90 protein-coding genes (1 of these 90 running past the window's edge) are annotated in these 115,343 nt (G+C 58.7%); 25 read left to right on the top strand and 65 right to left on the bottom strand.

From position 1 onward, the window contains the following. Nucleotides 1–1,058 carry the 3' portion of a M23 family metallopeptidase gene (locus tag PLO63_06000; protein HOI73686.1) on the top strand. The gene continues 271 nt to the left of window position 1, outside the view, so 1,058 of the gene's 1,329 nt are visible here — the last part of the coding sequence; its start codon lies beyond the left edge, outside the window; it ends in the stop codon at nt 1,056–1,058. A gap of 7 nt (nt 1,059–1,065) precedes the next feature. Here the strand turns inward: PLO63_06000 and rapZ are convergent, their stop codons facing one another. The 12 genes from rapZ to xerD form a co-directional block, all read right to left on the bottom strand. Beyond that, the gene (gene rapZ, locus PLO63_05995; GenBank protein ID HOI73685.1) at nt 1,066–1,935 is read right to left on the bottom strand and encodes an RNase adapter RapZ; all 870 of its coding nucleotides are present in this window, start codon (nt 1,933–1,935) and stop codon (nt 1,066–1,068) included. Beyond that, nucleotides 1,932–2,489: a hypothetical protein gene (locus tag PLO63_05990; protein HOI73684.1), complete on the bottom strand. Its 558-nt coding sequence runs from the start codon at nt 2,487–2,489 to the stop codon at nt 1,932–1,934. Before PLO63_05990 ends, rapZ begins: the two co-directional genes overlap by 4 nt. 352 nt (nt 2,490–2,841) lie before the next feature. After that, nucleotides 2,842–3,300: a PTS sugar transporter subunit IIA gene (locus PLO63_05985; protein HOI73683.1), complete on the bottom strand. Its 459-nt coding sequence runs from the start codon at nt 3,298–3,300 to the stop codon at nt 2,842–2,844. A gap of 17 nt (nt 3,301–3,317) precedes the next feature. After that, nucleotides 3,318–3,854 (bottom strand): ribosome-associated translation inhibitor RaiA, encoded by a 537-nt coding sequence (raiA, locus tag PLO63_05980; protein ID HOI73682.1) that lies wholly within the window; start codon nt 3,852–3,854, stop codon nt 3,318–3,320. A gap of 100 nt (nt 3,855–3,954) precedes the next feature. Next, the gene (gene rpoN / locus PLO63_05975; GenBank protein HOI73681.1) at nt 3,955–5,433 is read right to left on the bottom strand and encodes an RNA polymerase factor sigma-54; all 1,479 of its coding nucleotides are present in this window, start codon (nt 5,431–5,433) and stop codon (nt 3,955–3,957) included. Between the two features lie 60 nt (nt 5,434–5,493). Beyond that, complete coding sequence (gene lptB / locus PLO63_05970; GenBank protein HOI73680.1) at nt 5,494–6,216, bottom strand: LPS export ABC transporter ATP-binding protein; 723 nt, start codon at nt 6,214–6,216, stop codon at nt 5,494–5,496. A gap of 1 nt (nt 6,217) precedes the next feature. Then, entirely contained in the window at nt 6,218–6,793 is a 576-nt protein-coding gene (locus tag PLO63_05965) for an LptA/OstA family protein (GenBank protein HOI73679.1), read from the bottom strand. Beyond that, nucleotides 6,777–7,346, bottom strand: a complete 570-nt coding sequence (lptC, locus tag PLO63_05960; protein HOI73678.1) for an LPS export ABC transporter periplasmic protein LptC — start codon at nt 7,344–7,346, stop codon at nt 6,777–6,779. Before lptC ends, PLO63_05965 begins: the two co-directional genes overlap by 17 nt. 147 nt (nt 7,347–7,493) lie before the next feature. Beyond that, nucleotides 7,494–8,051, bottom strand: coding sequence for a phenylphosphate carboxylase subunit delta (locus PLO63_05955; protein ID HOI73677.1), 558 nt, complete (start codon nt 8,049–8,051; stop codon nt 7,494–7,496). Then, nucleotides 8,044–8,883 (bottom strand): 3-deoxy-8-phosphooctulonate synthase, encoded by an 840-nt coding sequence (gene kdsA / locus PLO63_05950; GenBank protein HOI73676.1) that lies wholly within the window; start codon nt 8,881–8,883, stop codon nt 8,044–8,046. Before kdsA ends, PLO63_05955 begins: the two co-directional genes overlap by 8 nt. A gap of 65 nt (nt 8,884–8,948) precedes the next feature. Beyond that, nucleotides 8,949–10,949, bottom strand: coding sequence for a tetratricopeptide repeat protein (locus PLO63_05945; protein HOI73675.1), 2,001 nt, complete (start codon nt 10,947–10,949; stop codon nt 8,949–8,951). 3 nt (nt 10,950–10,952) lie between these two features. Continuing rightward, the gene (gene xerD / locus PLO63_05940) at nt 10,953–11,843 is read right to left on the bottom strand and encodes a site-specific tyrosine recombinase XerD (protein ID HOI73674.1); all 891 of its coding nucleotides are present in this window, start codon (nt 11,841–11,843) and stop codon (nt 10,953–10,955) included. A gap of 200 nt (nt 11,844–12,043) precedes the next feature. Here xerD and PLO63_05935 point away from each other — a divergent pair, with 200 nt between their 5' ends. The 9 genes from PLO63_05935 to PLO63_05895 all read left to right on the top strand — a co-directional run bounded on the left by PLO63_05935 (nt 12,044) and on the right by PLO63_05895 (nt 20,461). Then, nucleotides 12,044–12,418, top strand: a complete 375-nt coding sequence (locus tag PLO63_05935) for a DRTGG domain-containing protein (protein ID HOI73673.1) — start codon at nt 12,044–12,046, stop codon at nt 12,416–12,418. Next, complete coding sequence (locus tag PLO63_05930) at nt 12,393–12,860, top strand: ATP-binding protein (protein HOI73672.1); 468 nt, start codon at nt 12,393–12,395, stop codon at nt 12,858–12,860. The genes PLO63_05935 and PLO63_05930 overlap by 26 nt, the downstream gene beginning before the upstream one ends. A 22-nt stretch (nt 12,861–12,882) precedes the next feature. After that, entirely contained in the window at nt 12,883–13,221 is a 339-nt protein-coding gene (locus tag PLO63_05925) for a DRTGG domain-containing protein (protein HOI73671.1), read from the top strand. Between the two features lie 63 nt (nt 13,222–13,284). Next, a complete protein-coding gene (locus PLO63_05920) occupies nt 13,285–14,022 on the top strand; it encodes a PHP-associated domain-containing protein (protein HOI73670.1) in 738 nt (245 codons plus the stop codon). Nucleotides 14,023–14,027: 5 nt separating this feature from the next. Then, nucleotides 14,028–14,576, top strand: a complete 549-nt coding sequence (locus PLO63_05915; GenBank protein HOI73669.1) for a sensor histidine kinase — start codon at nt 14,028–14,030, stop codon at nt 14,574–14,576. Between the two features lie 31 nt (nt 14,577–14,607). Further along, a complete protein-coding gene (locus PLO63_05910) occupies nt 14,608–15,102 on the top strand; it encodes an NAD(P)H-dependent oxidoreductase subunit E (GenBank protein HOI73668.1) in 495 nt (164 codons plus the stop codon). A gap of 32 nt (nt 15,103–15,134) precedes the next feature. Continuing rightward, a complete protein-coding gene (locus PLO63_05905; GenBank protein HOI73667.1) occupies nt 15,135–15,518 on the top strand; it encodes a (2Fe-2S) ferredoxin domain-containing protein in 384 nt (127 codons plus the stop codon). A 42-nt stretch (nt 15,519–15,560) separates the two neighbouring features. Further along, the gene (locus PLO63_05900; protein ID HOI73666.1) at nt 15,561–18,617 is read left to right on the top strand and encodes an NADH-ubiquinone oxidoreductase-F iron-sulfur binding region domain-containing protein; all 3,057 of its coding nucleotides are present in this window, start codon (nt 15,561–15,563) and stop codon (nt 18,615–18,617) included. 47 nt (nt 18,618–18,664) lie between these two features. Continuing rightward, nucleotides 18,665–20,461, top strand: a complete 1,797-nt coding sequence (locus tag PLO63_05895) for an NADH-dependent [FeFe] hydrogenase, group A6 (protein ID HOI73665.1) — start codon at nt 18,665–18,667, stop codon at nt 20,459–20,461. A 60-nt stretch (nt 20,462–20,521) separates the two neighbouring features. Here PLO63_05895 and PLO63_05890 read toward each other — a convergent pair whose 3' ends face one another. The 4 genes from PLO63_05890 to PLO63_05875 all read right to left on the bottom strand — a co-directional run bounded on the left by PLO63_05890 (nt 20,522) and on the right by PLO63_05875 (nt 24,212). Next, the gene (locus PLO63_05890) at nt 20,522–22,024 is read right to left on the bottom strand and encodes a tripartite tricarboxylate transporter permease (protein HOI73664.1); all 1,503 of its coding nucleotides are present in this window, start codon (nt 22,022–22,024) and stop codon (nt 20,522–20,524) included. A gap of 24 nt (nt 22,025–22,048) precedes the next feature. After that, complete coding sequence (locus PLO63_05885) at nt 22,049–22,501, bottom strand: tripartite tricarboxylate transporter TctB family protein (protein ID HOI73663.1); 453 nt, start codon at nt 22,499–22,501, stop codon at nt 22,049–22,051. A gap of 39 nt (nt 22,502–22,540) precedes the next feature. Further along, nucleotides 22,541–23,536, bottom strand: coding sequence for a tripartite tricarboxylate transporter substrate binding protein (locus PLO63_05880; protein ID HOI73662.1), 996 nt, complete (start codon nt 23,534–23,536; stop codon nt 22,541–22,543). Between the two features lie 127 nt (nt 23,537–23,663). Then, nucleotides 23,664–24,212: a cysteine hydrolase family protein gene (locus PLO63_05875; protein HOI73661.1), complete on the bottom strand. Its 549-nt coding sequence runs from the start codon at nt 24,210–24,212 to the stop codon at nt 23,664–23,666. A gap of 155 nt (nt 24,213–24,367) precedes the next feature. Between PLO63_05875 and PLO63_05870 the strand changes: the two genes are divergently transcribed. After that, the gene (locus PLO63_05870) at nt 24,368–24,904 is read left to right on the top strand and encodes a bacterioferritin (protein ID HOI73660.1); all 537 of its coding nucleotides are present in this window, start codon (nt 24,368–24,370) and stop codon (nt 24,902–24,904) included. An 80-nt stretch (nt 24,905–24,984) separates the two neighbouring features. On the opposite strand, the gene PLO63_05865 is transcribed toward PLO63_05870, so the two are convergent. The 10 genes from PLO63_05865 to PLO63_05820 all read right to left on the bottom strand — a co-directional run bounded on the left by PLO63_05865 (nt 24,985) and on the right by PLO63_05820 (nt 34,082). After that, nucleotides 24,985–25,383, bottom strand: coding sequence for a PaaI family thioesterase (locus PLO63_05865; protein ID HOI73659.1), 399 nt, complete (start codon nt 25,381–25,383; stop codon nt 24,985–24,987). An 83-nt stretch (nt 25,384–25,466) separates the two neighbouring features. Then, nucleotides 25,467–26,012, bottom strand: coding sequence for a hypothetical protein (locus tag PLO63_05860; protein HOI73658.1), 546 nt, complete (start codon nt 26,010–26,012; stop codon nt 25,467–25,469). 81 nt (nt 26,013–26,093) lie between these two features. Next, nucleotides 26,094–26,945, bottom strand: a complete 852-nt coding sequence (locus PLO63_05855) for a hypothetical protein (protein ID HOI73657.1) — start codon at nt 26,943–26,945, stop codon at nt 26,094–26,096. Between the two features lie 48 nt (nt 26,946–26,993). Further along, the gene (locus PLO63_05850) at nt 26,994–29,060 is read right to left on the bottom strand and encodes a PAS domain S-box protein (protein ID HOI73656.1); all 2,067 of its coding nucleotides are present in this window, start codon (nt 29,058–29,060) and stop codon (nt 26,994–26,996) included. A 68-nt stretch (nt 29,061–29,128) separates the two neighbouring features. Further along, entirely contained in the window at nt 29,129–29,635 is a 507-nt protein-coding gene (locus tag PLO63_05845) for a GyrI-like domain-containing protein (protein HOI73655.1), read from the bottom strand. Nucleotides 29,636–29,688: 53 nt separating this feature from the next. Further along, nucleotides 29,689–30,087, bottom strand: a complete 399-nt coding sequence (locus PLO63_05840; GenBank protein HOI73654.1) for a nuclear transport factor 2 family protein — start codon at nt 30,085–30,087, stop codon at nt 29,689–29,691. Next, nucleotides 30,084–31,466 (bottom strand): MmgE/PrpD family protein, encoded by a 1,383-nt coding sequence (locus PLO63_05835; protein HOI73653.1) that lies wholly within the window; start codon nt 31,464–31,466, stop codon nt 30,084–30,086. The genes PLO63_05840 and PLO63_05835 overlap by 4 nt, the downstream gene beginning before the upstream one ends. 109 nt (nt 31,467–31,575) lie before the next feature. Further along, a complete protein-coding gene (locus PLO63_05830) occupies nt 31,576–32,652 on the bottom strand; it encodes an acyltransferase (protein HOI73652.1) in 1,077 nt (358 codons plus the stop codon). A 111-nt stretch (nt 32,653–32,763) separates the two neighbouring features. Beyond that, entirely contained in the window at nt 32,764–33,393 is a 630-nt protein-coding gene (locus PLO63_05825; protein HOI73651.1) for a DUF2238 domain-containing protein, read from the bottom strand. Nucleotides 33,394–33,482: 89 nt separating this feature from the next. Continuing rightward, a complete protein-coding gene (locus PLO63_05820) occupies nt 33,483–34,082 on the bottom strand; it encodes an NAD(P)H-dependent oxidoreductase (protein ID HOI73650.1) in 600 nt (199 codons plus the stop codon). Between the two features lie 477 nt (nt 34,083–34,559). Between PLO63_05820 and PLO63_05815 the strand changes: the two genes are divergently transcribed. Beyond that, the gene (locus PLO63_05815) at nt 34,560–36,095 is read left to right on the top strand and encodes a carbohydrate porin (protein ID HOI73649.1); all 1,536 of its coding nucleotides are present in this window, start codon (nt 34,560–34,562) and stop codon (nt 36,093–36,095) included. Nucleotides 36,096–36,168: 73 nt separating this feature from the next. Here PLO63_05815 and PLO63_05810 read toward each other — a convergent pair whose 3' ends face one another. The 12 genes from PLO63_05810 to PLO63_05755 all read right to left on the bottom strand — a co-directional run bounded on the left by PLO63_05810 (nt 36,169) and on the right by PLO63_05755 (nt 53,539). Further along, a complete protein-coding gene (locus tag PLO63_05810; GenBank protein HOI73648.1) occupies nt 36,169–39,363 on the bottom strand; it encodes a PAS domain S-box protein in 3,195 nt (1,064 codons plus the stop codon). Beyond that, the gene (locus PLO63_05805) at nt 39,360–42,956 is read right to left on the bottom strand and encodes a PAS domain S-box protein (protein ID HOI73647.1); all 3,597 of its coding nucleotides are present in this window, start codon (nt 42,954–42,956) and stop codon (nt 39,360–39,362) included. Before PLO63_05805 ends, PLO63_05810 begins: the two co-directional genes overlap by 4 nt. Next, nucleotides 42,953–43,918, bottom strand: coding sequence for a hypothetical protein (locus PLO63_05800; GenBank protein ID HOI73646.1), 966 nt, complete (start codon nt 43,916–43,918; stop codon nt 42,953–42,955). The genes PLO63_05805 and PLO63_05800 overlap by 4 nt, the downstream gene beginning before the upstream one ends. Nucleotides 43,919–43,967: 49 nt before the next feature. After that, nucleotides 43,968–45,122, bottom strand: coding sequence for an aldo/keto reductase (locus PLO63_05795; GenBank protein ID HOI73645.1), 1,155 nt, complete (start codon nt 45,120–45,122; stop codon nt 43,968–43,970). A gap of 153 nt (nt 45,123–45,275) precedes the next feature. Continuing rightward, the gene (locus PLO63_05790) at nt 45,276–45,992 is read right to left on the bottom strand and encodes a hemopexin repeat-containing protein (protein ID HOI73644.1); all 717 of its coding nucleotides are present in this window, start codon (nt 45,990–45,992) and stop codon (nt 45,276–45,278) included. 51 nt (nt 45,993–46,043) lie between these two features. Continuing rightward, nucleotides 46,044–46,877, bottom strand: a complete 834-nt coding sequence (locus tag PLO63_05785) for a hypothetical protein (GenBank protein HOI73643.1) — start codon at nt 46,875–46,877, stop codon at nt 46,044–46,046. Between the two features lie 41 nt (nt 46,878–46,918). Beyond that, entirely contained in the window at nt 46,919–47,593 is a 675-nt protein-coding gene (locus tag PLO63_05780) for a hypothetical protein (protein HOI73642.1), read from the bottom strand. A 205-nt stretch (nt 47,594–47,798) separates the two neighbouring features. Beyond that, nucleotides 47,799–48,287 (bottom strand): CreA family protein, encoded by a 489-nt coding sequence (locus PLO63_05775; protein ID HOI73641.1) that lies wholly within the window; start codon nt 48,285–48,287, stop codon nt 47,799–47,801. After that, the gene (locus PLO63_05770) at nt 48,284–48,802 is read right to left on the bottom strand and encodes an L-2-amino-thiazoline-4-carboxylic acid hydrolase (protein ID HOI73640.1); all 519 of its coding nucleotides are present in this window, start codon (nt 48,800–48,802) and stop codon (nt 48,284–48,286) included. Before PLO63_05770 ends, PLO63_05775 begins: the two co-directional genes overlap by 4 nt. Nucleotides 48,803–48,846: 44 nt before the next feature. Continuing rightward, nucleotides 48,847–49,815, bottom strand: coding sequence for a hypothetical protein (locus PLO63_05765; protein HOI73639.1), 969 nt, complete (start codon nt 49,813–49,815; stop codon nt 48,847–48,849). A 54-nt stretch (nt 49,816–49,869) separates the two neighbouring features. Continuing rightward, nucleotides 49,870–51,564, bottom strand: coding sequence for an AMP-binding protein (locus PLO63_05760; protein ID HOI73638.1), 1,695 nt, complete (start codon nt 51,562–51,564; stop codon nt 49,870–49,872). Between the two features lie 76 nt (nt 51,565–51,640). Further along, a complete protein-coding gene (locus PLO63_05755; protein ID HOI73637.1) occupies nt 51,641–53,539 on the bottom strand; it encodes a GNAT family N-acetyltransferase in 1,899 nt (632 codons plus the stop codon). A 577-nt stretch (nt 53,540–54,116) separates the two neighbouring features. Between PLO63_05755 and PLO63_05750 the strand changes: the two genes are divergently transcribed. Beyond that, nucleotides 54,117–55,694, top strand: a complete 1,578-nt coding sequence (locus tag PLO63_05750; GenBank protein HOI73636.1) for an ammonia-forming cytochrome c nitrite reductase subunit c552 — start codon at nt 54,117–54,119, stop codon at nt 55,692–55,694. A gap of 86 nt (nt 55,695–55,780) precedes the next feature. Here the strand turns inward: PLO63_05750 and PLO63_05745 are convergent, their stop codons facing one another. From PLO63_05745 to PLO63_05655, 19 genes are all read right to left on the bottom strand, one after another. Then, nucleotides 55,781–56,212: a HEPN domain-containing protein gene (locus tag PLO63_05745; GenBank protein ID HOI73635.1), complete on the bottom strand. Its 432-nt coding sequence runs from the start codon at nt 56,210–56,212 to the stop codon at nt 55,781–55,783. Beyond that, the gene (locus PLO63_05740; protein ID HOI73634.1) at nt 56,190–56,771 is read right to left on the bottom strand and encodes a nucleotidyltransferase domain-containing protein; all 582 of its coding nucleotides are present in this window, start codon (nt 56,769–56,771) and stop codon (nt 56,190–56,192) included. The genes PLO63_05745 and PLO63_05740 overlap by 23 nt, the downstream gene beginning before the upstream one ends. Before the next feature lie 250 nt (nt 56,772–57,021). Beyond that, entirely contained in the window at nt 57,022–57,921 is a 900-nt protein-coding gene (locus PLO63_05735) for an SMP-30/gluconolactonase/LRE family protein (GenBank protein ID HOI73633.1), read from the bottom strand. A 155-nt stretch (nt 57,922–58,076) separates the two neighbouring features. Next, nucleotides 58,077–58,427: a PilZ domain-containing protein gene (locus tag PLO63_05730; GenBank protein HOI73632.1), complete on the bottom strand. Its 351-nt coding sequence runs from the start codon at nt 58,425–58,427 to the stop codon at nt 58,077–58,079. 139 nt (nt 58,428–58,566) lie between these two features. Further along, nucleotides 58,567–61,275, bottom strand: coding sequence for a PAS domain S-box protein (locus PLO63_05725; GenBank protein HOI73631.1), 2,709 nt, complete (start codon nt 61,273–61,275; stop codon nt 58,567–58,569). Nucleotides 61,276–61,292: 17 nt separating this feature from the next. Continuing rightward, the gene (locus PLO63_05720) at nt 61,293–61,691 is read right to left on the bottom strand and encodes a hypothetical protein (protein HOI73630.1); all 399 of its coding nucleotides are present in this window, start codon (nt 61,689–61,691) and stop codon (nt 61,293–61,295) included. A gap of 117 nt (nt 61,692–61,808) precedes the next feature. Then, a complete protein-coding gene (locus PLO63_05715; GenBank protein HOI73629.1) occupies nt 61,809–63,452 on the bottom strand; it encodes a methyl-accepting chemotaxis protein in 1,644 nt (547 codons plus the stop codon). 56 nt (nt 63,453–63,508) lie between these two features. After that, nucleotides 63,509–64,024, bottom strand: a complete 516-nt coding sequence (locus PLO63_05710; GenBank protein HOI73628.1) for a chemotaxis protein CheW — start codon at nt 64,022–64,024, stop codon at nt 63,509–63,511. 572 nt (nt 64,025–64,596) lie between these two features. Further along, entirely contained in the window at nt 64,597–65,991 is a 1,395-nt protein-coding gene (locus tag PLO63_05705; protein ID HOI73627.1) for a sigma-54 dependent transcriptional regulator, read from the bottom strand. A 499-nt stretch (nt 65,992–66,490) separates the two neighbouring features. Beyond that, a complete protein-coding gene (locus tag PLO63_05700; protein ID HOI73626.1) occupies nt 66,491–67,885 on the bottom strand; it encodes a CoA-binding protein in 1,395 nt (464 codons plus the stop codon). A 180-nt stretch (nt 67,886–68,065) separates the two neighbouring features. Beyond that, nucleotides 68,066–69,625 carry an AMP-binding protein gene (locus tag PLO63_05695; protein ID HOI73625.1) on the bottom strand — a complete coding sequence of 520 codons (1,560 nt, stop codon included), beginning with the start codon at nt 69,623–69,625 and terminating at the stop codon, nt 68,066–68,068. A 1,168-nt stretch (nt 69,626–70,793) separates the two neighbouring features. Then, nucleotides 70,794–72,872, bottom strand: coding sequence for an AIPR family protein (locus tag PLO63_05690; protein ID HOI73624.1), 2,079 nt, complete (start codon nt 72,870–72,872; stop codon nt 70,794–70,796). A 16-nt stretch (nt 72,873–72,888) separates the two neighbouring features. Beyond that, nucleotides 72,889–73,812, bottom strand: coding sequence for a PD-(D/E)XK motif protein (locus PLO63_05685; GenBank protein ID HOI73623.1), 924 nt, complete (start codon nt 73,810–73,812; stop codon nt 72,889–72,891). Then, complete coding sequence (locus PLO63_05680) at nt 73,799–76,486, bottom strand: Z1 domain-containing protein (GenBank protein HOI73622.1); 2,688 nt, start codon at nt 76,484–76,486, stop codon at nt 73,799–73,801. Before PLO63_05680 ends, PLO63_05685 begins: the two co-directional genes overlap by 14 nt. Next, nucleotides 76,479–77,960, bottom strand: a complete 1,482-nt coding sequence (locus PLO63_05675) for an ATP-binding protein (GenBank protein ID HOI73621.1) — start codon at nt 77,958–77,960, stop codon at nt 76,479–76,481. Before PLO63_05675 ends, PLO63_05680 begins: the two co-directional genes overlap by 8 nt. Before the next feature lie 248 nt (nt 77,961–78,208). Further along, nucleotides 78,209–78,658 (bottom strand): very short patch repair endonuclease, encoded by a 450-nt coding sequence (locus PLO63_05670; GenBank protein HOI73620.1) that lies wholly within the window; start codon nt 78,656–78,658, stop codon nt 78,209–78,211. A gap of 4 nt (nt 78,659–78,662) precedes the next feature. Beyond that, the gene (locus tag PLO63_05665; GenBank protein HOI73619.1) at nt 78,663–80,177 is read right to left on the bottom strand and encodes a DNA cytosine methyltransferase; all 1,515 of its coding nucleotides are present in this window, start codon (nt 80,175–80,177) and stop codon (nt 78,663–78,665) included. A gap of 98 nt (nt 80,178–80,275) precedes the next feature. Beyond that, nucleotides 80,276–81,190, bottom strand: coding sequence for an ADP-ribosylglycohydrolase family protein (locus PLO63_05660; protein ID HOI73618.1), 915 nt, complete (start codon nt 81,188–81,190; stop codon nt 80,276–80,278). 308 nt (nt 81,191–81,498) lie between these two features. After that, nucleotides 81,499–82,038, bottom strand: a complete 540-nt coding sequence (locus PLO63_05655; GenBank protein ID HOI73617.1) for a DUF2726 domain-containing protein — start codon at nt 82,036–82,038, stop codon at nt 81,499–81,501. Between the two features lie 705 nt (nt 82,039–82,743). On the opposite strand from PLO63_05655, the gene PLO63_05650 reads away from it, so the two are divergent. Continuing rightward, the gene (locus PLO63_05650) at nt 82,744–83,685 is read left to right on the top strand and encodes a 2-dehydropantoate 2-reductase N-terminal domain-containing protein (protein ID HOI73616.1); all 942 of its coding nucleotides are present in this window, start codon (nt 82,744–82,746) and stop codon (nt 83,683–83,685) included. Nucleotides 83,686–83,815: 130 nt separating this feature from the next. On the opposite strand, the gene PLO63_05645 is transcribed toward PLO63_05650, so the two are convergent. Together PLO63_05645 and PLO63_05640 are read right to left on the bottom strand one after the other, a co-directional pair. Next, complete coding sequence (locus PLO63_05645; protein HOI73615.1) at nt 83,816–85,102, bottom strand: peptide MFS transporter; 1,287 nt, start codon at nt 85,100–85,102, stop codon at nt 83,816–83,818. A 128-nt stretch (nt 85,103–85,230) separates the two neighbouring features. Further along, a complete protein-coding gene (locus PLO63_05640; GenBank protein ID HOI73614.1) occupies nt 85,231–86,775 on the bottom strand; it encodes an SUMF1/EgtB/PvdO family nonheme iron enzyme in 1,545 nt (514 codons plus the stop codon). A gap of 199 nt (nt 86,776–86,974) precedes the next feature. Between PLO63_05640 and PLO63_05635 the strand changes: the two genes are divergently transcribed. From PLO63_05635 to PLO63_05625, 3 genes are read left to right on the top strand one after another with little or no spacing between them, the layout of a single operon-like run. After that, nucleotides 86,975–88,228: a hypothetical protein gene (locus tag PLO63_05635; GenBank protein ID HOI73613.1), complete on the top strand. Its 1,254-nt coding sequence runs from the start codon at nt 86,975–86,977 to the stop codon at nt 88,226–88,228. A 35-nt stretch (nt 88,229–88,263) separates the two neighbouring features. Continuing rightward, nucleotides 88,264–93,072, top strand: coding sequence for a G8 domain-containing protein (locus tag PLO63_05630; GenBank protein ID HOI73612.1), 4,809 nt, complete (start codon nt 88,264–88,266; stop codon nt 93,070–93,072). After that, a complete protein-coding gene (locus PLO63_05625) occupies nt 93,069–94,751 on the top strand; it encodes a carboxypeptidase-like regulatory domain-containing protein (GenBank protein ID HOI73611.1) in 1,683 nt (560 codons plus the stop codon). The genes PLO63_05630 and PLO63_05625 overlap by 4 nt, the downstream gene beginning before the upstream one ends. A gap of 73 nt (nt 94,752–94,824) precedes the next feature. On the opposite strand, the gene PLO63_05620 is transcribed toward PLO63_05625, so the two are convergent. Together PLO63_05620 and PLO63_05615 are read right to left on the bottom strand one after the other, a co-directional pair. Then, nucleotides 94,825–96,159: an NAD(P)-binding protein gene (locus PLO63_05620; GenBank protein ID HOI73610.1), complete on the bottom strand. Its 1,335-nt coding sequence runs from the start codon at nt 96,157–96,159 to the stop codon at nt 94,825–94,827. Nucleotides 96,160–96,248: 89 nt separating this feature from the next. Then, nucleotides 96,249–97,853: an AMP-binding protein gene (locus PLO63_05615; GenBank protein HOI73609.1), complete on the bottom strand. Its 1,605-nt coding sequence runs from the start codon at nt 97,851–97,853 to the stop codon at nt 96,249–96,251. A 306-nt stretch (nt 97,854–98,159) separates the two neighbouring features. On the opposite strand from PLO63_05615, the gene PLO63_05610 reads away from it, so the two are divergent. Together PLO63_05610 and PLO63_05605 are read left to right on the top strand one after the other, a co-directional pair. Further along, nucleotides 98,160–98,684, top strand: a complete 525-nt coding sequence (locus tag PLO63_05610) for a YeeE/YedE thiosulfate transporter family protein (GenBank protein HOI73608.1) — start codon at nt 98,160–98,162, stop codon at nt 98,682–98,684. Beyond that, nucleotides 98,681–99,208 carry a YeeE/YedE thiosulfate transporter family protein gene (locus PLO63_05605; GenBank protein HOI73607.1) on the top strand — a complete coding sequence of 176 codons (528 nt, stop codon included), beginning with the start codon at nt 98,681–98,683 and terminating at the stop codon, nt 99,206–99,208. Before PLO63_05610 ends, PLO63_05605 begins: the two co-directional genes overlap by 4 nt. 931 nt (nt 99,209–100,139) lie before the next feature. Here the strand turns inward: PLO63_05605 and PLO63_05600 are convergent. Next, nucleotides 100,140–102,146, bottom strand: a complete 2,007-nt coding sequence (locus PLO63_05600; protein ID HOI73606.1) for an FAD-dependent oxidoreductase — start codon at nt 102,144–102,146, stop codon at nt 100,140–100,142. Between the two features lie 51 nt (nt 102,147–102,197). Beyond that, entirely contained in the window at nt 102,198–102,761 is a 564-nt protein-coding gene (locus tag PLO63_05595) for a DUF4126 domain-containing protein (GenBank protein ID HOI73605.1), read from the bottom strand. A 289-nt stretch (nt 102,762–103,050) separates the two neighbouring features. Here PLO63_05595 and PLO63_05590 point away from each other — a divergent pair, with 289 nt between their 5' ends. From PLO63_05590 to PLO63_05565, 6 genes are all read left to right on the top strand, one after another. Continuing rightward, a complete protein-coding gene (locus PLO63_05590) occupies nt 103,051–104,814 on the top strand; it encodes a hypothetical protein (GenBank protein HOI73604.1) in 1,764 nt (587 codons plus the stop codon). 230 nt (nt 104,815–105,044) lie between these two features. Next, nucleotides 105,045–105,500, top strand: a complete 456-nt coding sequence (locus tag PLO63_05585) for a response regulator (protein ID HOI73603.1) — start codon at nt 105,045–105,047, stop codon at nt 105,498–105,500. A gap of 241 nt (nt 105,501–105,741) precedes the next feature. Beyond that, a complete protein-coding gene (locus PLO63_05580; protein HOI73602.1) occupies nt 105,742–107,808 on the top strand; it encodes a hypothetical protein in 2,067 nt (688 codons plus the stop codon). Further along, complete coding sequence (locus PLO63_05575) at nt 107,798–109,036, top strand: DUF444 family protein (GenBank protein HOI73601.1); 1,239 nt, start codon at nt 107,798–107,800, stop codon at nt 109,034–109,036. The genes PLO63_05580 and PLO63_05575 overlap by 11 nt, the downstream gene beginning before the upstream one ends. A gap of 34 nt (nt 109,037–109,070) precedes the next feature. Further along, a complete protein-coding gene (locus PLO63_05570) occupies nt 109,071–110,726 on the top strand; it encodes a SpoVR family protein (protein HOI73600.1) in 1,656 nt (551 codons plus the stop codon). Nucleotides 110,727–110,738: 12 nt separating this feature from the next. Further along, the gene (locus PLO63_05565) at nt 110,739–113,030 is read left to right on the top strand and encodes a hypothetical protein (protein ID HOI73599.1); all 2,292 of its coding nucleotides are present in this window, start codon (nt 110,739–110,741) and stop codon (nt 113,028–113,030) included. Between the two features lie 255 nt (nt 113,031–113,285). Here PLO63_05565 and PLO63_05560 read toward each other — a convergent pair whose 3' ends face one another. Together PLO63_05560 and PLO63_05555 are read right to left on the bottom strand one after the other, a co-directional pair. Then, nucleotides 113,286–113,735, bottom strand: a complete 450-nt coding sequence (locus PLO63_05560; GenBank protein HOI73598.1) for a response regulator — start codon at nt 113,733–113,735, stop codon at nt 113,286–113,288. Between the two features lie 359 nt (nt 113,736–114,094). Then, nucleotides 114,095–115,093, bottom strand: coding sequence for a BtrH N-terminal domain-containing protein (locus tag PLO63_05555; GenBank protein ID HOI73597.1), 999 nt, complete (start codon nt 115,091–115,093; stop codon nt 114,095–114,097). Between the last annotated feature and the right edge of the window lie 250 nt (nt 115,094–115,343).

Genomic DNA, 115,343 nt, shown 5'->3' with positions numbered 1-115,343 from the left:
TCCTCTCCCTGCCCCTTGATCCGTGGCACTGGAAGCTTCAGGAGGGCTCGGCGACCCTGACCATCACCGCCACCGACCATTCCCTCTGGGCGAACACGGCCGTCGTCACGAAGCCCGTCAAGGTCGACATCACCCCGCCTCAGATCCTTCTCACCGGCGCCATGAACCACATCAACCCCGGCGGAACCTGCCTCGTGACATACCGGCTGTCCAAGCCGGTCATCATGAGCGGGGTCATGGTGGACCGGCGTTTCTTCCCTGCCTTCACAGCGGATGCCGGAGGCAAGCCGCTGGAGGTCGTCTACTTCGCCCTACCCGTCGGTGCGGCGACCGCCAGGCCCCGCATCCAGGTCGTGGCCCGGGATGCAGCGGGCAACGAGGGTGCGGTCACCCTGCCGGCCCTCATCCTGGAAAAGAAGTTCCGGAGCGACGAGATGTCCCTGGGCGACGCCTTCTTCCAACAGAAGATGCCGGAGTTCCAGGCGGCCATCCCGGAGCTGCGCGGGAAGACCCCGGTCGAGACGTTTGTCTACGTCAATTCCAAGCTGCGCGAGGAAAACGCGAAAACGATCTTCTCCATCTGCCAGCGGTCCGTACCGAAACAGCTGTGGGAAGGCCCTTTCCTCCGCATGAAGGACGCGGCACCGATGGCCCAGTTCGGCGACCACCGCTATTACCGGTACAACGGCCAGTCTTTGGGCGAAAGCACCCACATGGGCGTGGACCTGGCGTCCACCGCCCAGGCCCCGATCGAGGCAGCCAACAGCGGCCTGGTGGTCTTCGCAGGCCCCCTCGGGATTTACGGGAATGCGGTGATCCTCGACCACGGACAGGGGCTGTTCAGCCTCTACGCCCACCTGACAGGCATCCAGGTGAAGAACGGCCAGGAAGTGAAAAAGGGAGGGGTCCTCGGAACGAGCGGCCTGACGGGCCTTGCCGGGGGAGACCATCTCCACTTCTCCATCCTCGTGGCGGGAGAGTTCGTGAACCCGACGGAGTGGTGGGATCCCCACTGGATCAAGGACAACGTGACGGCAAAGTTGGCGGCGACACCGTAGGGAAGGATCAGCCGCTCTTGTTGATGTCCCGGTGGGTCGTGCTGACCAGGTAGCCCTGGTCGGCGAAATGGGCCGCCAGCTCGTTGGCCATGACGACGGAGCGGTGGCGGCCTCCCGTGCATCCCATGGCGACGTTGATGCGGGGCTTCCCCTCCTTCTCGTAGAGGGGGAGGAGGAAGGTGAGGAGCGACAGGAGCTGTTCGAGAAACGCCCGGCTCTCCTCGGATGCCAGCACGTACTCCCGAACCGCCGATACATGGCCGTCCAGGCGCTTGAGGGTCTCCACGAAGTAGGGATTCTGCAGGAACCGCACGTCCAGGACGATATCGGCATCCGCCGGCAGGCCGTAGCGGTACCCGAAAGACTGGACGTGCAGGATGATCCGGCGGGTCGTTGTCGGTGGCAGAAAGGCCCGCTGAACGGCGTCCTTGAGCTGGTGCACGTTCAGGAACGTCGTATCGATCACCGTGTCGGCCATGTCCTTGAGCGCAGTCATTTTCCTGCGCTCCTCCTGGATCCCCTCCATGACGGACCCCTTCATCGCCAGGGGATGCATGCGCCTTGTCTCGCTGAACCGGTGCAGGAGGGCCTCGTTGCCGGCGTCGAGAAACAGCACTTCGATCCGGTATCCCTTTTCCTTCAGGAGTTCGAAAATCTCCGGATACCGCTCCAGGAAACCGGCTTCCCGCAGGTCCATGACCAGGGCCACCTGGGTGATTTCCTTTTCCTCAACAGCCTGAATCTCCAGGAAATCCGGAAGCAGAACCACCGGCAGGTTGTCCACGCAGAAAAAACCGATGTCCTCCAGTGCCCTCAAGGCCGTGCTTTTTCCCGAGCCGGACAGGCCGGTCACGATGACCACACGGGGCCTTTTCATGGTTTCATCCCTCCCGAATCGAGTGAGGCCGCCCAGCCGGCGATCCGGCGGTGCGCCGGCTCCCCTTCCTGTACGGCCAGTTCGCAAAACGGTCGTTCAAGTCCCAGAATCCGGTACGCCTCGCACCGCTCCCCCGTCCCGGACCATTCTCCATCCCGCTCCCCGTCCCGTCGGACCAGGCGGACCACCCCGCCGACGGGAGCCTCTTCCCGGATCCGTACCCCGGGAATAAGGCGGGAGACACGGACAATGCCCCGCCCCGGAACCGCCGCGAGACCGCGGATGCGTCCGGGAGCGCGGCCATAGACGGCCTCCCCGCGACGGGAAAGATCCACGGCGTCATCGGCGACCCATGCTCCACCTTCCCATTCCGCCAGCCGGAGGACCGTCGTCGTCTTTCCCGTTCCATGCTCACCTGTGATCAGGATGCCGATCCCGGACACAACCACCAGGCAGCCGTGGACCCTTCTGATCCCGTCACAATGCTCGCGGACCAGGCCCTTGAAACGGCTTTCCAGGTGGGCTCCCTCCAGGGAGGAAGCCAGCACAGGCATACGAAACCGCCGGGAAAGGCGTATCAGGAAGGGGGGGATTGAAAAAGCGGAAGACAAGAGAAGGCACGGCGCCCCCCCTCGGACAAGAGACCGGAACAGGGATCCCTTGAGCGATTCGGAAAGGCCGGACAACTGAACCAGCCCTTCGGGCTGGAGGATGGGAATGGTCCCCGGGTGGAGCGGCTCACCCCGGGACAGGGGATCGAGCACCCGCAACCGGCCGGTCCGGATTTGCCGGCTTGGGCATTCGATTCCACCGGCATCCTCGATCCCCAGGAGGTTATGGAATGGTTCCGCGAGATCCCGTATGGTCAATGCCGCCATGACCGTCCAGTATTGATGAAGCGGCTTGCTACGGTGCTTCGTCCTTTTCAGCGATGGCCGCCCGCAGTTCCTGCTCGGAACGGGCATCCAGCAGCCGTTTCCGGAACGCCCCGTCTTTGAGCATCCGGGATATTCTGGCGAGCGCCTTCAAATGCAGGCCCGCCGAATTTTCCGGGGCCATCAGGAGAAAAAACAGGTGGACGGACTTGCCGTCCATGGCATTGAAATCAATACCTTTCCGGCTCCGTCCGAAGGCAACGACGAGTTCCTTCATGGAGCCCATCTTTCCATGCGGGATTGCGATGCCGTCCCCGATGCCGGTGCTTCCCAGCTTTTCCCGCTCCAGGAGAATCGACACCATTTCTTCCGGATCACACGACAGGTCACGCAGAAAAACCGACGACAGTTCGGTAAGGACATCGCGCTTCGTCTTTGCCTGAAGCTCTTCGATGACATACCCGGTTTTGATCATATCGAGAATTTTCATGCCACCATCCCCGTGCGCTAACCGTTCGTCTCGATCAGGATGTAATTATCGTCCTCCCTCCGGTAGAGGAGCCTGACGTTTTCCGTGGCGATGTCACGGTAGATCAGGAAGCGGTTTTTCACGGAATCCATCTCCAGGACCGCATCGTCCAGGGACATGGGGCTGAGCACGACCTTCCGGGTTTCCACAACCCGGGAACCGCGGGCCTCGTCCTCGTCGACCGGCTCGACCACCAGCACTCTTTCTTCACTGCGGCCCGCACCGGTCTTGTGGGTTCGGATCTTTTCCTTGTGCCTCTTGAGTTGGCGCTCCACCTTCTCGACGGCGTTGTCGATCGCCGTGTTCATGTCCTTCGCTTCTTCCTTGGCGATTACATTCGCCCCGTCAGCCGAGAGGCTGATCTCCGCGACATGCCGGAATTTCTCGACGGACAACACAACATGGGCCTCTGCCGGGTGATCCAGGTATTTCTGGAGCTTGCCCAGCCGTTCGTCGACGACCTGCTTGAACCAGTCCTCCCCGCCCGTGTTCCTGAAGGTAAGCGTTATCTTCATCGTTCCATCCTCCTACAATCCTTCTCAGGGAGTCCGCCGCCGAGAGGCATCACCCCCCCGACGGCAAAGATGCGCTTTATAGAAATGGGGTTCTGAAATGTCAATCTGTTTTTTGTGTCTTGATGAGCCTTTTTCGCCTGGAAGACGGAAGGATGCCCATCATCTCGCGGTATTTGGCCACGGTCCGTCGGGCGATGGCGATTCCCCCGGCCTCCAGGCGCTGGACGATTTCCTGGTCGCTCAACGGTTTGCGGGGATCCTCCGCCTGGATGAGCTTCCGGATTTCCTCCTTCACGCTCTTGGAGGCGATGTTCTCGCCGGAGGTCCGATGGATGCCGCTGGAAAAGAAATACTTGAGGAGATAGATCCCCCGTGGGGTATGGACGTACTTGTTGGATACGACCCGGCTGATGGTGGACTCGTGCATTCCCACGTCATCGGCCACGTCCCGGAGAACGAGCGGCTTCAGGAAGGACACTCCCTGCTCGAAGAAATCCAGCTGAAACCGGAGGATGCTCTCGGTCACCTTGTAGATGGTGTTCTGCCGCTGCTGGATGCTCTTGATCAGCCACGTGGCGGACTGGATCTTCTCCCGGATGTAGCGGCGGCTCCCCTCGGAGTTTGTGCTGCCGCTGAGGCCCGCCATGACCTCCCGGTAGAAATTGGAGATCCGGAGCCGTGGCAGGCCGTCGTCGTTCAGGACGATCTTGTATTCATCCCCCGCCTTGAAGACGAACACGTCCGGGATGACGGGCTGGGCCTTTTCCTCATTGTAGAGGGCGCCCGGCTTGGGATTCATGTTCATGATAACCAGGATCGCCGCCTCCACGTCCTCGGCGGAGGCCTTCAGTTTCCGGCAGATCTGGTTGTAATTCTTGATTTCCAGTTCCTTCAGGTGATCCCGGATGATCGACTGCACCAGGGGTCCGGCCCGGAGAACCCTGGCCTGGATAAGAAGACACTCCTTCAGGTCGCGGGCTGCAACGCCGGGAGGATCGAAGTCATGAACCTTGCGGAGAACGCCCTCGACAAAGGGCGGCTGCGTCCCCGACTGGGCGGCGATTTCCTCCACCGTCGCGACCAGGTAGCCGTTCATATCGAGGTTCCCCACGATCTGCTCCGCCACGGCCATCTCGCTTTCGTTCATCCGCGAAAGCTTGACCTGCCACATGAGGTGATCCGTCAGCGACGTCTGCGCGGTCAGGAAATTGTCCCAGGCTGGCCCTTCCTCACCGGAGCGGTCGTAGGTGACCCCGACGGATCCGTAGTCCTCAAGATAATTGTCCCAGTCAAACTCGGTCTTGCCGTCTCCCTCGCCGGTCAACTCCTCCGTGTGGTCCGCCAGCTTGATCTCTTCCCCTTCAACCGTCTTGAGATCATCCGATTCGGCCGGGGTTTCCGTCACGCTGTACTCTTCTCCGGTCAGCTCTTCCAGGAGGGGATTTTCCTGCATTTCCTGGTTGATCGCATCCACAAGCTCCAGGCGCGACACCTGCAGCAGCTTGATGGCCTGCTGAAGCTGGGGCGTCATGACCAGTTGCTGGGTCAACTTCAGGTTTTGTTTCAGTTCCAGAGCCATATCGATTGCCTGCGGCCCGCGGTACGGAGGAAAATCCCGTTCCTCCCCACAAACCGCCTGTTACAGGCTGAATCCTTCCCCGAGGTATATCTTCCGGGCGATCTCGCAGGAGGCGATGGTGTCGGGGTCCCCTTCCACCAGAACCATCCCTTCATTGACAATGTAAGCCCGATCGCAGACGGAAAGCGTCTCCCGGACATTGTGATCGGAAATGACCACCCCGATCCCTTTTGCTTTCAACTGGCCGATGATCTTCTGGATATCCGCAACGGCGAGGGGATCGATTCCCGCGAAGGGCTCGTCCAGAAGGATATATTTCGGGGATGTAACCAGGGCCCTCGTGATCTCAACCCGCCGCCGCTCGCCTCCGGAGAGGGAATAGGCCCGGTTGGACCGAAGCGGCGTCAGATCCAGCTCGTCCAGAAGATCCCGGAGTCGCTCCTCCCGTTCCCCCTGCTCCATCTCCAGGGTCTCCAGGATGGCCAGGATGTTCTCCTCCACCGTCAGTTTCCGGAAGACCGACGGCTCCTGGGGCAGATAGCTGATCCCCTTTCGGGCCCGGACATACATGGGCTGGCCCGTCAGTTCCTCCCCGTTGAGGAGAATCCGTCCTCCGTCGGGTCGGATGAGCCCGACGACCATGTAAAACGTCGTGGTCTTCCCCGCTCCGTTCGGTCCCAGCAGCCCGACGACCTCTCCGGGTTGAATCTCCAGGTGAATGCCGTCGACGACTCGCCGGCCGCTGTAGACCTTGACGAGTCCCTCCGCCGTCAGCCGCTCCATGTCACGGCTTCTTCTTTCCCGGCTGGGATTTTTCGGAGGGATAAATCGTCGCCATGACCCGCTTGGACTCCCCGGCTTCCACGAAGCCCCGCCCCTCGTCCAGAAGCACGATGACCCTGTCGCCGCGGATCGTGCTGCGGCCTTCTTTCAGGACCGCGTTCCCGGTCATCTCGATCTTCTGGGCATCCTGGAAATAGACGGCGAAGTCCCCCGTGACCGTCTTCGGCCCCTGTGTGATGATGACGTGTCCCTTCGCCTCCACCCGGTCCAGGTCTCCTCCGCCCATGTCGGGTCCCTTGGAGGCCTTCGGTCCGGCCTGATGGCCTTCCTTTTTATAGAAAAGCGATATGCTGTCGGCCCGGATGGCCTTGTCGCCCTGAACGGCCACGGCATGCCCGGAGAAAACCACCAGCTTCTTTTCATCGTAGGCATCCAGGCGGTCGGAGACGATCTGGATCGGCTCGCTGCGGCTCACCGGAACCTTTGCCTGTCCCCAGGCGACGCCGGCGGCCAGGCAGACCGCAACGAGGATCGTCGCGGCCATCCGAATCACGGAACTGTCAGCGTTTTTTGTCATGATTTCCCCCCGCCGCCCCCGCCGGCTTTGTTTCCGCCTCGACCCGGGAAGAGAGCTTCAGGTCCCGGCTGTCCAGCCGAAGGGTCAGGCCCACGCCCCGGATTTTCATCCGGTCGTTCTCCATGGTGACCGGAGACTGGGTGTAGATTTTCTTCTCCCCATGGACATACTGGAGACGGTCCGTCGTGAACCGGTCCCCCCGGTCGGAAAGGATCACCACGTTGCCCGTGATGTCCATGTCCTTCAGGTCCGTCTTGAGGCGGCCCTGGTCTCCCGTCAGGTTGAACGTCTGGCCGTCGGCCAGGATCAGCCGGATCTTCACCCTGTCAAAGAGGGCGATCTTCTCGTCGCGCATGTACCGGGCGCTGTCCGCCTTCACCTCCCATTTTTCTCCGGAGCTTCCCACGTCGGTGTACGTGACGTTCTGGACCTGGAGGTCCACGTTCTCCGCCATGATCTGCAAGGCCTGCTTCGGAACCGTCTCGCGGTTCTTGATGAGCCACCAGGCCCCGGCGGCGGCGAGAACCAGGAAAGCTCCCGAAAAAAGGAGCATCCTCTTCTTCCATTTTGACGTGAACAGTCCCTTCAGCATCCTACACGGTCGGTTCAAAACCCGAACAGAAGGTGGATATGGGGCGGCAATACCTGGGAAATTTTATATCACCGAAAGGCAGGCCCTGTAAAGCCGAAACAAATACCATCACATATCAACCAGTTGAGTAAATTCATATCGCCGGGCGATCTCATCCCAGAACCCGCGCCCACGGAGGATCAACTCGCACACCTCCCGCACGGCCCCCCGGCCTCCCGGCCGTCCGGACACGAAATCGACGGAGCGACGGACCACATCCTCCGCACTTGCCGGGGCGGCGGAGAATCCAACACGCCTCTGCAGGGGGATGTCGACCACGTCGTCCCCCATGAAGGCCACCTGGTCGGCCTGGAGGGCCCGCCGCTCGAGAATTCCCTCGAACGCGGCGACCTTGTCCCAGATCTGCTGGTGCACTTCCTCCACGCCCAGGTCCCGGGCCCGGTGCTCCACGACGGCCGATCGGCGCCCCGTCAGGAAGACGACGTCAATGCCGTACCGCTGGAGGAGCTTGATGCCGTGTCCGTCCCGGACGTCGAAATGCTTGATCTCCCGGCCGTTGTCATCCATGATGATCCGGCCGTCCGTCAGCACGCCATCGACGTCCAGGATCAGGAGTTTCACCTTCTCCAGCTTTTCCTTCCAGGGCATATCCTGAAGCTTATCCATTTGCGGTATCCATGCTCCTTTTCACGATACGATCGATCTCCCTGAGAACCGTAAGCAGGGATCGCAGGTCTTTCAGCGCCAGCGAATTCGGCCCGTCGCACAATGCACGGTCGGGATCGGGATGGACCTCCATGAAGATGCCGTCCAGGCCGGCTCCGGCGGCGGCACGGGCCAGGAAGGGAACCATCTCCCGCTGCCCCCCCGAGGCGGTTCCCAGCCCTCCCGGCAGCTGGACGCTGTGGGTGGCGTCAAAAATCACGGGATATCCCAGGGAGCGGATCACCGGCAGGGAGCGAAAATCCGCCACCAGGTTGTTGTACCCGAAACTGGCGCCCCGCTCCGTTACGAGAATCCTCCCGTTTCCCGCCGCCTTTAGCTTCTCCACGATATTGGACACGTCCCACGGCGCCAGGAACTGCCCTTTCTTGATGTTCACCACCCGCGCCTTCCTGGCGATTTCCATGACGAAATCCGTCTGCCGGCAGAGAAAGGCCGGGATCTGCACCACGTCCAGCACGGCCGCCGCCGCGTCGATCTCCTCGAACCGGTGGACGTCTGACAGGACGGGACAGCCGACGTCCCTCCGGACTTCCTCCAGAATGCGGAGGCCTTCCGACAGACCCGGTCCGCGGAAGGAATCACGGGCGCTCCGGTTCGCCTTGTCATAAGAGGCCTTGAAGATGAACGGGATGCCCAGCTCACCCGCCAGATCCCGGAGGAATCGGGCGATGTCCCTGGTCCTCCCTTCTTCTTCGATGACGCAGGGACCGGCAATCAGGACGAAAGGCGCCCCGCCGCCGAACCGGATTCCACTCACGTCCACAGGCTTCATGCCGTTATCTCTCCTTTATGCATCCGGGAGCGGCCCCGGATGAAGCTCCCTGTTCGAGGGACCTGCTATCCCTGCTTTTTTTCCAGCAGGCGGATGCGGATCTCCCGGGCCTTTCGGGCCGCCTGACTGAGATCCGGGTTGAGTTCCCAGGCCCTCTGGTAGGCCTTCAGGGCCTCTTCGAGGTTCCCTTTCCGTTCATGAACCGCTCCCAGGCCCATCCAGGCCCCGATTTCCCGGGGATCCTGCCGGACGGCTTTCCGATACGCATCGGCGGCGCCGTCCATGTCTCCCTTCAGGTACAGGGCATCGCCGAGGCCGGCATGGGACCGGCCCTTCCCGGGAAACCGGCGGATCATTTCCCGGTAGATTTTGGCCGCCTGATCGTAGCGCTTTTCCCGGAGATGTACGGCGGCCACCCTTGCCAGGACATCCCTGGAAGCTCCGGAGGCGGCCGCCTTGCCGTATGCAGCCTCGGCTTCCTTGTTTTTTCCCAGCTGCTGATAGGCCGTGGCCATTGCCAGATGCATTTCGGGATCCTTGACTCCGTTGCGGATGGCCTTTTCGTAATGCTCGACGGCCTTGCCGTACTGTTTCATCTCCGCGTACGCGGTCGCCGCGGAGGTATGCAGCGGCCCCTTCCGGGTGCTTTCCTTCAGGGCCGTCTCAAAATAGGATGCAGCCTCCCGGTACCGCTTTTCGCGGAGGGCCAGCTCTCCGAGCCTGGAGGCCGCACCGGAGTCCCCCGGACGGACTTTCAGGACCTTTTTCCAGGTATCGGTGGCCTCCCGGACCTGATTCGCCTTCTCGTAAGCAAGGGCCATGTTGGAGAGAACAACGGCGTTTTTCGGATCCAGGGCGAGGGCTTTCCGGTAGCTTTCGATCTCCTCCTTCCCCCGCCCCTTGCCGCCATAAGCCAGGCCCAGGTTCGCCCAGGCGGCTGCGCTCTTCGGATTCTGCTTCAGGTAGGCCTTGTACCAGTAGATTGCTTCATCGTGGTCTCCCGCCTTCAGCTTGGTCAAGGCCAGCGCCAGAATGGCATCCCGGTCCGCGGGCGCCCCGGTCAGAACCCGGCGGTACTGCTCCCCCGCCTTCCCCGACTTCTTCATCCGGTCATAGACTTCCCCCAGGCGAAACCGGACGGATGTGTTGTTCGGATCCAGCTGCAGCGCTGATTCATAATGCTTCGCCGCTTCATCGAATTTTTCCTGCATCTGGAGGGCAAGGGCAAGGGCCGCATGGGCGGGGGCGCTTTTCGGGTTCGTTGCAACGGCTCGTGTGCAAAGGCTCACGACCCGGTCGTAGGCGCTGCGGGACAGGTAGATCTTAACCAGGGCCGTCAGGGCCGCTTCATCGGCGGGCTTTGCCTTCAGGATCTCCTCGTAGGCCGCCGCGGCTTCATCGACCCGGCCGGCCTTCTCCTGCTCCGAGGCCAGCTCGTGCCGCACCTCCGTATCGGACGGAGTCAGGGCCAGGGCCTGTTGCAGGAAATGGATCTTCTCCTTCCTGTCTTCGGCCGCCCGGGCATACCGCAGGAAATCCTGCGCCGTCAGGGAGGCCCGGATATAGAATACGGCCGCTTCCCGCCCGTTGTACAGCACGGAAACCCGCGCCGGTTCGCCTGATCCGGCCTTCCCCGGCTCGGCCCGCTCCCCCGTCCGCCGGTCCACAAAGGAAAGGCCCTTGAACAGGACGCCCAGGGCCGTCTTTTCCTCGAATCCTTCGATCCGGACGTCAATGCCGCTTCCTGCCAGGGAATCGCTGGCGACCCCCCGGAGGATAAACTCGTCCCGATAGGTAACCTCCAGGGCATCACCGGGACGGATCGTGAAGAAAGACCCGTTCTTTTCTCCCTCCAGGCCATACACCCGGGGCGGCTGTCCCAGCAGGTAGAAGGAAAAAACACCCCCGAGCCGTTCGAGGGGCGATGCCGCACCGGTGCGGGAGAAAGCCAGGGAAAGTCCTCCGGCGGCCAGGATGCCCAGAACCAGAATTCCCGCCGTGATCAGGGCAATCCGCCGCCCCGAGAGGGGGGATCGGCTCCCTTGCTCTCTGCCCTGCCTTTTCATCGGTCATTTCCCCCGTGGGTGAAACCGGCTGTGCACATCCTTGAGACGTTCCCGGGTGACGTGCGTGTATATCTGCGTCGTCGATATGTCCGCATGCCCCAACATGAGCTGTACGGAACGGAGATCCGCCCCTCCCTCCAGGAGGTGGGTGGCGAAGGAATGGCGGAACGTGTGTGGATAAACCTTTTTCCGGATCCCCGCCCGTTCGGCGTACCGCCTGACCAGCTTCCACAATCCCTGGCGGGAAAGCCCCCTCCCCTGGCGGTTCAGGAAAAGCACGTCCGTATCCCCGCCCTTCAGCAGGCCCGGACGGACCTCTTCCACATAACGCCTCAGGACGGAGAGGGCGACGCGCCCGACCGGCACGACCCGTTCCTTCCCTCCCTTTCCGAATGTAACCAGGTATCCTACCTGCCAGTTGATGCTGCCCAGCGTCAGGGACGCCAGTTCGGAAACCCGGAGCCCCGAGGCGTAAAACATCTCCAGCATGGCGGTGTCCCGGACGGCCTCCGGCCTGTCCAGGCCCGGCTGGCGGAGAAGATTCTCCATCTCCTGCCGGGACACCGTATCGGGGAGGTGCATCCATACCTTCCCGTGGTGGATGTCCGCCAGGGGGTTTTCCTCCCGCACCCCTTCCCGCAGAAGAAAGCGGTAGAAGCCCCGGAGCGCAGCCAGGGCCCGGTTGGCGGAACGGGCCTTCAATCCCTCCTCCCGCAGACGGGTGAGAAAGGAGAGCATGTCGTCCGTCGTAACATCCGCCCACCCTTTCCTCCCCAGGGACCGCAGGAATGCGACATGGCGGTTCAGGTCGCGGCTGTACGCATCGAGGGTGTGAAGGGAAGCCCCCTTCTCGACCGACAGGAAGGTCATGTATCGGTCCACCCAGTTTTCCATGGCCCCCCTTCTAACGGAATTGCCCGGGGGACGCAAAAGCTTTTTTGGGCCAAAACGCCTCATTTCTGAATGCCTTAAACAGGTTGACAGCAACGGGAGGCCTATGGTAATCAGCCATGTCTCATCAGTTTGGACCCTATTTCCGCAGGTTTTCGGATCCCTGTCCGCGGAAACGGAAAAACACTCCCAAGGAGAACACTGTGACCCTGCGTGAGGTTAAAGAAATCCTGGATGCCGAAGTGCTTGTGGGACAGGAACAGTTGGACAAGGAAGTCAGGACGGCCTTCGGAGCGGACCTGATGAGCGACGTCCTGGCCTTTGCCAAGGCCGGGAGCCTCCTCCTGACGGGCCTGACGAATCCACAGGTGGTCAGGACTTCCGACGTGCTGGACATCGCCGCCATCATCCTCGTTCGAGGGAAAAAGCCATCGCCGGAGACCCTGACGCTGGCCGAGGAACTGAAAATTCCCATCCTGACGACCCAATTCATTCTCTTTGAAACGGCTGGCCGCCTGTATCAGAGGGGAATCGTCGGATGCATGGAAAGGGTTGACGAAGAACGTGTTCGCCCATGATGCAAGTCTGTACGAAAACAGGTTTCCCGTTGAGGGAGGCAATTTCGACAAGGCCGGACAGGTATCGAGCCAGATCAAAGCCATCCTGAAGAGGATGAAGCTCTCCAGCGAGATCATCCGCCGGGTGGCGCTGGTGTCCTACGAATCGGAAATCAATATCGTTTCATACGCACGGAAAGGACATATCCACATCCAGGTAAAGCCGGATTATGTGCTGATCGAAGCCATCGATGAGGGGGATGGGATCCCGGACATCGAGCTCGCCATGCAGCAGGGATGGTCGACGGCCAGCCAGCGGATCCGGGAGATGGGATTCGGCGCCGGCATGGGCCTCTGCAACATCAAGAACTTCTCCGACTTCTTCAGAATCTCCTCCGATGTGGGGAAAGGCACCCATCTGAAGATGGTGATCAAGATCGACAAGGTCTTCGACGGAATTTAAAGAAGGGCGGGATATCGTGGACTTGGCAACCATCGTAAAGGCGTTGGGCCTGAAGATCCGACATGGAGCCGATCTGCTGGACAGGAACGTGACGGGAGGATTCACGGGGGATTTGCTGAGCGACGTCATGGCCCACAGCAGTGAAGGAGATCTCTGGATCACCCGCCAGATCCACCAGAACATCATCGCTGTCGCCAGCCTCAAGGATCATGCCGGCATCGTTCTGGTACAGGGAAACGAACCGGCCGCAGACACCCTGGAGAAGGCCGCAAAGGAGAATGTGCCGATTCTCGTATCGGATCTGTCGGGCTTTGAAACGGCCGGCAAGATTTATGAAATCCTGAATGTACGGGGAGGATGATCCCCACCCCGACCATGGATCTCTCCATGGTCTTTTTTTTGCCGGAAGGTCGGGGATCCGGTCATGCTGAAGGTTTTCCGCTGCGACCTGCACGTTCACACCTGCCTGTCACCGTGCGCGGAGCTGGACATGTACCCCCGAAAGCTGGTCGAGCGCTGCCTGGCCGTCGGGCTGGACGCGGTGGCCATCTGCGATCACAACGCCTCGGAAAACATCGCCTGGGTCCGGCGGTGCGCCGAGGGCACCCCGCTCGCCGTGCTGGCGGGCATGGAGATCGCAAGCCGGGAGGAAGTGCACCTCCTGGCCCTCTTTGATATCGTGGAGGAGCTTCTCCCCCTCCAGGAATGGATCAGCCGCCACCTGCCCGGCCGGAACGACGAGCGGCGCTTCGGATGCCAGGCCATCGTCAACGACCGGGACGAGGTGGAAGGGTTTTGTGATCGCCTGCTCATCGGGGCCACGGAGCTTCCGCTCCAGGCCATCGTAGAGCGAATCCACGACCTGGGTGGACTGGCCGTGGCCTCCCACATCGACCGGGAAAGCTTCAGCATCCTGAGCCAACTCGGATTCATCGTGCCGGGTCCCCCCTTCGATGCACTGGAACTGTCGCCGGAAACGGGGATCCGGGGAGGGCGCATCCGATATCCGGAACTGGAGCAATTCTCCTTCATCACCTCCTCGGATGCCCATCATATCCGGGACATCGGGAGGGCCTGGACGGACGTGAGGATGCATGCCGTGACGGTGAAGGAACTGTCGATGGCCTTCCGGAAACGGCAAGGACGGACCATCGAGGAGTAGCCCGGATGCTGGAGCTCTCCCTGCACGTACTGGACATTGCGGAAAATTCCACCCGGGCGGAGGCAAAGCACATATTCATCACCATCCGGGAGAACCCTGAGCGGGACCGCCTGACGCTGGAGATCCGGGATGACGGGGTCGGAATGACGGAAGAGACCCTCGCAAAGGTGCTGGATCCGTTTTATACGACCAAGAAAGTCCGCCGTGTCGGCCTGGGGCTTCCCATGCTGGCGGAGGCCGCGGGAAAGACCGGAGGCGGACTGACAGTGGAATCGAGACCCGGCGAGGGCACGAACGTCCGGGTGACATTCGGGCTCGCGCACATTGACCGCCAACCCCTGGGCGACATTGCCGGAACCCTGGTGACCATTCTCACGGGTCACCCCGATATCGAACTGGTGTACCGCCATGAGCGGAACGGCAGGAGTTTTGTCCTGGATACCCGGGACATCCGGGAGGAAGTCGGGGATATCCCCCTCAACCATCCGGAGATCCTGGCCTGGATTCGCAGCCAGGTGGACGAAGGCTTAACGGAAATCAAAGCAGGGGCCTGACCCTGTTGACGGGAAGGAGGACAACACATTCATGAAACTCGGTAGCACAGAACTATTGAAGGAGTTTTCCGAGGAACAGATCGCAAAACTTGACGCGATCATCGAAAAGTACAAGGGCAAACCAGGGGGATTGATCCCCGTCCTGGAAGAGGCCCAGATGGTCCTGGAGTACCTGCCCATCGGCATCCAGAAACGGATCGCCGAAGGTATCAACCTGCCACTCAGCCGTGTGTACGGCGTCGTGACGTTCTACTCCTTCTTCACCATGACCCCCAAGGGCCGGCACACCGTTCGGGTATGCCTCGGCACCGCCTGCTATGTCCGCGGAGGGAAAGCCATCGCGGAAAACATTGAAAAGGTCCTGGGGGTGAAGGAGGGTGAGACGACCGCCGACCGGCGGTTCACCTACGAGTCCGTCCGCTGCCTCGGCGCCTGCGGTCTCGGACCGGTGGTCGTGGTGGACGATGAGGTCCACGGGCGCGTGAAGCCAGCCAAGGTGAAGGAACTGCTCAACCAGTATCAATAAACAAGACTCTTGCGAATGCGAGGTACGGCACAATGGCAAAGCTGAATATCGAAGATCTGAAGAAGATCAAGGAGCGCGTCCACGCCGAAACGGCCCTCCGGGACGGTGAACGCCGGGCGAAGATCACCGTGCACATGGGAACCTGCGGCATCGCCTCGGGAGCCCGGGACGTCATGGACGCCCTGATCAAATCCATCGAGGAAGCGGGGGTTACCGACGTGATCGTGACCACCTCCGGCTGCATGGGTCTCTGCAGCCGCGAACCCCTGGTGACGGTGGAGCTGATCGGCCAGGAACCCATCAAATACGAATACATGAACGCCAACAAGATGCGGCAGGTGTTCAAGAAGCACGTCCTGGAGGGAGAGATCCAGACGCCTTTCGTCCTCGCACGGGGCGCGGAAATCGTGAAGTAGCGGGACGGAATCTCTGACGTGATGAAGGAGGATGGAAACCCAATGAAAGTATTTCGTTCACATCTGTTGCTCTGCGGGGGAACGGGGTGTCACGCCTCGGGAAGCCTGATGGTCAAAAAGGCCCTGGTGGCCGAGCTGATGAAGCGCAATCTCGCCGACGAGATCAAGCTCGTTGAGACGGGCTGCAACGGATTCTGCGCCCAGGGCCCCATCATGGTGGTCTACCCCGAGGGTGTTATCTATATGATGATCAAGCCGGAGGACGTGCCGGAGCTGGTGGAAGAACACCTGGTGAAGGGGCGTATCCTGGAGCGCCTGCTGTACCGGGAACCGACCACGGAAGCGGTCATCCCGACCATGCAGGAAATTCCCTTCTTCGCCCTGCAGGAGCTGCGGGTTCTCCGCAACCGGGGCCTCATCGACCCGGAACGGATCGAGGAGTACATCGCCCGGGACGGTTACGCCGGCATGGCAAAGGCCCTGACCGAGATGTCCTCCGCGGACATCGTCCAGACGATGCTGGACTCGGGCCTCCGCGGCCGCGGCGGCGCCGGATTCCCCACGGGCCTGAAGTGGAAATTCTGCTCCACCTCCCCCGGCGACATCAAATACGTCCTCTGTAACGCCGACGAGGGCGATCCGGGGGCCTTCATGGACCGCAGCGTCCTGGAGGCGGACCCCCACGCGGTTCTCGAGGGCATGGTCATCGCGGCCAAGGCCATCGGAGCCCACCACGGATACATCTACTGCCGGGCCGAGTATCCCCTGGCCATCCACCGCCTGAACATCGCCATCAACCAGGCCCAGGACATGGGCCTCCTGGGAAAGGACATCCTGGGAACGGGCTTCGACTTCGACCTGGAGATCTACCAGGGCGCCGGCGCGTTCGTCTGCGGCGAAGAGACGGCGCTCATGACCTCCATCGAGGGCAAGCGGGGCATGCCCCGCCCGCGGCCGCCCTTCCCCGCCGTAGCGGGCCTCTGGCAGCGGCCGTCGGTCCTGAACAACGTGGAGACCTTCGCGAATGTCGCCCAGATCATCCTGAAGGGCGCCGCGTGGCACGCCGGCGTCGGCTCCGAGAAGAGCAAGGGGACCAAGGTCTTCGCGCTGACGGGCGACGTGAACAACGTGGGCCTCGTGGAAGTCCCCATGGGAACCCCACTGGGAACGATCGTCTACGACATCGGCGGCGGCATCCCCAAGAACAAGAAATTCAAGGCCGCACAGTTGGGCGGCCCCTCCGGCGGCTGCATCCCCGTCCAGCACCTGAACGCCCCGGTGGATTATGAAAAAGTGGCCGAACTGGGCGCCATCATGGGCTCCGGCGGCCTCATCGTCATGAACGAGGACAACTGCGCCGTCGACATGGCCCGGTTTTTCATGGATTTCTGCCAGGACGAATCCTGCGGAAAGTGCACCCCCTGCCGCGAGGGAACCAAGCGGATGCTGGAGATCCTCACGAACATCGCCCATGGCAAGGGCAAGGAGGGCGACATCGAGCTTCTGGAGGAGATGGCCGGTATCATCAAGGACGCCTCCCTCTGCGGCCTCGGCCAGACGGCGCCCAATCCGGTGCTCAGCACCATCCGCTACTTCCGCAATGAGTACGAGGAGCACATCCGGGACAAGCACTGCCGGGCCGCCGTCTGCTCGTCCCTTTTCAAGTCACCCTGCCAGAACACCTGCCCCATCGGGATGGACGTTCCGGCCTACATCGGCCTGATCCGGGCGGAGCGGTTCGAGGACGCCTACAAGGTGCTCCTGAAGACGAACCCCTTCCCATCTGTCTGCGGCCGGGTGTGCGACCACAAATGCCAGTCCAAGTGCCGCCGGGGAAAGATGGACGAGCCCATCGCCATCAAGTTCCTCAAGCGGTTCATCACCGACAGCGCCCCGCGGCCCGAGGTCAGCCCCGTTCCGGTCATCCGGAAGGAGAAGATCGCCGTGGTCGGCGCCGGTCCGGCGGGCCTCACGGCCGCCCGGGACCTGGCACTCCGGGGCTACGCCGTGACGGTCTTCGAGGAGCTTCCCGATCCGGGCGGCATGCTGCGCTGGGCCATTCCGTCCTACCGGCTGCCCCGGAACATCCTGGCCGGCGAGATCGACGACATCCGCCGGCTCGGCGTAGAGATCCGGTGCAATGTCCGGGTCGGAAAGGATCTCCCCTTCGACAAGCTGGGCAAGGACTTCGACTACGTCTACCTGGCCACGGGCGCCCACAAGAGCACGAAAATGGACGTCCCGGGGGAGGATCTCCAGGGCGTCTGGGGCGGCGTGGAATTCCTGCGGGCCTTCAACCTCGATGAAAACGCCTGGATGAAGGGCACCAGGACCCTCGGATCGAAGGTGGCCGTCATCGGCGGCGGCAACTCCGCCATCGACGCCGCCCGCTGCGCGAAGCGGATGGGTGCCGACGTGACCATCCTCTACCGGCGTGAGCGGAAGGAAATGCCCGCCGCGGAGGAGGAAGTCACAGCGGCCCTGGACGAGGACATCAAGATCGAGTTCCTCGCGGCGCCCCTGCGCGTAGAGGGGAAAGACGGCAAGGTCAGCGGCATCACCTGCGAGCGCATGAAGCTCGGTGACTTCGACCGGAGTGGCCGCAGGCGGCCCATCCCCATCCCCGGCTCCGAGTTCACCCTCTCCGTGGACGCCGTTGTGGCGGCCATCGGCCAGGTGCCCGACATGGCCTTCGTTCCCAAGGACAGCGGCATCGTCATCAACAAGTGGACCTGTTACGACCTGGCCAAGGGGAGCAAATCCCGGACGACGAGCCCGAAGTTCTACGCCGGGGGCGACGCGGTCACGGGTCCCGACACGGTGATCGGCGCCATCGCCGCAGGCCATCAGGCGGCGGCCGACATCGACGCCGACATCCGGACCGCAGCGGGCGAGCCAGCCTGGGAAGCGCCGGCGGAGGAGAAGATCGACGTTCCCCTCATCATCGACGAGGAGACCCAGGAGGCACCCCAGACGAAAATGCCGGAGCTCCACGGAGCCGGGCGGAACACGTCTTTCGCAGAGGTCGAACTCGGATTCACCCGGGAGCTGGCCATCGCGGAGGCCTGCCGCTGCCTGCGCTGCGACGCGGAAGTATAAGACTTCCGTCACCGGAGCCTATCGATAGAACATCACGGAGGACATGCATGTCACAAGTAACCCTGACCATAGACAACCAGAAAGTCAGCGTGGAGACGGGGACGACGATCCTGAACGCCGCGAAGCAGGCGGGCATCCGGATCCCCACCCTCTGCGCCTGGCAGGAAATCGGACACACCCCCGGCGCCTGCCGGGTCTGCATGGTGGAGGTGGAGGGCCAGCGGGGCCTCATCGCCTCCTGCGTATTCCCCGTCAGCGAGGGGATGGTCGTCCGGACGACGACCGACCGGGTCCGGACCGCCCGGCGCCTTGTCGTGGAACTGCTCCTGTCCAATCACCCCCAGGAATGCAATTTCTGCGTCCGCAACGGCAACTGCGAGCTCCAGAGGGTCGCCGAAATGGTGGGCGTCCGCTCGATGCGGTTCGACGTCCCAGAGTCCTTCCCGGAGAGCATGATCGACCGGTCCAGCCCGTCCATCGTCCGGGACAACCGCAAGTGCATCAACTGCCACCGCTGCATCACCGTCTGCGAATCCGTCCAGTCGGTGAGCGTCCTGACGCCGTCCTACAGGGGCAGCGACGTCCGGGTCACCCCGGCTTTCAACCTGCCCCTGATCGAGTCCACCTGTGTCGCCTGCGGCCAGTGCATCCTCGCCTGCCCCGTGGGAGCCCTTTATGAGAAGGACGACGTGGACGCCGTCTGGAAGGCCCTCCAGGATCCCGCGAAACACGTGATCGTCCAGGAGGCACCGGCCATCCGGGCCGCCCTCGGCGAGGAATTCAGCCTGCCCCCGGGATCCCTCGTGACGGGCAAAATGATCGCCGCGCTCCGGCGACTGGGCTTTGACAAGGTCTTCGATACGAATTTCACCGCCGACCTGACGATCATCGAGGAAGGAAACGAGCTCCTGAAACGGGTCAAGGAGGGCGGCACGCTGCCCATGATCACCTCCTGCAGCCCCGGGTGGATCAAGTTCTGTGAGCACTTCTACCCGGACCTGCTGGACCACTTGTCCACCTGCAAGTCGCCCCAGCAGATGTTCGGGGCCCTGGCAAAGACGTACTACGCCGAGCAGGCCGGCATCGACCCGAAGGATATCGTCGTCGTCTCCATCATGCCCTGCACGGCCAAGAAGTTCGAGGCCTCCCGGCCGGAGATGAACTCCAGCGGCTTCCGGGACGTGGACTACGTCCTCACGACCCGGGAGCTGGGACGGATGATCAAGGAGTCGGGCATCGACTTCCTCAACCTGCCGGACGAGGACTACGATGCCCCCATGGGCGAGTACACCGGTGCGGGAACGATCTTCGGCGCCACCGGCGGCGTCATGGAGGCGGCCCTCCGGACAGTCTATGCGGTGGTGACCGGCGGAAACCTGCCGAGCCTCGACATCACCCCGGTCCGCGGTCTGGATGGGGTCAAGGAGGCGGCCCTCACGGTCGGCCCCCTGGGCGAGGTGAAGGTGGCCGTCGCCCACGGCCTCAGCAATGCCCGGAAGCTGATGGACCTGATCCGGGAGGGAAAGGCGGACTACGCCTTCATCGAGATCATGTGCTGCCCCGGCGGCTGCATCGCCGGCGGCGGAGAGCCGATCCCGACGAACAACGAGATCCGCATCCTCCGCTCCTCGGCCCTCTACCGGGACGACAAGGACGTCCAGAAGCTCCGCCAATCCCATGAGAACCCGTCGATCACGAAGATCTACGAGGTCTTCCTGAAGGAGCCCCTGGGCCACAAGTCCCATGAGCTTCTGCACACGCACTACACGCAGCGGGGGACCGACGTGCCCCACCGGGCCTACGAAGGGTCGTGGGAGGATCCCCACCACCCGGCGGAAAACTGACCGGCCGGATTGTGGAAACAGCTTCCAGAAGGGGGACGGACTGCGGTCCGTCCCCTTTTCTTATGGTGCTTCGGTGTGACGCGGCGGGCCCTCTTTCCGCACACGGAAAAAGGAGAGCCCCAGGAGGAGCGCGCAGGCAGCCATGGCCCCCAGGGCGATCGGGCGGGTGAAGAAGATGGAGAAGTCACCGCCGGAGATGAGCAGCGACCGGCGCAGGTTGACCTCCAGCATGGGTCCCAGGACGAACGCAAGGATCAGCGGAGCCGCCTCGTAGCCTCCCCTTTTCAGGAAGAAGCCGGCAACGCCGAAGACCACCATGACGCCGATGTCGAAGACGCTGTTGTTGATGGAATAGGCGCCGACGACGCACAGCAGGAGGATCAGCGGATACAGGATCCGGTCGGGGATCCGGAGGACCTGAACCCACAGGGGGATGAGGGGCAGGTTCAGGACGAGCAGCATGGCATTACCGATGTACATGCTGCCCACGACGCCCCAGAAGATGTCCGGATGATCCCGGATCAGCAGGGGCCCCGGCTGGATGCCGTGAACCAGGAAGGCCCCGAACAGGACGGCCAGGACGACGTTCGGCGGGATGCCCAGGGTGAAGAGCGGGATGAAGGACGTGGAGGCGGCGGCATTGTTCGCTGCCTCGGGGGCCGCTACCCCCTCGATGGCACCCCGGCCGAACCGCTCCGGCTCCTTCGCGATCCGCCTTTCCATGCCGTAGGATACGAATGTGGAGAGAACGGGCCCCCCGCCGGGCAGAAGGCCCAGGAAGAACCCCGTCAGCGTTCCCCGGACAATGGCCCACCGGGCCTGCAGCCAGTCCTTCCGGCCCGGGAAAAGGCTCCGGATTTTCACCGTCAGGATCCTGCCGAAGGACGCCTGCTCCAGTCGCTTCAGGACCTCCGCGACGCCGAAGAGCCCCATGGCGAGCGGGGCCACCCCGATCCCCTCGAACAGGTTGATCACCCCGAAGGTCATCCGCTGCTCCGCCGTGATCGGATCCAGTCCGACACCGCTCAGGATGAGGCCGAGAACAGCCATGATCCCCGCCTTGAGCGGCGATCCCGGGGCCAGGTACGTGACGAACGTGAACCCCATGAGGATGATGGCGAAATATTCCGGCGGCCCGAACTTGAGCGCCACGGAAGACAGGGGCCCGGCGATCAGATGCAGGCCGACGATGCCAACGGTGCCGGCGATGAAGGACCCGAAGGCGGCGATTCCCAGGGCGGGACCCGCCCGGCCCTGGCGGGCCATCTGGTAGCCGTCCAGGCACGTCACGACGGAGGCCGTCTCACCGGGAACGTTCACCAGAATCGAGGTGGTCGAGCCGCCGTACATCACCCCGTAGTAGATCCCCGCGAGCATGATGATCGCCCCGGCCGGCGGCAGTTGGAAGGTCAGGGGCAGGAGGATGGAAATCGCCGCCACCGGTCCGAGACCGGGCAGTACGCCGACCAGCGTCCCCAGGAGGCAGCCGGCAAAGACCAGGACGAGGTGGTCGGGCTGGGTGGCGATGGAAAAGCCATAAAGGAGACCGTTCAGGATATCCAACGACGCAACCCCGCGGCTCCGCGATCAAAAGGAAAGAATTCCCCGGGGAAGGGGAACCTTCAGAACGTGGAGAAAAAGAATGTAACTCAGGATGACCGCCATCAGGGAGCCGAGGACGACGTTGCGGATCCTCATGCGCCCGAGGCCGAACAGGACGAGCATCAATCCCGTCGTCGCGGCCAGATAGCCCAGCCCCGGCAGCAGCCAGCAATACAGGGCCAGGGAGACAACGACCAGGACACCGGATCGTCGCGGAAGCCGCAGGGGCCCTTCCTCCGCCGACGCCCGGCCCCCCAGGCTCAGGAGCAGGAGAACGACGGCCAGCAGGCCCAGGCCGAGGCCCGACCAGAAGAGAAGAAAGCCCGGGCCGGGGTCGTCATACGTCCCGATTCCGAGCCTTGTTCCCGATACCGTGACGAAAACGGCCGCCGCCAGCCAGAGAGCGCCGCTGATCCGATCCCGGGTGATCCTGTTCACGCTGTCCAAACCGCCTCCCTGGTCCGGTCCGCCGGGTTTCTACTCCGGAGGCGTGGCCGCCTGCCGGATGAGGCCCGCCGCCCTCAGGTGCCGGTTGATGATCTTCCACTGAACCCGCAGGAACTGCTGGAACGCCGTCGAATCGTAATACACCGGAACCAGGTCGATCCGGTCGAGGGCCTGCAGGAAGTCCCTGTCCCGGACAGCCCGGGCAAATGCATCCTCCAGCTTCCCCGCAATTTCCGGCGGCAGATTCGCCGGTGCGACGACGGCATAGACCGCGTCGTTCGTGAAATCGTAGCCGGCTTCCTTCATCGTCGGCACCTGCGGAAATTTAGGCGACCGTTTTTCCCCCATCGTGACCAGCAGGCGGGCCTGGCCGGCCTTCACCGAAGGAATGAATTCGGAGGTGACGGAGGCGAAGTCGACGTGCCCGCCCAGGAGAGCCGTCAGTGCCTCGATGCTGCCCTTGTAGGGCACGTGCACCATGCGCACCTTCTCCCGGGCGGCAACCTCCTCCACCGCGGCATGGGTCGTGCTCCCCACGCCGGTAGTGGCATACTTCAGCCGGCCGGGGTTCTTCTTCGCATAGGCCATAAGGTCGGCCATGGATTTCCAGGGTGCGTCCTGTTTCACAACGATCCCCAGCTGCGGGGTGGTGAAGCCGAGGATGGGCCGGAAGCCCGTCAGCGGCTTGAAGGGCACCCGCTGCATCTGGGAGACCCGGATCAGAACTGAACTGGGCGTGGCGCAGAGGGTGTAGCCGTCCGCTTTCTGGGAAAGCAGGGCCGCCAGGGCCACGGTCCCCGTCCCTCCGGTCTTGTTCTCGACCACGACCGGCTTTCCCAGGACCTTCTCCGCCGCCCGGGCGAGAGCCCTTGCGCTCAGATCCATGGTCCCGCCGGGAGCAAAGCCGACCAGCAGGGTGACCGGTCGCTCGGGCCAGGCCGCCAGCGCCGGGCCGGTCACCGGAAATCCAATGGAAATGGCCGCCACAACGGCAACGGTCAGCAGAAACCGGATTCTACCGCTCATTCTGGATTCCTCCTCGATGATCATGTTCCGGCGGCCGCCAGACGAGGGCAGGCATTCCCCGGGACGCTCCGCGAAGGGAACGAAGCCTTCCGGTCACGCCGCCCGCCGGCTTCCCCGCCCCTCGCTCTCAGAGACCGGCGCAGAGATCCTCCGCGGCGGCGGCCCTGCAGAAAATTCCGTTGAGCGCCGCGATGTGGGAGGCATGGACATGCTCCGCGGGCACCTCGATGCCCCCGAAGGACAGATTTCTTGTGGCGCAGGCGTCGTGGGCCAGGCTGCAGGTGAAGCCCAGGTCGAAGGCCGCCCGCACGGTGGAATCGACGCACATGTGTGTCATCATTCCAGCAATGACCAGCTGCCTGGTTTCAAGCCGGCGCAGGTGCTCCAAGAGGGGGGTCTCCCGGAAGCTGTTGGGATAAAATTTCTGAAAGAGCGCCTCCCCCTCCCGCGGTCGGACGGACGCATGAACCTGCACGCCATCCGTGTCCGGCAGGAAAAATGAGGATCCCGGACGGACCGACACGTGCTGGATGTGGACCACCGGGAGATCCCGGCTCCGGAACGCCGCCAGCAGGAGCCCGGCTTTTTCCCCGGCCTCAACGCTCCCAGCCAGCTCCATCCTGCCGCCGGGAAAGTAGTCGTTCTGGATGTCGATCAACAGCAGGACTCTTTTCATTTGCACCCCCTTTTTGGTATAGTGGGCACCGCTTCGTCCTGAATCTCCAGGAAATTTCCGGTTTCCCTCTCTTACGGGGGAACTGCATACCACGAATCACGGTTCCTGTCTCCATCAACAGAAGATCATCCAACACAGCCTGGAAAGGAGGCTTTATGGCACAGGGCAGCAAGGAACAGCGCAGGAAGAAGGTCATCGACGTCCTGAACAAGGCGCGCTCCATGGAACTGATGGCCATCCACCAGTACATGAACCAGCACTACAACCTGGACGACATGGACTACGGGGAGCTGGCGGCGAAGATCAAGCTGATCGCCATCGACGAGATGCGCCACGCCGAGATGTTCGCCGAGCGCATCAAGGAGCTGGGCGGGGAGCCGACGACGGACCTCGCCGCGAAGGTTCAGAAGGGCCAGAAGGTGGAGGCCGTGTTCCCCTTCAACGCCACCCTCGAGGACGACACCATCGATGCCTACAACCAGTTCATCCTGGTATGCCGGGAGAGTGGGGACAGCATCAGCATGAAGCTCTTCGAGACCATCAACGACGAGGAGCAGGCCCACTTCAACTACTTCGACAACGTGAGCGACCATCTGAAGAAGCTCGGCGCCGCCTACCTCGCCCAGATCGCCGGGACGCCGGCCGACACGGGCCCCCCGTCCAAGGGCTTCGTAACCGGACCTGCCGCGTAATGCGGCGAATGGAGGCGAACGGAGCGCCCCTGCCGGCAGCGGCCGGGGCGCCCGCTTTGCCGCCGGGCACGGTGGCTCTCTCAGGCCGGAATGACCATCTGCGACTGGGAAACCAGGGCCAGCAGGCTGCCCTCGGGGTCCCGGACCTCCGTCTGCCAGAGCACGAGGGTCCTTCCCTTGTGGATGAGCCGGCTCGTAGCCGTCACCTTCGTCCCGATCTTCGCGGCCCGGACGAAGTTTGTCTTGGATTCCACCGTCGAGGTCCGCGTCCCGGGGGGAAGGTTCAGGAAGGCCCCGACGCCGCCCAGGGTATCCGCCAGGGCCATGATGGATCCACCGTGGAGAATGCCGCCGTAGGTGCACAGGCGCTCCTCGACGGTCAGGGAGCCGACCACTTCCTCCGGGGAGGCTTTCTCGATCCGGATGCCGAGATGCCCCGGCAGAAACGTCGCCAGGGCCTGCTCAATTTGTTCCTCCATCGTCATCTTCTTCTGATCCCTTTCCACAGTTTTGGCGCCGCACCGCCCGAATCCGGATCCGGGTGGTGCTCATTCCCCGGCTCCTAACGATTCTGGCCCCGCCCCTGGCCGCGGCCCTTCCCGGGCCCCCGGTCGCCGTCATCGAAGTCCCGGGGATCGTCATCACCGCGGTCTTTCCACTTCCCTTTTCCCTTAACCTTCTCCTTCTTTCCCGGTCCTTTCCCGCCCGGACCGGCCGGCCTCCCCGTCAGCGCCAGATCGCCCCGCTTGAGGGCATGAAACTCAGCCGACCCGGGCTTGATGCCCATTTCCTTGGCAATGACGCCCCAGCCTTTCCCCTTGTGGCGTCGGTATGTCGTGAGGACCGCATCCGGTGCCCGGCCCGTCATTCGCCCGATCTCAAAGCACATGAAGGCATCGGCCGGATTGTCCACGGACCTGATGATCGCATGGACCCTCGGCACGGGCACACCGAACTGGGCGCTCACCCGGGCGCTGAAACCGTCCATGTCGGCCCTGGCCTGGACGTTCAGATCGCGGAGAAAAACATTCAGGTCCGCATGGGCGATGGCCGAGAAACCGACGACAAGGAAAGAAACCAGTACCATCAACAAAACCCTTCTCTTCACGACGACACCTCCTGATCTGATTCTGATTGCGCAGGGCGACCCTTCCGGTCTCCCCCGCCCTTACGTCCTGTTCCTTCAACATCAGTCATACAGAGCCTCTGTGATCCGGCCCTTCCAATAAACCTGCCGCCCTTCCGGAAGCAGCCAGGCCACCTCCCCGCGAATGGGCACACGCATCCCCCCCAGGGTTCCGTATTCCTGCCAGCGGCCTTCCCAGGGCGTGGGCACTTCCCGGTCGCCGACGCTGCGCGGACGGTCCGGGGCATAAACGCTCCGGATCAGGCCGTCGTCGCCGAAGCGGAAGACAAGGGAAACCCTGACCCCGGACGCATCCAGGGTCGCCCTCGCACTCGATGCGTCGATGGCCGTCCATGAGACGCCCTGGGAAGGAAGGAGAGCGGTCGGAAACCAGGCTGCCTCGGCCAGATAGCGTTGCAGGGCTCCAACAGCGAGGCCAGGCGTACCTTCCGCGGCAACCAGCGGCACCAGAGCCAGGATGCTTGCGTGCATGAATCCGCGGCCTGCGGCGAAGGCATCCCGAACCCGGATGTCGATTCCCGGAACCATGGCCATGCGGGCGTCCCACACGAAGACAGCCGGGTTCACACCCACGGTCTGTTCGGCACGGAAGGGAACCCATCCGTTTGATTCCGGCCGGACGAGGAATTCACCCTCCTGCTGCAGCCGCGCACGGCGTACCAGAGGCCTTCCTTCCGCCAGGACGGCCCGGAAATAGCGCTGCACGGGCGCGGGCAGGCCTTCGAGTTCGGACGGGTTGAAGACAGCCGGTGTTCCGGCAGGTGAGACAGCGGCCTGCACAACCAGGTCCGTTGTCCTCGCCTGCCATCGCATATCGGCGATCACAAGGACGGCGGCAAGGACGGCGGCAAGAACGACTGCAAACACCGCCAGGATGATCCATACCATACGCATGGTTGTATCTCCCGCAAGCCACCGGACGGCTCGCCGTCCCCAAGCCCGTTATCCCTCGTCGAGCACCCGGCGGACCGCCTCGGAGAGGGTCTGGAGCGAAAACGGTTTCTGGACGAAGTGAACGCCCTGGTCCAGGATTCCATGGTGAGCGATGACGTCGGCGGGATAGCCCGACATGAACAGGCATTTCAGGCCGGGGTGCATCGAGACCAGCCGCCCGGCCAGGTCCTTCCCGTTCATCCCCGGCATCACCACGTCGGTCAGAAGCAGGTGTATGGCATCCCGCTGCTCTTCGACCGCCCGGATCGCCAGGTCCGGCGTCCCGGCCGTCACGACCCGGTATCCCAGGGACTCGAGAAGGCTGCGGGTCAGTTCAAGAACCGCCTTGTCGTCCTCCGCGAGGAGAATCGTCTCCTCCCCCCGCGGCGTCTGCTTCTCTTCCCTCCGTCCGGGTTCCGGCTTCGCTTCGGCTGCGAAGCGGGGCAGGTAGATCCGGAAGGTTGCCCCCCTGCCCGGCTCGCTGTAGGCGTGGACGAATCCATTGTTCTGCCGGACGATACCGAAGACCGTCGCCAGGCCCAGTCCCGTGCCTTTCCCGACATCCTTGGTTGTGAAGAACGGTTCGAAGACATGCTCCAGGGTCTCTCGGTCCATGCCGCACCCGGTGTCACTGACCGACAAGAGGACATGGTCCCCGGGTGAAAAATCGCTGTGGCGGCCGACAAACCCTTCGTCCACCTCCACGTTGTGCGTCTCGATGGTCACCCTTCCCGCCCCGGAGATGGCATCCCGGGCGTTGATCAACAGGTTGGCCATGATCTGATCGACCTGGGAGGCGTCGATCTTTACATTCCAGAGACCGTGGCCCGGGATCCAGACCAGCTCGATGTCTTCGCGGATCAGCCGCTGGAGCATCTTCAGCATGCCGCCGACGATGTCGTTCAGGTTCAGGACCTTCGGGCTCGTCACCTGCCGGCGGGCGAAGGCCAGGAGCTGGCCCGTAAGGTCCGCCGACCGTTTGGCCGCCTTGAGGATCTCCTCCAGGTTCTTGTGCAGCCTGGTTCCCGGATCGGTCTGGAGGAGCGCCATCTCCGAGTAACCCATGATCGCGGCGAGGATGTTGTTGAAGTCGTGGGCCACCCCGCCGGCCAGCCGTCCCACCGACTCCATTTTCTGGGCCTGCAGAAGCTGCATCTGCAGCCGGTCCCGCTCTTCCTCCGCCCGCCTGCGCTCCGTGAGATCGTGGACGATCACCGTGGAGACGACGGGTCTTCCGTCCTCATACAGGAAGCTGTTGTGAATCAGGACCCAGAACTCCCGTCCGTTCTTGCCCCGGATCTTGTATTCCACCGAATCGGAGATGGGATTTCCCGCCATGACGTCGGCCATCCGTTTCAGGAAGGTTTCGAGGGACTCCTCCGTCAGGATGTTCAGCGGATCCAGGGCCAGGAACTCTTCCCGCGTGTAGCCCGTGTACTGGCACATGACGTCGTTGACGCTGATGAACCGCCGCGAGCGGAAATCGACCTGGTAGATCCCGGCGGGGGCATGATCGACCAGGAGCCTATACTTTTCCTCGCCCTGCCGAAGTCGCTCTTCCGCGTTCTTTCTCTCCGTGATGTCCCGCAGGTAGGCGAGAAACGCCTTTTCCCCCTGGTAGACCACATCGATGACACTGATGTCGACGTGCACCAGGGTCCCGTCCGGCCGGACGATCCGGAGCTCGTAGCTCGACGGAGCCGGCTCCCCGGCCCGGCGCCTCCGCGTATAGTCGGCGAGCCGTTCCCGGTCGTCGGGGTGGACGAAGGCCCCCAGGGTCTTGCCGAGGAGATCCTCCATCCGGCGGCCGATGGTCCGGAGGAAGACCTGGTTGATGAAGACGTAGCGACCGCCCTGGGTGATGACGATGCCGTCGTTGGACCGCTCGAAGGCGCTCCGGAACAGCTCCTCGCTCTCCCTGAGCGCCTCCTCGGCACGCCGCCGCTCGGCAATTTCCCGCTCCAGCCTCTGAACGAGCGCCTGCAGGTCCGCCGGCTCCGAATCTCCGGTCGACGGAACGTCCCGGGGAGAGCCATCAGCGGCCGGCGGCCTCAACGTGTCCGAATCGTCTCCCATCGTCCCCTCCTCTACTCCTCGCTTCCTCACCCGTAACGACCGTCATCATCCCGGGGAGGGTTCTTTTCTCACTTTCGCGGAAGATAAATATAGGTGAGGAGGTCATCCTCCGGCGTCTTGGCCGGATTGTTGGCGTATTCCTCCCACATGGGCATGTAGCGGTCCCAGTCGTCGGACCCCGCCATCAGGCCCCTCGCCGTCATGAACCGGGTGATGCAGTCGTAGGTTGCCGCCAGGCCGCCGTACGAGCCGCGATGCGTGAAGCGGTAGGCGCTGCCTCCGGCAAGCTCTCCCGTGTACGCGGAACCGCCCCGGATGGGCTCTCCGGGAGTCTTGAGGATGGGAACGGCGACGATGAACTTCGTCCGCTCCGGACCGCATTCCGTGTAGAGGGCCCGCGGCGCACCCCAGGCGGAGAGTCCGTTTTTCTTCACGAATGCGAAGAGCTTCGCGAATGCCTTGTCCACGGCCCGGGCGACGGCATCCGGATCGGAGGCGCTCTCCCCGGCCACCTGTGCCGCCGGGGTCGGAAACACATCGACACGGGAGAATTCCAGGTCGTCGAATTCCGTCATGAGGCATCCCTTTTCGATCGAACGGTCAAGCCCGGGAAGCGCAGGGCCGGATCTCAAGGGTTGAACCGGGTGAACACACGGCCGGCCCGGATTTTCCCGCCCTCGTCGAGCTCGTAGAAATCGGCGCAGGAAAAGTCCAGCGTTTCTCCTTTCCGGTAAGGCTTCCCGAAGAAAAGGCCGTCCTCCAGGAAGTCCAGACGGATCTGTACCTGAAGATAAACCGTCCCGTCGCCGAACACAACCTTTTCCGGCGTGCCCAGGTTTTCCCGAAAGGAGACGTGGTCCCGCGTCCAGTAGGCGATCATTTCTTCCCTGCCCTCCAGGCGCTTTTCCGACGCCTCCCAGACGCAGTCGTCGCGGACGAACCGAAACACCGTCTCCCAGTCCCGTTCGTTGAAGGCCTTGAAAAATTTCTCGATATCGGCCACCGACCCGATTGCGGGCTTCTTCATGAATCCTCCCTCCCGTCTGTTTTCAGAATGCGCTGTTTCAGGGGCGCCACCAGCCAGTCGACGGAATCCTCCCTCTCCAGTTCCCAGATCCGTTCAATGATGGAGCGGACTTCATCCCGGCTCGCCAGGTGGGTCATGCACTCCTCCACCTTTTCCTCGATCTCCCGGTCCGTCAGCGGATCATGGGGATCCCCGCGGGGGAATTCGCGGCTGAGGCGGATCGTCTCCCCGCTTTTCAGCGTCACCTCTATCCGGCAGGGCGAGCCGTCGGGATAGGTCCGGGTCATGTGGACGTCTTCCACCACGGCGATCTTCGGAATCAGGCGGGCCACGGCCTCTTCTTTTCCGAGGAAGCCATCATTGAAATACTCATATTCGACGGTCTTCTTCACGAGTGCCACCGCTACGCAATAGGGAAGCGAGTGGGTCCGGCCGGCCCGGCTCACGGGCCGATAGGCGGCATCGCCGTCCGCCTCCTCGATCGCCTTTTTGTATGTTTGGATCAGAACGCGGTCGATCGCCTCCGGATCGTCGATCCGTCCGGCGATTTCAACGGCCGCGTCGATGGGTGTCTGGCAGAAAACCAGCGCCGGCCAGCGCTTGAAGACGATGGATTCCAGGTCGGGCGGAGGATCCACGATGGAGCCGGCATGGGGAAGGAAGCGGTTGATCCCCGCCTCGCCCTCATAGATGTTTCTCGGCCCCTCGAAGCCGGCGTAGGCCATCTTGACGGCATGGAGCGCACGCATGGCGCAGGATGCATAGGTACAGTGCTTCCAGTCCGTGACCTCCCCCTTTGCCGCCTGGTCGATGTCCAGTCCCAGCATGCCGGCGATGCGCTGCGCCTCCGTCAATCCGGGGACGGACAGGCCCATGGCACATCCGATGGTCAGGGAAAGATAAAGGAGCGCCGGGGTGTCATGATCGTAGCCGTTTTCCTCGGGGTGATAATAATCCGTGAAGGCGCACGACAGGAGATAGGCGACATGCATCAGGGACAGGACGTCCTTGCCGCTCTTCTTCAGCCAGTCCGCCATGGAGAGGACGAGAGACACGTTGTCCGACGGGTGGCAGCCCCCCATTCCGTTCGGAGGGAGATACGTATTGACCAGGTCGCTGCGGCGCCCCAGGATCGTGTTCATGAAAACGGCGTTCGAGGTGTTCGCCTTGCGGTGGAGCCCCCAGACGGCCAGCCCTTTTTCCGTCGGGGTCAGGGAGGTCATCGCGTCGAATTTGCCGAGCATGTCGACGTCCTTGAGGGACAGGCAGATTCCCGCATAGGAATCGAGGATGTTTCGCTTGAGGACATGGACCGTCCGTTCGTCCATTTCTGAAAAAACGGTCTGTGCGACCAATGCGGCAAGCTTCTCTTCCAGCATGCTTCCTCCTCGCTTTTTTGCCGGCGACTCTACCTCACCCGCTGCTTCGGGAACATACCTGATTCACGTTTAGATGGAGCAGGTACCCCGCGATCCGGAGCCGTATCGTTCAGTCCCTGTGGCCAAAAAGCACCTTTCCCGCCCCGGCCAGGAACGGCTGCCGGCGAAGCGCGGCGAACCCTTGCGACAGCAGCCACACACAGATGAAGAGGACGGGAAACTTCACCAGCGAAGTCCCGGGCAGATCGAGGCGGGCCCATCCGGCGACGAGCAGGAGCAGGAACAGGTAATGCACGATGTAGATCTCGAAGGTGTCCACGCCGCTATGGATCAGATAGTTCAGGATGCGCCCCTTCCGGAACGACCTCTCGACGCCCCGGAGCAGCCCGATCATGAAGAGGGCGCCCGCCAGTTGGAAGGGCAAGCCGGAGAGGAGAAAATATCCCCGGCCGTAGACGTGAAACACCTCCAGCTGCCGGGTGGTTTCATACCAATACGGAAGCAGGAGAACCGAAGCGAGAATGAAAATCGGGAGTGTACACCCCGCCAGGAGCTCGACCCGGTCCGGACGGGCCCCCAGCCAGACGCCGGTCATGAAGAAGGCGCTCCACCCGAAAAACAGTTTCCCGTAGTGCCACTCAAAGGTCGGCTCGGAGATGCCGACTGCCCAGAGGGCATATTCCGAAACCCCGTAGAATCCCAGGGACAGGACGACGGAAACCGCAAGAGCACAATTCAGGCCGCGTCCATGGAGACGCCGGTGCAGGAGCGGATAGAGGAGGAAAAACTGAAAGAGGATAAAAACGAAATAGAGGTGAACGAAGCCGGTCAGGAAGGAAAACAGCGCGCTTCCCGAGAACAGGGGCCAGCCCATGAACACCCCGGCAAAGACCAGGTAAATCGCATTCCAGACGAAAAACGGCGCCAGGACCGTGGCGGCCTTGTGCCGGAGATACGCGCCATACCGGACCGGATCCGGGGAGCGATCGAACTCGATCCGGAGCAGAAAGCCGGAAATGATGAAAAACAGGGGCACCGCAAAACGCGAGGAACAGAGAAAGGCCATTTCCCACGGCTGTGCCGCTTCCCCGCCGTGGAAGAGAAAGGTGTCCAGCACGTGGCTGAGAACGACCAGCAGCATGCAGCCGGTTCTGGCAATTTCAATCCACTCGATCTCTCTCTTCATGCATCTCTCCGGTGACGCCGGATCTCCGGTTTTCCATGAACCACCCGCCGGGAAAACCTCGATGGCGCGGCATCGGCTCCCCTCCCGTGAATCATCCGGCACGGGCGGTCGTCAGGAGCCTCCGCCGGGATCCCGTTCCAGCGCCGCGATCTGCCGGTCATGGAAGGAGGCCAGTGTGAGCATCGCCAGGCTCGCGCCGATCAGCGCGAGGAACATGTCCGACTGGGTGTCCCAGGGGTCGCCCTGGGTCCCCAGGAACTCCTCCGCACCCTGCCCCAGGGCCAGCGCCGCCCACCACTCGATCAGCTCATAGACGGCGCTGAACGCCAGGGCCACACAGACCGACAGGAACGCCGTCATCCCTTTTCCCCTCACGAACCGGCCCCGGAGCAGGACCTCCCGCACCAGGAGCGCGGGAACGAATCCCTGCATGAAATGGCCGAGCTTGTCGTAGGGGTTTCTGCTCAGGTGGAGGAGATCCTGGAACCAGGCCCCCAGGGGAACCCGCGCATAGGTGTATGCACCGCCCAGGATCAGGACCAGCGCATGGGCACAGATCAGAAAGAAAAGCAGGGGCGTCAGGGGAAAGCGGCGGTGCGTCGCGAGCAGAATCGGCGCCGCCATCAGGACAGGGGCGACTTCCATGAGCCAGGTGGCGCGGTCATAGGGATTAAGCCCGGAGACAATCAGCGCGGCAAAGACGAGAAGACCGGCGGCAACACGCAGTTTCAGATCGCTCATGGGTTCCTTTTCCTCTCATCAAGACGTTTTCATCCCGGATGACTCCACCCCGCCCGGGAATCCTCTGCGACGCCGTCCTCCGTCCGTCCTTATTCATCCTCCCGGAAGACCCGGCGGCAAATCGTCTTCGTCTCCTCCAGCCAGGCCCGCCTCTCATCGAGGGTGCTCGTGACCACGACCCGGAACGTTCTCCGATGGAAATCCCGGACGCCGCAGAGGTCGAAGATGCAGCGCATCCACAGGGCCTCCAGGGGATCGCCAAAGACGGCCAGCTCCCGTTCCTCGACCGTATTCGACGTGTTGAATACGATCGCGGCTTTCGCCTTGAGCAGTCCAACGGGAACTCCCTCGCCGCTGTCCCCTTCCTCGAACCGGTAGGCCACGCCGGGGCGGACGATCCGGTCGACCCATCCTTTCAGAATCGCCGGCGGCTGTCCCCACCAGTTGGGATGGACGATGACGATTCCGTCGGCGGACCCGAGCTCGTCGCAGTGCCGCCGAACCGGCTCCGGAAGGACCGCCGTCGCGGGGATCTCCTCGGCGGACAGCAGGGGATCGAAGCCCTCCGCGCACAGATCGTGGAAGACAACGGAATGGCCGCCTTCCTCCAGCGCCTCCCGGGCCGCGGCCGCAACGGCATGATTGAAACTCCCCGGATCGGGATGACCCAGGACAAGCAGAATGTTCATATCTCTCCCTGAAGGTGACAAGCCGGCATATCCGCGCATCCGTTTGCGTTGTCGGCGTTGCAGGCCGGAACAACGGGCGGGAAGCCCCGGCAGCCGGAGCCGCCGCGTCGTTCGGGGCGCCTGGCACGGACAGATCTGATTGCCCCGAACGGCCCGGCAACAGTAGCGGGGTGTGCGAGGTGCGTCAAGTCCGATTCGTCCCGCATTGCGTTGCCTTGCAATGCTCCCGTCCATACCCACGATACCCCGGAAGGCAGTCCCGGGGGGCGTATGCGCCCGGGAGTGCCTGGGTCCTGCCTAAAGGGGATACACACTCTGTAAAAGCACATTAAGCATTGTTTCCATTGCGTTTCTGCCCTATGCCTCTCCCGCTTTCCACCCGCTGTCCCCGTTTCACCGACAGTCAGACCTCTGCATGATCCGCGGTACGGACACCTGCCGGGGATGAACCTCTCGCATGAACGAAGGAGGATTGTGATGATGGAACACACGTTCCAGGCAACGAAACAATGGCACAAGTCACTGCCATCACGGATGTTCTTTCTGATCTGCTGCTTATTTCTCCTGTTTCCCGGCGGCCTTTGGGCACAGGAGGCGTCGGAGGTGGAGCGTCTGAAGGACCAGATCGAGATCCTGAAGCAAAAGAATGCCGAACAGATCCAGCTTCTGGAGCAGCGGCTGAAGGCCCTGGAAGAAAATACGGCCAAGGCCCGGCAGGAAGTCGAGACGGTCAGGGAGAAGCTGACCGGCACGGAGGAGCAGCTTGCGAAAACCCGGGAAGACGTGAAGAAAGTCGACAGCAAACCCCTCCCCGATTCTCTCACCAAAGGATTCGAGTTTCACGGATACCTGCGGTCCGGCGCCGGGGTCAGCGGCAACGGCAGCGCGCAGGCCGCCTTTCAGGCACCCGGCGCGGGAGGCAAATATCGTCTCGGCAACGAAACGGACACCTACGGCGAGATCCTTCTTGTCAACAACTTCAATCCCGGGCAGAAATCACCGTTCTTCAAGGTCAATCTCCGCCTCGCCTATTCCACGGACTGGAACCACGGCGGAGACACGGCCAGGGACACCATCAACGTCCGTGAATCCTACATTGAAATGGGGGGATTCGATTTCGCGAAGACCATGTCCTTCTGGGCGGGTCAACGGTTCTATCGCCGCATGGACATTCACATGATCGACTTCTGGCTGCTCGACATGAGCGGCTACGGCGGCGGCATCGAAGGAATCCCCACGGGGCTCGGCAACAGCAGGCTGGCCGTGGCCTACTTCGGCGGAACCGCCGACAATTACCAGTTTTCCACGGACAGCCGGGTGAACAAGCACACCCTGGACATCCGCCTGTACGACATCGACGTTCCCTTCGGAAAGGGAACGATCCTGTTCGCCCCTTCCACCGTATACGGAACGACCTACCAGGATACGAACGGCAATACGTTTGCCTGCCCGAGCACCTCCGGATTTATGGCGGGCCTGTTCCATGAAGCGGTCGCCGGAGGCGGCAGCACCAACCGGGCCACCGTCATGTACGGCAGGGGAACGGGTTCGGATTTCAGCCCCGTGCTGCGGAGCCCCACGGCCACCCTCGGTGACGCCTGGCAGTTCCGCGCCACGGAAAGTCCGGTGATCAGGATCAACGACCGGCTGTCCCTGCAGGGTGCTCTCGTTTTCCAGGCGAAGGACACGGGTGATCCTTCGGCGTCGCGCACCTACTGGTACTCAGCCGGCGTTCGTCCGATCTACAGCTTCAGCAAGCACTTCGCCCTGGCCCTGGAAGCCGGTGTAGACTGGGTGGACAACAGGATCGAGGATTACAGCGACGCCCTGTTCAAGGTAACCCTGGCACCGGAGCTTCGCATCGACACGGACTTCTTTGCACGGCCCGTTCTTCGCGTCTTTGCAACCTATGCCGCCTGGGGCAGCGGACTCAAGGATCGCGTGGGAGGAACCACGTACCTGGGAGAGACCTCCGGTTTCACGGCAGGCGTCCAGGGCGAGGTGTGGTGGTAAGAAGAAAACAGGCAATCAGGAAACAGGCCCGATTGATGTTGCTGTGCAAAAAAGATCCGGCCTGTTTCTTTTTTTATTTCCGGTCCAGCTCCTTTCGGACGGCGAGACCGATCTTATCCATAACATAGGGCTTCCGGACGAACTCACTCGCGCCGATCTCCAGGGCCTCCCGGACCCTTCCCGTTTCCGAAAAGCCGCTGACAATGACCGCTCTCTGTCCGGGATGGATCTTCAGGATCCGGCGATAGGTCTCGAGCCCGTCGATTCCCGGATCCATAATCATGTCGAGAATGACCAGGTCCGGCTTCATTCCGCCCACCCGGGAAACCGCCTCTTCCCCGCTGGAAACGGTCTCCACGCGGTACCCGAGCCTGGTCAGCATGCTGGCGGCCAGCTCACGCTGCTCCTTCACGTCATCGACCACCAGGATGGATTCTCCCCGTCCCAGGGAGCTGTTCAGCAGGTGCGGTTCGACCGCCTCCACCGGCTCTTCCCGGGTCACCGGGAAATAGAGGGTGAACGTGGTTCCGGCGCCCTCCTCGCTCTGCACGTCGATGTAGCCGTCGTGATCCTTCACGGTTCCCCAGACGACGGCCAGTCCCAGGCCCGTTCCGCTCCGGCCCATGACCTTCTTCGTGTAGAACGGCTCGAAGATCTTGCCCATGTCGCGGGCGGCGATGCCCCGGCCGGAATCGGTAACGGTCAGAACGGCGTACTCTCCCTCCCGCATCTCGTCATATCCGTGGACCGGCTGGTCGAGGTATCGGTTTTCCGTCCGGATCGTGACGACTCCCAGCCCGGAGATGGCCTCCATGGCGTTCGACACCAGGTTCATCACCGTCTTGCCCAGGTGAACGGGGGAGCCCTTGATATTCAGCAGCCCCTCTGCGAGTTCGGTACGGACCTTGACGTCCGGATGGTAGGACGCCAGCTTCTCGTATTCCGGCGACCGGAGATAGTCCTCGACCACCCGGTTCAGGGCAACCACCTCCGAGACGGCAACCCCCCTCCTGGCCAGCGTCAGCAGGTCCTGGATGATGGCCGCTCCCTTGATGCCCGACTGCAGGATGTTCTCGGCATGCCGCCTCATCTGGCTGCCCTCGGGGAGCTTTTCCGCCAGCAGCTCCGAGTACCCGACCAGCACGCCCAGGACATTGTTCAGGTCATGGGCCACGCCGCCCGCCAGCGTTCCCAGGGCCTCCATCTTCTCGACGCGGGCGAGGCGCTCCTCCATCTGCCTGCGCTCCGTGATGTCCATGACAAAGTTCAGGGAAGCCGGGGCATCGTCCCAGACGATCCGCCGGGAATGGATCTCCAGCCACTTCTCCCGGCCGTCCGCGGTCACGATCCGGAACGGATAGTCCGTTTCCACCACCTCGCCGCGCATCCTTAGCAGGTGGCGGTCGACCACCATGTCATGGTCTTCCGGATGGATGAAACTACCGAACGGTCGCGAGATGATCGTCTCGATCGGGTAGCCCATGATCTGGGACAGGGCCGGGTTGGCCAGACGGGTGACTTCATCCTGGATGATCATGATCCCTTCCCCGGCGCTCTCGAACAGCAGACGGTGCTTCTCCTCGCTTTCCCGAAGGGCCTCCTCCATCGCCCGGCGCTCCGTCGTATCCCGGGAAATTCCCAGGAAGCCGGCCGGGGCGCCCTGTCCGTCCCGGAGCATCGTGATCACCGTTTCGGCCCAGAACGTGGATCCGTCCTTCCGGCAGAGCTCCAGCTCCACCGTCACCGTTATCTCTTCCCCGGGATCGGCAATCCGTTCGGGGGTGAGGTGCCTCTCGATCAGCCCATAGACAGCCTGAAGCGATCCCGGGGTCACGCGCCGCTCCAGGGGCATGCTTATCAACTCGTCCGCGGTATAGCCCTGTTTCCACTCCACCGACGAGGATATCCAGGTGAGCTTCAGGTTCATGTCCACGAGCCAGACAGTGTCCTGCATGTTTTCCGTGATCAGCCGGAACCGCTCCTCCGTCGCCCGCAGGGCCTCCTCGGTACGCCGCTGGTCGGTGACGTCGCGGACATTCATTACGAAGCCCGAGATGGCGGGATCGTCCAGGAGATTGATCCCGACACCCTCCATGACCCGTACGGCGCCGCTCCTGTCACGGATGCGGAAGCGGTTGGGAATGGCAACTCCCCTCGTCTGCAGGGCCGTCGCGTAATCCTCCATGGCCCGGGGCAGATCCTCCGGGACAAACAGGTCGTACGTGCTCGTCCCGAGCAGTTCCTCCGGCCGGTATCCGGCGATGCGCTCGACGGAGGGCGTCACGTAGGTGATGATGCCCCGTTCATCCGTGATGAACAGGATGTCGGATGCGTTTTCGGTGATCGCCCGGAAATACTCCTCGCTCCGGCGGAGCGTTTCCTGGGCTCGCCGATTCTCGGTTACGTCCCTGGAAACGCCGTGGATCCCGATCAGGACGCCCTGCTCGTCACGAAACCCGCTCATGACCGTCTCCATCCAGCGGGTCGTGCCGTCCTTGCAGCGGTATTCCAGGACAAGGGTCGCCGTCCTGTCGGGATCTCCCTGACCCTGCTCCTCGAGGGCAAGCTCCCGGACCATGGCCTCCAGTCCGCGAGCCAGGGAGTCCTGGGTGAACTGCTCCTCGATGGACTGACCCATGCGCTCTTCCGGGGTGAATCCCAGCACTTTCTCGATGGAGGGGGTGACGTAAACGGTTCGCAGGTTCATGTCGGCGATCCATACGATGTCCGTCATCTTCTCCGTGATGAGCTTGAACCTGCGCTCGCTTTCCCGGAGGGCCTCCTCGGCCCGCCGGCGGCCGGTGACGTCGTGGATCGTGCAGATCATGCCGTCGTACCGGCCGTCCATGACTTGGGGAACCAGGCTCCCGGACTGGCAGGTCGTTCTGCCGGCGGGGGTGACAACCGGAATGCCGTCGAAGGAAACGGACTGGAGGGTGTCCCGGGCTCTCAGATAAAGCGGCCGGAAATAAGTCAGGGTTTCTTCCGGAAAATCATTGAGGATCAGTACGCCCCGAATCCGCTCCTTCGGGATGTCGGCGATTGCCGCTATGGGATCGTTGACGAAGACGATCCTGTCGTCCCGGTCCGTCACCAGGATGCCTTCATCGATGCGATCCAGCAGGTGCCGATAAAAGGCGGCGGGATCGTCTGTCCGGTCTTCCGTGGCGGGAGGTCCGGCCTGCACGTTTCTCATGTCGGACAGTCTTTTCCTCAGGAGCGAAAGCTCCTCGAGAAGCTCTTCCCATGTCCGGTCCTGATCCCTCAAGTCCTGTCCTCCCGATCCTGTTTCCGGTCCAGTTCGCCGCGGATCGCGGAGCCGATCTTTTCAAGGATATAGGGCTTTCGGACGAACGGCCCCCCTCCCAGCTCCTGAACTTCCCGGACCCGGTCGGACTCGGAAAACCCGCTGACGATGACGGCTTTTTGCTTCGGGCGGATTTCTATGATTTTCTGATAGGTTTCCAGGCCGTCCATCCCGGGGTCCATGATCATGTCCAGGACGACCAGGTCGAACGGCTTTTTCCCGAGGATCTCCAACGCCTCCTCGCCGCTGGAAGCCGCCTCGACCCGGTAGCCGAGCCGCTTCAGCATGCTCGTCGCCACTTCCCGCTGGTCCCGCATGTCGTCGACAACCAGGATGGCTTCGCCGCGCCCCATGTAAGCGGCCATGTCGATCCTTCCGGCGCTGCTCAAGGCAGGTTCTTCCCTTGTCACCGGGAAATAGAGCGAAAACGTGCTCCCATTCCCCTCCTCGCTCTGGACGTCGATGTAACCGTTGTGGTCCTTCACCGTTCCCCAGACCACGGTCAGTCCAAGCCCGGTGCCGCTCCTCCCCATCATTTTCTTGGTGTAGAAGGGATCGAAGATCTTCCCGATGTCCTGGGCGGAGATGCCCTTCCCGCTGTCGGATACCGTGAGGACGACGTAGTCCCCTTCGTTGACGTCGTCGTACCCCCGGATCGGCCGGTCCAGGTACCGGTTCTCCGTCCGGATCGTCACCTCCCCTTCGTCGGTGATGGACTCTGCTGCGTTTGAGACCAGGTTCATCACCGTCTTGCCCAGGTGCACGGGGGACCCCTTGATGTTCAGGAGCTGGTTTTCTGACTCCAGCTCAGCCCGGAATGTGACATCCGGATGGTTCCCCTTCAGCTTCTCGAATTCCGGCGTCCGGAGATAATCGGACGTCACCCGGCTCAGGTTGACCACTTCCGATACGGCTACCCCTCTCCTGGCCAGGGTCAGCAGGTCCTGGATGATGGCGGCTCCCCGTATGCTCGACTGCAGGATGTTGTCGGCGTATCGTCTCGCATCCGAGCCCGGGGACAGCTTTTCCGCCAGCAGCTCCGAGTAGCCTGTCAGGACACCCAGGACGTTGTTGAGGTCGTGGGCCACACCGCCGGCCAGCCGGCCGAGCATCTCCATCTTCTCCGCCCGATTCAGGCGCTCCTCCATCCGCCTTCGCTCCGTGTTGTCCCGGATGCACTCGATGGCGGCGGTGATCTGTCCCCGGGAGTCGCGAAGAACGGAGGCTGTGGCCGACAGGTGCCGGTCTCCGGGCGGCAGATTCGGCGTGTAGGCCTCGCCGAAGAGGATCTCCCCCACCCTGTGAACGGCCGTGTACTGCCGCTCCATCTCCCGGTCCGGGTGGAGCGCGAGGTCGATCAGGATGGGTCTCCGGTAGCCGTAGAACGGGAGGGCGTACTCGTAATCGCCCCTGCCGATCATCTCCTCCGCCTTTACGCCCGTCATGTTCTCGATCGCGCGGTTCCAGGCGATGACCCTGCCCTCCCGGTCGACAACCAGGGTCGCGTCGGGCAGGAATTCGATGATGTCCCGGAGTTGCCGGCGGCTCTCCTGCAGCTCTTCCATGGCCCGCATCTGCTCCGTGACGTCCTGGACCGCCACGATCGCCATCGGGGTGCTTTTTTCCGAGGGAAGCGGGGCGGCGATCAGGATGGAATCGCGAAATTCCCCGTCCTTGCGCCGGAGCCTCGTCCTGGTCATGGCCAGGCCCCGCTCCGACAGGCCTGCATACAGCTCCCGCCCGATGCGCCGGAACTCCTCCTCCGATTCATACATCATGCGGGGCGTATGACCGATGATCTCGTCTTCCGAATACCCCCAGCCGTCGTAGAGTGCCTGGTTGACGCTCTGGAAGACATAGTTCTTCATGATGCAGAGGGTGACGGGGGTGGTCCGGAAAATGCCGCCTAAGATCTCTTCCCGGCGGTGCAGCTCTTCCTCCGCCCGTTTGCGCTCGGTGATGTCCACCGCCAGCCCGTCGATGTGGACGATGCGGCCCCCATCGTCCCGGACGACCCTCGAATGCAGGGACAGCCAGACGGGGGTCCCGTCTTTCCGGCGGTGCAGCACCTCGTAATACGGGAGAAGATCCCCGGCCTCCATGATCCGCAGGATCTCCGCCCGGTCCTCCGGATTCATGAAGATCTGCGTAGAGATATCCGTGATGCTTTCGATCAGGTCTTCGGGGGAATCGTACCCGTAGATCCGGGCCAGCGCCGGGTTCGCCGACAAGAAGCGGCCTTCCGGGGTCGACTGGTAAACACCCACCAGGGCGTTCTCGAAGAGGCTCCGGTACTTCTCCTCCCGGTCCCGCAGGGCATCCTGCGTCCTTCTCATCTCTTCTATGTTTCGCGTAACGGAGAGGATATGCGGGATTCCATTCAACATCAGGATCGACGCGGACATCAGACCCGCTATGGTTGTGCCGTCTTTCATCCGGAACCGGGCCTCCAGGTTGGTGACCCGCCCGTTTCTCTTCAACTCCTCGACCAGCCTGCGCCGGTCGGCTGGATCGGCCCAGATGTCCAGGTCCACGGAGGTTCTCCCGATGACCTCCTCCCTGGAAAAGCCCGTCAACGCCTGGAACCCGTCATTGACATCGACGTACATCCCGTCATCCATCCGGTTGATGTTGATGGAGTCCGGGCTCGTGAGAAAGGCTTTGCGGAAGCGCTCCTCGCTTTCCCGGAGCGCCGATTCCACCTGCCTGCGCTCCGTGACGTCGCGCATGATGCTCAGGATGTATTCCTGGTGCTGCAGCCGGATCCGTCCCACCGACAGGCTGACCCGCCGCAGCTCTCCCGTCTTGTGACGGACGTCCATCTCATAATCCTGCAATTGCCCCTGTTCGGTTATCCTCTCGACCAGTTCTCGCCGCTGCTCCGGACGGACGAATATTCCCAGGTCATCTGATTTCCGGCCGAGGGACTCCTTCCGGCTGTAGCCGGTGATGGTCTCCCAGGCGTCGTTCAGATCGATGATCCAGCCGTCGCTCTCCCGGCTGATCACGACGGCGTCCGGACTGGCGAGAAAGGCGGTGGCAAAGCGCTCTTCCGCGTGGCTCAGGGCCTCCTCCGCCTGCCGGAGCTCCGTGATGTCGCCGGCCGTGCAGATCATGCCGTCGAAGCGGCCGTCCGTCAGAACCGGCACGATCTTGCCGGAAAGCAGCATCACGCCGTCCGGGGTCTGAACGGGTGTGGACTCATAGACGACACGGCGGAGCGTTTCCTTCGCCGTCCGGTAGAGGGACTGGAGCTCTCTCCATCGGTCCGGGACCCGGTCCGAAAGGACGTCGATCCCGGTCAATCGCTCCTTCGGAATGCCCGTGATCGTTGCCACAAGGCTGTTGGCAAACAGAATCCGGTCCTGCCGGTCGGCCACCCAGATCCCTTCGTCGATGCTCTCCAGGAGATATTCATGGAAGGCGGAGAGACCGGCACCTCCCCCCGCGTCCCCGGGACGGTCTTCACCCGGGCGGTCCGGCCCGGCGAGCCGCCTGCGGAGGGCCGCCAGTTCTTCGATGAGCTCTTCCCGGGTTTTCCCTTCGTCGTTCAAGGCGTGCCTCCTGCCGGCCGCGGCCTGCCGCGAAGCGGCGGCATAGCGGCGATCCGTGCCCCGATCTGTCCGATGATCCTCTCCGCGGCAGCGCCATCCGCCCCGAGGGCGCCGACGAGGAACCTGCCGATCCGGCGGACATGCACGTTCCCATACAGGGGATCGACCGCCGCCAGCGAATCGGGGGTTCCCCCGCCCCGCCCCCGGAGGCCGCGGCCCTCCGCCGCGAGGTGGGATCGATACAGGGCGAGGACTTTCCCGGCACCCTCCCCGTCCGCCTCCAGGACGACAAAAACCCGGATCCGCTTCCCCTCCTCCAGGGCCTCCGCCAGGAGTCCCCGCCGGAAGAAGGCGTAGCCGAGGAGGCTCCGGGCGTAATACCGCTCGCTCCCCGGCACGACGGCGGGGATGCGCAGCATCTCCACCTCCGGGGGCCGCCCCTCCGGGTCCGGCAGCCTCTGCCCGATCGCCCGTCCGCACGCCAGGAAGTCGCTTCGCGGCAGGCTGGTGGCTCCCGTGACCTGGAGCCGCACAAAGTACCGGTCCTGGTAGAACATCAACTGGGACGGCAGGATGAAGCCCTCCGCACCGACGTCGATGCGCTCCTCCCTCCCGCGGCGGTAGTTGCTGTAAATACCGAAGGCGTCCAGGCGGGATCCCATCCGGTAGACATCGGCGACGAGCCAGACGTCCGGGTCCGACGCGCTCACGTAGGTGGCGGTGGCGAGCAGGTCGAACCCGTAGGGCATGAAAAGCTCCGCCTCGCCGTCGATATGCTCGAACAGGGTGTCCCGGACAAAGAGGCCGGCCGGCTCCTTCATCGTCCAGCCCGCGGCGAACCCCGGCTGGGGAAGCACGCCCCGCAGGGCGCAGTCGTCAGGCCCCGCCGAAGGGACGGCTGCCGCCGGGAACAGCAGAGCGATCCCGATTACGACGGCGTATACGAATCGCAAACGGATCACCGCCGTTCCCTCCTTTTTGAAAATCGGGTCCCGGCGCGGACGGGTGCCCCTAACCCAGGAGCTTCCCGGCCCGCTCCATCTTCGCCCGGATGTCGAGGCCGTGGATGCACTTCGCCGTGCATGTCCGGCAGTCCAGGCATACCGAGGCAGACGAAGAAACGGGGAGTTGACGGTAGGTTTCGCGCGCGAGGCCCTCTTCCCGGTAAGCCTCCGCGTACATGAGGCTGCGGTTGATCGTGCCGATCTGTACGCCGAAGGGGCATCCGGCCTCGCAGGCGCCGCAGAAGCGGCAGTACACGGAATCGATGGAGGCCCGGTAATGATCGAGGATGTAGCGGTCCAGGGGCCCGAATTTCATCCCCATCACGGCGATGTCCTCCCGAAGCTCCGCCATGTCCCGCATTCCAGGGATGATCGCGGCGACATGGCGGTTCCTGAGGACCCACTTCAGGGCGGCCTGGTAGGGACTGATCGGCCCCGGGGGGTTGGTCCGGTATCCCCCGGCCAGGGACTTCATGGCGACGATCCCGACACCGGCCCCGGCGGCCCGTGCCAGGGCCTTCGTCGTCGCGGCGTCGCTCTCGAAGTTGTACTTCACCAGGGCTACGTCGAAAAACCGGTCCCGGTCGTCGACCAGCGCATGGAGGACCTCGGCCTCGTTGCTGTGGGAGGTCACTCCGAAAAAGCGTACCTTCCCCTGCTGCCGGAGCTTAAGGAGGGCCTCCCGGATGTCCGCGCTGAAGATCCGGTCCTGCCTCCCGGAGATGCTGTGGAGCTGGATCACGTCGATGCGGTCCGTCTCCAGCATCCTGAGGCTGGTCTCCACGTCGCGGATGACCTGCTTTCCCGACCGCCCGGTCGTCTTCGTCGCGACATAGACCCTGTTCCGACGGCCCTTCAGGGCCCTCCCGACGATCTCCTCGTTCCGGCCGCCCATGTAGACCCTGGCCGTGTCCACGTAATTGACGCCATGGTCGAAGGCCGTCTCCAGCACCTCCGCCTCCGGCGTCAGCATCGCTCCGAAACTGATGACGGTAATGTTCAGCCCCGTGCGGCCCAGGGTTCGGTACACGGGTCCGGGAAACGGCGAGGACCCGGGCGACGCGCTCCGGGCGGCCTCCGCGATGCCCTCCCAGCCCAGGAGGGCGGTGCCGGCCCCCGCCGCGCTGATCTGCAGAAATTCCCTCCGGTTCAGTTTGCCCATCGCTCAGCCTCCTTTCCCATGGAAAGAGGGGTCACAAGGGAGAGGGAGGTTCCATGGCGTTTCGACATTATCACGTTTTCATACTGGTTGAAACGGCTCCGCTGCTTTTCCCGTCGTGCTGGAGTCAGGTCTTGAAATGCCCCCTACATCCGATCAGCGTGTCAGGCTTGGCAGTCCCGGCCAAGTCTCGTTATTGACCGGTTTCGGATATCCCGGATCGGTCCTGTCCGCTTTGATATCGAAACGAACATACTCGCCATCTTTAAAGAAATAGGATTTCCCATTTCTCCAGTTTGCAGCGGCGTCGATGCCGTCCATCCATGGGACTCCCGGCCAGGTCTCTCCGTTGATCGGCTTTGGATAACCGGGATCAACCCGGTCGGCCTTGATGTCGTAGCGGACATACTGGTTGCCCCTGAAAAAATATGCCTTGCCGTTACCCCAGTTCACGGCGGCGTCTATGCCGTCCATCCACGGCACCCCCGGCCAGGTCTCTCCGTTGATCGGTTTTGGATAACCGGGATCAACCCGGTCGGCTTTGATGTCGTAGCGGACATACTGGTTGCCCCTGAAAAAATACGCCTTGCCGTTGCCCCAGTTCACGGCGGCGTCTATGCCGTCCGTCCACGGCACCCCCGGCCAGGTCTCTCCGTTGATCGGCTTCGGATAACCGGGATCAACCCGGTCGGCCTTGATGTCATAGCGGACATACCGGTTGCCCCTGAAAAAATACGCCTTGCCGTTATCCCATTCCACAGCGGCATCAATGGCCTTGCCGGTCTCCAAACGTTGTGCCGAAGCGGTCGGAATGAACGTGAGACTCAACATCAAAAGGACAATGCACAACCTCTTCAAAAAAGACACTCCCATCACAACCTCCCTTTCCTGATCCAATAACCTTTTCTGACCCCTTGCTTCACGTTACCGGACAACCATCAGTTTGCCCTCGATGTCGCCGACAAAGATCGGCAGCTCCGATGTCGAGCCGTCGGAGGATCGGGTCCGGATCAATTCCGCATCCCCGTCACGAATGTGCCAAAGGCCGTTCACCTTCTCCGCCCTCAGCTTTTTCGCATCGATCCCGGCCAGCCGGCCTTTGAAAAAGTCCTCCTTCAGCATGGAAGCGACGGATTCCCGGAAGTCCGCCACCGGCCGCCCGTAGGCCCGGGCGTAATCCTCCGCCTTGACCTCCATCGCCTGCAGGATCGCCCTGGCGTCCTTCTTCCGGAAAAGACCATGGAGCCGGACGGCATATTCCAGGACCTCCCGCTCGCCGAACCGGGACGGCCCGGATGCCAGGAGATGGCTGCTGAAGTCCAGGCTCGTGTTGAACGTTTTCGTCACGACCTTCGGCGTCCGTCCCGACAGGTCGGCGTCGGCCAGCATGACGTGGAACAGGTTTCCCCGGTCGCCGGTGGAGACGACGTCTCCCATGGCCAGCCCGGAGGCGCCCAGGGAGAAGCTCGCCGGGGCCTTCGGATCCTTCTTGCGCAGCTCGGCCCGGATCTCGTTTCGGCCGGTCAGCCAGACGTTCACGGCGGCGGTGCCGGTGACGGGTCCCCCCTTGAAGTCGCTGACCGTGAAACCGTTGATCGTCAGCCGGCCGCCGACATTTTCACCCTGCCACATGACCTGATAGATCCTGTTCCCCTGTCCCTTTGCCGCGGCCTTCCCTCCCCCGGCCGCGGCGGCCTCTTCAGAACCGGAACACAGGACGGCAAATGCAAGCAGAAGAGCACCGATGGAATGCTTCATTGGATTCACCTCGAAGAAAGGGGCCAGCCCCGGTTTTGCGCCTACTTTGCTTTTTCCGCGGGAGCCGGGGGCGTTGCCGGGGCCGGGACCGCCGCAGGAGCCGCCACCTTGTCGTCCCCGCGTTTCTCCTCTGCCGCTTTCGCTTTTTCCACCGCCGCGCCCCCTTCCTTTTCCGGCTTTGCCTTCCCGGCCGTCAAACCCGCGATCTGCTCTTCCTGGGCCTTGATCCTGGCAGCCAGGTCCGTGATCTGCTGCTTGACGGTTGTGATATTCCCCTCCGCCTTGATCCGGTCTCCCTCCAGGTCGACTTTCTTCAGTTTCAGTTTTGTCGTCGCCTTGATGTTCTCTTCCTTCTTGCCCAGGCCCGCCGCGTCAACGGCCGCCATTTTCACGATGTCGTAATCAAGGTTTGCATCTTTCAGGCCGATTGCCACGAGGTCCTCTTCATAGTCGGCCTGCTTTTTCTGCTTTGCCGCCAACTCGGTTTTCATCTTCGCCAGTTTCAGCTTTTCATCGGCGACCCGGACCGCAAACTCCGCCTTGGGAAAATCCCCGCGCTTGTCCCCCGGGACCTTGGCCACGAGATTCGGATCCACGTTCGAGGTTATGGATGTGACCGTCGTGGAGACGGAGCTCGAAATGTCGCTCATCGTTGCGCATCCGGAGATTGCAATGGCCATGGAAAGCAAGAAAAAGATGACGGCTGATCGTTTCATTATCTGCCTCCTTTCGTGTCTGAAGTTGCATGGGGCGTTCGCTGAACGGAAACCCTGTACACCTCGCGGAGAGATTCGTTCCTGAACGTTGAATCGCAAAGAGGGCTCTATCAATTCTTTTGTCGAATCCACGCTGGATGGAAATGAAAAACGAACCGAAGTCGAAATCCCTCTCGTTCCTGTATGCCATTCCCTTCTTCCAGGATCAGGGGGCCTGCCACCCCATGACGGGAACCGTGCTGATGCTGTTCTTCGGGCTGCCCGAGATGACCCGGTCGCTGTAGGACACGTAGACCAGGACGTTGCGTTTCCGATCGTAGAAGCGGACGACCTGCAGCGACTTGAAGACGAGGCTGCGCTGCTCGTCGAAGACGCGCTCGCCGTCCTTGATCTCGCCCGTAAACCGGATGGGACCCACCTGGCGGCAGGCGATGCTGGCATCGCTCGTGTCCTCCGCCACGCCCAGGGCTCCCTTGACGCCCCCGGTCTGGGCCCGGGCAATGTGGCAGGCCACGCCCTGGATCTTGGGATCGTCGAATCCGTCCACCACGATCTTGTCGTTGGGACCGATCCACCGGAACTGGGTGCTCACCGAGCCGGTGGTTCCGCGGTCCGGGCGGCCGACAATCCACCACCCCACCAGAACGATTACAAGCAGGACTGCAATGCCGATCACCACCAGGTACTTCTTCATACCCCATCCCCTTTACTCGTCTTTTTTCTCACAAACCGGATCTGGCACCTGCCGTGTCCCTTCGCGATGGTCTCGCCCAGCTCCAGCTCGCAGCCGAAGGATTCGGCGATGCCCCGGTCTCCCTGCATGGCGATGTCGCAGAGCTTCTCGATCCGCTCGTCCGCGGCGCCGTACGATTGCCAGGCCGCCACCAGCGGACAGTGGTGGAAGTCGATCTCCAGCCGGTCGTCCGTGCAGTACAGGATCTTCATCTCGAAGACCATCCTCGCCGGCAGCGTAAAGAGCGTTTTCTTCAGTCCCTTCAGGCTCCTGGTGCCCGCCCTGTCAACGAGCTGTCCGCCCTGGAAACACCCGCACCGCAGGATGGCCGCCCTCGCGAAGCCTTCCGTGTCGATGCCGCGCTTTTCCGCTTCATCCAGGAGGAGATACAGCCAGGCGGCCCGGTGCTCCAGCGTCGACCGCACGCCCTGGATCAGCTTCCCCTTGTGTTTCGGCTCGTTCCCGATGTTCGACATCCGCCGGTCTCCTGTTCTGATTGCGGCTCCCTGCTTCCGTGCCGCTACGGAGCGGCGCCCGCGGCCTCCAGGTCCTTGAAAACGGCCTTCAGCGCCGGCGCAATCGCCGCGTCTTTCTTCCTTACCTCTTCCCAGTCGATCACCTGGCGGGCCATCTTCTCGACGACCGGGATCATCTTCCGGTTGGCCGGGTCGGCCAGGATGAAGCGGGTTACGAGGGCCCGGTAGAAGGTGGCGAGCGACACGTCCCTCCTGACCGTCACGCCGTCCGGCACCCGCCGGATCGACGGGACGGCGGCAAGCAGCCTTTCTTCGGAGAGGACAAAGCGCTCCTCCGGCAGCGGCCCGTTGAGGACGATCCGGTCCAGGACCAAAAACGGCCGCACCGCGTTCACATCGGCCTTGAAAAACTCGATCCGGCCGTAAGGGCTCCCGCTTCTCGATGGCGTCACGTACGCCAGGAATCGTCCCCCCCGCCGGGTCTTCCCCTCGACGACGAATCGGTCTCCTTCCGCTTTCGCGATCCCGATGCCCTGATCCGCCCCGGCCATGACGGAGCGGAGGTCGATCACCACGTCGTCGGCCCTCGCCTCTCCCGGCTTCCCCTTGCCGTCTTCCGGCTCATGCACCCCGAACACCAGCTTCAGGCTCTCCTCGGCGGAATCCATCCGGAGGAGGAATTGCGGTGCCGCCTTGCCCAGGAGGACCTCCGAAGCAACCGGGTCGTAAAACAGGTAGGAGTTCCCCGCGCCGACCAGGATCGGCATCCCGTCGCGGGGATCCAGGACAGTCAGGCTGTGCCGGTTGGGCTGCCTTCCCGCAACCAGGAACCGCAGTTGGATGCCCTCGAAGTCGAGGGTGCCCCGGACCTCGAAGGTCGAGATTTTCTTGTCCTCCAGGGTGATGCGCGGCGCCAGCCGGACCAGCTCCTCGACGGACGCTCCCCCGAACACCGGACTCCAGCCTGCCGCCAGGAGCCCCGCCACCATCCACGCAATGAATATCTTTTTCATGCTCCCCCCTGAAAACAGACCGGATGCATTGGGACCGTGCACCATCGATCCGGCCTATCCGCCCGGCCGCCGCTTCTTCTCTTCCTCCTCCTGCAGCACGCGCCGCAGGACCTTGCCGATCAGCGACTTGGGCAGCGAATCGCGAAATTCGACGTACCGGGGCACCTTGTATGCCGTCAGGCTCTCCCGGCAGAAGACCTTCAACTCTTCCTCGGTGCACGTCCCGTCCGGCCTCAAGACGACCCAGGCCTTGACGGCCTCCCCCTGCTCGGGGTCCCGGACGCCGGCCACACCCACTTCGAGCACCGCCGGGTGGCGGGCGATGACCTCCTCCACCTCCCCGGGGAAGACCTGGTGGCCGCTGGGCTTGATCAACTCCTTCTTGCGCGAGGTGATGAACAGGTAGCCGTCTCCGTCCAGGTGGCCGACGTCGCCGGTGTACAGCCATCCATCGCGCAGCATATCCGCGGTGGCCTCCGGATTGTTCCAGTAGCCCTGCATCAGCTGCGGCGACCGGATGACGATCTCGCCGGTTTCCCCGGTCGGCATCTCCTGCTCGGCGGTGAGGATGTCGACGATCTTCACCTCCACGTCCGGGGTGGGCAGGCCGACGGCCCCTTCCTTCCACGTTCCCAGGATCGGCCCCATGGCGATGATGCCCGACTCCGTCAGGCCGTAGGCCTCGACGAGCTTTCCGCCGGTCAGCGCCTCCCAGCTCCTCTTCGTCTCCGGCAGGAGCGGCGCGGCGGCGGCCACGCACATCTTCATGGACCGGAAATCGATCTTTCCGGACTTCACCTCCGGGTTGTTCATCAGGCCGATGAACAGCGTGGCGATGCCCGGGAAGAACCGCGGCCGGGTCGTCCGGATGGTGGACAAGAGGTCGGGGACGTCCCGCGGGTTGGGCACGAGGACAATGGGCACCCGGGCATGAAGCAGGGTCGAGACCAGGATGATGTTTCCGTAGATGTGGAAGAGCGGCATCAGGAGGACCGTGACGTCCTCCCAGTCCACGAGGAGCGTGGAGAACCAGGAGCGTGTCTGCATGCCGTTCATGAAGATGCTTCCGTGCGACAGCATGACGCCCTTGGGCGTGCCCGTGGTGCCCCCGCTGAAGAGGATCAGCCCCGTGTCGTCCCGGTTCAGCTTCACCTCCGGAAGCGGCGATCCGGCGTATTTCCGGATGGCGTCCTGGAGCCGGAGGTCGCCGGCCTCCAGCTCGACGGCATGCCCCTGCTTCTTCTCCATCAGGAGCCCGAAAAGGAAGCGCTTCAGCGGCGCCAGGTACTCCTTGACCGACGTGGCAATGACCGTCTTCACGCCCGTCCGCTCCTGGACGCTCTTCAGCAGGCGGTAGAACGGGGTCATGACGATGGCGATCTCCGCCCCGACATCCTGCAGGGTGTGCACCAGCTCTGCCTCGCCGTAGAGGGGATTGACCGGCACTGCGATGCCCCCGGCCTTCCAGACGGCGAACTGGCAGATGAGCATCTGGGGGATGTTGGGCATCATGAGGGCCACGCGGTCGCCCTTCTTCACGCCTAGCCCGGCGAGCGCCCGCGCCACCCCCTCCACGTGTCCCAGGAACTGTGCATAGGTGATGACGGCTCCCTTGAACCATATCATCGTGTGTCCCGGGCGCTGCCGTGCGGTGTCGTACACCACGTCCAGCAGGGTCCGGTCCGGGTAGGGCTCCAGGGTGTGGGGCACCCCCGAGTCATAGTTTTTGAACCAGGGAAAATCGGCCACGTCGCACCTCCTCAGTGTCTCGTAATGAGGAATGGAACTGCACGATCCGTAGATTGGAGAGGCAGATCCCTTCCTGTCACTCCCGCTTGAAGGTCATCTTCAATTCATACACCCCGTCGGATATGTGTTTCTCCATCCTGGTCTCCATCTTCTCGAAGAGACCCATCATGGAGGTGTTTTCGACAAGCACCTCGGCGGTGAAGCCGTTGAGCCCCTGCTTCACGGCAACCTGGGTAAGGTATTTCAACAGCATCGACCCGACACCCAACCCCTGGTGATCGTCCCGCACTGCGAAGGCAGCCTCCCCGTAATTTGATTTTGGATCAAGCCGGTACTCGCAGACACCGATGACCGTCTCGACTTCCTCCTCCTCTTGTTGCACGGCGAGGATCACCATTTCCTCGGCATAGTTGACCACGATAAAATTCTTGAGCCTTTCATGAGGCATGTCGAGCCGCGCATTCATGAACCGGCGCTTGATGCTCTTGTCCGACAGGGCGTAGAAGAAATCTTTCAGGATGTCCTCGTCGCCGAGCCTGACCGGCCTCAGAAGGACGGGCTCCCCGTTTTTCAGGACTTTCCCCGTCTCGAGGTGTTCCGGATAAATGCCTCCCATTCCGGGCACAAGGGTCTGAGACGGGAGAACAAGCCCCCGTTTCCTGGCCTCTTCGAGCAGGGAAGGCCTGAACTTCGGGTGGGCGATGCTGATGAGGGCCATCGCCCTCTCGCGGAGGCTCCGTCCATGGAGAAAGACATAGCCGTACTCCGTGACGACATATTCGGCATCGCAGCGCATGTTGGATATGCCGGCGCCTCCCTGGAGCGACGCCACGATTCGCGAGCGGCTCCCGTCCGGCGTCGTGGACGGCATGGCGAAGATCGCCGTGCCTCCCGCGGCCATGGCGGCGCCCCGCATGAAGTCCGCCTGTCCTCCGATCCCGCGGGGAGTCGCCGATTCAGGATCTTCCTCCGTGGTCTGGCCGGTCAGATCGACAAGCCGGGCCTCGTTGATCGAGAGCATGTTCTCCTGCGAGGCAATGACAAGAGGGCTGTTCGTATAGTCGATCGGCATGAACTGCACCATCGGGTTCTCGTGAATGTACTCGAAGCTCTCCTTTGTCCCGGCGCAAAGTGCGGCAACGGTTTTCCCCCTGTCTCTGGATTTCTTCCGGTTCGTCACGGCTCCGCAGCGCATCAGGGCGACCATTCCGTCCGTGAGAACGTCCGTATGAATCCCAAGGTCTTTCTTCTCCCTGAGGTTCGCCAGCACGGCATCCGGAATGGGACCGAATCCCGCCTGGATCGTATCTCCGTCCTTCACAAGGAGAGAGACGTAGCGGCCGATTGCAGAAACAATCTCATCGCAGTGCTCCATCCTGTATTCGATCAGGGGTTCATCGAAAGGAACCAGGAAGTTCACGTCCGTGGCGTGAATAAACGTGTCGCCGGGCACCCAGGGCATGAAGCTGTTTACCTGTGCGATGACCAGATCCGCCCGCTTCACGGCCGACTTGACGATGTCGACGCTGACCCCGAGGCTCATGTACCCGTTCCTGTCCGGAGGGGATACCTGGATCAGGGCCACGTCCAGGTCCAGGAAACCCCGCTCAAAGGCGCGAGGCATCTGAAACGGAAAGATCGGCGTGAAGTCGGCCAGGCCCGAGGAAAAGGCGTTCCGAACGGCATCGCACACGAAAAAAGAATTGACCCGGAAGTTGGAGCGGAGCCGCTCATCGGCGTATTCGGCCGGCCCCACGTTCCAGAGGTGGATCACCTCGACGTCGAAGAAGGCTTTCGGCTTTGCGAGCGCATACTCCACGAGGGAGCGAACCAGATAGCGCGGCTCACCGCATGCCGAACCGATGAAAAGCTCGTTTCCGCGCCGTATGCCGCTGAATGCCTCGGCCGCGGTTGTAAACTTCTCCGGATATCTCTCCTTCAGCGCATTCAGATTCTTCTCTCTCTTCTCGTCCATGATGCTCCCCCCGATCTCTTTGCAAAAGGGATTTTCCAGCCGGTCCCGGACGCCCGGTGTGCCGGTGCAATATCCGTCAATCGGCGACGGATTGCCGCTTCATCCCTTAACCGTGAAGGACTTGTCACACTGCTTGCTTGCTGCGGAAATCGACAAAGGCTCTGCCCGGCTTTCCGCCGGATTGACGTTTCCCGATTCCCGGCAAGGGTTCGAATATCCATTATGCGCCGCCGGGACTCGCCCGGCTGACGTATCAGGCGGCCGCTGGCCGAGAGCGGAGCCCTGCCGGAAAACCTCCGGAATTTCTGCGAAGGTAACAGCCACCGTCTCATTTGTCGAGGGATTCGTGCACGACAAGGGTGCGAACGGCTTCCTGATTCTTGACATCGGGCACACATTCGTCGATGATGAAGCCCGATTGGCCATCCACCCTTCGTCTCTCGCCCGTCCCGCGGGCGTATTCCCCGGGAGGGGTCTTGCATATACGCCAGGCCGGGATGCCGGGTCCCCGCGCGATCCGGTGCCGCAACGGGGTTCACCAGCCGACAACGGAACGACAAGACAAAGGAGGTCCGGCATGCGCAGACGGAACATCGGATTCGTCGTCCTGGCCGCCCTGTCGATCGCCCTCTTGATTCCGGCATTTTCGACAGCCCAGAAGAACGGCGCCGGGGACTCCCGGGAAACCTGCTACCGATGCCATCCCCAGATCAAATCCCTGAAGGAAGGATCCAGGCACGGGCCCCTCGCCTGCGGCACCTGCCACAGCGGCATGAAGGAGCACCTGCAGAACCCCCGCAACAAGCCGGCCGCGCTGGCGGTTGACCAGCCCGTCTGCGGCCGCTGCCACAGTGACCAGCTCGAAAGCTTCCGGATGGTCAACTACCAGGCCCAGGCCCGAAAGGAGAAGGGCGTGCCCACCGGCCGCTCCCCCATGCAGGACAAGCTCCTGGCCCCCCACGGCTTCACGAAGGAGCATAACGAGCCGCGGGCGCACGTCTTCATGCTGACCGACCAGTTCGTGGTGGACCGCTTCATCGGCGGCCGCTTCCAGCACAAGAAGGGCTTTGCCGGCATCAACCAGACCGGCCGGGCCTGGGACGTCCTCGTCGACACGGGGCGGGAGCTGCCCGAGACCGCGAAGGCCGGCAACGCCACCTGCATCCAGTGCAAGACCTCCGACCACATCCTGAACTGGAAGCACATGGGTGACAAGGATCCGAAGGCGAAGTGGGACCGGGGATCCGATGTCGCCGCGATGTCCAGGGCGACGCAGAACCCCGTGGGCTGCATCCACTGCCATGACGGCCACGGCGCCGCCCCCCGGGTCGTCCGGGACGCCCTCATCGAGGCGGTCGACAAGGAAGGAGCGCAGACCTTCGCCCGGAACGGGAAGACGGACATGAAGGTGGTCGATTTCCGGGGCTTCCGGAAGATCGGCGTCCTGGGCAAGACCGACTCCCGGATGATGTGCGCCCAGTGCCACGTGGAATACGCCTGCAACGCCGGGTTCGAGTTCGGCACGGGGAAGAAGGTGGGCTACGAGGACCGCCGCACGAACCACTACCCGATGAAGAACGCGAAGGACATCCTGGCCCACTACAAGAAGGTGAACTTCTACGATTTCCGGCACGCCGTGACGGGCGCCCGGCTGGTCAAGCTGCAGCACCCGGAGGCGGAGACCTATTGGGGCAGCGCCCACGACCGGGCCGGCGTCCAGTGCCACCAGTGCCACATGCCGAAGGTCAAGGCCGGATCGGGGAAGAGCTACACGACCCACGCCGTCGTCCGGCCCATCCACTCGGTCCGGGAGGCTTGCCTGGGCTGCCATCCCAAATCCACGGCGGAAGAGAAGCGTTACCAGATCGAGACGGTCCAGAACTACACGAAGGGCAAGATACGGAAGGCCGAGTACTGGCTGGGGAAACTGATCGACACCTACGAGACGGCCCGAAGGGCGGGCGTCCCTGAATCAGCCCTCGCGCAGGCTCGGGAAAAGCACGAAGAGGCACACGTCCTCTGGGAATGGTGGACCGCCGAGAACAGCGACGGCTGGCACAATGCGGAGCTGGCGAGGGAGAGCCTGGCCGCCTCCATCATCGCCTCCCGGCAGGGCATCGATGTCCTGACCAAGGCCATGGAGGGCAAGCGATAAGCCGGGTCTTTCTCAGCAAATTGACGTTTTCTTAAATATTTCTGAGAATTGAAACCACGATTCAGGACACGAAAGTCCCTGAACCATCATTTCTCTCGCTTCAGCACGCGCTCAATTTTCGAAACAAATTGCGTCGCGAATGCCAACGACTGCTCCGCTTCACTTTTCGATATCATACCCGCCGTGTCATACACGGCCTGATTCCGTTTCACACGCATCTTGTCGAAAAAGCGGACCTCGTCTTCAAACCTCTCGCCCAGGACAAGCTCCGCAAACCGGATGGCCGTCTTGTGCTGCCCCTCCCCGACCGGTCTGTACCCTTCCTGATACATGAGTGCCCGAACCGATTGAAGAATAGCATTGTACGCGATGTTGTATGTCCAGTCGTTGTTGATTCCGAGCATCGCTTTGGCCGCCTTCAGGTCCCGATTCGCCAGATCCACTTGCTGCCGGATTTGCAGGGTCTTGGCCTTGAAAGGTTTGAGCAGTCTTTTTTCAAGCAGTTCTTCGTAGCTCACCCTCATCTCCGATCAGCATAATGATGGGCTCCTCCATAATATTGACCATAAAGGGGTCCCTCTTTTTCATGCGACTCCTGTACTCTTTGAGGCTGTACAGGGATGGATTGACAGCCCGGCCGAGAACTTTCTCCGGATCCTTCAGGAGTCTCAACAGGCTCTCCAGCGGGATTTCGCCGACGATCATCAGGTCGATATCGCTGCTCGCCGTCTCCGTACCGGCGGCCACAGAACCATAGAGAAAAGCATAGTTGATGCCTTTCACCCCGGTAAGCGTTTCCGTCAGCTTGCCTGCGGCACCTCTTGTCTTCAGGATTATGGATTTTAACTCGTCGTAGAGCAGATACCCCTTGTTCAGAGCGTAGTATTTCAGGTTCCCCTCTTTCCGGCTGGTGAGGAGACCGATGCCTTCCAGGTTCCTCAGTTCACGGCTTATGTTGCCCTTGTCTTCCGAAGTAAGATTTGCGATTTCTCCAATATACAGGCTGCTGTCCGGCCGCGAAAAGAAGAGCGCCAGAAGCTCTACCCTCAATTTTGACGAAAAAAGTCTTATCAGCATGGGGTCCCCCGGTCGTTGTAAGCATTACAACAATCGTTGTGTTATTTACAACTATTTTCTGACTGGCAGGAATCGTCGGGACAAGTCACCGGGGAAGGCAATTTTCTGCAGTGGAAAATCGCACGCTGTTATGAATCGGAGACATCCCGGATCTGGTCCATCGCTCCCTTTCAGAAACAGCAATGCCTAAAAAGCAAAAGGGGCGCTCACGCCCCTTTTGTCTTGTTTGAACCCTGTCCGGTCCGTCGGTTCAAGGCCGCCCCGCGCCGGGCACATCCACCTTGACGGCCCAGATGGCGGCCTCGCCGGCACCTTTCCGCAGGTGCTCCTGGAAGTCCGGGGCAACGCAAATGAACAGGGTCCGGCGGTCCGGCCCTCCCAGTGCGCAGGCATACGCTCCCTGGCTCCCCGTGGAGATTTCTTCTAGCACCTGCCCCCCTTCAGCAACACGAAGAACCCGGTTGCCGATGGCATCGGCAATCCACACGGCCCCCTCGGCATCCAGCACCCCTCCATCGGGCGCCACCTTCGCCTGGGGGAACACCTCCGCCAGCTCGCACCCCTGGGGGAGGGAACCGAAGCAGGCCCAGTCTCGCCTCGGCCCCAGGGTTCCGTCGGCCTTGATGTCAAAGGCCGAGATCCGGTTGCCGAAGGTTTCGTTGACGATCAGGGTCCGGCCGTCGGGCGTGATCATGGCCGCATTGGGAAAATACAGATCCTCCGCTGCCACGCTGACCTTGCCGTCCGGGTCCACGCAGGCCAGCCTGGCGGTCTCCATGGGAGCGCCCCCCATCAGGTCGAACCCGAAATTGCCCACGTAGGCCCGGCCCTTTGCATCGACCACCATGTCGTTGCACGAGCCGCCGGCGATGCCCGACAGGTCAGCATGCACAACCAGCGATCCGTCCGGCTCGCGCCGCAGAACCTTTCTGCCGAGCATGGAGACGATCAGCAGGCGGCCGTCCGGCAGCCAGCCCAGGCCGGACGGCTGCTCTTCCACAGTGGCGATCTTCTCCACGTTGCCGTCCATGTCGACGGCAATCACCTGATGGGAGTAAAAATCCGAAAGCCACAGGCGGCCGTCATGCCACCTGGGCGCCTCCAGGAAATCATAGCCGGAGATAAAGGTGGAAAATTCTCGCGCCGTCATGATTCGGAGACCTCCTTTCTTGGTGGTTGGTGGGGGGAGTCGACGCTGGTACGATAACGAACATCATTGACAATGAGTCTCTTTATTCAGGAACTATTAAATGCATTGAGATCGATACGCTTAAAGTGCCTGAGATTGTTCAATTTAGATTCTAACTAGTTATTATTTTCCCGTAGAAAATCCAAGCATTGTGACATTTTACAATCATCATAGAAACAAATGACTGTTCCTTCAGGATCGTGTCGTATAACACGACCCGTGACAAACATAATGAGAACCCCTTCCGGATTTTCAATCGTCTTCAGTCGTTCAAATTGAAAATTAATTTTTAGCTTGAGTTCTGTATCATTCGGAATTGAACATTTACCAGAGGCAATAAGAACTCCTCCGGCAGCCAGATTCTTAGATTTATAATGAAATTGATTTACCAATCCATTTCTGTCATTTATTTCAACAGTAACATTGACATCAACATCATATCGATTGAATTTTCTCTTTTCTTTCATTTTAAAAAATCGTCATTAACCTATAGTTTACGGATTCTGGGTATTTTATCAATCTCCTCAAAAATAACCTTTAAATAACATTTGATAAATGTGTATATTATTTCGTCTGTCGCTTATCTCTATTTCCAATGGATATAAGTTAGGCTTTCCCTTGAAGAGCTCTTCGTATAACTGTCGACAGTTCATATGTTGTAAGGGGTTTTAAAACAAATTCACGAATACCGGCTTCTTTGGCCTTTTCCTTCGAAATAGAATCGCTATAACCGGTACTAAGAATAATCGGTACATCGGGCCGAACGGCTAAGATCGCCAATGAAAGAGCATAACCTGTCATGTTCGGCATCATAAAATCCGTTATTACAAGGTCAAAATTTTGTGGATTGTCTCTAAAAGTCTTCAACGCCTGAAGGCTATCTGTTTCTGTAGTAACGTGGTAACCAAGTTCTGAAAGCATTGTTCTTCCAAATTGCACAAGAGATTGTTCATCGTCGACGAAAAGGATTCGTTCATTACCATGAACAATACTTTTTGCAGTGTTTTCCTCAGCAGGCAATTCTATGTTCTTAAGTACTGGTATATATATTTTAACAATGGTACCTTTATTGAGTTCGCTGTTAACTATTATTGTCCCACCATAGCTTTTTACAATACCATGGACAACAGCCAGTCCCATACCTGTTCCTTCACCAGATGGTTTTGTTGTATAGAACGGCTCAAATATACGATGAATCCTATTTGATTCTATACCAATTCCCGTATCTCGAACAGTCAAACGAACATAAGATCCGTACGGAAGTCCTGTGTCCAGTCCTTGATCATCACTGAGTTCAATGTTTCTCAATTCAACTGTTAAAATGCCATTGGATCCCTTCATTGCATAAACAGCGTTAGTACAAAGATTCATAATAATCTGATGTATCTGAATAGGATCTGCATAAATAGTATCTTCAGACGCGCTTAAACTCTGGAGAATTTTTATATTTGATGGAGTTGAAGCACGTATAAGTTTAACTGAATCTCTTATTAGTGGGCTTATTCTTACTGGACTTAATTTATGCTCGGTACGTCTACTAAAGAATAAAATCTGTTTAACTAGGTCTCTCGCCCTTATACATCCACTCAAAACCTGTTTCAGATAATATTCTAATGACTTATGCTCTCCAGATAGCCCCTTCACTGCCATTTCCGTGTAACCGATAATGGCACCAAGAATATTATTAAAATCATGAGCTATCCCACCAGCCAACGTACCGACGGCTTCCATTTTCTGGGATTGTCTCAATTGCGCCTCAATTTTATATTGAATTGTTACATCCTGGTAAGTTCTAATTTCAACATTTTCGCCAATATGAGATGAGGTTGTTTGTACAATTCTTTCTTTTCCATCTTTACAGTAAATACCAAAGAGTCCTCGATATTGGTTATTCATGCCTTCATAATGATTGTAAGTTCCATTATCAACATCTTTTGTGATTTCTTGAAGCGCTCTTATATCTTGAAGGTCGCACAACCCATAGCCGAACATCATTTCAAATTGTTGATTAATATAAGATATTGCGCCATCATAATCTATTTGAATGATACCTAGGGGAACATTTTCACAAAGCAAACGGAATCGATCAAGGCTTTGATGAAGCGCCTTTTCTGTTTGTTTCTGTTCGGTAACATCTCGAATAGATTCGATGGCTGCGACCATCCTACCATCAGTCGCACAAATTGGTGACATTTTAGCAACGACATATGCCCCATTCCCACCGTAGAGCGCTGGACAGAACGCCTCTGCACAAATTGCCTCATCTTCCTGTTTGACTCGTAGATAGCTGCTTCCTACGTCTGCGTCTGGTTCCCATAAGAGATCCATTATATAGTGCTTTTTTCTTTTTTGCTTTCCATAGAAAAGTACTGTGCAAGCTTCTGAATCCTTCCCCAGCATCTTTCGTGCAGGAACCCCGGTCATAACTTCCATGGCCCGGTTCCAAACAATAATTTTCTTGTTTCTATTGACTGCAAATGTTGCATCCGGCAGAAAATTCACTGCATCAGATAGAAATTGTTTTGATATCCTTAACTTCTCCTCGGCTAGCCTGCGATTTGTGACATCATGGATGTTACCCTCGTAATAAGCAGTCGATCCGTCTTCTTTTGTCACGGCATACGCATTGATCGAGATCCAAACTTTCGTGCCGTCTTTCTTGCGAAACTCCGCTTCAAAGTGTTCTACTCTGTTCTTTTTACTCATGACGCGGACAAATTTTCTGCGGTCCGATGGCTTTACATATAGTTGAGTACCTAATCGTTTGATTTTAGATGTCATTTCTTCAGGAGAGTCGTATCCGAAAAGTTCTGCCATGGAACGATTGATAAAGAGCAGATTTCCCTCTACGGAACTCTGGAATATTCCCCAAGTGGCGTTTTCAAATAAGGCCCTGTATTTTTTTTCACTTTGAATTAGAGATATTTCATCGGTTTTTCTTTTTGTAATATCGGACCATACGGCGAACATCGCCTTTCTCTCGTCAGTGGGAACAGAAAAAAGTAAAACTTCAATGTGGATGTCTCCCCCATTATGTCGATGCACCCATTCAAAACGTTGTGATCCAAGCCTTGAAGCCTCGGCCATCATGAGATTCGCTTTTTCTCTTGATGATTGTCCATCTGGCTGAAAAGGAGGTGATAATTCTGAAGGGTGTAAACCGATAATGTGTTTTTTTTCAGAAATGTTCAAAAGACTCAGGATGACCTTATTACAGTCTCTGATAATTTGATCTTCTATGTAGAGGATTCCATCAGGCAAGTTTTCAAAAAAAAGACTATGCCAATTTTTACAGCTTCCCGAGTTATCAATCATGTACACACCCGATTTGGTTATGCATGGCCGATTGCTTCAGCATCCATTAACATTTTTATAATGTCTTGCTGCTTTGTATCCTTTTTAACGGCCAAACGAAGAAGATCAATCATATGCATCAATCTAGAAGTGATCAGGCTGCGGACAAGATAGTAGATGCTTAAAATCTGTGCTTGACTGATTTCCTTTATCATCAAAATATTAAATACATCATCGATGACAGGAATAATTTTTTCATGAATTGAATTTTGTACTTCGTTTAGATCCTTTCTTATTCCTACACCCCATACAGACTCAATGAGATATTCAGTATTTGATTCTAATAAAATATTGCCATATTCATTGAATATTTCATGAACTACGTCATTAATTTGTTGTTCGATGCGCATCGTCATACTATTAATATTATTATTCATATTGCTTTCCATAATGCCTACAGGCCATATTTGTTTGAATTGAACCCCTGTTTCTTGATAATTTCCCGCAGGGGAGACTGAGAGATTATCAGTCTCCCTCTGCAGGTCAAGATCTGATCAGAAATCCTTAAAGTTGTCTTCTTCGAAAGGAATAACATCTTTCGGAGCAACAATCTTCTTATTTGCCACTCCCCTGACACCACTTGCCGTAGCCTCGATGGGTCCATTGATTTTCTTAATCAATGCGTTTGTCTTCCAATTGGTCCCGTGAAGGTCGTTCGTCACTCCTCTGGCATTGTCAGTTTTACGAGATGACCCTATGCCATTGCCTGTCTCACCAATAACCACAAGCAATTCGTTTACGAATACCTTCATCTGTTCTGCTTGTGCGTTCATTTCTTCGGATGCACTGGCTGACTCCTCTGCATTTGCGGCAGTCTGCTGGGTCACTTTGTCCATCTCCGCAACTGCTGTGTTGATCTGGCTGATCCCCTGAGCCTGTTCATTGGAAGCCGCAGCGATTTCACCAATCAACTCACCCACTTTTGCTGCAATGACCGTGTTTTCTCCAAAGGCTTCCTTCGTCATTAATGTCACATCTGCTCCATGCTTAACGACTTTAAGTGTATTCTCAATTAAATTATTGGTATTTTTTGCTGCTTCCGCGGCTCGCATTGCAAGATTACGGACTTCATCGGCCACAACCGCAAAACCCGCACCAGCCTCACCGGCCCGGGCTGCTTCTACGGCAGCATTAAGAGCAAGCAGATTGGTCTGAAATGCAATCTCATCGATTGTTTTAATGATTTTCCCCGTCTCTTCGCTGGATTTTGATATCTCATTAATGGCGGTCACCATTTCATTCATGTGAGTATCAACCCTTGCGACAATCTGGGCGGCCTGCTCCATAATCTGCTTTGCATGGTTTGCATTATTGGCATTCTGCTTGGTCATGGAGGACAATTCTTCAAGGGACGAGGAAGTCTCTTCCAGAGATGATGCCTGCTCGGACGCTCCTTCGGCCAGATCCTGACTTGAGGACGAAACCTGGGCAGATGCGGCAGCAACCTGATCAGCTCCATCCGCCAAGCCAGCTGACACTCTATTGATCGGACGGGTGATGGACAGGGACAGATAGACACCCAGCAGGACTGCCAGAATCGTTCCAATTACAGACGCAATCAATGTGAACCAGATGGCGCCCCTGGCCGTCGCGTTATTATTATCTGCCTTGCTCTTCGCATCCGCAATTTTCATATTCACTAATTTATCGATCGATGCAGTAATTTTTAGTCCTTGGGCCGCAATATCTCCCTGCATGAATTGGATCGCTTCATCGCGCTTTCCGGCCTGAATAAGATTAAACAATTTCTCCCGAAGTGGTAAATATTCTCCCAGAGACGCCATGCAGCTATCAAACTCTCGTTTCATATCCTCTGATTTGACCGTTTCGCCAAACGTTTTCAGGATACCGATGCCTTTCTGATCCAGTTCTTTTACTTTACTGATATGTTCACTGATGTCCTTTTCATACATGAATTTCGTGATGACTGCGTCCCGTACCATATTTCGCTGGACCTGAAAATCAGTTGCAACTCCAGAGATGTATGCAAGAGGTTTTGTATTCTGTTCGAACACCGCTGTACTTGCTTCATCGATAGCGCGAATTTTCACCACTCCAATCAAACCAACAAGAATCGTGATCAATGATACAACAATAAATGCCCCCACCAATTTTACGCTAAGCTTCATTCTTTTCATGGTTTTCCTCCCGAATATTAATTCTATTTTTTTTGTCGTTTACGATTCATTCATCATTATGCTGTCACTACTTCCAAAAGTTCTTCACCGGCTAAAACTTCGTCGATATCGAGCAAGATTTTAATCCCAACCCCGGTCTTGGCCATACCGAGAATGTATTTTGTATCCACCTGGTTGTTACCAAATTCCGGACATGGATCGATGTCTCCACTTTTTATATTCTGCACTTCTGAAACTGAATCTACAATAATACCGATCAGATGTGTTTTGTTTCCCAATTTCGTTTCCGTTACGATGATGCAAGTTCTCTCCGTATAATCACATTCCTCCAATCCAAACTGGAGTCTCAGATCAACTACCGGAATTACTTTTCCGCGAAGATTGATAACCCCTTTGACGTACGATGGCGCCTTGGGTATTGCTGTAATGGTCATCATCCCAATGATTTCTTTAACTTTGATGATCTCCATGCCGTAATCTTCGCCAAACAGTTTAAAGGTAAGGTACTTATTATCTTTTCTGAATGTATGATCAAAACTGTCTTTAACGTCTTTGTCTTGTTTGCAATCCATGCGACTGCTCCCTTATTAAGATTGTGTGTCATCCTTTTTTTTACAGGCAATCAGACGATCACTCAAAAAAGCAAGTCCTTGTTTTTCTTGATATCTAAGCTTATCTTCTCCTCTTGAACATATCGATCCTCCTCATTGCTTTATTCCACCAGTCTGTTGGTTTCGTTCCAGTTTGCCAACACAATGGCCGCATCATTTGCCTGGCTGGCCGATCCAAGAAAATGGAGAGGGCCGGCTTACTGGACACGGAGTCATTCCTTGACAATTTTCATGCCATTGATGATGGAAGTAGATGAAGAATGGAAAAGCATTCTGTTATGTGGAGGGGATGCTCAAATCATAACTATCAATACAACTTTAATATTAAATAGTTACAATAGCCGCCAGACAATTGCAGAGACATGCGGGATATGAATCTGGAGGGAATGCATTTGGGTTGGATCTGTGATTGATAAGATCCTTCTCTTTGAGATTTTCTTGTGCCGCAATAATTCATGCAGCAATTATCTTTTAGAAACGGGGAGATAAGGTGATTCCAGAAAAATAAGACTCGTCCAATATTGTAAGACGCATTAGCTGTCGCTCTTGCGTTCGACTTTGTACGTACTCAAAAGGCTGTAAAGGCGTGCTCGTGAAAGGCCGGAGATGTGACAGGCTTCTGGAATGTCTCCATGCACGTACTCCATCAGCTCTTCGAGGTATTGCTTTTCAACTCTTGCTGCCATGTTTTCCCGCCTGGCTTTCCAAGTCTCAAGAGGGTTTACTATTTGTGACGGTTTCGATTCTTTCTTTATCAGGGACCTCTTAATAAGTTTGATTCTTATATCCTCAGGCAGATGTCTGACATGGAGGGTCGGCTCATCATACGCAAGAACAAGGCTTTGTTCGATTGAGTTAATCAGTTCCCGAATGTTACCCGGCCATTTATAATCTTTCAATGCGCCTAGAAATTCAGGAGAAAAACCTTTTACATCGATACCATGGCGATCGCAGAATCTCTTCATATAAAAGAAGAACAAATCAATGATGTCCTCGGAGCGCTCCCTGAGCGGCGGCAGCTCCACTGTCAGCGACCGGAGCCGATAGAGAAGATCGCTGCGAAACTGGTCGTGCAAAACCATTTCATCAAGATTTCTGTTTGTTGCGGAAATCAAACGAAAGCTACTGCTTATCTCCCGTCTGCTTCCAATGGGTCTGAAGCGCTTTTCTTGCAGCACCCGAAGGAACTCTTTTTGTATGGATAAGGGCAATTCCCCTACCTCATCAAGAAACAGAGTTCCGCCATCAGCCTGCCTTATCAAACCGTCGCGAGAGCTATCGGCGCCAGTAAAAGAGCCTTTTTCATGACCAAAAAGCACGCTTGCCACAAGAGTAGGTGGAAGAGCCGCGCAGTCGACGGTAATCAGTTCTTTGTCTTTACGATTGCTGTTTTTATGTATTGCTAGCGCAAAACATTCCTTTCCGGTACCAGTCTCGCCGGTTATTAGAACATTCAAGTCAGTTCTTGCTGCACGGGACAAAAGTTCGAAACATCTTTCCATTTTTCTGCTACGACCGATGATATCCTCTCTACGAAGCATGAAGGGCTTGCGTTTATTTTTTGCCTCTCTATAATCTAGTGCACGAACTAGAGGGAGAATATACGCCTCCAGAGAAGAACCCTTTTCGATATAGCTCCAAGCTCCATTCCTGATTGCCAATTCGGCTCCAGCAGGTTCACCATACGCTGTTATGATAATGATCTCCGGATGAGATAATGACGATTGAATAATCGGCATCATATCCAATCCGTTACCGTCGGGTAAGTGAATGTCAAGATAGACAATGTCATAGCTATTTGTCTCGATGGCTTCTCGCCCCTCATTTAACGTATGCATTGAAATAGCTTCATGATTCATGCTTTTAATCATGTCACAAAGCATATTTGACATCAGTGGATCATCGTCAATGACAAGAATTTTGGCCATAGTATTCTCTTTATTTTTTTATTCAACTAGCCTGCTAATAAAATATACAACGACCAAGACTGGACTAGTATTTGATTATAAATTACTTCAGCATAACCATTGGTTACTATAATTAACGCTGGCCCGGGAATCAAGTCTTTTTCATCCCTCTCTGCCTTCATCAACACGCACTGTTTTGGTATTGTTAATAATCTTTCTCTTTCATTTTGCAGTGCTCTCCAGGTTGTAAATTGCCTCCGCAAGGTCAATTGATGGATGGACCGTTTTCTATGGATAAGGTCTGTGAACAATCTATTTTGGGGTAATCTCTGGAGGATTGGTAGCCCAGGGTGGGTGGTGTTCAGGCTCTTTGTATCGGGACGAGAAGCCCTTGGGAGAGTGGCTACAACGAGTGACCTGCCCCCCAGAAACGGATCCAGTTCTTGGGGAACCCTCAGCGCTCCCGAACCTTACTCCGCACTGCCGGCAGTAAAAGGGGGCAAGGGTTTCCTTTCTCTGTTCATTGCCGTTTCTTTCGCCAGTGCTGGTAACGGAGGACACGGGTATAGGTTCCCAACGCCCGTTCCGACGATTCAAAGTATGGAATGCCAGCGTCGCAGAACTGGGGGATATAGGAAGAGTCAAAGCCGGGGAGATTGACCATGAGGATGGCCTTGCCGGACTGCCGGCGCGCTTCGATGATGGCTTCGGTATAAAGCCTGTTTGCCTCCGGGGTAAACCCGGCACCAATGACCACTACAGCATCAACCGCGGGATCGGCAACCACGGTTTGGATACTCTTGATGTAAATCCCGATCTCCAGAGATGCGGTGAGGCCGACATCGATGGGATTGCGCAAACTTGTGCCCGTCGAGGGTACAATTGCAGCCAGGGATTCACGAGTTTCGGGAGACAGCTGCGCCAGTTGAAGGCCGTTGTCCGCACAGGCCTCCGCAGCGGAAACAGCCAACCCGCCAGGCCCCGAGATGATGGCGATCCGATCACCAATATCCTCCGGCAGCATGGCAAACCCCATGAGGGTATCGAGCCAGGCTTCGAAGCCCACCACGGGGACGGCCCCGGTCTGTGTCACAACACCCTCCCATATGTCCTTGGCAACAGCCAAGGCGCCGGTATGAGAGGCTGCCGCCTGGGCACCCGCGGAAGTTAAACCTACTTTCCAGAGGATGATGGGTTTTTTTAACGAGGCTGTGCGGAGGGCATCAAAGAAACGCGGGCCATCCTTTACCCCTTCGATGTAAGCACCGATCAGGCGTGTTTCCGGGTCGTTTCCCAGATAGAGGAGAAAGTCGGCGCTCGACAGGTCGCATTCGTTCCCAAGGCTGATGGCCTTGCTGAAGCGGATCCCCTTTTTCGGGGCTGTGAGGCAGACAACATTGGCCAGAGACCCGCTGTGTGACACGAGCCCCACCGGACCCGGCTGTCTTGTCAACTGAGGGAAGAAAGAAAGGCCGGAACGCGGTGCATAGATGCCCATGCAATTCGGTCCGATGAGCCGCATACCCGAAGCGCGGGCCACTTGGACCAGCTGTTCCTCTTGGGCACGTCCATCATCCGTCCCTGTTTCCTTGTACCCTGCCGTGAACAGAACAGCACCCTTTATCCCTTTGGCAGCGCATTCCTTGACCGTGGAAAGGATCTGATGCTGGGGCACCAGTATGATGGCGAGATCCACAGCTCCGGGTATGGCCGTAACGGTAGGATATGCCTTGAAGCCTTCTATCTCATCGGCTTGAGGCGATACTGGATAAATGTCACCCGGGAACCCCTGATCCAGTAGTGCCATGAAAAAAAGCCTGCCCGTCTTCATACCCCGGGGTACTCCGACAATGGCTACGGATCTGGGATGCAAGATCTCATCGATCTGATGTAAAATCTGTTCCGTGGAAGTCACGGCCTCCCCTTTTTCCACTAATTAATTTCTAGCGATCTTATCATTAAACAAACCATTAATAAAGCAATAATTACAATATATTACAGTTTTTCAGGGACGACTAATTAAGGATATTGACGTTTTCTTAAATACGTTCACCGGTTTTCCTGCATCCAGCTCTTGTATCCGTGCGATCCACGCTCACGAGCGATCGTTCCAGTATGGCTCGCGGAGCACGCGCTTGAGAACTTTTCCCAGAACATTGCGAGGGAAGTCCTCTTCCCGAAATTCCACACGACCTATCCGCTGATACTTTGCCAGCTTCGCATTCGCCCATTCCTTTATCTCTTCCTCCGTGCTCTTCGCTCCCGGTTTCCGGATCACCAAGGCCAGCGGAGTCTCCCCCCATTTGTCGTGCGGGATGGCGATAACCGCCACGTCTTTAATCTCTTCATGCTGCTGGAGAATACCCTCAATGTCGACGGCAAACACATTGAGGCCGCCGGATACGATCATGTCTCTTTTGCGATCGACGATATACAGGAACCCGTCGTCATCAAGCCGTCCCATATCGCCGGTACGCATGAAGGTGCGGCCGCTCTCATCAAGCCAGACCATCTCCGCGGTGGCTTGGGGATTGTTGTGATAGCCCTTCATGAACCAGTGAGAATATCCTGCAATCTCACCCACTTCGCCTGCAGGAAGCCCCTTGCCTTCGTCGTCGATGATTCGCACGTCGGCGCCAAATACAGGAATGCCGACGGAAGTCGGCTTCTCCAGGATATATTCCGGCAGGATGTTTGTGGCTATACCCTCCGTTATTCCGTACGCTTCCGTGAGGATATTGCCGAATTTTTCAATGATCTGCTTTTTCAAGGGGACCGGTAATGTTGCTCCCGCACAGATCAGCAAGGAAAGACTGGAAACGTCATACTTGTTCAAATCCGGATGGTTGAGGACCCCCTGGAACTGCGTCGGCACCATCATCGCAATTTTTCCTCGTTCTTTATGAACAGCCTCCAGAAATCCACCGGGTGAAAACATGGTCAACATGACCGTTGTCCCGCCGGCGAACATCGTGGGCATGATCGTTCCCCAGAAGGTGTTGGCAAAGAGCGGCGTCGTTGCAATCATGACCGTTGAAGCGCTAATCCCACCTGCAGATATCGTCATGGAAAGGGCAAACATCGTTCTCGATAGATGCGTATGGATAATGCCCTTCGGTGCTCCGGTGGTTCCGGATGAATAGATAATGCATGCCTCGTCATCATCATTCAGCAAGACATTCGGCAGGTCTTCCGATGACTCATCGATAAAAGACTGTAACGATGTGTATCTCTCCTCTTCGAACCCGATGGAGATGCGTTTTTCCTTTGGAATCGAGTCAACCTCCAGCAGGGAAAAATCGGCAAGCGGCTTTAAATATGAATCCGTAAAAAAGAATCTGCACGCCGCATCCTTCACAAGGCAGGCAATCATTTGCGGGGTTAATAATAACGAGAGCGGGACAATGACTCCTCCTGCTTTCATGGTTCCGAACAATACCGCGATGGCATCTATGCTGTTGAGACATAGCAAACCGACCTTTTCGCCTTTCTTGAGGCCCGATTTGACAAGGGAATTAGCTATCTTATTGGTGTACTTGTTAAATTCCCTCCAGTTGATGCGATGCTCGCCGCAGATGAAAGCGACACGATCTCCCCGGAATTTTGCGTTGAATGCAATACAATCCACGATGTTTAAACTGGGCCTGGTAAACATGATCGATTCCTCCTTCAGTTATTGATGATGATCAATTTGACCTGAGACGAATAAACCACTTCCCACTGACACTGTAAGTTGGACTTTGTCGGATTTTCCTATTGAATCATGACAACAAAGGCTTTTTTTAGATGTTTGACAGAATGGATTCAGGGAAAGCACGCAGTGATAAAAATATTCTTTTATCCGCATGTTCGAAGACATCCTGCAGGCCTCCGCATGGCACGGAGCAGTGGATGGATGGTGGGAATCGTTTCCGACTATGGAGGAGATCACAACGCGGAGAAAAAAACATTCCCGAACATCGATCCGAAAAAATATATCCCTGCGTTATCCGTGGTTTACCGTATACAATGGGGAGTATCGATCAAAATTACCCAAGTGAATCGACGCAATATCTGCGCCATTTGCAGGAGCAGGCTACTCTATCATTTCCAACACGTCCTATTCTCCTTTCAGTACAATAAGATAGTTCATCCATTGCAGGTCTGATTTTATTGCAGGGTCGAGACTCAAGAGCATGTTATTGGATGAATCCAGACCAATGGATCGAAGGCACGAATTTTCGGCAGATGGATAAAGCATATGACTATTTGACATGAATACAATTTTCGCAGTGCCTTAAAACAGACCAGCCGTTGGATGAAAGCCATCCACTGGGAGTGTTAAAACGGAGGAGAAAGGTTTTGAACAGAATACGGCAACGCTGGTGAGTGGGTCAAAATTGGATGCCGAGAGTGGGTCTATTTTCAATGCCGATCGACATGCCCTGTTGTCTGACAGAACTGATTTGATATGCTTTCTAGTGGGACTTTATTCCTGACCCCGCTACACGCATGCCCTGGGAAGGGCTCTCATGCGGGACAACCGCGCCCTCTGCATCCATCGTACCTCGGCCCCCATTCATACCGGCGACGACCACCTGATGCGAGTAGAAGTCCGACAGTCACAGACGGCTATCATGCCACCTTGGCGCCTCGAGGAAATCATAGCCGGAAATGAAAGTGGAAATTATTCGTGCGGATATGATTCGGAGACATCCTTTCAAGGTTTGTGGTATAAGTCGACTGAAGTATGATTACGCGCATTATCGATGATTGATATCTTTGAACCGTTTGCTACAAACCTGCAAGTCTGTTCCAATTTTGGTTCTTTCAGAGATGAAAAGTTATACTTTGAACCCCTCACCCACCACTTTTGAGCGTATTTCGAGCAATTTAATGCATTGAAAATCTGTTGGTATTTTATTTGGTATCCGCATTGCTACAGAGACAACCTTTTTTTCTTCTGCTGTAAGTATTTTCCTTTCTTCAGCCCAATACATAAGCTTTCCCCAATATGGGGCGCCAAGGTTAACTACCTCAGTTTGTGAAGCAATTCCTTTGTCGGTCATCTGCAGCAGTCTTGCTTCCTTCTTCGCATCTGATAATTGATTTGTATCAACCAATTCATCAATGAAATCTTTGTTTAGTGTAATGCTCAGATTATCGACCCTCTCCCAACAAAGCTTTTTTTTACACCATTCAGTAACATTGTCAATTGGCCTATCTTCAGCCACGATTATTTTAAAAACTATCCCTGAAATATGTTCAAGTTGCTTTTCCAATGCTTTTGATATTCTCTGCTGATTCCATATATATCGATAGTCAATTGTTTTTCCCCTTGCATTTGCTTTAGTAAGTTGTGAGAGTTTAGAAATTGTGTAAGCAACGACATTGGCTCGGTATCCACCTTGATACCAAGATTGCTTTGATACCATTCGTTCAGTAAATTTCCATATGATCGCTCGTGCAACACAAATTCTAAAATATTCCTCATTGAAATCAACATCAGAACTTTTCCATAATTCTCCAACATGTTCTGCAAAGTTACTAAAGTTCCTCTGGGCACCTAAGCTGACAGTATGAGGGATTTCTCTCCAAGCGTTTTCATATTTTGCAAGATCTGTCTTTGTCATCATCTGTTCACGGGGATTCTGCTGTAGAAACCTTTTTCTTTCGGCTACTGTCATACGAACTTGCTCATTAAGAAATTGACCACGAGCGCGCTCATAAAACCAATGTGTCTCGTGTTGCGCACCAGAAATTGCGGGTGCCCAAAGGCGGCGGGAAAGTTCTTCTATTCTGACATGAAAAGGATGATTTGCGAAGAAATCAGCATCACTAACCTTATTCTGGCTATTTGCAGAGCGTGAAATCTTTGGAATAAGTTCGTCGGCAAAACTTGGCACAATAACTGAAAGTTTCATCTGTACAAAAATCTCATCTAGGCAAGCTTTATCTTTTCGTCTTGCCATTGAAAGAGAAGCTGTTGTTTGTCCACCATTTACAATCTGAAGATCCTCGGCAGAAATGATATGTAATCGGTTATTCTTTTGAGATATCGTTACAGAACTTGCGGTAGCAGCGATCCCATTATTAAACGCAAAGAAGAAAGATGGTTGGCTCATAATTGTATTTCTGATACCACTATTCACACTTTTTGTACCTCGAATCCCAAGGAAAGAGCGAACATTTCTTTCTAAAAGACGGCTTCCATATTTATCATATAAGTTTGCAAGGACAGTCCCAGGAATTACACATAAATATGCTTTATATTGTTCCCCTGTTTGACTAGCTTCTAAACAAGGAATACCATTTTCCAGAAAATCACAGAAATTAATTATTAACTCATCTCTTCCAGTAACTGATTCAAATGACCGATGAAAGCGTTTGATATCCCATATATGATATTCAATAGGTTTCCCGTTTATACTTTTAGCCGGTAAGTCCCTAACTCGAGTACTAAGAATGGCGTCCGTAGCCAAATAAAGCCTGAAGCGTGTAATAGATTGAATGTCGCGATGAATATTACTTGCGAGTGCAAACGCTGGGGAACTATCTTCGAGCTTGGGATGGAGTAAACCTGACATCGCCTCAGCCACAAAAGAACTCATTCGCGAAAACATTACTTCTGCGTCTGTTAGCGTAAGTATTGCGGGTGTATCACCGCCACGGAAATCAACAATTAACAATTTAAATGAATCGTCAGACTCATCAAACGAATAGCCATCTATACATAGCTTCAATCTCCTGTCCTTTACGCCATTTCCTTCAAAGTAACAGTGTTCGAAATCAGAATATTCCTCTGCATCGATAAGCTTTTCAGAAGCTATTGATACAAATGCTGCGCGGGTAAGATCACCCTCTGATGCCGCATGTGCTTTAACAGTTTCAATAAATTCTTTTCTAAAATCGTCAAGATCCACTCTAATTCCTCATTATTTAGCTTATTTCGAAAATTTTACAAGCTTCAAGATCAATTTCATATTTTACTTTTTCTATTCCTATCGGAAGTTGAATTTTGGTGATCCGAGGAAACCCTTCTTTCACAGAAAAATAGCGAAAACCATTAAATTTATATATATAGTTTTTGTATATTTCATTTTCAATAAACCCTGCTTCAGCAACGCGTTCTTCAAACAAAGATAAAGCGTAAGGATCTAGTTCGAAAAGCAGTCGTATTTCATTTACTATATCAATCAGACTAAATGCACCTGTATTACCTTGTTCTGCTGAATCAAGCATTACAACAACCAAAAATAGACGGTTGCCACAATCGCTTAACTGCTCAGCAGATGATATTATAACTTTAGAAGCGCCAGTATGAATAGTTTTCACTTCAATGATACAATCTGAGTAATAAAAATCTTGTGCAGCATCTTGCGGACCCAGCCATCCTTCAATTGAGGGCGTTGGACCATATTGAATCAATGCAACCTCTCTGATATAAAGCAACTCTCCAATCAATCCTCTTACTGCTGATTGTTCAAGTAGACCAGTATGTCCATGCTTAAGAAGACGTTGCCAGTGTTCAAATCGCGCAAGTATAAAACGTGCGGCACATGACTTTTCCGTTATTTTTCTGCTCGATTCAACAAGGTCATCACAAAGGTGAGAAAATATCTTTCGTAAGTCCATTCTTATTAGACGAAACATTAATGCCCAACGGCCATCGTTTCGTTTTCGACAGGTTACGCTAATCGCTTGACTCTGTACTTGTATACGAATCTCATCCTGAATAATCAACAGAAGAATACAATCTCCTGAAACATCCAAACCGATATAGAAATCTAAAGGATGATCTTCATCGACTCGCAGAAATCCTCCTGGTTCAAGCAATGCCCATCGTGATTCAAATGGCATCATTGAAACTCTCCGCATCGTCGTCAACTTCTTCTCTGAAAATGTTTCTCCATTCCACTAGATTAATCCTATATTTAACGCGACGTTCTGCGTCTTTGTCATCAAATTCAGGGAAGCTTATCCCCGCAGCTACAAGAGGTAGCCCACCAGTATCATATTCCTTCATATCGCTAGTGAATGGTTTCAGAAGATGAATCAGTAAAAGCGGTCTCTGCCTTTTTTCGCGATATGCCTTATCCGGAATGTTTTTGTTTTTATTTCGATATTCTTCTTCTATTTTACTTACAATGTCTTCTGGAACGCCCTCCTTTTCTATGCCTCGCGAACCAACACGCATTTTTTCCCCAGATATCAATATGGATTGTGTATCCGCTTGAATCAATACTTTTCTTCGTTGTGGTTGATAGGATATCCCCGCAAATATTCGGGTTGTCTCTGAACCGTTCGGTAAAACAACATCCCAATTTTGAAGTTTCTTTTCGTCTGTTCTTTCCAAGAATTGTATTATGCTATCTCTCTGAAAGGTTACATTAAGTGGATGACTTTCAAATTTTTTAAGAAAACGACAAATAATATCTTTTGGTACTGCATACCATATGTTGTTTTTGTAACGAGACCTCTCGGCATTAAATCCGGACTTTGCCAACTCATCAATCAAAATCTCGACTGCTCCCGCATTTGCACGATTTATTTCTTGTGATTTATATAAACGTGGTGTCTCTGTCCCCAAACCGCTTATCGAAATCACGCGTTCTATTGTTTGTGCTTTCCTCATTTTGTTTCTGGCAGTAACAATTAGTGATTCGGGGTGTGCTCGAACTTTAAGTCCATAGTCATCAGGCGTTAACCCCATGGCACACATTCTCCGTATCTCATCTCGTAATTCTTCTATTGCAGAAGCAATGTGCTGATACCACCCAATTGCTTCCTCTGAGAGCCACACTCTGCACAAATCTGCGTATCCATCTCTATAACCAAACCAGCGCCCCATCTGAAGAAGTGTATCATACATTTGTGAATTTCTAAAAAAATAGCTCGTTGAAAGTCCTTCTAGTGTGAGTCCTCGAGAAAGACTGTTGCCACCTACAGCAATAATTCTTAGTCCAGTATCTTTATGTACTGAATAGTCCAAAGTCGATGCGCCAGTCCGTTGATTTACTGCTCGCACTTCAATTGGCAACGAAGCACGTAACAGTGCTCGTTGAATATTTTGCCATTGAAATTCAGATTTGTTGAATTCACTTTCCCATGTTTTCTTGATTTTTGATAGTATTATTGATTTGCAAGCCTCAGAAGGGGGAAGTTGACTGTAATTTCGTATGTTCCTATTAATTTCTCTTAATTCTCGATCCAGTAACGCCGTAACTTGTTCTTGTACATTTGTGAAACGGCTTACATTGACTAACATCGAGCGGTGTGTATTTGTCTCACCCCTAAGATCTCGTACTGCATTTGAAATAATAAAGAATCGCAGTGCCATTAACAGGCTCTCTGGTAATTCTTCAACGACTAACATTTGTTTATGTCTTGATGGAAACACTTGTTCTGCATCATTAATTTCTCTAATGATGTCCAACCGGCCATTATCTCCAAATATTGCTTGAGAACCGAAATAATTAGTTGGCGGCTCTAAAGAATATATAAAGTGCTTCGGGAAAAGATCATCGCCTATCATCTCGCTATCCGAGTCAGGGTCAATGAAAATATTGGCAAAAGGTGTTGCTGTAAAACCGACATAACTGGACCTGCAAAAAAGATGGAGAAGAGCTCTAATCCTCTCATTTATCGCTGTTGGGTCCGTCTCCGGTGAATTTGTATTAATCGAGGCGTTATCTGCTTCGTCATCAATAAGAAGCATTGGGGTATCAATAACCCCGTTTTTATCTGCATTATAAGATCTTAACCAATTTTCAAGATTTTCGAGAATTTTCTTGTTCTTCTTGACTACCAGCAAAACAGGTTCCTTAAAAGAACTCAACCTGAAACCAAGTGTATTCATAAGAGAACTTTTAAAATCGGTTGTTTTGGACGTAAAAACTCCCGCTGTTCTGCGACGGTCAAGAGATCCAACTCCAACTTCTCTAGTTATCCGTTGTTGTGAAAGCAATCCCGAACTATCAAGCCCCACAAACCCAGCATCAAGTCTTTCCTGTGTTTGCCGACGTAGGTTTTCTAATGTACCGGTCATCAATATAATAAGTTTATACCCTGCATCTGCTGATTTGCAGCATAGTGCTATATATGTTGCTGTTTTTCCAGATTGTACATCACCCATCACAAGACCTCTTCTCGCCCACAAGCCATCCTTCACAGGATCTCCCATGAAATCGAGGATCTCGTCTGTAACCTTATCAAGTGTATTAGTTACTTTCGGGGGCCATCCATTTCTGTTTAAATACTCTTCGAATCTACTCCAATAATAGGGTTCGATGTCAGGTCTACGCGCTGGCAGCCAAGACTGATGGTCTTTCTCTATAATGGCTGCCCCCGTATCCATGTCGATGCGAAGTCGTGCATGTAAGCGTCTTATTACAATATTCTTTTCTTCATCAGTGATTTGAAAAACGGCTCGGAATCCATTTACAAGTTCTAATATTTCGGCCTCTGATGGTATTTGATCAATGTTCACTGTAGCAATAACTGCATTTTCAATTTTTTTTACATTTTCACTAATCATTTGAAAGCTCCCTCAAGATAGATTCTGTCACTGCGGGATACTCACAAAAAGGTTCTAATAAGTGCAGGTTCCCTAATAAATGTTCTCTACCGCCATCAATTACACATGCCGAATTTAAAAGACACTGAACAAGCATTTCTAATTTCTCTTTCAAGTTTTCTCCCAAAGTCTCTTCATTAATTACTTTTAATCGATCTGAAGCCATGTCAGCATAAAGTGCATGTACTGGATAATTATGTTCTAGTGTCTCAAGTATCAGCTCGCATATTTTTCTTTCATCAATACTTAATCCGTTCATAAAAGTCTTAATTATTGGATGGTCACGATTAATAATGTAACTGATGCCTTCTCTTCCTTGGAGACGTGACCAAGAATGGACAAGCTTATCACTGGTCGTTGTTCGTCCTCTATATGTATAGACTCTGCGACTTGTTCCAACAATTTTGTCAATAATTCGTTTAAGGTTTTGTCTGACTTCTTCAGGTGGATGCGCTGTCGATTTCTTTATGTCAATAGTCCATAAATGATCGAGAGAACTTGGTATATCTACACGAACGCGTGCAAGCTTAAACACCTCTTCTTGCCCTACAAGACGGAACCATGTGCCCCATATTATAAGTCTTTTATTCCTATAAATATAGAATCCCTGATTGCGTCTCAAGCCGTCTTCACCGCCGGCCAGCTGCAAATCTTTAGGCTTTAGCTTGCTGGCATGCGGGAGTATAAAAGGCTTTATAGATATCCTATGTTTTTCTATTTCAATGAATTCGTCTTGTAATGATTGTGTTGCAGTGTTCATGGTTAGAAACGGGTCGGACGGCTCAATCGGACATTCATTAAGGTAAATTTCAATCTTCGGAAGCCCTGCCTCACCAGCTAAATATCTATGAAAAACAAGAGACAAGTGACCCCTAACAGAATCCATTTTTTCTTCAAGAGCACGATTTATTGAACTCTCACCTGCACATAAGCGATCAAGATTATGCCAAATGACCAGTGTGCCATGCGCCTGATTTTTTAAATCAGTAAAAAGAGGTAAGGACTCAAGATCTATTTGATCAGGCACTGATAAAATCCAGTCCTCGCGAACTGCTATAAGATCAAGATCCCAACATCTTGCTGATATAATGCCACTTTTAGAAGATAATACTGTAAGCTTCCTACACTGAGAAAGTGATGCGGTCTTAAGACCAAGACCAAATCGACCAAGGTCATTTTCTTCACGAGCACTTAATGGATCTTTACTTCCATGACGCATTGCCTGGGTGAGTTCATCAGATGACATTCCTATGCCATCATCGAGAACTGCTACATAAGGAATATCATATGGGGAAAAGCGGACAGCTATTTTTCTTGCTCGCGCAGAAATACTATTATCAATAATATCAGCTATAGCTGATTGTATAGAATATCCTACAGACCTCATTGATTCTATCAGCGTCGGCGCATAGGGAGGAACTTTCAGTTCGGACATGAATTTTCCCTTTTCTTATACTAGTACACTTCAAGCAATAAGCAATTTCTAAATAAAGAATTTCTTTTTCACCAATGAGAATATGAACATTTTCCTGTGACAACCTTAAAAAACAACCTTACTTATCTAAATAATTGTATTCACATTATAACATACTGATATGCGAGTTATTGGGAATCTTCGCATCAGGATCTGAGATTTTAATCTACTTTCATATAAATGATAATTCGAAGAGCCGGAGAACAATATTACCTTCTTACTTCACAAAATGATTCAGACGACCTCAACCAGTCAGTTAGCGATTCAATGACAGATTCAATTTCACTTATTGTTCTATTCCTTAGCGAACATTCCCATACATTCATAACCCTCCACCCTTTTTTTTGCAATGATATCATGTTTTTAATGTCATTCAATCGATTCCTTTCAATCTTGGCTCTCCAGAACTCTGTGTTAGACTTTGGCTCTGTATATAATTGGCAGTTATGTCCATGCCAGAAACACCCATTTATAAAAATTACCGCCTTGTATTTTGGAAACACAAGATCTGGCTTTCCTGGTAACTTCTGATCGTGAAGCCGGTAACGAAATCCATTTGAAAATAGGGCTTTACGAATGGAAATCTCAATCTTTGTGTCTTTACTCTTAATTCCAGACATCATCCTACTACGCTGCTCTTTTGAGACAATATCTGCCATCGTCTTATTTTTTCTCCAGAATATCCCGTACAATCTTTGCAATCTGATACGCAAGAAACGGAGGCACAGCATTGCCAACTTGGATATATTGCTGTGTCCGGTTTCCACAAAAAAAATAATTGTCTGGAAAAGTCTGTAATCTTGCAGCTTCTCTCACTGTCAGACTCCTGCATTGGTATGGATCAGGATGAATAAAATAATGGCCATCTTTTGAAATATGACTTGTTACCGTTGTTGAAGGGCGCCCTGCCAACTGGACTCTGAAACGGTCATCAAAATCTCCCGTTTTCACACTCTTGTGTTTAGGAAGCAAGTCCGGAGGGAATTCATACAATCTGGGCGACCGACTTTTAACCTCTGCAAATGCAGCCGCAAAAAGATAACGCCATAAATCTTTTGGCATATGTGTACGAGTCTCGTGGTTACATATACCCTTCAAGCGCTCATCTTTATACCACCATTCTAGTTTGTTGATTTTTATATTGTCATCTCTAATAAATCGTGCACCTCTGTCATATTCAAACGTCTTAACTGTACTAATTATTTCAATTAATTTCTCATGCAATTCATTTCCCCAACGTTTTCTAATCCCTTTCATCCATCTTCGACCAATCGCATTCTTGATATGATGTGACCAAAGTTCATGTTTATCTTCTTGTTTCGAAACACCGCTTCTTATTTCGGGCAGATTACCTAATACATCTATTAGAGTAACCTGCTCGTCATCTTGCAGTGTTTCTGGTTCTATGTAAGAAAGATCTTCACGTATGCCCAAAAGAATGACGCGGTGCCTTGCTTGCGGAATACCATGACGTTCTGACTCAATAACATAGTCAGTCGGACTAAGTTGTTTTCCTAATGAATAGGATGATTTCACAGAGAGTGAATGAATTATGTATGCGCAATCATTAACAGGTTGTTGAAGATCACTTATAACTTTACCAAAAATGCTGTTTCCGTTAATTCTTGAAGAAAGAAGACCCTTTACATTCTCCATAACAAAAACAGCTGGTTTGTGTTTTGCAATAATTTTCAAGTATTCTCGATAGAGATAATTTTTTTTATCCTCCTCTGGCTTGTACCCATTTTGATTAGACTTTCTCGCTCTTCCTATTAGTGAATATGCTTGACAAGGAGGTCCACCAATAAGAACCCAATCAGTTCGACCTATTATGGCTTCTCTGATCCAACAGTCGAGTTCTTCATCTTTATTACTGCCAGATCCAAGTTCGAAAAGTCTGGCCTCTTGACTTGCTTGGTTAGCCTCATTTTGAAATTTTTTGTAAAGTTCTTCCTCAGAATTCAACTCCCCTCTAAGAAAAAAATAGTATTCTTCCGGAGCATGTCCAAAGGGAAATTGTCTGAAAAAGCTTCTTAATTTTAATGTCCTGTGGGCCGATACGTCTTTCTCGACAGACAGTTTTATTTTGAAATATGGTGAACCTTCATTTAGCCCAAGTAAAGCAAACCCCTCTCCCAAACCTCCCGGACCCGCAAATAGATCAATGATTGGTATCAAGTCAGACCCTACCTACGAAATTGATTTTGACACATCAAGTTCACCTACCAGATTCGAATCTATGAAGAAATAGGTTTGTTTAAATGCTAACTATTTCTTTATTCTACTAATTGGTTCGCCATCCCCCGGATCCTCTCCCCCATCGCCACCTTCTTCCTCCACTCCTCCGGGATGCCCCTCTCTCCGTAGTATGCCCCGGCGATCTGGCCGTAGATGGCGCCGGTGGTGTCGGCGTCGTTGCCGAGGTTTACGGCCAGGAGGCAGCCCTCCTCGAAGGAACCGCCCTTGTGGAAGGCCCAGAGGGCCGCTTCGAGGGACTGGACGACGTAGCCGGTACCCTTGATTTCGGGTGGCTCCTTGCGCTTGTAGGATCCGGCGGCGATGTCGGCGATTTCCGGGATGAGGGGCTTCCCTTCCCAATAGCCGGGATCGGGCGAGTAGAAATCGGAGAGGAGATCGTTCTTGGCGGCGCCGTTCAGGGCGCCCCAGAGAAGGGCACCGAAATAGCGGCAGGCGTCGACGGCGGTGAGGGCGCCATGGGTGGTGCGGGAGCTTTCACCGGACTGGTCGATGGCCTGCCGGGCGTCCCGGTGGAAGAACATGGGCACCGGGGCCAGGCGCATGAGGGAGCCGTTGCCGGCGGTGAAGGGGTCTGTGGAGCCGCTCAGGGGGTTGCCGGTCTTCTCGAAGGCCGTGAGGGCGGCGCGGACCGTCGAGCCGATGTCGAAGCATTTCCCGGTGCTGCTGAGATAGCCCTCGCGCCACCACCGGCGGTAGCGCTCCATCTGGTCCCTGGCATTCATGCACCGGCAGGCGATCAGGCTCTCCGCCAGGCAGAGGGCCATGGAGGTGTCGTCCGTCCACTGGCCCGGCTCCAGCCCGAAGGGGCCGCCTCCGATCATGTTCACGAGGGGCCGGAAGGTGCCAGGGGCGCTGAATTCTACGGTCGTCCCCAGGGCATCGCCGACGGCGAGGCCGATGAGACAGCCACGGAAGCGTTCCGACTTGTCCATTTGTCTGGCTCCGCACGGGTTCTGTTGCAAGTGAGTGCGACGGATGACGAAATGCCCGGCGTTGCCGGTCAGGCAGCGCCGTAAAGGAGCCCGGTATCAGACCTTGTTTGTTCTTCGGTAACGGGTGCCCGCGGGTGACGAAAGCATGGAGGTTTCCCGCACGGCGAGATTGATAGCACAGCCATAGGAATACCGCAATGCCTGCGGATAATTTACTATGTCATATTTGGTATTGGAATCGGTACAAAGAAGGGCTTCCGCGGGAGAATCCGTCAAGGAAATCCGATCGGTTTGGGGGATGGAGGGTGCTATTCGCTTTTGTCTTTCGTACGGAGCGCGACCGGCCGCCAGGACAGCGTGTCCCTGATTTCCTGGACCTTGTAAAAGCGGTGCATGTTGAAGTGAAAGATCGGGATGCCGGCGCTGCGGAGGGCGTTGTCGACGAAATCGTTCCGGGTCAGTCCTTCCGACTCGATGGGACCCCGGTTGTGGAGCTCCACCACGAACATCACCTCGAACGTCAGGGGATGGTACGCGACGAAATCGAGGTGCCGTCCCTTGATCATGTTGAAGGCGATCCGGTGGGCCATCCCTTCCAGGCCCGGTTTCACCGCGATCACATCAGCCATGCGAACCTTCGCCATGATCCTGTATTCCCCGGCCACCGCCCGTTCAAGGGCGCCCAGGAAAGACCGCTCCGTCGGGCTCATGAGAAAGGTCACTTTTTCATACGGAAAATTCCCTTCCGCACACTTCTTGTTTCTTGTCGGCAAAATCTTCAGAAGGCCCGTGCCGACCGCTGTCAGGAGGAAGACGACAACCGCCGAGGTCAGCATTTTTATGGACATGCCTGCTCCTTTCAAGCCTTCCATCAAACCACTGAATGATATCGACTGTCCCTTCCGCTGTTCCATTGCTCCCTTTCCCGTTATCCGGCCTGAACCTGTCTTCGGCGAGCCGCCTCCAGAGGCCCGACTGGCGACGTCCGGGACAAGTTGGAAATAGCAATATCCGGGGATGTCCGATGGGAATGCGTCTCGGAGCCCCGGACGGCAACGCCGGCCGGGGTTTGGGGCGAACAGATTCCCCGGAGTCCGGCAGGCATCCACGGCGAGCCCCGGGAGACATCCCCGGAAGCATTCAACCTGGTCCACGTGTCGGCTCCGCACAGGATCAGCTTCTGGCACATGCGGCGGATGAGGATCGGCCCGGCATTGCCCGCGCGGCAACACCGTAAAGGAGCCCGTTCAGAACATGCCTGCTCTCTCTGTGTATGAGCAGTTGCGGGTACTATATCTTTAGTTTATTCCCGCATGGGAACGTCAATAGCATAGCAATATGAGCAAAGCAACGCATTATCAATGCGTTATGTCAACATTACCATAAACGGTGGCCGACGGGCGGAATCAATCGGTGATCCGGTTCTTAGCTGGGGGACGGACTTGCAATCCGTCCCTTTCTTTCTTTGCCGCTGCTCCTGTATGATGAGACAGATAATCGGATTTGAAATTGGTTTTTTCCCCTTGGAAACAGCGGCGAAGGAGGACGGGACCATGCGCATCCTGATCATCGGAATGGGCAACGTCGGCCTGATGCACGGGTGGGTGCTGTCGGAGGGCGGCGTGGATGTAACCCACGTCGTGAGAAAAGGTTCCCGGACAAGGCATTCCGCGTCTGTTCCCATGGACGTCATGGATTTCCGCAGGGATCCCGCTACCTGCTACGAGGCAGTCTACCGGCCGCGGGTCATGGACGAGATCCGGCCCGGCGACCGGTACGATCTGGTCATGGCGGCCACGAACCACCTGCAGGTCGTGGACGCCGTGCGGCAGTACCGCAACAGGGTTCCGGATGCGCATTTCCTGATCTTCTGCGCCAACTGGAACGGCCCCGCCCAGATCGACGCGATCCTGCCGAGGAGACGCTATCTCTGGGGGTACTCCGTCTTCAGCGGCGCCAGGGGCAGGGACGACGTCCTCTATGCCAACATCCAGAAGATCTACCGCATCGGAGAGGTGGACGGGAAGAACACGGAGCGGCTCCAGAGGATCGTCGAGACGTTCTCCAGGGCGGGAATCGCTCCGGAGATCAAGGAGAACATGATCGAGTGGCTCTGGGTCCACCAGGCGATCAACGCGGGCCTTCTCGGCACGATCTATGCGCGGCGCGAGTTTCCCTCGAAAGACACCCCGATGGACTTCTGGATCCTCTGCGTCCGGGCCGTCAAGGATGCCTTGAAGATCCTGGCCGCGCGGGGCGTCGACTACGGGAAATACCCGGACACGAAGGTGTTCCTGATCGAGAACGACGGGGAGGCCGCCGCACTGCTCCGGCGTGGAATCCTGGGCGTGCCGCACTACGAGCGCATTCGGGACCACAGCCACCTGGATTCGAACCCGGACGAGATGAGGAGATTCTACCTGGACGTTCTCGAGACGGGCGAGGCGCTGCGGGTGGACATGCCGCACCTGGCGAGCCTGAGACCGCTCATCTGAAGGGATGGAAGCGCATCCGTCCTGTTTTATCCGTGGCTGCTTCAACCGGCACAGATGCTCTTTCGAACAGCACGCCGGCTGAACATCCAAACCGACAACGCATCGCTTCCATTGAATCCATCGTAAGAATCTATTGATCCATCACCCGTCGGAGGGGCTTCAGGAGGACCAGGATGGTGAATCCGGCCGCGCCGGCCACGGCGGCGACCAGCAGGAAGAAATGATCCTTGGGCAGCAGGTCCCAGAAGTAGCCCAGATAGCCGGCCAGGTAGTTGCCGGCGAACTGGCCCAGGCACCAGATGCCCATCATCATGGAGATCATTCCCGCCGGCGCCATCTTGGTGACCAGCGACAGGCCCACCGGCGACAGGTACAGCTCGCCCACGGTGAGGATGACACTGAAGCCCACCAGCCAGAGCATGCTCACCGGAACGCCGTCCCCGTCAAAGGCGTATGCGGCCGGCACCAGCACCAGGAAGGAAAGTCCCAGGAGAAAGCAGCCGACGGACATCTTCGCCGCCGTCGAGAGCTCCCGTCCCCGCCGGGCCTGCCACGCCCAGAACGTCGTGATGAGCGGCGTGAAGAGGAAAATGCAGAGCGGATTGAGGGACTGGAACCAGGTGGCCGGCACTTCCCAGCCGAAGAGATGCCGGTCCGTGTCCGCGTCGGCCCACAGGGCGAGGGTGTTCCCCTGCTGCTCATAGGCGGCCCAGAACAGCGTGACGACGAGGCAGACGACAACCAGCCCGAGAACGCGCCGAGCGTTGCCGCCGTCCCGGACGGAGACTTCCGGATCGCTCTTTTGGTTCGGCACCACCCGTCGCTGCAGGTTGTCCGGCGCCAGCCAGCGCCGTCCCCACAGATAGATGAACAGCCCGGCCACCATGCCCACGCCCGCCGCTCCGAATCCGTAGTGCCAGCCGTACACCTCGCCCAGGGTGCCGCACACGAAAGGGGAAAGAAACGCACCGAGGTTGACGCCGACGTAAAAGATGCTGAAGGCCCGGTCCCGCCTCGGGTCTCCGGGCTCGTAGAGGCTTCCCACCTGGGTGCAGATGTTCGGCTTGAAGGCACCGCTGCCCACGATCAGCAGGGCCAGCGCGGGGTAGAAAAGGGACTCGAAGGCCATGACGAAATGCCCGGCGGCCATGAGCACGGCGCCGATGATCAGGGTCCTGCCCTGCCCCAGGACCCGGTCCGCCAGGAGCCCGCCGAAAAAGGGCGTGAAGTACACCAGCCCCGTATAAAGGCCGTAGATCCGGGAGGCGTCGCCGTGGGAAAACATCAGCTGCTTGGTCATGTAGAAGATCAGGAGCGCCCGCATTCCGAAGTAGGAAAAGCGCTCCCACATCTCGGTGAAAAACAGGATATACAGTCCCTTGGGATGCCCCCAGAGCGTATCGTGCGGGGAAGGCATGCCGTCTCCTTTTTCGTTTTGTGGGATCGGATCCTGGGAAAGGCCGCGCTTCCGGCCGAATCCGCGGATGGGAAGAGCGGAGCGCATCCCCGGCCTCTGCTGAGAAACAGGGGGGCATCCCGATGTTTCTATTGCCGGATCAGGCGGAACCCGATGCTCTTGAACTCCTTCCCGGGCGGGAAGGAATAGCGGATCGCTGTACGGCAGTCCTGCGCGCGGTCCAGCCAGCAGCCTCCCCTCAGAACGCGGGCCGCTCCCTCATCCGGCCCCCTGGGGTTGTCCCGCGGGCTCGACGGGTAGTAGCTCTCCCCGAACCAGTCCTGCGTCCACTCCCAGACGTTGCCGGACATGTCGTAAACACCCAGGGCGTTGGGCTTCTTCTTCCCGACCGGGTGCGACCGGTCCCCGGAGTTGGCGTCGTACCAGGCGTAGTCGGCCAGCTTGTCGCCGCTGCTGGTACCGGCCCATTTCTCGGCCTTCCCGCCGTCGCGTGCGGCATATTCCCATTCGGCCTCGGTGGGGAGGCGGTACTTCCGGCTTCCCATGCCGTTCAATTCCGCGATGAAGGACTGGACATCCGCCCAGCTTACGCTCTCCACCGGGCAGTTTTCGCCACAGTCCTTGAAATGGGAGGGATTCTTCCCCATGACCTTCCGCCACTGCGCCTGGGTTACCTCGTTTTTGCCGATGTAGAAACCGTTCAGGCAGACTTCGTGAACGGGCTTCTCGGAGGGCAGACCGTCCCCGAAGGTATCTCCCATCCGGAAGCACCCGCCCCTGACCAGCACGAACTCCATTCCCGTCACCGGGTCCGTGAAGGTGCGGGCCTCCCCGGCCGGCGGCGCGACCGGCGCCTCATCCCTGGTATCCTCCGCCGCCGCAAGGTCGCGGGTGCGGCCGCCCGGTGCGGCCTTCGCGGGCGTGAAGTAGAAGTCCCCCTCCAGGGAGGAGAGCTCCCAGGGGACCTGCCGGCCGCCCGTTTCCCGGCCCAGATGGTGCCGCACGTTCTTGAAGACCTGCTCGATGGTCAGGCCGGGCTCCTGGATGGACGTGAGGAATGCCGCCGCATAGGGACTGTTCCGGCCGTCCCCGTCCAGGGCCACCTGCCCGGGGCCGGTGGAGTAGGAAATGAAGGTCCCCGCGGGGGCGCTGCCCAGGACGGCCAGCCCCCTGCTCATGGAGCGGAATCGCCGGGAAAAGGGATTGTCGCGGCAGGCGTCGAGGATCACGATGTTCAGGCCGTTGTTGGCGTTGGCCATTTCGTCGAGGACACGCCCCGCATCCAGGGCCTCGTACTTGATGTCGGACTCCTTGTCGATCCGGGCGCCGACGGGAACCAGGTAGTTGACCCCGGCGACCTGCAGCCCGTGGCCGGCATAATAAAACAGCCCCACGCCACCCTGTTTCAGCCGGGTCCCGAAATCCCCGACGGCCTCCTCCATTTCCCTGAGGCCGGCGTTTTTCTTCAGGATCACCGTGAACCCGAGGCGCTGCAGCGCACCGGCGATGTCGGCGGCGTCGTTGACGGGGTTTTTCAGGGCGGCAAAGGTGTAGGCGGCGTTGCCGATCACCAGGGCCACGCGCTGCTCGGCTGCCGGGGCTCCTCCGGCTGCGGCGAACAGGAGAAGGAAGACAAGGGAAAGAAGGACATGCCTGGCGTTGATCCGGATCATCTGGCCTCCCGTCAGCGGTGATGGATGGGGCGGATCCGCCGCCGGACGGTTCGGGCCGGGCGGCAGACCAAGGTATATAGAAATCCCGCCGGCATTTCAATGAAAGACAGGAAATCCGGGCCGCGATGTGATAGACAAGGACTGCCATCCTGCCACGCAACCCCATGAGGGAAACGATCTTTTTCTTTCGAGAGGTCCCATGAAGAGAAGAACATCGAGGTGTATTGCGTCTTCCGTCCTGCTTCTTGCCACTGTTTTTTTCTGCCTCTCCTGCACGACCCGGATCGTCTCCCATCCCATTGAAGGTTCCGCTCCCGCCAAGGGCATTGCCTACCATCTCCCGGCAACGGAGATGACCTACCGGATGACCTTCCGCCTGGCCGACTGCGGCGGAGGCATCGAAATCACGGAAACCGCTCTGGAGCACCGGATCGTTCCGGACCGGGCCGCCGGCACCTACCTGATCGACTCGTCGCGGTTCGGCAGCCTCTCCAAGACGATCCCCCTGGCGAAGATCACCATCGACAACGGCCTGTTGACCTCCATCACGTACGAAGCCAAGGACGACACGAAGGATATCGTCAAGAGCGGCGCAACCCTGATCGGGGAAGTCGTCTCCGCCATCTCGCCGGTCAAGCTGCCTTCCCTCGGGGGCGCCCTGTCGCTCCTGGCAGCCACCCGCTCGCTGAACCAGGAGCCGATGATCCGGTCCTTCCGGTTCACGGGAGACACGAGAGGCTCCGGGCCGCAGGGGGCGAATCGCTGCAACCGGGCCGCGAAGGACAGCCTGGACGAGTACCGCTTCCTGCAGGAGCACCTGAAGGCCATGAGGGGGAAGCTGCACGAGGCGGAGGCCGAAGTCGCCGACCGGAAGGACGGCGCGGCGGACCGGATCCGGGACATCGAGGGCGTCATCGGGAGGACGAACGCCCGACTGGCCGAGCTGGACGCGTTTCTCACCCTGCAGTACCGGATGCCGATCGTGATCGGGGCGGCACAGTGCGAGAGCTTCGGCGAACTCACCTTTGACGGCGCGCCCTTCTCGAAATGGTTCGGCGGCGAACAGGGCGACGCCCTGGGGAAGCAGATCGCGTCCTGGGCCGGGGAGAACAGGCTGTCCTGGACGATCGGCTCCTGCCGGCCCCGGACCGGAAAGGAAGCAAAGCCGGAACGTCCGGAAGGCCTGTATTACCGGATCCCCGCGCAGTGCAAACTGGAGATCACCAAGGACGCCTTCGTCTCGTCGCACCCGGTCGAGCTGATGCAGTGTGGACGGCTCGCCGTCCTGGAGATCCAAAACGGCGCCTTCCAGGACAACTCGCACCGGGTCGAATTCGACCCCGTAACAGGCGAGATCCGGACGTTCGAGTTCAGGGACAACACGGCGCGGGCCGCCGAGGCCCTGGGCGGCGTCGCCGACGCGGCAAAGAAGCCGGCCACCCCGGACAAATAACGGATCCATCCCCTTTCGAAAAAAGGAGACAGAACATGCCCCCGTATTCCAGGCACAGAATCGCGGTTTCCTGCCTGCCGGCCCTTTTGCTGATCCTTCTCCTGTCCTTCCCACTCCCGGCCCGGGCCGCCTACGACTACGAGGACGAATGCAGGGGCGTCACCACGACCACGCCTGCCATGGAGCAGGGCTATTTCGGGAAGGACCGGACGATCGACACGAAGATCTGCCTGGGCCCCGGAACCTACAACTACGCATACGTCAATATCATCGACGGCGGGAAACTGATCTTCCTGGACGCGAAGACCGACTTCTGGGCCCGCTCCATCCTGATCGAAAAGGGCGGAAGCCTCGTCGCCGGCTCTCCGGACCATCCGTTCGGGAAGAAGGACCTGAAGAACGTCCTCACGATCCATCTCTACGGAAGCGAAAAGGATAAGGGCATTGCATGCCTGACGAAGGGAAACACCTGCGGCGTTCCCGAGGATGCCTGGCTCCACGGGGACGACCAGAAGGTCAAGGGCCTGCCGGGCGGAGCAGCGGACGACTACTTCTACGCCTACAAGCCCCTTCCCACGGACGACGATGCGGGTCCGAACGCCTATTTCGGCCGCAAGGTCCTGGCCCTCTCCTACGACGGCTCCCTGCTTCTCTTCGGGCGGAAGGGGGCGACCTACAGGGACCTCGATCCGGGCGACCCGGGCACGAGCTGGGGAAGGCTCTCCGCCAGCGTGTACAGCAAGGAGCTGAAGCTGGACCTCGACCGGATCGTGGAAGACTGGGACGAAGGCGACCAGATCGTCGTCACGACGACGGACTACCTCCCCGGCCACTCGGAAGTGCAGACGATTGCAAGCATCCAGAAGGACAACCGGGAGTCGGACATCTTCCTGAAGGGAGCCGTGGCCTACCCGCACTCCGGGGAGGCGTATTCGCTGGCCAGGCACGACATCCCGGACCGCCTGACCAAAGACGGCCTCCGCCGGCAGTCCGTGGAGACCCGGGCCGCCGTGGGGCTCCTGTCGCGGAGCATCCGGATCGTCTCGGAGGCGTGTGCCGACTATGACGGCTCGACCTGCCTGGGCATGCCCGAAAAGGAGGGGGTCTTCTTCGGGGGCCACACAATCGTTCGCCAGGGGTTCCGGCAGTTCCAGGTGCAGGGCGTCGAGTTTCGCCAGCTCGGGCAGGGCGGCCGGCCGGCCCACAGCCCGGTCAACTTCCACCTGACCCGGCGGGCACCGAAAAACACATTCGTCCGGGACTGCTCCATCAACGAGTCGATGACCCGCTGGATCGAGCTGAGAGGCGCGCAGAACGTCACCCTGGAGCGCAACGTCGCCTACAGGTCCATCGGCCACGGCTACGTCCTCGCCGAGGGGACCGAAACGGACAACATCCTTCGGGCCAACCTCGGCGTCTATGCCCGCCCCGCCGTGGAATACCGCGACAACCCCCGCAGGGTACCCGGGATCAACGTCAAGACGAGCGGCAAGCAGTTCCTCCAGGACGGCGGGGATTACATCCACCCCTCGGTCTTCTTCATCATGAACGGCTACAACACGATCGAGAACAACATGGCCGCGGGCGCCGGAACCTGCGGCTCCTGCTACTGGTTCGTCCCGTCCCTGGTCAGCGGCCTTTCCCGGAACAAGAAGTGGGAGGGCTACGCCGCCATCCAGGTCACCAAGTCGGGAACGGCGCCGATCCGGAGCTTCAGGGGGAATTTCTGCAGCACGGCCCAGCACTCGCTGATCACCGTCGACACGACCGGTGTCTGCCGGGGTGTCTACACGGACAAGGCCCCGGACAGCCCGGCCCTGCACCCCGTCGCGAACCCTTTCGCAAAGCAGTTCGAAGACCTGCATCCCATCGTCCCGGTCGGGGCCTTTCTCCTGCCGACTCGGTGCACAACGACGCCGAAGCACCCGGACGACCTCTCCTGCCCCTCCGTAAACGCCGCCGACGACCCCCTGTACTGCCTCAAGGGACAGACGGACAACTGCGTCATCAGCGCCATCCAGTCCTACACGTCGTCCTTTCACTGGGCGCAGCAGAATTTCGGGGCCATCTGGCTCCGGTCCAACTGGTTCCTCCTGACGGACAGCGCCCTGACGGACGTCCTGAACGGCGGCCTGACGATGGTCTCCGGCGGCAGCTACGACCAGGTGTACAATGGCTACTGGGCTCTCACGCGGCGCAGCGTCTTCATCGGCAGCACCCAGGACGAGGCGAAGAATCCCTACGCGACCAGCGCCGGCCCCGCCATCGGCGACAGGACCGGACTGAAGTGCGCGGACGGGGGGGAGGCCTACTGCCTCATGAAGGATGAGGGGGTCAGCTATCCCACGGACAACTTCGCCATGTACCAGCGGCTCTACAACATCTACGACGGGCCGGTGTACCAGGAGAGCAACGCCTTCCTGAACATCCGCCGGCGCGTTCTGAAGTGCAGCGATCCGTCCAACGGGATCTGCAACGACAGCGGCTTCATGTACGGCCCCGGAAACCGGAGCCTGGGCATTCCGAAGGCCAAGGAGGGCGCGGACCGCGGGCAGTGCATCCTGCCGAACGCGGCCATCGGCTGGAAGCAGCCCAACGCGTTCTACTATCCGCCGGCCTTTCATTCGAAGAACCTCTACTTCAACGGCGTGGACATCCGGCATTTCATCATCGTCCCGCTCTTCAAGCCGGGCACCGCAATCGTGGACGCGGCCAAGGTGAAGAGGGAATACTGCACGTTCCACAGGAGCACCGTGGCGGACCTCTTCAGCACGGATTTCACCGACATCGACCGCCAGACGGAGCTGAACGACGACGACGGCACCCTGAGCGGGCTGGCGGGTGCGAAAGACTCCGGGGGCGGCCGGACCCTCGACTGGACGATCTCCGTGAACCGGGACCGGTATTTCGAGACGCCCAGGGAGACGGTGGAATGCCTCTCCGAGCAGTCCTGCTTCCAGGTCCCCTACGATTACGTCTCCGCCGTCGTCTACCCGGAGTGCGCGGGCCGTGGTAAGGGAACCTGCGACGACGTCAACAAGTGGGCATCCCTCTGCGAAAACAGGTTCTGCTACGGCATTCCCCTCTACCGGCAGTACCTGATCGACCGTCCCGAGCCCATGCTGGGCGATCAGGTCGTTCTGAGCGCAGGGGATCCGTTCGCGGAGCCCATGGAAATCCTGCCGATCCAGGGCATCCGGCTCCAGGATCCGGCCAACGGTGGCAAGACGACCGTCACGGTCGATACGGACAAGGTCTCCTGCTCGGGCGCCGCCTGCGATGCCTACAAGTCCGTCCGGCGGGTCAACTCCGATGCCTGCATCAGCTCCCTCGCCATCCAGGACGCCGAGTCGAAGGACAAGGGCGCCACTACGTTCAAGCTGAAGGGCGTGGTGAACTGGCAGGCCGGGGATCCCGTCATCATCACGGATCCCTACGACAGCAAGAAGGAGATGCACACCCTGTCCCGCGTGGACCGGACGGCTCCCGGCCCGGGGGCGTATTCGACCATCACGATCTCGAGCGGGATCACCTGCGAAACCTGCAAATACTCGTACGGCGTGGTGAAGCGCATCGACCCGTCGGGCAACTGTCTGAGCCCCGCCGGCCTGGCCAAAAGCGTCGTGAAAGGCGGCGACGGCACGACCCTCTTTCTGGACCGGGTGGTCGACTGGAACCGGGGCGAGTACGCCAGTCCCGAGCAGAGCATCCGCATGATGGGCGCCGACCTGTTCCAGCGGAGCAGCCTGATCGTCAACAACGGCGCCTACTACCTCGACACGACCGTCAGCGGGGACACGCAGAGGACCGAAACGCAGGCCATCGCCGGCCAGTCGCAGCCGGCAAACGTCACCGTCTTCGAGGAGGGCAAGCGCTACAACGTCTTTCTCCTCTACACCAAGCCCGCCACCCGGGTGACCTTCCAACTCTTCGTCGGGAAGGGCCGGGACAAGGCCGCGACCGAGGCCGACACCGGCCTGGTTCGCGTGGGCCTCAACCGGACGATCGAGGGCGAGGGAATCGGGCAGAATCCGGAGCCCCGGGCGGACAACGCCGCCGTCATCATCAAGCCGATCAACATCGCGGTGCAGAAGAACTGGCCCGCATCCTGGACGCGGAGCTACGACGCGGGAAGCGGCATCCTGACCGTGACCATGGACATGGGGGAATTCCGGAAGGCCTTCGACGACGGGGTGGCGGAATCCTGCCGGCCCGCAACTTTCTGCGAATGGAATGCCGCCAGGAAGGCATGCCAGTACAAGAAGCAGGACATCATCGACTTCCAGGGAGACGACGCCATCTGCCAGTGGTCCGTAAAGGCCATGGAGTGCCCCAGCGGCGGCTGCTTCGGCTTCCAGTTCGGACTGCCGGCCGATTTCCGGAGGGACGACGCGAACCACCGGCCCGCCCCGGTGAAATATGCGGACTGCGGAAAAATCGACACCAAATGCTCGTTCGACAAGGCCTGGAACGTCGACTGGGCGTACCCGTCGGACCCGAAGCTCCCCGTCGATCCGGCCCTGCCGGAGCAGTTCGAAGAGCTCATGATCAAGGACGTCCGGTTGGACGACGCCACGAACCGGTCCGTCGTCACCGTCAGCACGCCCGTCCAGTCCGACGGGAAAACCTACCAGGCGGTCCGCCGCATGGATTCCGGGAGCGGGCAGGTCACCGGATGGGCCTGGCTGGCGAAGGACGCGACGGTGAACAAGGGGGACGTCGAGTTGAAGCTGGACCGGGCCGTGGACTGGAAAGCCGGGGACAGGATCGCCGTCACCGCGGCGAGCCGGTGCGACTACAAAAATCAGATGCCGTCGCCTCTCCCGGTTGACCTGTGGCGATGAGAAGAGCCTTTTATCTGTTTCCTTTTCTGCTTTTCCTCTTCCTGGTCCTGCCGGGTCCGGGAGGGCAGGAAACGGGGGCGGCACCGGGTGGCGGGATCAGCGGCACCGTCAGCGACGACCGGGGACCCGTGGCCGGCGCCCGTGTCCGGATCCAGGGCGCGAAGGACTTCGTCGTGTCGGACGCCGCCGGCGGCTTTGCGATCCGGGACGTGCCGGCCGGAAAGCCAGTCCGTGTGAGCGCCTGGAAGGACGGCTGGTACTGCGCCATCGCCCGCGATGTGAAGGCCCCGAAAGAGGGCCTCCGGATCCGGATGATCCGCTATCAGATCAACGACAACACGAAGTACGAGTGGATCCCGCCGGAGGGGAAAAACGGCTGCTCCTCCTGCCACAACGCGTCCCTCATCGCCATGAGCCTCGAGGACGCGCACCTGAAATCCGCCGTGAACCCGCGCTTCCTGACCATGTACGCGGGCACGGACACGAAGGGAAACAAAAGCCCGCCCACGCGCTATGCACCGGGAACCGGCGCATGGAGCACGTCCCTCCTCCCGCAGCGCCCCGATCCGGCCGGGCCGTATCACGGGCCGGGCTTCGTCCAGGACTTTCCGGACACCGCCGGAAGCTGCTCCGCCTGCCATGTGCCGGGGGCCTCGCTCTCCGGGAACGTCGATCCCAGATTCGTGAAAGGCGCCGACCGGTACGGTGTTCACTGTGACTTCTGCCACAAGGTCGCGGACGTCCACCTGGACCCGGTCACCCGGATGCCCTTTCGGGACGTCCCGGGCGTCCGCGCCATGTCCGTCCGCAGGCCTTTCACGGACGACCCGGATCGGCCGCAGCTCTTCTTCGGCACCTTCGAGGACGACAACGTCCCCGAGGAGGACACGAACCTGCCGCTGCTCAGGGAAAGCCGCTACTGCGCCCCCTGCCACTTCGGCGTCTTCTGGGACACGGTGGTCTACAACTCCTACGGGGAATGGCTGAAGAGCCCCTACGCCGATCCGAAGTCAGGCCGGGCGAAGACCTGCCAGGAGTGCCACATGCCCTCCCCGGCGATCCACAGGGGAAAGGCCCTGACCAACGTGGCGCCCGGGAAGGGCGGCATCGACCGCGACCCCGCCGCCATTCACAACCACAACATGACGGTCAGCCCGGAGCTTCTTCGCAATTCCCTCTCCATGAGTGCCGCGGCGCAGAGGAAAAACGGACGGCTCACCGTAACGATCAATCTGTACAACGACCGGACGGGGCACCATGTCCCCACGGACACCCCCCTCCGGCACCTGATCCTCCTGGTGGAGGCCCGGGACGGGCGCGGGAGACCGCTCCCGCAGGTGGATGGACCGGTCCTTCCGGATTGGTGCGGATCCTCTAAGGGAAGACGGGGGCACTACGGAGGCAGGCCCGGCAAGGCCTATGCGAAAGTGCTCAAGGAGAGGTGGACGGAGGTCGTCCCCGCCGCGGCCTACTGGAAGCACACCGACCTCGTCAGCGACAACCGGCTGGCTGCCTTCGCCCGCGATGCATCGTCCTTTGCGTTCGACCCGCCGGCGAAGGGCAAGGCCACGGTCACCGTCACGCTCCTCTACCGCCGGGCGTTCATCGGGCTCATGGAGCAGAAGGGCTGGGACACGCCCGACATCGTCATGGCGAGATGGAGCCGGGCCGTGAACTGACCATCCCACAGGGGGACCGAGCCTCTCTCCCTTCCCGGGACACGGTGGCAAAGCGACGGGTTTAACCCTGTCTCTATTTCTTTTGGAAGTACTTCGCGGCGATGCCCCTGGCGGCAATGAGGCCGGAGATGGCCGCGCCGACAATGCCGCGGCTCTTGCCCGTGCCGTCCCCGGCCACGAAGATCCCCCCGACGTTCGTCTCCAGGTGCCCGTCCGTGGGGAAATGCGTGTCGAAGAACTTGATCTCCGGTGCGTACAGCAGGGTGGACGGGTGCAGGACGCCGGGCACCAGCTTGTCCATTTTCTTCAGGGACTCCCAGAGGTTGTCGATGATGCGGGCAGGCAGCCCGAGGGTGATGTCCCCGGGCGTGGCGTCGCAGGTCGCCCGGCAGACGCCGAAATGCCGGGGCGCACTGTCGAAGGTTTGCAGGGAGCTTCTGCGCCCCTCCCGGAAATCTCCCACCCTCTGGACGATGGGCTTTCCTCCCCCCAGCAGGTGGAACTGCAGTGCGATCATGTAGCCGAACTCGGTCGTGTCGGAAAAGGGCTCCGTCAGCGAAACCGTGTTGATGAGGGCGAAGTTCGTGTTGCCGGTTTTCCGGCCGGACAGGGCGTCGCCGTTGACCAGCTTGAAGCGGTCATAGCTCTCCAGCCGCACCCGCCCCCCGGGATTCGTGCAGAAGGTCCGGACCCGGTCCCCGTGGCGCGCCGTCCGGAACACGAACTTCGGATCGTACACGATGTCCGTCACGGGGTCGTAGAACCTTCGGTTCAGCTCGACACGGATTCCCACGTCGATGGGCCCGAAGTTGTGCCGGACGCCCACCTTCCCGGCGGCGTCCCGGAACCAGTGGGCGCCGCTCCGCCCGGGGGCGGCCAGGACGATGTCCGCCGCGTGGCGGACCCTTTTACGCCCCTGCAGGCAGGACACGCACCAGCCGCCGCTATCCTGCCGGTCCAGGGACGTCACCGCCGTTCCAAGGAGAAACTCCGTCCGGGCGAGCCGGCCCCTCAGGTAGTCCACAACGGCCTTCCCGTTGTCCGTCCCCCAGTGCCACTGCTCCGGCGCAATGAACAGGGCACCATGCTCCCGGGCGATGTCCGAAAGCGCCGCGATCTTCTCGTTCCCGTCGATGAAGGTCACCTGCCGGCAGGCCGGAAAGCCGGTAAAGACCTCGCGGACCTCCTCCATCAGGCGCCGGGCCGAGTCCGGATCCAGATTCAGCTCGTCCAGGTCGATCCCGATCCGGTAGTCGAAATTCAGCTTGCCGTCGTTGAGGAGCCCCCCGGCCGGATAGGGCCGCCGGTCGAGCACGGCGACGCGCTCCACCCCCAGGCGCTCCAGCTCGAGCGCCGCGAAGAGCCCCGCGGGACCGGAACCGATGATCAGGATGTTGTAAGGTTCCATGATTTCCCTGTCGTGGTGTTGCCGGGCTTTGCACCGGTCGGGGGGTGGATCGGAATCCCCCCCCGACCGTCCAAACCGGAATCCGTTCGTCAGATCTTCCGGTCAACCCCCTCCCAGTATTGCTTGCGGAGGACCGCCTTCTGGACCTTGCCGGCGGCCGTGCGGGGGAAGTCCGCCACGAACTCCACGGACTTGGGCACCCGGTAGCCCGCCATCTTCCCCTTGCACCACTCGATGATCTCCTCCGGCGTCGCCTCCTGGCCCGGCTGGAGCCGGACCAGGGCCTTCACGGACTCGCCCCACTTCTCGTCGGGAACGCCGATCACGGCCACCTCGGCGATCTTGCCGTTCTTGATCATCACCTCCTCGATCTCCGCGGGATAGATGTTCGCGCCCCCGCTGATGATCATGTCGGACTTGCGGTCCACGATGGTGATGTAGCCTTCCTCATCCATGAAGCCCATGTCGCCGATGCCCAGGTAGCGGCCGTGGAAAGAGGAGCGGTTCGCCTCGGGATTCTTGTTGTACCCTGACGTGACCATGGTTCCCGCCACGACGATCTCCCCCACCTCGCCCCGGGGCAGGTCCCTGCCGTCCAGGCCGATGACCTTCACCTCCTGGCCGAGGGCGGCGCGGCCGGAGCTCAAGGGGTACTTCAGGACTTCACTGGGCTTCAGGCACGTGGCCACGCCCATCTCCGTGGCGGAGTACTCGACGTAGAGGGCGCCTTCCCCGAAGACCTTGACGGCGGCCTCGCGCGTCCTCGGCAGCGTGGGGGCGCCGGCGCAGATGACAGTCCGGACGGAGCTGACGTCGTACTTGTCCGGGGCGGCCCCCAGGACCATCAGGATGAAATCCAGCATCACCGGCGCCAGCGTCAGGTGGTTGATCTTCTCCCGGGTGATGATGTCCAGGATCGCCGCCGGGTCGAAGGGCGGCAGCGGCGCTATGAAGAGCGTGCCTCCGTGGAACAGCGTGGCCCCCCAATCGTAGGCAATGCCCGCGGAGCTGTAGGACGGCATGGCCTGGAGGCCGTGGTCCTCCTCCCGGTAATTGTGGATGAAACAGATCTGGTAGATGATGCTGCAGACGGAACGATGGGTGATCAGGACGCCCTTGGGTCGGCCCGTCGTCCCGCCCGTCTGGGCGAGGCCCACGGAATCGCCTTCCCAGACGTCCACGTCCGGCTCCTCCCCGGACCCGGAGGCGGCCAGATCATCGTAGGAGAGCATCCCCTCGGGAACGGGACCCTCGGGTCGCATGACAATGATGTGCTTCGCCTGGAGATTGCCGCGGATCTCCTGGATGACGTTCAGGACGGGCCAGTCCACGAAGACGGCCTCCGCCTCGCTGAAGTTGAGGATATACTCCACCTCGTGGCCCACGAGCCGGAAATTGACGGGAATGAACACGCAGCCGATCTTGGCCACGGCCAGGTCGGCCTCCACGCAGCGGTCGGAGTTGTGGGCGAAGATCCCGACCCGCTGCCCCTTCTTCAATCCCAGGGTCAAAAGCGCGTTGGCCAGGCGGTTCACCCGGGTATTGAACTCCCGGTAGGTGTAGCGGCGGTCTCCGTAGACCACGGCGAGGCGATCGGGAAAGCGGTCCGCGTTGCGGCGCAGGAACTCTCCCATGACGAGCTCTTTCGGAAAACGGTTCTCCTTGTCCTTCTCCTTGTACCAGTCCTCGATCATGCTCTTCCCTCCTTCATTGAAGTTGAACAGATTCTGAAACCGAACAGGAACAGATTAAACAATGACGGACCGTCATGCACGACTGCCGGGTGGACAGGTCATTTATGCCACAAGGATCGCCCGGGACAAAGCCCTATTTGAAACATCACTCCGCAGTTGACACGCGATGGAGGCATCGCATACCATGAAGCCTCAAGCGAGCGAACCGCGTTGTTTCCTTCCACTCCCGTCCACTGAGCCAAGTCCTCAACCGATCCGGTTGCCTGTCCATCAACCGGGGAAGAAAGAAATGGAGGTGAATGGAACATGAACATCCTGACGCAGAAGACATGGTCCCCCTACGCCGCCGGTGCCGTTGCCGGCCTGCTCCTGGTCCTGTCCGTCTTCCTGACGGGAAAGTACTTCGGGGCCTCGACGACGTTCGTGCGCATCGCCGGTTTCGTCGAGCAGGTTGCGGCACCCGAAAGGGTTGCCGGCATGGAGTACTTCATCAAGGAGAAAATCAAACTGGACTGGCAGGGAATGTTCGTTCTCGGCGTTCTCTTCGGCTCCCTGGCGTCGGCATCCCTGTCGGGAGAGCGGCGTGCCGTCCCGGTGCCGCCCATGTGGGAGGAACGGTTCGGGCCGTCCCGCGCCCGGCGATGGACGGTGGCCTTCCTGGGCGGAGCGGTGGCGATGTTCGGGGCACGTCTCGCCGACGGGTGACCCAGCGGTCACGGCCTGAGCGGTCTGGCTCAGGTAGCCGTCAGCGGTTACATTTCTTTGGTCTGCTTCTTCCTGGCCGGCATCATCGTGGCCGGAATCCTGTACCGAGGAGGTGATCGGCCATGAACGAACTGCTGACCGGAGCCGTTACGGGCATCCTCTTCGGGTTTATCATGCAGAAGGCCCATGTCATCCGCTACGACAAGCAACTGGGGGCCATGCGCCTGAAGGACATGACCATCGTGAAGTTCATGCTGAGCGCCATCCTGGTCGCCATGGTGGGCATTTACCTGCTCGTGGACCTCGGGATGGCGAAACTCTCCATCAAGGCGACGATCCTGGGGGCGAACATCCTGGGCGGGCTCATCTTCGGCGTCGGCTGGGCCATCGTCGGCTATTGCCCCACCACCGGCTCGGCAGCCCTCGGCGAGGGGCGATACGACAGCCTGTTCGGCCTGATGGGAATGGTCCTCGGGGCGGGGATCTACGCCGAGGCGTTCCCGTTTCTCAAGGAGACGGTCCTGACCTGGGGCAACTTCGGAAAGATCACGATCCCCGCCGCCCTCGGCGTCAACCACTGGATCGTCATCGTCGTCCTGATCGCCGCCTTCCTCGGCGTCTTCCGCCTGTTCGAGAGGAAGGGACTCTGACGGACGAAGGGGGACAGGCTCGAACCGTCACGGGGAACGATGTGGAGAAACGGATTTCAAATCCGTTCTTCCCCTTCTTCCTTTATCTATCCTGACAGGCCTCCGCTTGCCCTTTGCATTCAGCGTATCGGCGCGGGGGCTGCCACGGGGGCTTCCGCCGTCGCGGAAACGTTTCCGGACGTGCTGTTGAAAAATAGCCGTCTGCTGCGTTTCCCTCATCCTTCGCCATTCGACGTACCGAAAAGGGTACGACTCATGGCTCAGGATTTCGGAGGCCTTGCATCCGGGCATTTTTGAACAGCCCGCTACAGGCATCCGGCAGGGATGTTCCAATTGCTCCTCTGGGAACCCCCGGTCGCGCCCCCGCGAACGTTGGCCTGAAATAACACTTCCCCCTATTATTTCGTTACGAACAGGCAAGGTGTGTTGTTCCCGAATCAAAAAAATGGGGAAGTGTCCCTATTTTTTCTATTTTTTCAGAAGCGTTTTTTCGACCCTGCATCGTCTCGCTCCGCTGCAAAGTCATAACTCGCACCGGACGGCGCTCAGACAGATGACTTTGCGGGCGCTGCGCTGCGACGGCAGGGTGCCCCGAAAAAGCCGCTATTCGCGCTCCGGGAAGCCCCCCTCCCCGGATCGATCTTCGCGAGTCATTACATCGGGGAAGTGTCCCGGTTACCGGCCGACGTCCGCGGGGGCGCGACCGGGGGTTTCCAGAGGAGCGATCAGGACTTTTTTTCCATCCATCCAGCCTTCTTGGTCGTCGACGAGGAAACGCGGAAAAAAAGGCCGCGACAGCGGAAGCCCCCGTGGCAGCCCCCGCGCCAATGCGCTTGATAAAAAGGGAAAGCGATTCAACTTGACAAGAAAGGAAAAGAAAAAAGGAAGGGAAGCGGATTTGAAATCCGTTCCTCCCGTTTTCCCCATTTCGTCAGATCTTCATGGCCTCCTCGAAGCCCTCGCGGATCGCATCAACGATCTTGCGGGGGGCCTTCGCATCGCCGATGGCGATGACCTGAAGCCCGTCGATTCGGGCCTGGCGCATCAGATCGTCCACCGGCCGCGAACCCACGGCCATGATCACGGTGTCGGCGGGGATGCTCTCCCTTCCGCCGCCCGTCTCCACGATCACCGCGTCGTCCGTAATCTCCAGGAGCTTCGCCCCCGGGCGGAGCTCGATCCCACAGAGCTTCAGGTTCTTCATGAGGACCCACCGGGAGGCACGCCCCGTGCCGGCGGCCATCTTCTCCACCATGTCGATGACGGTGATTTGCCGGCGGTGCCGGTATAGCAGGGCCTGCAGCTCCTCCTGCTTCTCCGCCCCGTGGTAGGCCAGAAAGGTGAAGGTCTCCGGGTCGGGGATATCCTGGGAGGCGATCCACTCGGCGGTCTCGCAACCCACGGCGTTCCCGCCCACGACAACCACCCGCCGTCCGATGTCGGCCACCCTTCCCCGCAGGACGTCCCAGGCGCCGACCACGTGGGGCCGGTCGATTCCGGGAACGCGGATCTCCATGGGAACCGCTCCGGTCGCCGCGACCACGACGTCGGGCTTTCCCCGGCGGATCTTCGCCAGGGTGAGCGGCGATTTCCGGCGCACCTTGACCCCTGTCCGCTTCAGCCTCTTCTCGCGGTCCCGTGCCACGCTCCCGAAGGCCTGCTTCCCCGGGGGCGCCGACGCAAGCTCGATCTGCCCGCCCAGGCGGTCCTCCTTCTCGAAGAGGGTGACGTCGTGTCCGCGCCCGGCGGCGACGGCCGCGAACTCCATCCCCGCCGGCCCGCCGCCGGCGACAAAGATCCTTTTCGGGACCGCCGCCTTGCCGGGGCGGAGTTCCCCTTCCCTCCCCATGAGCGGATTGAGGGCGCAGCAGACCGCCGCTCCGGTGGCAATGCTGTCGAAGCAGTTCTGGCAGGCGATGCAGTGGACGATCTCCTCCGTACGCCCTTCCTGGATCTTCTTCGGCAGGTCCGGGTCCGCCAGCAGGGGACGCCCCAGGCAGACGAGGTCCGCCGCGCCGGACCTCAGGACCCGCTCGGCCAGCTCCGGGTCCCCCAGGCGGTTCGAGGCGAAGACGGGGATCCCCACGCGCTCTTTGATCCCCCGGGCCAGGTAGACGTAGGCACCCGGCGGGACGTGGCTGGTGAGCTGCGGCACGTTCGTCTCATGCCAGCCTCCGGTCACGTTGATCGCATCGATCCCGGCCTTCTCCGCCTCGGCGCAGAACAGTGCGATCTCCCGGTTCACGCAGCCCCCGTCCATGAAGTCGTTTCCGGCCACGCGGATCCCCAGGGCCGTGTCGGGTCCGACGGCCTCCCGGACCTTCCGGAACACCTCCAGGCCGAAGCGCATCCGGTTCTCGAAGGACCCGCCGTAGGCGTCGGTCCGGAGGTTCGTGACGGGAGAGAGGAACTGGCTGATCAGGTATCCCGTGCAGGCGATGATCTCGATGAAATCGAATCCCGCTTCCCGGGCGCGGATGGCGCTCCGGGAGAAGGACTCCTTCACGGTCTCGATGTCCTCCAGGGTCATCGCCCGGGGCACCTGCTTCATCAGGCGGCTGGGAACGGCGGAGGGGGCCAGGGCCGGCACGCCCTCGAAAAACGGGGCCGTGGCGTTCCGCCCCGCATGGAAAAGCTGGGTCCCCAGGACGGTCCGCGTGTCCCGGTGCAGATCCGCCAGGAAGGGCCGGAATTCTTCGACCTGGCGGTCCTCGAACAGTCCCGGCATCCAGGAGCCCGCGCCGATGCGGTCGATGGCGACGGGACCGATGATCATCAATCCCACGCCGCCTTCCGCGCGGGCCCGGTAAAAATCACGGTAGCGCCGGTTGAATTCGTATTGATCCGTAAAGTGCATCCCCATGGACGGCATGACCATCCGGTTCGGGACGGTCATGCGGCGAATGGCAATTGGTTGCAATAGCTTAATGAATTCCATGACTTCCTTTCCTCTCTATGAATTCCGGGGGCGGCCTGACATGGAACGGTCTCAGGCCTGCTGTCCCCTTTTTCCCCGAAAAGCCTTTCGGATCATGTAGACCGCGAGCGCCGCGACGGCCAGGGCCGCAAGGACCGGCAGCGCAACGGCAAGGACGCTGAGGAGGACGGCAGCCCCGGCCTCACCCGCTGCAACGGCTGGGTTCCCAAGACCCCCGGTCAGGGCGGTCGAAACCCCGCGGGCAAGCATGGTCGTCCCCTGTACCAGGGCCGCGCTCCCGCTGCCGGCGATGACGGCCATCGTCCATTTCACCAGTGGAGGCACATCCGCCAGCGACGAGGCCATGACCACCGCCCCGGCGACCGCCGCTGCAGGCGCGGCTGCGCTGTCCAGCAGGTGGTCGAGCCAGGGAATGAAATAGGCCACAGCCTCCAAAACAGCGGCGGTTCCGAATGTCCACAGCGCGGCGGTCGAACCGAGCCAGGACCACCCGGGATCGAGATGGAGATACCCGCCCTGCGCGGCCGCACTCATCACGAGCAGCGGGATGAAGACGCGGAATCCGCAGGCCGCGCTCAAACCGATGCCCAGGCAGATGCTCAAGAGGAGATCCATCGGCGGGTCCATGGTGAAAAAATGGGTTTACGAATCGGGGCCGGCGGGCTTCCGTTATCCCTCCGACGGCGCCGCCGGACGCCGGGATGCGGCATTAAATACCATTTCGGCATCGGGTCTTGCAATGGCGTTATGGGATCGCGGCGTCATAACCTTGACATCGGCTCCCGGAGCCGGGGGCGCCGCGGCTCCCGTCCGCAGGATCCATGCAGAAAATGCGGACCGGGACATCCCTGGCACAGCGGTTGCTTTTTTCATGTATGAAACAAAGCAAAGAGGAGCATGAGCCATGACCGTTCAGGAATCCGTAGCGTCTCCGGGTGATCTGCTGAGCCTGGTGGAGGAAAGGCCGGGACCGTTCGCGGAGAGCTTTTCCGTGTCCGCCCCGTTGCTGAACAAGGAAGCATCCACCTGGTTCATGGAAAAGATCTTTCAATACCAGGAGATGCTCGACTACGGGGCCCGCTACTCCATGTTCTGGTGGCCCTTTTCCGGCCCGGTGCTGTGGCAGCAGGTCCTGTTCAAAACGATGGTCACGGACCCCATCCGGAAGAACGTACAGGTAGCCCTGCGCCTCCGGAAAGACCCGGACATGTTTCGGGAAACGGACAACTGGGTCGCGGAGAAGTACGCCCGCCTGCTCTATCGCCTCTGTTCGCACGTCATGACGGACGACCGCTTCGATGCGGGGAAGGCCCGTCAATTATCCGACACCGCCAAGGGACAGGAGGTGCTCCGGTTCTTCATCGGCGAGTGCGCGAATCTGGAAAAAATGTATTCCGCACAAGGGCTTACAAAACTAACAGCCCAGAAGGACCTGCTGCGGAGCATCCTCGCCGTCGTCACGGAAACGTCCCTGAACGATGCCGACCTTCCGTTCATGAAACGCCGTCCCGACGGCTCGGCCGTCGCGACCTTCCAGGAATACCTGGAGGAGAGCCGGGGACGGATCGAAAACCTCTACCGGGTCGATGCCTTCGATCCCAAGGGGTATTCCGAGCGGGCGACCCGCGGACAGATCGGCTGCTCCGCCTTCGAGATCGTGGACGGATCGAGGATGCACTCGGTGTCTCTCCGCCACTACCTGCTCCCCGAGGGCGTCCGGCCGAACGGCGCCGTTCTCTACCTTTCCACGCCCCTGATCAACCGACCGGAGATCTTCGACCTGGCGCCGGGGAAATCCGTCATCGAGGGGCTCCTGAAGGAGGGATACCAAATCTACATGGTCGATTTCGGCCAGCCGCTGCCCGAGCAGGGACAGCTCGGCCTCGACTTCTACGCCAAGAAGGTCCACGACTACTGCCTGAACCTGATCGCCATCAGGCACCCCAGGAGCGAGATCCACGTCGTCGGGTACTGCATGGGGGGGTCCCTGATCCTGCCGTACCTTGCCCGCCGCGCCGAGGAGAGGCTGGCCGCCGACATCCCCATGGACATCCGGAAGGTCTGCCTCATGGCCACGCCGGTCCGGTTCGACGACCGGCAAAGCGGCCACGGGCCCATGCGGTCCTACATCCGCAAGCACTACAATGAATACATCATGACGCAGCTCTTCGGAAACGGAAACGTGCCGCCGCAGGTGATCGATGAGGGGGTCAGCGAGATCCAGCCGGGCGTCCAGTACAACGTGATGACGGGCTTCTACGAACGGGCCGCCGACGCCGACGCCATCGCGGACGCCGCCCCGTTTCTCTACTGGCTGACCCACGGAACGCGGTTTCCCGCCCGGGCGCATCAGGAATGGCTCGGGAAGTTTTTCCTCGGCAACGAGCTGATGGAGGGACGATTCCGCCTGCCCTCGTCGGATCCGGACCTGGACGGAAAGCCCGTGGACATGGACGCGCTGCGCCGGGCCGGCGTGGCGATCTTCGACTACAGGGGCTCCCGCGACCCCATCGCGCCGGCCGGATCCTGCGTTGCCAGCGAGACCTGGGGCCGGACAGGGGACGGAAACCGGACGGTCGAGAAGGACATCGGCCACATCTTCGTCGTCAGCAGGAAACTGCTCTCCGGGTTCCTCTCATCCGTGACGGAATTCCTGCGCGGCTCCTGACACCCCGGCGGCGGACCGGCCGGCGCCTCTTCACAGCCGCCGTTTCAAGGCCGGGCGGGACATGCACCTTGACATGCATCCCCTCATCTTTTAAAAATAGATCATCGCTGAACGCTCCTCCTCCACCTGGCATTTTCGGACGCCCCTTCGACACCGGTCAGCAAAAGGCAGTCAACCCGTTTCCCGAACCGTCCCGGCAGCACTCAAGCCCTTCACGGGGGAGGTGCCCGATGGCCGAAAATCTCGATGTGATCATCCTCGACGACGATGCCGGCGTCTGTGACGTCCTCTCGGAGATCGTCACGGAGTTCCACTCCTGGGGAAAGGTCTACGCGTTCACGGATGAAAACCGGGCGCTCGAGCACTGCCTGAACCGGAAGGGCAACGTCGCCATCTTTATCGTCGACGTATTCCTGTCCGGCCGGAACGCCTTTTCATTCCTGGAGTCCGTCGCGGACAAGTTCCCCATGGCTTACGAGGACACGATCATCATCACCGGCAAGGCCAGCGGCGATGTTGTGAACATGTGCCTGGTCGCCGGGATCAACTACCTCCTGGAAAAGCCCATCCGTCCGTTCGCCCTGCAGCTGGCCGTGCGCGCCATCGTGTCCAAATACGTGCACTTCGCCAGAAAACTGTACCTGAACCCCGATTTGATGGAAAGCGTCGCCAAGTTCACCAGCTGATCCCCGGCGGTCTCCTGTTTCAGGAGCGGACCCGGCCGGGCTGTTGATGATATCCGGAGCTCTTTTCCTTCGCCCGCTCACCGGCCGCTTCTCCGCAGGCCTCTCCGGAAAGGCCCGCCGCCGGGACCCGCAACACCGGGCCAAGAAAGTGGCACATCACTTGCTTAGAAGACGATAAGGACAGTTGCCTGTTCCCAGGAACGGTCGGACAGACCCACAACGATGGCAACGGAGGACGATCATGGCAGAAAAGAACGCGAACACACTGGCGTTTCACCTTGCCGAGGTGAAGGCGGAAAAGAGGCGATTCGAAAACAGCTTCCAGGCCGTTGCCCGGATGATCCTTGAAAACGTGAGCAATATCGAAAAGGTGGTCGTCAACGGGAAGAGCACCTACGATTTCAAGGTCTTCAGGATGGGGTCGAAGCACGTCATCGGCATGTTCGACGAGATCAACAGCTTCGTCTCCTTCGTCAAGGACGCCGCCGAGGGAGGCTCGTCCAGCGAAATGGCCTTCGTCCTCGTCGGCGAGCCCGGGAACGGCAAGACATTCTTCGTCGATACCCTGTGCGCCCTGTACCGACATTTCGTCGCCCAGGAGGGCAACCGCCGGTACACCTTCAATTTCCGCCACATCGACCGGCTGGAAAACTACGGGAAAATCCGGGTGATCCAGTCGCAGACCTTCGAGGACCCGATGATCCTCGCCATGAACCTCTTCCCATCGAAGCAGGAGAACATGGATTGGCTGGCAAAGACCGCCGGGTTCACCGACGGCGAGGTGGAGAAGTTCTACGCCTCGTACCGGCCGCTGGGCGCCTGCAGCGACTACATCCTCAACGACATCCGGAATGCGACCAACGGTAGCCCCGGAGAAATGCTGGATTTCTTTGAGATCGTCCCCGTCCCCCTGAGCGAGAGCCTCGGCACCATCACCGGGAAATACTCCGCCAAGGACAAGATCACCTCGTCGGCCGTGGACCTGCTCGGGGAGGAATCCATCCAGCGCCTCCTCCACCTGAGCGACCCCAACAACCCGTACCGGTTCGACCTGCGGCGCGGAGCCCTGGCCCGGGTCGCCGGCGGGGGCATCCACTTCAGCGACGAGATCTTCAAGAACAAGAAGGACCTCGTGCAGGTCTATCTCGGCGTGATCCAGAACCGCAACATCGAGATGGACGGATTCCGCTGGCCCATCGACACCCTGATCCTCGCCACCAGCAACAACTCGGAGTTCAACCGCTTCCTGGCGGAAAAGGAGGAGGCCCCCATCGTCGACCGGTGCCGGGTCTGCTACGTCGCCCACAACACGAATTACCGGATGCAGAGATACCTCACCGATTACGCAATCGGCAGCGAGATGAAGACGACCCTGATGAGCGAACAGCTCCACCAGGACCCGAACCTCAACTACGCCGCCTCCCTGGCCGTGGTGATGTCGCGTCTCCCCCGGTCGGAAAAGCTGACCCCCATCGAGATGATGAAACTGGCCGCCGGGGAAGTGGCCGGGGAAAAGAGCATCAAGGCCCTGGCCGAGGTGATCGACATCCTCAACCACGAGCCGGACATCACCAAGCGGTTCGGACAGAAGGGCCTGGGCCAGCGGGCTCTCGGCCGGGCGCTCCAGCTCCTGATCGAGACCTCCGAGACGAACGAGGGTCGCTGCATGTTCGCCGAGGACATCTTCAAGGCCATCGAGAAGGTCATCCTCGACTACGTGACGGACGCGGGAGAACGGACGAAGTACTTCGACGACCTCAAGACGGCCCGCGGGCTCTACCGGGAGCGGATCATGACGGAGATGTTCAACGCCTACATGGACGAGCCCCACGCGGTCAAGAAGGACGTGATGAACTACGTCAACATGATCATTGGCATCGACGCGGAGAACCTGGGACCCGACCGGATGTGGAAATACCGGGATCCGCAGACGGGGAAGCTCAAGGCCCTGAAGATCGACGAGCGCTACGTCCAGAGCGTGGAGGAGCGCCTGGGGCTGAAGACGAAGGAGCAGCGGGAGTCGTTCCGCACCTCGATCCGCAAGATCTACGGCCAGAAGATCTCCGTCGACCCGACCTACGACTTCATGGACAACGTGGAGCTGGTGAAGGCGGTTACCGATGTCCGGCTGAAGTCGGACATCGTGGGGGCGGGAAGCCTGATCGGCGCCCTGGCCAACCGGACCAACGAGGAAAATCAGAAGCTCTACGACCGGATGACCAACACCATGCTGGAAAAGCTCGGGTATTGCAAAACCTGCGCGCAGAAGACGATCGAATACTTCTGCACCAAGGTCGATGAAAGTTAAGCCGTTCTCCGACTACGCGGATTTTCCCGCGCTTCAGGACGGGGTCCTGCCGGAGATCCCCTCTTCGCAGAGGCTCGCCTCCATCGGCGACCTCCTCGAACGGGACAACCAGCGGGAGCAGGACGGCTTCCCCAGGAAGATCCGCATCGGCCGCATCGTCAAGCCGGGGCGCGGCCTGAAGGAAAAGATCGTCATCGTCCCCACGACGGTGGAGGAGAAGTTCATCCACGACACGAGGGAGCAGGAGCCCGGCGAGGACGGCGAGGGCGGGCAGTCCGGGGGAGCCGGCGAGGGAGAGGAAGGACAGGTCATCGGTGAAACGCCCGTCCATGGCGACGAGGGATCGAAGGCCGGCGGTCCCGGCCAGGGAGAGGGAGGGGAGCACGAGATCGAGGCCGGCGCCTACGACCTGGGCCGCATCATCTCGGAGCAGTTCGAGCTGCCGAACCTGAAGAGCAAGGGCCGGCGGCGCTTCCTGAAGCGGTACAATTACGACCTGACGGACCGGCACGAGGGATTCGGCCAGCTCCTGGACAAGAAGGCCACCCTGCGGAAGATCATCGAAACGAACATCGCCCTCGACAAGGTCCCCGACGTCTCGGACATCGACCTGACGCAGCTCCTTGTATCCCCCGAGGACAGCGTGTACCGAATCCTGTCCCCGGAAAAGGACCTGGAGTCCCAGGCCCTGGTCTTCTTCGTCCGGGACTACTCCGGCTCGATGTGGGGAAAGCCCACGGAGCTGGTCGTGGCCCAGCACGTCCTGATCTACAGCTGGCTCATGTTCCAGTACGAGCGACAGGTCGTCACGCGCTTCATCCTCCACGACACGAACGCGCGGGAGGTGCCCGATTTCTACACCTACTACAGCCTCAAGGTTGCCGGGGGAACAAAGATGGAATCGGCCTTCCGCATGATCAACGAGATCGTCGAGGCCGACAGCCTGGACCGGGATTACAACATCTATGTCTTCCACGGCAGCGACGGGGACGACTGGGAGCGGGACGGCACGACGGCCCTCCGGCAGCTCCGGAAGATGGTCGGGTACTGCAGCCGGATCGGGATCACCCTCACCCCGGCCTCCATGGAAAACATGTCGACGGCGGAGCGGTACATCCGGGACTCGAAGATCCTGGAGGAGCACCCCCAGGAAATCCGGCTCGACACGATCGACGAAGAAGCGGGAGACATGCGTCTGATCGAGGGGATCCGGAGGCTCATCACCTGAGCGCAGTCCCGGGGATTCGCATACGGGCGGGAAAATGGAACTCATCAGCCAGCACACCAAGGAGATCATGAAAGGCTGCAAGGCGAGGGCCCGGGACGCGGGTCTTCGCTTCCAGGACGAGAGCCTCGAATACATCGTGACCAACCGGGACCTCCTGGAGCTGGGCCCGAAAAACATGATCCCCACCATGTACGACTACTGGGTCCACGACGTCGAGGTGCTCCGGGAAAAGGGCAAGTACGAGCTGTACCCCACCAATCCCTACGAAACGGTCATCAACACCCGTCCGGCCATCTCCTTCTACAACGACAACAACCCCGACTGGCTCAACGTCATGATTTTCTATCATGTCCTGGCCCACATCGACTGTTTCCAGAACAACCTCTACTACCGGAACACCTGGGACGAGGACTTCGCCGGCCAGGCCCTCGCCGACAAGCGCACCATCGCCGCTCTCCGGTCCGAAAAGGGGCGCTGGGTCGACTACGTGATCGAGTTCGCCAGGGGTATCGACAATCTCGTCGATCATTTCGGGGAGCTGTCCCGCATCAGTCACCCCTCGGAGGCGCAGGCCGTCAGCCGGATCGACTATTACTTCGACGTGTTTCTCCAGTCCGTCCAGAAGGTCAGCACCGCGGATTACCTGAAGGAAATCGATCGCTACAACCGGACCGTCCAGGATTACGACCCGATGGCGGAGTCGGTTTTCTTCACCGAGACCAGGAAGAAATACCCCGAGTTCGACGCCCTGTTCGAGCGGCACAAACGGGAGAAGAAGGCGCCGGCCCAGGACCTGCTCCAGTACATGGAGGAGCATGCGCTCTGGCTGCAGCAGGCGGACAACCAGTGGATGAAGACCGTCATGGAGATCGTCCGCCGGACGTCCCTCTATTTCCAGCCGCAGATCCGCACAAAGATCCTCAACGAGGGCTGGGCCAGCTACTGGCACGAGAAGCTCTTCCTCTCCGACGACCGGATCCGGGGAAACGAGGTCAACTACGCCCGGGTCAACGCCGGCGTGACCTCCATGCCCAGGGTGGGCATCAACCCCTATGCCCTGGGGATGCGGCTGTTCCAGTACCTGGAGGAGATGGCCGACAAGGGGAAAATCTCCTACGAATACCAGCGCCTGACGGACAGCCACCAGCGGCGGGAGTTCGACCGGCACACCGCTCAGGGCCGTGATTTCGTTTTCGACGTGCGGGAGAACTTCAACGACTTCACCCTCATCCACACCTTCATCGACCAGGATTTCATCAACCGGAACCGGCTGTTCGTCGCCGGACGCCGACTCAACAGCCAGCGGGGGGTGTGGGAATATTTCGTCAAGAGCCGGAAAGCCGAAGACTACCGGAAGATGATCCTGGACACCCTCTACCATCCGCCGTTCATCCGGGTGGACGAGGAGAAGACGAAGGACGGACTCCTCTATCTCCGCCATGTCTACGAGGGGAGGCCCCTGGTCCGGGAATACATTGCCAACACCATGCTGGGGATCGAGTATCTCTGGGGGGGAACCGTCCAGTTGGAGACGACGGAAGAGCAGCCGGAGATCTCGTCGGGGTATGACGACATTCAGCCCTTCTTCATGCCCACCGCGACGGTGGACGAGCCGGAGGAGAAGAAGGTGGTTCTCCGGCAGATCGTCTACACGATGGAGAAACGGAAACTCACCCGGGTTATGATGTAGGGGACGCCGATCATGACGACCGAGGAAAACATCCTCAGCTTCCTGTCGGAACGCATCGCCGAACGGGAGAGCCGCAAGGTCCTGCCGCTGAAGGAATTTGTCGCCTTCGCCGCCCGGAATCCGAGCACGGTCTTCCGCAACACCTTTCAGATGCTCTACGACATGATCCGGAGCTACGTCGGCGAGGGCGTCGACGAATACCCCGACGACCCCGAATCGATCCACCACGTCCTGTACGACTGCACGAAGCTCTTCGTCGACGGCGTGGACCATCCCTTCTTCGCAGACCAGCTCTTCGCGAATCGCCTGATCAACCAGTTCGCCTCCTTCCGGTCCGGAAGCCAGCAGAACCGGATCTACATCTTCGAGGGGCCCCACGGGTGCGGCAAGAGCACGTTCCTGAACAACCTTCTCCTGAAGTTCGAGCAGTACACAAAGACAACCGAGGGGATGATCTTCGAGACGGTCTGGCGGCTGAACAAGAAAGTCCTGGGCGACATCACGGGACACGAGACTCCCGCCATCCTGAAGCAGTTGAGGCACCTGGCCGACGATACCGCCCTGAAACCAAAGTTGCCCCCCCCGGAAAGCCCCCTCTACATACCGATGAAAGACTTCCTGGAGGTGCCGTGCCCCAGCCACGACAGCCCCCTGATCCTCGTTCCGAAGCACTACCGGAAAGAGGTGTACGACCAGTTGATCCAGGACCGGGAATTCAAGGAGAAGCTCTTCACGGAAAAGCAGTATGAGTGGGTCTTCCGGGACAACCCGTGCACAATCTGCGTGTCCCTCTACACGGCCCTCCTGGACATCGTCAACTCGCCCGAGAAGGTCTTCGACATGATCTTCGCCCGGCCGTACGAATTCAACCGGCGGCTCGGGCAGGGCATCAGCGTCTTCAACCCGGGCGACCGGATCACCAAGACCAGCATCCACACCAACGAGCTGCTCCAGAGCCAGTTGAACAACATTCTAAAGGACAGCAACCGCGTCCGGTACATCTATTCCCGCTACGCGAATACGAACAACGGCATCTATGCCATCATGGATATCAAGGACCACAACAAGGAGCGGTTCGCGAACCTTCACGGCATCATCAGCGAGGGCGTGCACAAGGTGGAGGAGATCGAGGAGAACGTGAACTCCCTCTTCCTGGCCCTCATGAATCCGGAGGACCGGGTGAACATCGTGGGGACCCAGTCGTTCCTCGACCGGATCAGCTTTATCAAAATCCCCTATGTGCTCGATTACAATACGGAAGTAAAGATCTACAAGAACATCTTCGGCGACCGGATCTCGACCATGTTCCTCCCCAGGGTCCTGCAGAACTTCGCCAAGATCATCATCGCGACGAGGATGAAAGAGCAGTCGGACAACCTCCTCGAGTGGATCGGCGACACGGAGAGGTACTCCCTTTACTGCGACCGGAACCTCCAACTTCTGAAAATGGACATCTATGCCGGCTTCATCCCGTCCTGGCTGACCCAGGAAGACCGGAAGAGCTTCACCGCCAAGAAGAGGAAGGCCATCATCGCCGAGTCGGAAACGGAAGGGGAAAAGGGGTTCTCCGGAAGGGACTCCATCAAGATCTTCAACGATTTTTATTCCGCCTACGCGAAGGAAGGCTCGCTGATCTCCATGGCCATGGTCTGCAATTTCTTCCGGCAGCACCAGAAGGAGCACTCCGTGACGATCCCCGAGGGCTTCCTGGATTCGCTCGTCAGCTCGTACAATTACGCCGTGCTGCAGGAAGTCAAGGAGTCGCTCTACGACTACAACGAGGAGCGGATCTCCAGGGACATCCAGAACTACCTGTTCGCCGTCAACTTCGAGCCGGGCTGCACGGAGCGGTGCATCTACACGGGGGAGACCATCGACCTGACGGAAGAGTTCTTTGCCGGGATCGAGCGCCGCATCCTCGGCTCCCAGGCCACGCAGGACGAGCGGATGGAGTTCCGCAGGGAAATCCAGAACCAGTACACCGCCCGGACGCTCACGCAGGAGATCCTGCTGGAGGGCAAGGACATCACCGCGACGGCCGTCTTCGCCAACCTGCGGGAGCTGTACATCCACAACCTGAAGGAGAAGGTCATGGATCCCTTCCTGAAGAACGAGAATTTCCGGAGGGCCATCAAGGATTACGGCACGGATGCCTTCAAGACGTATGACCGGCGGATCCAGAGCGAGGTCCGCTTCCTCATCCAGAACCTCATGAACCGCTACGGCTATTGCGAGCAGGGTGCCCGGGAGATCAGCATCTACGTCATCGACAGCAACCTGGTGCCGACGTTCTCGTCACCCTGAAAAAAGCAGGTCGAAGTAGAAAGGGTCGTATACAAGGCGCCCGATATCCTGAGCCATGAGGCGTACTCCTGGTACGTCGATTGGCGAAGGATGAGGGCAACGCCGCAGACGGCCCTTTTTCAGCAGCCCGCTCAGGCGATCTCCAAAAAGCCCGCAGGCAAGGCGTGCAAATCCCGAGGAGCGAGGCGTACTATAGGTACGCCGCAGCGACGAGGGATGCAGCACAACGCAGCATCCGGGCTTTTTCGAGGTCGCCTAGAAGCCGGAAACGGTTTCGGCCAGTACCGGATCCTCCAAAATCCTCTTGGCAAAGCGCAGGTATTTCTGCACGATCGCCCGGACGGCCAGCTGCAGGGAATACGCGCGAATGGGTTTTTCGATCAGGTAGGTGATGTTGGAGGCGATGCACATGTTCACGACATCGTCACTGGCATGGCCCGTCATGATGATGGTGTCTTCATAGGCCATGGGGAACTTGTCGATGATGACGTCCAGGAACGTGAATCCCGTCGTCGAGCCCATGTAGACGTCGAGAACGAAGATGGCCACACCCGCTTTTTTCTGGCGGCAATAGGTGTAGGCCTCGTCGGCGTTCGTGAACGCCCGGATGTCGCCCCAGACGTAAAACGACTGGATCATGTCATGGATCACGTTACAGACCATCGGGTCATCGTCGACGATGATCACATCCAGACTGTCCGACATGTCTCTCCCCCCTTTTCTCAAGAAGCGGTTCAATGGGCGGTCGTGCATCCCTGCTTCGCCCTGCGATGAACCGGCCGGTGCGCCTCATGGCTCGCGGCTCCGGGAATCCGGCATCCGGGCACGTGTGAACAACCCTGCGGAACGACGATACCAGCAACCTGCCGACGATCGGGACCGTAAAGAAAAGACAACGTTGATTACACAGCGGATATGGGTCTGTTGAGCCGGGGTCAATATACGAAGAACATTCCCGGGTGTCAATGAATTACATGGGCCGGGTCTGCGGCTGCATCATGCCCCGTGCGGCAGCGCCGGATTCCGGACTCGATGCGGAGAGCCCGTTTCCATGATGAGGCCCCTCACAGGGAGGCAACGATCTTCCGATACAGCGCGTTCTCCCGCTCCAGAAGACGCTCCAGGACGGGCCGGACCGGCGAGAAATCCGGGTCCTTCCCGTCGCTGACCGCCCGGAAACCCGTGGCCATGTCGTGATAGAGGGCCTCGATTCCCGCAAGATCCTGCGAGAGCCGGTATTCCCGGAGGCCCGGGTACCGTTCCTCGCTTTCCTCCAGGAACTGCCGGTAGAGGGTGCGGAAGCCGGCGCCCCCCGTCCCGCGCCGTTCGATGATCTGGTATGTGAAGCGCGCCGACCACTGCCAGTCCGCCGCCTCCTTCCAGTTGGACAGATCCCCGATGAGGTCCTCCAGCGAACGAACGCCATAGGGCCAGGGAAAACCGGGGATGCCGTTCAGGTTCTCCTGTGCCCAGCGGCATACGGCTCCCCGCACGACGGCCTCGTCCACGCGGAACGCGGACGGATCCTCGAGCACGAAGGCCCGGTTCCTCAGGGCGAAAGGCGGGAAGACGGACGTCCGCGCCCGCTCCATGTCCGGGATGGACACGGCCAGGGCCTCCGGGTGGAGGGTGTCCGAGACGTAGAATTCCTGCTTGTCCTCGCTGTAGCCGCAGATGACGACGGCATGGCCGGGAAAGTGCTGATCGGTGTTGAAGTAGGGAAGATGGATGATGTCGGTCTGGATGAGGACCGGCAGCCCCCGGTCCACCGATGCCTTCGCGTGGGCCGTCGCTTCCGCGGCGTCCTCCGTCTCCCGCCACCGGAAGGCAAGCCCCACGGTCCGAAAGAAATTGTCTTCCAGGTCGAGGTTGCGCATGTGGACGAGATGTGACGGGCGATGATCGATGACGTGGTAGGAGAAGCCGGGCCCCCGCCCCAGGCCGATCACGGCGGGCTCGCTGATCCGGATGCCGTGGAACGCGAGCACGTTGCGGATGGCGCTGGAGGCACAGTGAAATCCCGGCTGATGCCGATATCCTGGAATGACCTTTCCTTCGAACAAGACGTCCTCCTTCTCCGGGCGGTGCCGGCGGCGGAATGCCGGTGGTCCGTTTCCGCGCGAGGCCGGGAGACCGGAACAATCATCCGGCCCCCGGCCCCATCGCGGAACGACCCTAAGGCCCCATCGATGAAAAAAGTCCCAGGACACCATCGTCGAGGGACTTTTCTCAGGATCAACGGATAATTCTTTACATCTTGCTGAACACGGCCGTGACGCGGCGGTTCTTCTGCCTGCCTTCCTTCGTCTTGTT

The organism is Syntrophales bacterium (genome assembly GCA_035363115.1).
Lineage (GTDB): Bacteria > Desulfobacterota > Syntrophia > Syntrophales > PHBD01 > PHBD01.
The sequence above is the reverse complement of the archived record's forward strand: the minus strand, read 5'-3'. Positions and strand labels throughout refer to the sequence as shown.

Bases quoted from the DNA above. Each gene is read 5' to 3' on its own strand.
- PLO63_05895 (HOI73665.1), top strand. From the start codon at position 18,665: ATGTCACAAGTAACCCTGACCATAGACAACCAGAAAGTCAGCGTGGAG.
- rpoN (HOI73681.1), bottom strand. From the start codon at position 5,433: ATGGCTCTGGAACTGAAACAAAACCTGAAGTTGACCCAGCAACTGGTC.
- PLO63_05920 (HOI73670.1), top strand. From the start codon at position 13,285: ATGCTGAAGGTTTTCCGCTGCGACCTGCACGTTCACACCTGCCTGTCA.
- PLO63_05840 (HOI73654.1), bottom strand. From the start codon at position 30,087: ATGAAGAAGCCCGCAATCGGGTCGGTGGCCGATATCGAGAAATTTTTC.
- PLO63_05795 (HOI73645.1), bottom strand. From the start codon at position 45,122: ATGGGCAAACTGAACCGGAGGGAATTTCTGCAGATCAGCGCGGCGGGG.
- PLO63_05715 (HOI73629.1), bottom strand. From the start codon at position 63,452: ATGAAAAGAATGAAGCTTAGCGTAAAATTGGTGGGGGCATTTATTGTT.
- PLO63_05660 (HOI73618.1), bottom strand. From the start codon at position 81,190: ATGGACAAGTCGGAACGCTTCCGTGGCTGTCTCATCGGCCTCGCCGTC.
- PLO63_05790 (HOI73644.1), bottom strand. From the start codon at position 45,992: ATGGGAGTGTCTTTTTTGAAGAGGTTGTGCATTGTCCTTTTGATGTTG.
- PLO63_05875 (HOI73661.1), bottom strand. From the start codon at position 24,212: ATGAAAAGAGTCCTGCTGTTGATCGACATCCAGAACGACTACTTTCCC.
- PLO63_05620 (HOI73610.1), bottom strand. From the start codon at position 96,159: ATGGAACCTTACAACATCCTGATCATCGGTTCCGGTCCCGCGGGGCTC.
- rapZ (HOI73685.1), bottom strand. From the start codon at position 1,935: ATGAAAAGGCCCCGTGTGGTCATCGTGACCGGCCTGTCCGGCTCGGGA.
- PLO63_05825 (HOI73651.1), bottom strand. From the start codon at position 33,393: ATGAGCGATCTGAAACTGCGTGTTGCCGCCGGTCTTCTCGTCTTTGCC.
- PLO63_05585 (HOI73603.1), top strand. From the start codon at position 105,045: ATGGCCGAAAATCTCGATGTGATCATCCTCGACGACGATGCCGGCGTC.
- PLO63_05600 (HOI73606.1), bottom strand. From the start codon at position 102,146: ATGGAATTCATTAAGCTATTGCAACCAATTGCCATTCGCCGCATGACC.
- PLO63_05720 (HOI73630.1), bottom strand. From the start codon at position 61,691: ATGAATAATAATATTAATAGTATGACGATGCGCATCGAACAACAAATT.
- PLO63_05575 (HOI73601.1), top strand. From the start codon at position 107,798: ATGAAAGTTAAGCCGTTCTCCGACTACGCGGATTTTCCCGCGCTTCAG.
- PLO63_05770 (HOI73640.1), bottom strand. From the start codon at position 48,802: ATGTCGAACATCGGGAACGAGCCGAAACACAAGGGGAAGCTGATCCAG.
- PLO63_05955 (HOI73677.1), bottom strand. From the start codon at position 8,051: ATGGATAAGCTTCAGGATATGCCCTGGAAGGAAAAGCTGGAGAAGGTG.
- PLO63_05830 (HOI73652.1), bottom strand. From the start codon at position 32,652: ATGAAGAGAGAGATCGAGTGGATTGAAATTGCCAGAACCGGCTGCATG.
- PLO63_05915 (HOI73669.1), top strand. From the start codon at position 14,028: ATGCTGGAGCTCTCCCTGCACGTACTGGACATTGCGGAAAATTCCACC.
- PLO63_05850 (HOI73656.1), bottom strand. From the start codon at position 29,060: ATGGGAGACGATTCGGACACGTTGAGGCCGCCGGCCGCTGATGGCTCT.
- PLO63_05775 (HOI73641.1), bottom strand. From the start codon at position 48,287: ATGAAGAAGTACCTGGTGGTGATCGGCATTGCAGTCCTGCTTGTAATC.
- PLO63_05900 (HOI73666.1), top strand. From the start codon at position 15,561: ATGAAAGTATTTCGTTCACATCTGTTGCTCTGCGGGGGAACGGGGTGT.
- PLO63_05880 (HOI73662.1), bottom strand. From the start codon at position 23,536: ATGAGCGGTAGAATCCGGTTTCTGCTGACCGTTGCCGTTGTGGCGGCC.
- xerD (HOI73674.1), bottom strand. From the start codon at position 11,843: ATGGAAAACTGGGTGGACCGATACATGACCTTCCTGTCGGTCGAGAAG.
- PLO63_05645 (HOI73615.1), bottom strand. From the start codon at position 85,102: ATGCCTTCCCCGCACGATACGCTCTGGGGGCATCCCAAGGGACTGTAT.
- PLO63_05680 (HOI73622.1), bottom strand. From the start codon at position 76,486: ATGATTAGTGAAAATGTAAAAAAAATTGAAAATGCAGTTATTGCTACA.
- PLO63_05965 (HOI73679.1), bottom strand. From the start codon at position 6,793: ATGACAAAAAACGCTGACAGTTCCGTGATTCGGATGGCCGCGACGATC.
- PLO63_05905 (HOI73667.1), top strand. From the start codon at position 15,135: ATGGCAAAGCTGAATATCGAAGATCTGAAGAAGATCAAGGAGCGCGTC.
- PLO63_05750 (HOI73636.1), top strand. From the start codon at position 54,117: ATGCGCAGACGGAACATCGGATTCGTCGTCCTGGCCGCCCTGTCGATC.
- PLO63_05735 (HOI73633.1), bottom strand. From the start codon at position 57,921: ATGACGGCGCGAGAATTTTCCACCTTTATCTCCGGCTATGATTTCCTG.
- PLO63_05740 (HOI73634.1), bottom strand. From the start codon at position 56,771: ATGCTGATAAGACTTTTTTCGTCAAAATTGAGGGTAGAGCTTCTGGCG.
- PLO63_05650 (HOI73616.1), top strand. From the start codon at position 82,744: ATGCGCATCCTGATCATCGGAATGGGCAACGTCGGCCTGATGCACGGG.
- PLO63_05710 (HOI73628.1), bottom strand. From the start codon at position 64,024: ATGGATTGCAAACAAGACAAAGACGTTAAAGACAGTTTTGATCATACA.
- PLO63_05985 (HOI73683.1), bottom strand. From the start codon at position 3,300: ATGAAAATTCTCGATATGATCAAAACCGGGTATGTCATCGAAGAGCTT.
- PLO63_05560 (HOI73598.1), bottom strand. From the start codon at position 113,735: ATGTCGGACAGTCTGGATGTGATCATCGTCGACGATGACCCGATGGTC.
- lptC (HOI73678.1), bottom strand. From the start codon at position 7,346: ATGCTCCTTTTTTCGGGAGCTTTCCTGGTTCTCGCCGCCGCCGGGGCC.
- PLO63_05635 (HOI73613.1), top strand. From the start codon at position 86,975: ATGAAGAGAAGAACATCGAGGTGTATTGCGTCTTCCGTCCTGCTTCTT.
- PLO63_05605 (HOI73607.1), top strand. From the start codon at position 98,681: ATGAACGAACTGCTGACCGGAGCCGTTACGGGCATCCTCTTCGGGTTT.
- PLO63_05785 (HOI73643.1), bottom strand. From the start codon at position 46,877: ATGAAGCATTCCATCGGTGCTCTTCTGCTTGCATTTGCCGTCCTGTGT.
- PLO63_05655 (HOI73617.1), bottom strand. From the start codon at position 82,038: ATGTCCATAAAAATGCTGACCTCGGCGGTTGTCGTCTTCCTCCTGACA.
- PLO63_05615 (HOI73609.1), bottom strand. From the start codon at position 97,853: ATGATCGAGGACTGGTACAAGGAGAAGGACAAGGAGAACCGTTTTCCG.
- PLO63_05765 (HOI73639.1), bottom strand. From the start codon at position 49,815: ATGAAAAAGATATTCATTGCGTGGATGGTGGCGGGGCTCCTGGCGGCA.
- PLO63_05990 (HOI73684.1), bottom strand. From the start codon at position 2,489: ATGCCTGTGCTGGCTTCCTCCCTGGAGGGAGCCCACCTGGAAAGCCGT.
- PLO63_05595 (HOI73605.1), bottom strand. From the start codon at position 102,761: ATGGATCTCCTCTTGAGCATCTGCCTGGGCATCGGTTTGAGCGCGGCC.
- PLO63_05565 (HOI73599.1), top strand. From the start codon at position 110,739: ATGACGACCGAGGAAAACATCCTCAGCTTCCTGTCGGAACGCATCGCC.
- PLO63_05780 (HOI73642.1), bottom strand. From the start codon at position 47,593: ATGAAACGATCAGCCGTCATCTTTTTCTTGCTTTCCATGGCCATTGCA.
- lptB (HOI73680.1), bottom strand. From the start codon at position 6,216: ATGGAGCGGCTGACGGCGGAGGGACTCGTCAAGGTCTACAGCGGCCGG.
- PLO63_05845 (HOI73655.1), bottom strand. From the start codon at position 29,635: ATGACGGAATTCGACGACCTGGAATTCTCCCGTGTCGATGTGTTTCCG.
- PLO63_05685 (HOI73623.1), bottom strand. From the start codon at position 73,812: ATGATGCCATTTGAATCACGATGGGCATTGCTTGAACCAGGAGGATTT.
- PLO63_05855 (HOI73657.1), bottom strand. From the start codon at position 26,945: ATGCGTATGGTATGGATCATCCTGGCGGTGTTTGCAGTCGTTCTTGCC.
- PLO63_05725 (HOI73631.1), bottom strand. From the start codon at position 61,275: ATGATTGATAACTCGGGAAGCTGTAAAAATTGGCATAGTCTTTTTTTT.
- PLO63_05675 (HOI73621.1), bottom strand. From the start codon at position 77,960: ATGTCCGAACTGAAAGTTCCTCCCTATGCGCCGACGCTGATAGAATCA.
- PLO63_05590 (HOI73604.1), top strand. From the start codon at position 103,051: ATGACCGTTCAGGAATCCGTAGCGTCTCCGGGTGATCTGCTGAGCCTG.
- PLO63_05835 (HOI73653.1), bottom strand. From the start codon at position 31,466: ATGCTGGAAGAGAAGCTTGCCGCATTGGTCGCACAGACCGTTTTTTCA.
- PLO63_05865 (HOI73659.1), bottom strand. From the start codon at position 25,383: ATGGAGGAACAAATTGAGCAGGCCCTGGCGACGTTTCTGCCGGGGCAT.
- PLO63_05945 (HOI73675.1), bottom strand. From the start codon at position 10,949: ATGAAAAGGCAGGGCAGAGAGCAAGGGAGCCGATCCCCCCTCTCGGGG.
- PLO63_05630 (HOI73612.1), top strand. From the start codon at position 88,264: ATGCCCCCGTATTCCAGGCACAGAATCGCGGTTTCCTGCCTGCCGGCC.
- raiA (HOI73682.1), bottom strand. From the start codon at position 3,854: ATGAAGATAACGCTTACCTTCAGGAACACGGGCGGGGAGGACTGGTTC.
- PLO63_05815 (HOI73649.1), top strand. From the start codon at position 34,560: ATGATGGAACACACGTTCCAGGCAACGAAACAATGGCACAAGTCACTG.
- PLO63_05910 (HOI73668.1), top strand. From the start codon at position 14,608: ATGAAACTCGGTAGCACAGAACTATTGAAGGAGTTTTCCGAGGAACAG.
- PLO63_05580 (HOI73602.1), top strand. From the start codon at position 105,742: ATGGCAGAAAAGAACGCGAACACACTGGCGTTTCACCTTGCCGAGGTG.
- PLO63_05705 (HOI73627.1), bottom strand. From the start codon at position 65,991: ATGGCCAAAATTCTTGTCATTGACGATGATCCACTGATGTCAAATATG.
- PLO63_05870 (HOI73660.1), top strand. From the start codon at position 24,368: ATGGCACAGGGCAGCAAGGAACAGCGCAGGAAGAAGGTCATCGACGTC.
- PLO63_05670 (HOI73620.1), bottom strand. From the start codon at position 78,658: ATGGCAGATATTGTCTCAAAAGAGCAGCGTAGTAGGATGATGTCTGGA.
- PLO63_05820 (HOI73650.1), bottom strand. From the start codon at position 34,082: ATGAACATTCTGCTTGTCCTGGGTCATCCCGATCCGGGGAGTTTCAAT.
- PLO63_05570 (HOI73600.1), top strand. From the start codon at position 109,071: ATGGAACTCATCAGCCAGCACACCAAGGAGATCATGAAAGGCTGCAAG.
- kdsA (HOI73676.1), bottom strand. From the start codon at position 8,883: ATGAAGCCTGTGGACGTGAGTGGAATCCGGTTCGGCGGCGGGGCGCCT.
- PLO63_05755 (HOI73637.1), bottom strand. From the start codon at position 53,539: ATGGACGAGAAGAGAGAGAAGAATCTGAATGCGCTGAAGGAGAGATAT.
- PLO63_05640 (HOI73614.1), bottom strand. From the start codon at position 86,775: ATGATCCGGATCAACGCCAGGCATGTCCTTCTTTCCCTTGTCTTCCTT.
- PLO63_05625 (HOI73611.1), top strand. From the start codon at position 93,069: ATGAGAAGAGCCTTTTATCTGTTTCCTTTTCTGCTTTTCCTCTTCCTG.
- PLO63_05695 (HOI73625.1), bottom strand. From the start codon at position 69,625: ATGTTTACCAGGCCCAGTTTAAACATCGTGGATTGTATTGCATTCAAC.
- PLO63_05730 (HOI73632.1), bottom strand. From the start codon at position 58,427: ATGAAAGAAAAGAGAAAATTCAATCGATATGATGTTGATGTCAATGTT.